Genomic DNA, 91,560 nt, shown 5'->3' with positions numbered 1-91,560 from the left:
TAACGGTGATGGTGACGGTCGCACTATCCGTACCGCCATTGCCATCATCCACCTGATAGGTGAAAGACACATCGCGGCTTTCACCTGCCGCCAGATCCTGAAAACCATCGGCGGGGTCAAAGCGATAGCTGCCATCGGCATTGACCGTGGCCACCCCTTCCGCAGGACCATCTAGCAGGCTGAAGGTCAGATCGTCCCCCTCGGCATCTGAAGCGAGAAGCCGACCACTAACTGCCGGGCCATCTTCCACCGCGCTATTACGCGCTGCTTCGGCGATCGGCGCATCATTGGTGCCGGTAACGGTGATGGTGACGGTCGCACTATCCGTACCGCCATTGCCATCATCCACCTGATAGGTGAAAGACACATTGCGGCTTTCACCATCTCCCAAGTCCTGAAAGCCATCAGCAGGGTCAAAGCTGTAGCTGCCATCGGCATTGACCGTGACAGACCCCTCTGCAGGGCCATCAAGCAAGCTGAAACTTAGCGTGTCGCTGGCATCCACATCACTGGCCACAAGCTGACCGGAAACCGCACTACCATCTTCTTCTGCGCTGTTGCGCGCTGCCTCGGCGATCGGTGCATCATTGGTGCCGGTAACGGTGATGGTAACGCTCGCAATATCCGTACCGCCATTGCCATCATCCACCTGATAAGTGAAGGTCACATCACGCTTTCACCCACTGCCAGATCCTGAAAGCCATCAGCCGGATCAAAGGCATAGCTGCCATCGGCATTGACCGTGACAGACCCTTCCGCAGGGCCATCAAGCAAGCTGAAGGTCAGTGTATCGCTGGCATCCACATCACTGGCCACAAGCTGGCCAGACACCGCGCCACCATCTTCCACCGCGCTGATGTTGGTCGCTTCGGCGATCGGTACATCATTGGTGCCGGTAACGGTGATGGTAACGCTCGCAATATCCGTACCGCCATTGCCATCATCCACCTGATAAGTGAAGGTCACATCACGCTTTCACCCACTGCCAGATCCTGAAAGCCATCAGCCGGATCAAAGGCATAGCTGCCATCGGCATTGACCGTGACAGACCCTTCCGCAGGGCCATCAAGCAAGCTGAAACTTAGCGTGTCGCTGGCATCCACATCATTGGCCACAAGCTGACCGGACACCGCACCACCATCTTCCACTGCGCTGATGTTGGTCGCTTCAGCTATGGGCGCATCATTGGTGCCGGTAACGGTGATGGTCACCGTGGCGGTGGCAAAGCCGCCATTGCCATCATCCACCTGATAGGTGAAAGTCACATCACGGCTTTCGCCCACTGCCAGATCCTGAAAGCCATCAGCCGGATCAAAGATATAGCTGCCATCGGCATTGACCGTGACAGACCCTTCGGCAGGGCCACTTACCAACCCATAGGTGAGAACATCGCCATCCACATCGGTGGCCACAAGTTGACCTTCTACCGGCCCACCATCTTCCACAGCATCAAGGACACCCGCCTGCGCCAATGGGCCTGAATTTCCATCCGCAGACAGCGCAGCGACAGCATCGGCATCACCACCGCCGCCATTCACCAAGCCATTGCCGCCATCCGTTGGCTGCGAAACGGCATTGCCAGAATCAGCAAGGGATGCCGTGCCCGACTGACCACTATTGGCGACCTGCCCCCTCTGCGCATCCTCGACAACGGGTGCCGCCTGTTCAGAGCGCAGTATATTCGATTGCGGTCTGTCGGAACGAACAACAGGCTCGCTTTCCACAAGATCTCGCAGTCTGCTATCAACCGCTGGCCCCGACCCCTCTTGCACCTCATCACCAAAGTCGACACCCTCGCGGCGGGCGCCGGTGTGTACATTCTGGTTCGTGACTTCCTGAGCATCTGAAAAATTCACACCCGATGGCGGCAATACGGCATCTGCGGCCTCTACATCCGAAGGGCCATCCCGAAACAAAGCAGGATCCATCGAGGCTTCGCGAGCCGGATCAGCGGAAGTCTTGTTTTCAGCCATGATACAGTCTTTCAAACCATCGGGCGGATACACCCACCGCATTCAAATTCAAGCAAATCAGCATGCCCCGGAAACGACCCACGAAACCCTATCTACAAAATCATATATTACAAAATATAAAAAATCCCTAAAAATTTCCTTAACTGCTTGAATTTGCACTATTTTATAAAATTTAAGTCAAATTTTCCCTATTTTCTTTTTAATTGATTTAAAGTCCCGATTCCGTTTAATGCCAATGGCATCAATAGGAAATTAACCAAGCTGCACTAGAAATTTTATGCGAAACATTCCGCACGAAAGATGATCGCTTTTAAGCACAGATAAAACAAGCCGGACCACCAAGGCGGTATATTCATCCAAAAATCTCAAGCGCCCAGAGCGCGGCGAAGGGGCGAGGAGCGCGAATGCACAAAATAAAGAATGCCGACACATATTCAGATTCTGGCATCCATCAAGAAGCGAACAATTCTGAAGACAATGTGCAGCCGCTTCCCGCCGAGCAAGATGATCTTTTGCACCGGCTGTGGCATCAATATATTCCCATCTCCAATGGTGCCATTCTTGCCGCGTCTTTGGGGATCAACATCCTTGCCCTTGCTTTGCCGCTTTTGATCTTGCAGGTCTATAATCGTATTTTGCCTTATGAAGGCCTATCGACTTTGGCCATGCTCACCATCGGCGTTGCGATTGCACTTGTTTTGGATGTGCTCCTTAAAATCGCCCGCGCCCGTTTATCTGGCTGGGCAGGCGCGCAATATGAACACCGGGCCGGCTGTATCGCCATAAAAAGACTGGCGACAGGAGATTTGGCCCATGTGGAAAGCACGCCATCGGGCATGCATCTGGATAGATTATCCAGCATTGAATTAATTCGCGATTTTTACGCCAGCCAAGCCAGCCTGGTTTTGATCGACCTGCCATTTATCCTGTTGTTTTTAGGAATTTTGGCTCTCATCACCGGATGGCTGGTCCTGATCCCCATCATCATGCTTGGCATCGCGGGCTTTATGGCATGGAAGATTGGCAAAAGCCTGCAAGAACAGTTGGAAGAGCGCCGGGAATGGGACCGCAGACGCTACAGCTTCCTGATTGAAGTGCTGAGCGGAATTCATACAGTGAAGGCAATGGCCATGGAGGCGATGATGCTGCGCCGCTATGAGCGGTTACTGGAATCCAATGCCTTTGCAAGCGCCCAAGTTTCCCAAATTTCAGGGCACGCACAAACGGTCGGCACCATCACCAGCCACCTGACCGTTGCTGCCGTTGTGGGATTTGGCAGCCTGATGGTCATCAATGGCACGCTGAGCGTTGGAGCCTTGGCCGCCAGCACCCTGCTTGCCGGACGCACGGTTCAGCCCGCCCTGCGTGCCTTGGGACTATGGTCGCGCTTTCAATCGGTCTCTTTGGCAGAAGACAATCTGCGCGACATTGATGCCATTCCTGCGGAAAGCCGTGGGCGGTTCAAAATGGACCGCTTTACCTCGCTTGATCTGAAAAATTTGCACTTTCGCTACAGCCCAAAAGATCCTGAAGTTTTGCACAATATCAACTTAAGGCTTGAGCAAGGGCAAATCATCGGCATTACCGGTAAAAACGGTGTGGGCAAATCCACTTTGCTCAATCTGGTGGCGGGGCAAATCGTTCCCACAAAAGGCTCGGCTCTTTTGAATGGCCAACCGCCCCATGATTTTGATGCGGAAAGCGTGTTCAATCAGATTTCCTATATTCCGCAACGCCCGACCCTGTTCCACGGAACCATTCTAGACAACCTGACCATGTTCCGATCGGATCAAGTGGAGATCATGCAGCGCGCCTTGGAATTGGCGGCAAAACTGCATCTGGACGAAGTATTTGCCCGGCTTCCCAATGGATATGACACCGAAGTTGGTGACAGTTCAGCCGATCTGCTTCCCGCTGGCGTTGCGCAGCGCATCACCATTGTCCGCGCCTTGATCAACCGTCCGTCCCTGATCCTGTTTGATGAATCCAATACCAGCCTTGATGGCTATAGCGACCGGGCCTTATGCGACCTGATGCGCAGCCTGAAAGGAACCGTGTCCATGATCCTGGTCAGCTACCGCCCCTCCCTTCTGGCTTTGGCCGATCAAAGATTCAGCCTTGAAGACGGGCGTCTTAAGCCTCTTGATTTTGCAGACCACAAAAACCTGTCCCGGACAAACGAAAATTCAGGCCACCTTCAACCGCCTGCATCTCCAAAAGGTCGCCCATGACAGACGCACTCAACGCACCGGATGAGCCTCAAAAACCCAGAAAGGCCGCTTTAAGCAGCCATGATGCCGATGCCTTGGCCTCAGCGATACGGCACGGTTCTCTTGGCGATTTCACGGCACAATCGGGCTTTGCCGCTTGCCTGATGGCTTTGCTGGATGCCCGCGGTTGGCGCGGCACCCAACGTGAACTCAGTGAAGCCCTACCCCATTTTGCTTCGGATCTGAGCCTGGCCAGCCTGCGGAATGTACTGGCAACTCTTGGTTTTCGCACTGTGGAGCGCCCGGTCAAATCCGGCGAAAGCCTTGATCCACGCGTGATGCCGTGCCTATTCATCGACGGCGCGGGCAATCCATGCGTTTTGACACGGGATGATGAAGGGCGTGTGAACTCTTTTTCCGGTGATGAAAAAGCGTGGCGGACCCATTCGGGCATTTTGGAGGATGGTCTGGCCATTCTGATCGTTGAATTCGATGAGGATGCGGATCCAAGCCGCCCCGATATCAAATGGACACGATCCATCTTGCGCCGCTTACGTCCACGGATCTGGCGTCTTCTGGGCATGACCTTTCTGTTGAACCTGCTGGCATTGGTCGGCCCATTGTTCATCATGGCCGTCTATGATCAGGTGATTGCATCAGGCTCCAGCCGCATTTTGCTCCCCCTTGGCATCGGCTGATTTTGGCGGCGTTGATCGATCTGGGCACCCGGGCTTTGCGCGGCAAAGCCATCGCCTATATCGCAGGACGGCTGGAATTCCTGATTTCCAGAAGCGTTTTTCGGCAAATATTGTCTCTTCCCATCACACGCACCGAATCGGCCCCATTGAGTGGCCAGATTTCGCGGATCCGGGAATTCGACAATATGCGCGAAATGTTTGTCGGCACGCTGGTTTCTGTGCTTTTGGAACTGCCGTTCATCGTGCTGTTCATGCTGGTTATCGGAATGCTGGCGGGTTGGGTGGTGCTTATCCCCCTTATCATGCTGGCGTTATTTGCGGTGCTTGGCATTTTCATTCTTCCCGACCTCAAGCGGTCCATCGCCAAATCTTCTGCCCTGCGTTCAAAGCAATATCGCTTCCTTGTGGAATTTGTCACCAATCTACGCACCATCCGGGAAGCCGGGGCCGCCGAAAAATGGGTCGAGCGATATCGTGAAATGTCCGCCGCCAACAGTCTGGCACAATTTCGCAACGGGCAGATTTCGTTTCTGCTGCAAACACTGGCGCAAACCATTATGGTCATGGCGGGCGGTGCCACCATCATTGCAGGCGTTCTGCGGGTTCTGGATGGCACCATGACCGCCGGTGGGCTGATTGCGGTGATGGCCCTTGTGTGGCGGGTTCTGTCCCCGATCCAGAATTTATTTCTGACCATCACCCGCGCCGAACAGATCAAGATGTCGGTCGCGCATCTGGATCAATTGATGAAAATGAAGGGCGAGCAAACCCGCAAACATTCCGGCGGCATTCTTCGCCAATGGTCGGGAGCCATTGATTTCACCCGCGTCAGTTTCCGTTATCAGGCCAATACGGACCCGGTCCTTCTGGGTGTGAATTTTCAAATTCAACCCGGTGAAATGATCGCCATCATGGGGCCGAATGGATCAGGAAAGTCTTCAATCCTGCGCCTGATTGCCGGGCTTTATGATTCTCAGGCCGGACAAGTGAGCATTGATGGGCTGGACGTGCGCCAGATCGATCCACAAGAATTGCGCCAGCAAATTGCCTATGTCCCCCAGCAATGCCACATCTTTCATGGCACCGTGGCGCAAAATTTGCGGTTTTCCAATCCGGTTGCCAGCGATGCTGACTTGGAAGAAGCTTGCCGCAAAGCCGGGCTTTGGGACGACATTCTGCGGATGCCCGATGGCCTTGAAACCCGCTTTGGCGATCAAACCGTGTGGCAACTGAATGCAGGATTTCGCCAGCGTCTGTCTCTGGCCCGTGGTTATTTGCGTGATGCCTCTATCGTTCTGTTGGATGAACCGGCACAAGCCCTTGATACGGCAGGCGATATAGCTTGATTGATGCGTTGCAAAAAATGCGCGGCGAGAGAACGATAATCATGGTCTCGCACCGCCCAAGCCATATTCGGCTGGCGGATCGCGTGCTGCAATTGGAAAACGGCATGCTGGTCCACGATGGAACGCCTGAGCAGATTTATGCCCGGATCGGAGAGAAAACCCTATGAGTAAACTGCCCGCAGCCCCCGGAAACGCCGATCACAAAGGCGGCCATACTCTCCCTTCTCTGCGCTTCACCAGAAGCGAACGACAGGTTCTAAGCCGGTCTGTTTATTTGGAAGAAACAGGACCATCTTGGGGAATTTATGGCATTATTTTTGCCATCACCGGGCTGATTGCCGTGTTCATTATCTGGTCGGCGCTCACCCGATTAGATGAAACTGTTGCGGCGCGCGGCTCCATTCTGCCCGCCAGTTTCGTGCAACCGGTGCAACATCTTGAAGGCGGGATTGTTTCCTCCGTTGCCGTAAATGACGGTGATTATGTGGAAGCGGGCGATGAAATCGTCACCATGGACCACACCCTTGCCCGATCCGATTATTTGTCCTTGAAGGTTCGCGAAGCGTCTTTGGCTTTGCAAATTGAACGGTTGCGTGCTTTTGCTTTGGGCAAAGCCCCTGATTTTTCAAGCTATATAGACGAATATCCCGATCTGGTTGCCGATCAAAAAGCCATCTATTCGGCACAAGCAGAAGCCCGTGATGCACAAATCGCCATCATTGATTCCCAGATCATCGCACGCCAGCAAGAAGTCAACGGCCTGCGCGAGCATCTTGGCATGCTGGAGAAGCAAAGCCTTTTGCTGGCCGAAGAACTGGATATGCGCAAAACCCTGTTGGACAAGGGCCTTACCAATAAAGTCGTTTATCTGGACACCCAAAGACGCAGCAATCAAGTGGAAGGCGAAATCGCCCGCACACGTTCTGAAATTGCCCGCGCCGAAGCCGATGTTGCACAAGCACGGGGAAGCCGGCTGGAAATTGAAGAACGACTGCGCGGCGATGCATTGGAACAGCTTGGCCGGTTTTCCAATGATCAGGCAGAAATCAACGAACAGCTTACCCAATTGTCTGACCGTGTGGACCGTACCGTGGTGCGCGCCCCCGTTTCCGGGCGCGTGGCGGGCTTGAGCGTGACCGGCCCCGGCGGAGTTTTACCGCCCGGCGCATTGATTGCAGAAATTGTTCCCGACAATAATGGCATTCTTGCCGAAGGACGCATCAGTCCCCGCGATATTGGCCATATCTCTGTTGGTCAAACTGTTACTGTGAAAGTGGATACCTATGATTACACACGCTTTGGCGGTGTCATGGGAACAGTGAAATCGGTTTCGGCCACCAGCTTCAAAGACGAAGACGGCAATTTCTATTTCAAATGCCTGATCAGTCTCGATCAAAACTATGTAGGGAACGATCCTAGAAATAATGCAATCACCGCAGGCATGACACTGGTAGCGGATATCAAGACAGGTGAAAAAAGCCTTCTTGGATATCTCTGGCGTCCGGTGCAGCAATCCCTTTCCGGAGCCTTCACCGAACGCTGAACAAAAATCACGAGCAAAAAAGGATATGCGTGTCTTTTTCTTTGGGCAGCATATCCTTTTTTTACCCGATGGAAAAGAACCCGTCTCCCTTATGAAATCGCTTCAAACGACCTAAAAAAATAAGACGGAAAATATTGGAAAAAAGAAGAAGAGTTATTTCTATATTTTCAAAAAATTTACACTATGTAATTATATGAAATAATATTACTTTCACTCGACGAATGGCGTGCCATTGTATAAATAACCGTCACACATCAGATAATTTTTCTATTTTCGGACACTCTGTGTGATGAAACAAAAAATATTTTCAGCAACGGCTGACACTTTAAAAGACTCTGAGCTCCGGCCTCTTTATGATTTGTGGGAAAGCCGCCGCGGCGAGCGCTTTTTACCGGACCGGAAAGACTTCCAATTCAGAGAATTTCAGCCCTGGTTTGGGCGGATCGCCGTCGGGTCGATCCCGGCCTCTGGTCAAGAGATCTGCTTTGACCTTGTCGGCACGGAAATCACCAATTGGGACGGCCTGGATATGACAGGCAGATTCTTTCCTTTTCCCCCAGCTCCCCCAACCTCCAACTGGTCGTTGCCCCTTTTCTCCACGCCTATAAAACACAAAAACCAACATTGTCTGTCTCATTCAAAGGCAAGACACAGGCAGAATTGACCCGCTTGGTTCTGCCCTGCTCCCATGATGGAATCTCGGTCAACAAACAAATTGTGGCCTTTTCATTAAACCCCTCTTTCAAGGCTCTTCTCAAGAAGGGCAGCCTGCTTGATTTGATGGCACCGGGATAAAGCGTTCTTGCACCCAAGCGCATGTGCGGCCATGTTTTATCCATGAGACAGCCTCGAAAATCACTTGAAACCAGCCGAACCACAAACGCCGTGGATAGCCGCACGGCCATTGACCACTTTCTGAACACCATAGTAAAGCGGCCAACCAACGCCCCGCGCACCGGACGGCTGGCCTTTGCTTTGGATGCCACCATGAGCCGACAGCCCACATGGGATCGGGCCAGCCATATTCAAAGCGACATGTTTCTGGCCGCTCAGGATCTTGGCGGGCTTTTGGTACAGTTGATTTATTTTCGCGGATTTCGGGAATGTCGCGCCAGCGGCTGGACCGATAATGGAACCGCCCTTGCCCGCAAGATGGCCAGCGTGACTTGCCAAGGTGGTCTGACCCAGATCGGCCGTGTGCTAAAGCATGTACAAAAAGAACATCACAAAGCCCCCGTTCATGCGGCGATTTTCATTGGCGATGCCTGCGAGGAAAATGCCGATGAGCTATGCCATTTGGCTTCAGAGCTTGGTATCCGCCATGTGCCTGTTTTTGTATTCCAGGAAGGCCGTGATCCCACCGCCACCATCGCATTCAAGGAAATCGCACGGCTTTCGGGCGGTGCCTGGGCCCCCTTCGATATGAACAGTCCGGCACAATTGCGCGACCTTTTAAAAGCCGTTGCCATTTATGCCACCGGCGGGCAGCAGGCCTTACAGGACCACTGTGAAAACACACCCGCCCGACAACGGCTTTTGGAACAATTGAAAGGACCAACGCCATGATCTGGCTAGGCGCAGGGGTTTTGAGCCTGATCCTATTGCTTTTCGCGTTGAACGCTGTTGCCCATGCATCCAGACAGCAAATTGTCCGTGCCTTTATTGCTTTGTCCCTCGTTTTATTGGGTATTGCGGGCCTTTTGTTGGCCATCACCGGAAAGTTGGCCTTGGCCTTTCCGCTTCTTGGCTCTGCGGGCGTTGGTCTGTTGAAATTACGCGCCCTTGCCCGCTTGTTTTCGGCGCGCGCCTCATGGGATGCAACGGCAGCACCATCCGGGCGCACATCGCAAGTTCGCAGCCTGTGGCTTTTGATGGTGATGGACCATGACAGCGGCCATATGGAAGGCGAGATCCTGATGGGCCGGTTTGAAGGGCGCCTGCTCAGCCAGTTAACATCCGAAGAATTGCTGGATCTGCACCAGGATATTGCAGGCCATGATGAAGACAGCCTGCGGTTATTGGAGGCATGGCTCGATCGGGAACATGGCACGGATTGGCGCCGCAATGCCCATCACACGGATAAGCCGCAAGGCTCCCCAAGCCCCACTTCAGACATGAATGCGGAAGAGGCCCGCGCCATTCTGGGGGTGGATGAAAACGCCGATGCCGATGCCATTCACAAGGCCCATCGTTCATTGATGAAAAAGCTGCATCCCGATCAGGGTGGGAACACATATTTCGCGGCCAAGCTCAATCAGGCCAAAGATGTCCTTTTGAACGAAAGACCTTCCTGATCCGCCCACAGACATATCCATGACCGTATGATGACACCATCATGGTCGCATCTTGAAAACACTTCAGGCATAAATGCACAGAAATATCGTGCCGATTTTAGGGAACCAAGGCCACATGGGGACACCGCATCACTTTGATCCAACGATTTTGCGTGAATATGACATACGCGGGATTGTCGATAAAACGCTGGGGGATGCGGATGCTTGCGCCCTTGGAAAGGCATACGGGACGCAATTGCGCCAAAAAGGCGGGCGCCAAGTGGTCGTGGGATATGATGGGCGCGAAAGTTCGCCCCGCTTGGCAAAAGCCCTGATCGACGGGCTGATCTCCACCGGCATATCCGTGCGCGCCATTGGCCTTGGCCCCACGCCCATGGTCTATTATGCCGTGCATGAACTGAAAGCCGATGGCGGTTTGATGATTACCGGCTCACATAATCCGCCAGATTATAACGGCATCAAAATGATGATGGGCAAAGCCCCGGTTTTCGGCGAGCAGATCAAGGCGCTGGGCGCTCTGGCGGCGTCGGGCGATTTTGAACAAGGCTCGGGCACGCTTGAGACCGTTCCCGTTTTCGATCGCTATATCCACCGTTTGTTGCGCGATTTCACGGGAGCCCCTATGGCCGTGGCCTGGGACCCGGGCAATGGGGCCGCAGGCGATGCGGTAACGGCGCTGGTGAAGCGCCTTCCCGGCCGTCATATTGTCATCAATGCAGACATTGACGGGCGCTTTCCCAATCACCACCCTGATCCAACGGTGGAAGAAAATCTTGAACAGCTCAAGCAGGTTGTCATCCGTGAAGGCATGGATCTGGGGCTTGCCTTTGATGGCGATGGTGACCGCATCGGGGCCGTTGACCGCACGGGCCATGTGGTGTGGGGCGATCAAATTCTGCTGATTTTGGCCCGCCATCTTTTAAAAGAACAAAAAGGCGCCACCATCATCGCTGATGTGAAAGCCAGTCAGGTATTCTTCGATGGCGTGGTGCAAGCCGGCGGCAAGGCGGAAATGTGGAAAACCGGCCATTCCCTGATAAAATCCCGCATGGCGGAAACCGGCGCACCACTGGCCGGTGAAATGAGCGGCCATATTTTCTATAAAGATCGCTTTTATGGCCATGATGACGGGTTATATGCGGCCATCCGCTTCCTGAATGCCATATGGGCTCAGGGGGGCGATTTGGCCCGCTTACGCCAAGAGATGCCGCATGTTCTGAACACCCCGGAATTGCGTTTCCCCTGCGCGGAAGACCGCAAAATGCCGGTGATCGAAGGGGTGCGCGACCGGCTATCCCAATCTGGCGCGCAAGTGATCGATGTGGACGGGGTTCGGGTGCTAACGGAAGATGGATGGTGGCTTTTGCGGGCCTCCAACACGCAAGATGTTCTGGTGGCACGAGTGGAAGCCCGCGATGAGGAGGGTTTAACCCGGTTGAAAGACCTTTTACGCGGGCAATTAAAGCAGGCGGGGATCGAACCACCCAGCGATCTGTGAAGAACGAGGGTCACAATGCTTTGCCGGTCCGCCTTGAGCGCGTATCATTTGCGCTGTGGCCCGACAAAGCGCTGCCCCAGATATGTCACCGATTCGCCCCTTATTTTGGATATGGGGAAGAGCACAAGGCGGCTGGATAGCAAGTTCATCAAGGCTTCCAGCCTCTTATGCTGCACTGCAAAATAATTTTGACGAAACCCCGGAAAACTCCCATACTTCCCATGCACAGATGGGTTTGCGAATATAGCCGCATAGGGAGAGTAGCATGACAGCCAAAAGCAACCGGACAGACGAAAAGGCCATTTCGGCCTCCAATGCGGCCCAAAAGGCAAGCATGACCAGCGCCGCGAAATCGGCCAAAAGCAGCACAAAAACCAAGCAAAGGCCGAAACGCCAAAATCCGCTTCTGCACCAGCCAAGTCAAAACAAAATGCCCCTCAAAAAGAGGCCCCAAAGCCGGTGAAGGCAAAAGCGGAAAAACCCGTAGCCCCCAAGGCGGACAAGCCAAAGAAAGCTGCGGCCAAAAGCACAAAAGCCTCAAGCGCCAAAACCGCCGCAAGCCCCGCCGCGCATAAACCGATCAATGAAGATGCCTCGGTAAAGGCTGCTGAAAAAGCCTATGCCGATGCCACATTGACCGCCAATGTTCCTGCGGAAAAAATGCTGAATGACATGAAAAAAGCGGTGGATGTAACCGTGGAAGCGGCAGTTGTAGAAATGAACGCAACAACCCAATTAAGCGAACGCGGAATTCAAGATGCCACCATGAATTTGGAAGCCTTGATGACCTTCCAGAAAGAGGCTCTGGACAGCCTTGTGGGCGCAACGGTTACCGCCGTTCAAAATATAGAAGAATTGTCCGATCAAATGTCGGACCTTGCCCAACAGCGCAGTGAAAAACAGGCCGCCTTCTTTTCCGCCTTTTGCGAGGCAAAAGACCCTGTGTCCTTGTGCAAAGTGCATGAAGCCTATGTGCGCGACAGCTATGACAGCATGATCGCGCAATATACCGCATCGACCGATATCTGGATGCGGATTGGACGGGAATCCATGGACCCTTTGAGCACACAATTTGCGCGCATGGTGGATCATATGAAAGGCTTGTCGGGCCAATAAGCCCGCCTCCGCCTTTCCCACAATTTTCAACGGTTCATGCCCCCTTCCACCTTTATCATGACAGGTGCGGAGGGGGTTTTTCTATAAAATTTCCTGCGAAAAAATACGCAGGAAGCACCACATCGTTATACTGACGTTAATCTTGTTTATGCACAATTGACCTTCTTCACCATGCTCTCCAAAAAAAGGGGGCAGCACGCTCTTTGAAGGCGTAAATCTTCCCTCGCACGGGGAAGTGCTGGCTGCTACCATAGCAGGACTGGTATTGTACGAATTGTACATTATGTGAAGTCAGGCAGGTGCCGATGCGTTTGGCAAACACGAGCGTAAAGACCATATCTATGTCCGAAAACGATAATGATCACGACGATCAAAGATCGCCATCGACCGGTTTGCTGACCAAAACACAGCCCAAGACCAAAAAGCCGTCGATGTACAAAGTGCTTATGTTAAATGACGATTTCACACCGATGGATTTTGTCATTCATGTTCTGAAGCGGTTTTTCCGCATGTCTTCGGAACAGGCAACACGGGTGATGCTACATGTGCATCAAAAGGGTGTAGGCGTTTGTGGGGTATTTACCTATGAAATCGCCGAAACGAAGGCGAATCAAGTTGTGGACTATGCACAAAAACATCACCATCCTTTGCAATGCACCTTGGAGAAGGAATGAAATCAGTGAGACGATCGCCATAAGGCCGCAGAAACTGCCCACTCACGGCTTTTGAGAAAAGGACAATATCGTGCCGAGTTTTTCACCTCATCTGGAACAAACGCTTCATCGCGCATTGGCCGAAGCCAATAAGCGCAGGCACGAATATGCGACATTGGAACATCTCCTGTTGGGATTGCTTGATGATTCCGATGCAGCCGCCGTTTTAAAGGCCTGCAATGTCGATGATGATGTGTTGCGCGTAAATTTAACCGGATATTTGGATAAGGAACTGGATAGCCTGAAGGTGGATGATGATGGCGTTGAAGCCACCCCCACCGCAGGCTTCCAACGGGTTGTTCAGCGCGCCATTTTGCATGTGCAAAGCTCGGGTCGTGAAGAAATGACCGGCGCCAATGTGCTTGTGGCCCTGTTTTCCGAACGGGAAAGCCATGCGGTTTATTTCTTGCAACAGCAAGATATGACCCGGCTGGATGCGGTGAGCTATATCAGCCACGGCATTGCCAAATCCCCCCAGCAATCCGAGCGTCGCCCCTTGCGCGGATCAAGCGATGATGAGCATGGGCACGACTCCGAACAAGCCGCACGGGCAGACACCAAAAAGGGTGATAGCGCGCTTGAAAATTACTGTGTCGATCTCAACCAGCGGGCCCGCGACGGCAAGATCGATCCGCTGATCGGTCGGCAAAGCGAAATTGATCGCACCATCCAGATCTTGTGCCGCCGTTCCAAGAACAATCCCTTGTTTGTGGGCGATCCCGGAGTCGGGAAAACCGCCATTGCCGAAGGATTGGCACGGAAAATCGTTGAAGGCGATGTGCCCGAAGTGCTGCTGGACGCCACCATCTTTTCACTGGATATGGGCTCGTTGCTGGCTGGCACGCGCTATCGTGGCGATTTTGAAGAACGCCTGAAGGCCGTGGTGAAAGAGCTGGAAGACCATGACGGGGCGATTTTGTTCATTGATGAAATCCACACCGTTATCGGTGCCGGGGCCACCTCTGGCGGGGCAATGGATGCTTCCAATCTTTTGAAGCCTGCCCTTGCCTCTGGTGCCATCCGCTGCATTGGCTCCACCACCTATAAAGAATTCCGTGGCCATTTCGAAAAAGACCGGGCTCTTTTGCGCAGATTCCAGAAAATCGATATTGCCGAGCCCACTTTACCCGACACCATCAAGATCATGCAGGGCTTGAAGCCTTATTTCGAAAAGCATCATCGGGTGCGGTACACGGCCGATGCCATCAAGGCGGCGGTGGAGCTGTCGGCCCGTTATATCACCGACCGCAAATTGCCCGATAAAGCCATTGATGTGATCGACGAAACGGGGGCGGCGCAAATGCTGCTGCCCATCTCGCGGCGGAAGAAAACCGTTGGCGTCAAGGATGTGGAAGCGGTTGTCGCCAAAATCGCCCGCATCCCGCCGAAATCCGTATCCAAAGACGATACCAAGGTGATGGCCAATATCGAACGCGATTTAAAACGTGTGGTCTTTGGGCAAAACAGGGCCATTACGGCTTTGGCCGCCAGCATCAAGCTGTCGCGGGCGGGCCTGCGTGAGCCCAATAAACCCATTGGCTCCTATCTGTTTTCCGGCCCCACCGGCGTTGGCAAAACCGAAGTGGCGCGCCAGCTTGCCCTGCTTCTAGGGGTGGAGCTGACACGGTTCGATATGTCGGAATATATGGAACGGCACACAGTCTCGCGGCTGATCGGGGCGCCACCGGGCTATGTGGGCTTCGATCAAGGGGGCCTGCTCACCGATGCGGTGGATCAGCATCCCCATTCCGTTTTGCTGCTGGATGAAATCGAAAAGGCGCATCCTGATCTCTTTAACCTGCTGTTGCAGGTGATGGATGCAGGCACGCTGACCGATCACAATGGCAAAAAGATCGATTTCCGCAATGTGATCTTGATCATGACCACCAATGCAGGGGCGACAGAGCTTGCCAAAAGCGCCATCGGCTTTGCGCGCGACAGCCGCGAAGGTGAAGATGAAGAAGCGATCAAGAAGCTGTTCACCCCAGAGTTCAGGAACCGGCTGGATGCCATTGTTCCCTTCGATTATCTGCCCACAGAGGTTGTGTCGCGGGTGGTTGAGAAGTTCATTCTGGAACTGGAAGTGCAGCTTGCCGAACGCGATGTGATGATTTCTGTCACCGACGGTGCCAAAAAATGGATGGCCGAAAAAGGCTATGATCGGAAATTTGGCGCACGGCCTTTAAGCCGGGTGATTCAGGAAAATGTCAAAAAGCCTTTGGCCGATGAACTGCTGTTCGGGCGCCTGCAAAAGGGCGGCGAAGTGGTGGTCCGGCTGCGCGACGGCAAGATCGACTTTGAAATCACGCCCAATGTTGCACCTCCGGGAGGCAAGAAACGCAAGCCAAACCCCGCTCCAGTGGATTAAAGCCTAAAACCTTGGCTGAAATTCAGGTCTGCAAGAGGTGAAAATTATTACTTTGCCGTCTAATTTCCGTGCATTTACGGGTATTATTAAAAACGCACTTTAAAAGGTGCGTTTTTTTCGTGTTGTGCCAAGCATTTGGCCTAATATCGTAAAACCGGTTTCGATAAGGATAAGCAAAGGGTCGCTGTTGGGTTTTTCGGTGGTTTTGAATAAGCCCCTAACAGGAACAGGAACAGGGTATCAAAAGGGGAAACTGCATGAAAGCACGGGTACGCAAGGCCGTGATGCCTGTTGCGGGGCTTGGAACACGTTTTTTGCCCGCGACAAAAGCCATGCCAAAAGAAATGCTGCCAGTGGTGGACAAACCCATCATCCAATATGCTGTGGAAGAAGCCTTTGCCGCCGGAATTGAAGAGGTGATCTTTATCACCGGTCGCGGCAAATATCTTTTGGAAGACCATTTCGACCATGCTTTCGAATTGGAAGCCACATTAACAGAGCGCGGCAAGGATGATGCCCTGAAAACTGTGCGCTCCATCATCCCCAAGGCCGGGGGCGTCAGCTATACCCGCCAGCAAAAGCCTTTAGGGCTTGGCCATGCTGTATGGTGTGCCCGCAATCTGGTGGGCGATGAGCCCTTCGCCGTGCTTTTGCCCGATGATCTGGTGAAATCCGATGTGCCGTGCCTGCAGCAAATGATCACCGCTTATGAAAAGACCGGCGGAAATCTGGTTGCGGTGATGGATGTGCCCCGCGACCATACCAACCGCTATGGTATTCTGGATGTGGGCGCTGTGGATGGCGCTCTGTCTGAAGTAAAAGGCCTGGTGGAAAAGCCAAAGCCGCAAGATGCCCCGTCCACCTTGTCGATCATCGGGCGTTATATTCTTCAACCGGATATTTTTGAGGCCCTTGAACGCAAAGAACGCGGCGCGGGCGGTGAAATTCAACTGACCGATGCCATGGCCCGCTTGATCGGGCATCAACCCTTTCACGGCCTGCGCTTTGAAGGCACGCGCTATGATTGCGGCGACAAGCTGGGCTTTTTGAAGGCCACCATTTCTCTGGCGCTGGAACGGGAAGATTTGGGAAGCGATCTGGCGGATTATCTGAAATCACTAAGTTTATAAGGGAGTCGTTTCGTGCGTGTAACGATTGTGGGGACGGGATATGTGGGGCTTGTTTCAGGCGCCTGCTTTTCGGAATTCGGGCATCATGTCACCTGTGTTGACGTGAATGATGAGAAAATCAAAGCCCTCAAAGCCGGGGATATTCCTATTTTTGAACCCGGCCTTGATAGCTTGGTGGACCGCAATGTGAAAGCCGGGCGTTTGGACTTTTCCACCCGCCTTGCCGATAGCGTCGGGGCATCTGACGCGGTGTTCATCGCCGTAGGCACACCGTCACGCCGGGGCGATGGCCATGCGGATCTCAGCTATGTGATGAAAGCGGCGGAAGAAGTTGCCAGCCTGCTTTATGGTTATACCGTGGTGGTGACCAAATCCACGGTGCCCGTGGGGACCGGCGCAAAAATCGAAGAAATTCTGATGGAACATGCCCCCGACAAGGAATGGGATGTGGCATCCAATCCTGAATTCCTGCGCGAAGGGGCCGCCATCACCGATTTCATGCACCCGGATCGGGTGGTGGTGGGCACCACATCCGAACGCGCCCGGAATGTTATGAAAGAGCTGTATCGGCCTTTGTTCCTGAATGAAACGCCGGTGATGTTCACCCGCCGCGAAAGCGCCGAATTGATCAAATATGCCGCCAATGCCTTTTTGGCCACCAAGATCAGCTTCATCAATGAAATGGCCGATCTGTGCGAGCAATTGGGCGCAGATGTACAGGATGTGGCCAAGGGCATTGGCCTTGATAACCGCATCGGGAAAAAATTCCTGCACGCCGGCCCCGGCTATGGCGGCAGTTGCTTCCCCAAAGATACGCTGGCGCTATTGCGCACCGCCCAACAGGTGGGCACACCTTTGCGTATTGTGCAGGCCACCGTGGATGCAAACGACAACCGGAAGCGTGCCATGGCAGACCGTATCATCGCGGCGCTGGGCGGCTCGGCCAAGGGCAAACGGGTGGCCATGTTGGGGCTGACCTTCAAACCCAATACCGATGATATGCGCGATAGCCCCTCATTGGATATTGTGCCTGCCTTGCTGAAGGCCGGTGCCACCATCCACGCTTATGACCCTGAAGGCACGGCGGAGGCCAAGAAACTTCTTCCCGACATCACCTATTGCGATGATGCCTATGCCTGCATGAACGGTGCGGATATTTTGGTGATCGTCACCGAATGGAACCAATTCCGCGCCTTGGACTTTGATCGCGCAGGCGACCTGCTGAAAAATCGTATTTTGGTAGATTTGCGCAATATTTATGCACGGGGAGAGCCGCAGGCGAAAGGATTTGAATATTATGGCATCGGTCGCGGTGGCGCGGCCTCCTCTATCGCCGCTGCCTCTTTAACCGCAACCGATAGCTGACGGGAAAATGGGAAATCTTTTTTAAAAAATTCCATCTTTCCCCTTGCGAGGCTGGCAATGCTTGGCTATACGGCAAGTCCCTCGCGGACGTGGCGGAACTGGTAGACGCGCAGCGTTGAGGTCGCTGTGGGGCTTATCCCCCGTGGAAGTTCGAGTCTTCTCGTCCGCACCAATGAAAGCCCGCAGGTGACCGCCTGCGGGCTTTCGTTTATCTTGGGATGTGAACGCAACCATTTTGCATAAGGAAGCGCCCAATGACCACGCCGGAAGATCGCGACGATCTGACGACATCGGATCGCGCCTCCAGCACTCCTGAAGATAACACGCAAGGCCCCTCCCCTGACGCTGGCCAGCAGGATCCGAATTACGGCATGGATATCCATCTCCAGCCGGATTTTGTCCGCGCCATCGTCGATGCGATCCATGCTGATGACACAGACACGGCCCGCGCCCTTGTGGCGGATCTGCATGTGGCGGATATCGCCGATCTGTTCGAGGTTTTATCGTCCGAAGAGCGGCGCTCTTTGGCCCGACTTGTGGCGGATGCGCTAGACCCCAACTTCCTTTCGGAACTGGAAGGCGCCGCGTTCGATGATGTGGTCAAGGTCATCTCGCCCAGCATCATTGCTGATGCGGTCAAGCAGCTTGATACCGATGACGCGGTTTACATCCTTGAAGATCTGAACGCCGAATCGCAGCAAGAAGTGCTGCATGCGCTGACCCGTGAAGATCGCACAGCCCTGGAAGAGGGCCTCGCCTTCCCCGAGGACAGCGCCGGGCGCTTGATGCAGCGCCATCTGGTGGCCGTACCGGAATTTTGGAGCATCGGTCAGACCATTGATTTCCTACGCGCTCAGGAAGACGATCAGTCTCCCAATGATTTTTATGAACTGATTGTCGTGGACCCTGCCTACCGGCCCATCGGCACCGTTCCCTTGTCGCGGGTTTTAAGCTGCAAGCGCCCCATGCGGATCAAGGACGTGATGAATCCCGATCCGCATATCATGCATGTGACCACAGACCAGGAAGAAGTGGCCCGGCAATTTGCCAAATACCATCTGATTTCCGCAGGGGTGGTCAATGATTATGGCCGCCTGGTGGGGGTAATCACCGTTGATGACATTGTCGGCGTTATCGAAGACGAGGCACAGGAAGATATTCTGGCACTGGCCGGTGTGAGTGAAGGCGATGTGAATGTCTCCATCCGCGATGTCAGCCGAACGCGCTTTATCTGGTTATTTGTGAATATGGGCACGGCGGTGCTGGCCTCTCTGGTGATCGGCCTGTTCGATGCAACCCTTGAAGCCATGGTGGCGCTGGCGGTTTTGATGCCCATTGTCGCCTCTATGGGCGGCAATGCGGGTACCCAGACAATGGCCGTTGCCGTGCGAGCGCTGGCCACCAAAGAGCTTTCCCCTGCCAATGCCATGCGCATTGTGAACAAGGAGCTGATCGTTGCGCTGATCAATGGCGTTGGCCTTGCCATTGTTGTGGGGATTGTCGGGATGATCTGGTTTGGCGATATTTTATTATCCCTTGTCTTGGCCACAGCGATGATCATCAATATGGTGGTGGCAGGGCTATCGGGCATAATGGTCCCCATGATACTCGATAGGTTTGGCGTGGACCCGGCGGTCGCATCCAGCGTTTTTGTGACCACCATCACCGATGTGGTCGGGTTCTTCGCATTTTTAGGACTGGCGGCGCTGGTTCTCGTTTAGGAAAGACGAACAAATAATGAGCCGGAACCGCCGACTATGCAGTGACGTGAGGCGGATGTGACGATCCTGTTGATCGACGATGATCCGGCTATTGCCCGGCTTTATGGGGCCGCCATTCAAAAACGCGGCTTTTCCGTAAAGCTCTGCTCTGGCGGGCGCGAGGCGCTGGAACTGGTGCGCGAGCGGCATCTGGCTTGATCGTTTCCGATGTGGAAATGCCGGATATGAGCGGACATGCCATGGTCACGCGCCTTTTGGAAAGCGGTCTGCGCCCCTGCCCGATTCTGTTTTTATCCGCCAATGATACAGCACAGGACATGCTGCGCGGTCTGGAATGTGGCGGCGATGATTTTCTATTGAAGGGGAGCGATCTTGCCCATTTGATGGACCGACTGGCTTTTTGGCTTATCTGCGGCTTTCGCGGTCTGCCCCGCACGGCCCGTCTTAACGCCATCAGCGCTTTGGAAAGCATGAGCCCCATCGAACCGGTGCTTGGCCAGATCAAAAACGATCCGGCCTTAATCGATCATGTTTTTGAACGTCTGCACCGGGAGATTCAATCCATGCCGCATGATTACGGTACGCGCCTGATCCACCGAATCCAGATCATGGGACGGGTCGCCCATCTGTTGGAAGAAAGCAGCGAAAGCCCGTCACAATGGGTGCGCTTCCCAGATGCCTTGCATCATATCATCCGGAAATTACGCGCGCCCTGGGCTGCAGATATCGGCATTTTGTGCAGGTATTATGATGTCTTGTGCCAAGATCCGCGCTTCATTCATGCGGGGGAAACCGGGCTGGGAACCATATCCGTCACGCAAGAGTCTTAACCGATCTGCACATTATCCAGCAGCCGGGTTTTTCCCAGAACAGCCACCGCCAAAAGCTGCACCGGAGCCGTTAAATCCTCAGCCATTTCGAGGCTTTCGGCATTACAAAAGCGCACATAATCTACCCGGTCGAACCCTTTGGCGAGCAAAGCCTTTTCGCCTTCCTGTTCTAGGATACGCAAATCTTCGCCCGCCATGGCACGGCGACGCAAATCCGCCAGCACCAGATTAAATTGCCCAGCAATGCTGCGCTGTTCTGCATTCAAATAGACATTGCGCGAAGACGCGGCCAGACCGTCGGGCTCGCGGATGATGGGGCCTGCCACAATCTCCACCGGTAGATCCAGATCGATCACAAGACGGCGCAGCACCGCAAATTGCTGGAAATCCTTTTCCCCGAAGATGGCGCAGTCGCACTGCGATTGCATCAGCAGCTTCATCACCACTGTGGCCACACCATCGAAATGCCCGGGCCGTACATCCCCTTCCAAGCCTTCGCTCAGACCTTTCACATGAATATTGGTGCGAAAACCTTGCGGATACATAACCTTCACATCAGGCAGATAGGCAAGGTCGGCCCCCACGGTTTCAAGGGCCGCCAGATCCTGTGCCTCACGCCGGGGGTAGGCGGAGAAATCTTCATTGGGGCCGAATTGCGCGGGATTGACAAAGATCGACACGATCACCCGATCAACATGATCGGCCAGACGATCGATCAGCGACAAATGCCCATGATGCAGCGCTCCCATGGTTGGCACCAACCCGACACGAAGACCTTGCCCGTGCCAAGCCGCCACATGCGCCCGAAGATCGTCCACCGTGCGCACCACAGCGGTGGCCCCTTGCGGGGCCCCTGACTTTGCCGGTGCTTTTACCTGTGTGGTCATCCTTTATCCTCGTACGCTAAACTATAAAGCCAGCCCTTTTACCGCAGCGCAGCATGATCGGCAAGCGCGGGTGATTGGCCGCCCTCTCCCTGATCTTGTGCATTGGGTAAAACAGCCAAGATCGGGCCAAGCCACATCGATCAAGCCGTTCCTTCATCCTTGAAGGCCTGCAAAAGCCTTTGCCGTTCTTGCGGCAAGGGCCGAGCATGGCTTTCCCGAACCAAACGCTCAAGGAAAAAACCCGTCAAGAACAATCCATCGCTCACCGCTTTTGCCGTCATCGGGCCGGTTTGTTGCCCCGTCAGAAATGCGGGCAAGGGCAATAGCCGGTCATGGTAGGGCTTCCCCGCCTTCGCGCTTACCGCCCGTCCGGATTTGGGCGACACATAAACAAGATCGTCTAAAACACCTGTCGCGGCACAGGCCTTGAGATCAAGGCCATAGCCCAGATCGGCCAACAACCCCACTTCCAGTCGCACCAAAGCCGGGCCCCAATCCACGGACTCCATCGTTTCGTCAGACAAAAGATCAAAAAACGCCGTCGCGGCTTCATAGACCGCCGGATGCGCTTCCCGTTCCGGCAAGCATGCGGCCAATGTGGCGCAGACGGACACCAGTGCCGACAAACGACGCGGCTCTCCCAATAATGCACCGGCGCGGCCTTGGCGCAGTTCAATGGTGACAGCGCCAAGCTGGCTTTCAAGGCGAGCGCGCCAATGGGCTTCCACTTCATTGCCCGGTTGCAAAATGCCAGACAAGCGTCGCCCTTTTCCGCCGCGCACCAAACCGCGCCACCGGCCCCGGCTCGCGGTCAGCAAATCGACGATGGCATGGTGTTCCCCATGCCGACCGGCGGACAGGATCAAGCTCGGTTCGGTCCATTCCATAAGAAAAGACGATCAATAGCCGTAAAGGATGAAAAGATCAGTCTACGTAATTAAGGCCCATTGCTAAATAATGTTCGCGGTCTTCCGCCCAGCGTTCGGTTACCCGTACAAACAAAAACAGATGGACCCTTTGGCCCATCATGGTTTCCATATCCAGTCGTGCCTGTTCACCAATGGCTTTCAATGTGTGCCCGCCTTTGCCGATCACGATGCCCTTATGGCCATCCCGCGACACATGGATCACTTGATGAATCTCGATGGACCCATCCTTGCGGCCTTCCCACTTTTCCGTCTCGACGGTGATCCCATAAGGCAGTTCCTGATGAAGCCGTAAAAAAATCTTTTCGCGGGTGATTTCCGCCGCCAAAACACGGGTGGTGATATCGGTGATCTGATCTTCGGGATAAAGCCACGGACTTTTGGGCAAATTCTTTGCCAGATGCGTTTTCAAATCCGGCACGCCATCCCCGGTAAGGGCAGAGATCATGAAAATCTCGGCGGCAACACCTGTGGCATCCACCGCTTGCGCCAAGGCCAACAGCCGGTCGCGCTTGACGCTATCCACTTTATTGAGCGCCACGATCACCTTACGGCCCGCTTCTGAAAGGCCTTCGATGATCTTCTGTTCATCGGCACGGATGCCCTTGGCGGCATCAATCAGGAAAACCACCTGATCCGCATCTTGCGCACCTTCCCACGCTGCGGCCACCATCGCCCGGTCCAGCCTGCGCTTGGGCGCAAAAATACCCGGCGTATCCACAAACACAAGCTGGCTTTGGCCTTCAATGGCAATGCCGGTCAGCCGCGTCCGCGTGGTTTGCACTTTATGGCTGACAATGGCAATTTTTTGCCCCACCAAGGCATTCAGAAGTGTCGATTTCCCCGCATTGGGCGCACCGATCAAGGCGATAAAGCCACAGCTGGTTTCTGCACCTTGGGTCACATTTTGCATCAGATATCTCTTTCAGGTGCCAATTTTTCCAATAAATGTGTCGCGGCTTGCTGCTCTGCCTGCCGTTTCGATGGTCCATGGGCCCGTGCGGTCCCGGCATCCTTCACCGACACTTCTATCTCGAATTTCGGGTTATGGTCAGGCCCGGTACGGCCAACCAGTTGATAGTTGGGAAGCGGCAAGCCACGCCCTTGCGCCCATTCTTGCAAGGCGGTTTTTGCATCCCGATAAGCCTGCGGCCCATTTTTCATGGATGTCGCCCAATGGGTTTTAATGAAATGCTGGGCGGGAGCCAGCCCCCCGTCCAGATAGATTGCCCCGATCACGGCTTCACATACATCGGCCAAAACACCGGGGGCTTCATGGGTGCCTTCCGCCTGCGCCCCGGATTCCAGCCTGATAAATGGTGCAAGACCAAGCGCCAGTGCAATATGGGCAAGTGTTTCTTTCCGCACAAGTGCTGTAAACCGGCGATTGAGCTTGCCTTCCGCTTCATCGGGATAGGTTTCATATAGCCAATGGGAAATCACCAGCCCAAGAACCCGGTCCCCCAGAAATTCCAGCCTTTGATAATTGGGCGTCCCCCCCAAAGAGGGATGGGTCAAGGCCGCAGCCAGAAGATCTGGCTGATCAAAGCCATGTCCCAACAGGTCTTGTGCCCGGCGAAGGCTGTCCTCGTCCAAAATCGTCATCGGGTAGGATCACTTATAAAAAAGAGAAAAAGCGCTTATATCGCATGGATTGGAACCAAAACCACGGTTCCCAGATATGGGCGCCCCCATCGGTGGCAAAGAAAATCATCTCGGCGCGGCCCACCAGATTTTCCGCCGGAACATAGCCCACACCGGTGGATTGCGGGCGGCGGCTATCAAGGGAATTGTCGCGGTTATCGCCCATCATGAAATAATGGCCCGCAGGCACAACGAACATGCGCGTATTATCACTGGGCCCTGCCGGATTGAGATCCAGCGTATTGTAGCTCACCGCATTGGGGAGGGTTTCACGATATTGCGGATAGCGGCAATACTCCTTGCCATCTTCAGCCGTTTCTAAAAACGGAGCCGAACAGATGGTGTTTTCGGACACCGCCACAACGAAATCTTCAATACGCTGCCGCTCGACAACCTGATCATTGATAAACAGATGGCCATCGCGCATCTGGATATGATCACCGGGCAATCCGATCACCCGTTTGATATAATCGGTTTTATTGTCGCGGGGCAGTTTGAACACCGCCACATCGCCGCGCTTGGGGGCGCTGTCCAGAATACGGCCGGAAAACAGATCGGGGCTGGTGATGATGGAATGGTGCGAATAACCATAAGGGTATTTGGAAACAAACAGATAATCGCCAACCATCAAGGTGGGCAGCATGGATTCCGACGGAATATTGAACGGTTCGAACAGCAAGGTGCGCACACCCAGTACAATCACCGCCACCGACAGAACAAAGCGCACCAGTTCCTTGATTTGATGTCCCAATCCCACTGGCTTATCCGCCTCTTTTTTTGCCGCATATGACGCGTCTGATCCTGTGACTTTCGTCCTGATATCGCCGTCATTCATATCGGTGCCTTTCCATGAGCGGGCATCAAGCCGAGCAGGGGGCGTAATGTCAAGTCACCTGCTTCATTATCGCTGCATATTCTAAAGGGATAGCGCTGATCAACACAATGGCTTGCGCCCATGGATCATCATCTGTGATGGTCAGCTCCAGCCGCGCCACAAAACCGGTCGGCGTCATGCTTTCCAAATGCCGGGCCGCTCCACCGGTTAATGCGATGGTGGGTTTGCCGCCGGGTAAATTCACCACCCCCAGATCGCGCATATAAACGCCTTTGTCAAACCCCGTTCCCAACGCCTTGGCACAGGCCTCTTTGGCTGCAAAACGCTTGGCATAGCTGGCAGCGCGATTGGCACGGCGTTCGGATTTTTCGATTTCGATATCCGTATAGACCCGATTGATGAAGCGCTCGCCCCAACGCTCCAACGACCGTTCTATGCGGCGGATATCGATCATATCATTGCCCATTCCCAGAACAATCATGAGGCTGCGCCACTTTGTACCATCTTTGTTTGCCTGCGGGCCTGATCCATAAGCGTACGCATACGGCCCAGCGATGCTTCCAACCCGACGAAAATGGCCTCGCCTATCAGATAATGGCCAATATTCAGTTCCTCGATCTCGGCAATGGCCGCCACCGGCGTCACATTATCATAAGTCAGGCCATGCCCCGCATGCATTTCAAGCCCCAAAGCCGCTCCGTGTTTGGCCGCAGATTTCAAGCCGTCCAAAATAGCCAGCTGTTCAGCACCCATGGCATTGGCATAAGCGCCCGTATGCAGTTCCACCGCATGGGCCCCCAATCTATGGGCGGCATCCAGTTGCCGTTTCGAGGCATCGAGAAACAAGCTGACGCGGCACCCCGCATCGGCCAAAGCCCCCACGATCGGAACCAAAGCATCAAAACCCGCAACCGCATCCAGTCCGCCCTCGGTGGTGAGTTCTTCGCGGCGTTCCGGCACGATACAAATGGCAAAAGGCTTATGGCGCAAAGCAATCGCCAACATATCGCGGGTCGCCGCCATTTCCATATTCAAAGGCGCAGGGCTTTCCATCATCAGCCGCTCGATATCACGGTCAGTGATATGGCGGCGATCCTCCCGCAGATGGGCAGTGATCTGGTCGGCGCCACACGCCGCGGCCAACATGGCCGCACGTACCGGATCGGGATGGCTGCTGCCCCGCGCATTGCGCACAGTCGCCACATGATCGATATTCACGCCCAATCGCAAATGCTTCACTTATCGCCTCACGCCCGTTTCATATCCTGAGACACCGCCCTGCCCTCCTTTTTGGGCAGCCGCTTGCGCACCATTTCCAGCTTTATCCGACGCGCGGCCTGAAACCGTTCAATGGATCGCCGCACCAGCCAATAGCACACAAACCATGAAATCAGCGCAATGGGCAGGCCACCAATAGCCATGGGCAGCAGCAAGGGGCCAAGCGCCGCCGTGGGATGATGTACCAGAAGATCAAAGCTCAGATGGTGCGCCCCTTCATCCATCCGGTTGCCGATCATCCAGCTTCCCAACCGGTAAATCGCCACCCAGATAAACGGAAATGTCCAGGGATTGCCAATCAATGTGCCGATCCACGCGGCAATCACATTGCCCCGCGCCGCCAAAGCGATCCCCATGGCGCCAATCAGGTGAAAGCCCATAAAGGGCGTGAAAGAAATGGCGACGCCCGATGCCACACCGGCGGCCACACCGTGCGCGCTATCTTTCAATCGGGCCAGGCGGTGCCACACATAACGCGCCGCACGCGACCAGCCGCTTTTCGGCCACAGGCCCTGACGGACCTTTTGCCAAAGATTGAGTGGTATTTTGCGACGAAACAACATCGAAGATGACACCGTCCTGATTAAAAAAGGTCGTTACACAAGATTTCGGCTACCCGGCTTCACCGCAGGCACATGCCGCAATGCATCGGGCAGAGCATCGGGCTTATAGAGTGGTGCATCGATTTGCGCCAATGCCACAAGTGGGACGCCGATATCGGCTTTTCCACCTGATCGGTCGATGAGACATGCCGCCGCAACCACCGAACCGCCATGTGCCGTGATCGTTTCGATACATTCCCGGGACGATAAGCCGGTTGTTACAACATCTTCCACCATAAGAATTCTTTGGCCCGGTTTAATGGCAAAACCACGGCGAAGACTGAACTTTGTGCCAACACGTTCGGTAAAGATAGAGTCTGCGCCCAATTGCCGCGCCATTTCATAGCCAACAATTACGCCGCCCATGGCAGGGGAGACAACCAACGGAATTTCACCAAAACGTGCACGCACCTTGAAAGCCAGTGCCTGACACAATCGCGCCGCTCGTTCGGGATTCATCAAAACCCGCGCACATTGCAAATAAACCGAGCTATGAAGGCCCGACGACAAAAGAAAGTGCCCTTCCAAAAGCGCTTGCGCCGCACGAAATTCACCGAGCACGGCCTGTTGATCCATTGCGCTCACTCCTTATCCCTGATGATAGCCTATCGTGTTTAACATGCCGTAACAGGCAAAGCTCATTCCCGCAGGCGGTCCGCAGAATTAACCACCCGCGACGCCCGCAGGCTGGTCAATATCTCGATCAGGTGCCGCACATTGCGCACCTCCACATCGACGAGCATTGTGTAGAACTCATGATCCCGCTCGGTGATCTTGAGATTGGAGATATTCCCGCCCTGCTTTGCCACCAGCGAAGCAATATTGGCAAGGGCGCCCATTTCATTGAGCACAATCAATTTCAACCGGCCGGCAAAAAAGGCGGACGTATCCTCTTGCGTCTGCCAGGCAAGGTCCAACCAGCGCTCCGGCGCTTCAGAGAAATCAGACAATTCCTCGCAATCAATGGTATGAACCATAACCCCTTGGCCTTGCGTCAAAATTCCAACAATCCTGTCGCCCGGCAAAGGGTGGCAGCAATCGCTGAGATGCACCGCCATACCCGGCGTCAGCCCGGAAATCGGGATGGCAAACGCCCCGTTGCGTTCTTTGGCCCAGTCGCCGCTCCAATCCCGTGTCACAGGCGGAAGCCTTTTGTGATCTTCTTTCAGCTTCAGGCCGGGAAAGGCTGCTAAAATCACATCATAAGCGGACAAATGCCCCTGCCCCACATCGAAAAAGACATCCTCGATGGTCTGGCGTTTGAGCTTCAACAGCGAAGACGTCAAAGCCCGTTCTGAAAAATCGAGATCTTCCGCCTCGAATGCGCGTTCCAATATGGTTTTGCCCAAGCCTTCATATTCTTCACGCTGATTTTGGCGCACCGCCCGCCGGATGGCAGACCGCGCCTTTCCTGTGACAATGAAATTTTCCCAGCGCGGGCTTGGCTCTTGCCCCTTTGAGGTAAGAATATCCACCTGATCGCCATTATGCAGTTGGTGGCGCAATGGCAGCAGCCGGCCATTGACCTTTGCCCCCACACAGCGATTGCCAATTTCCGTATGCACAGCATAAGCAAAATCAACAGGAGTGGACCCTTTCGGCAGGGAAATCAGATCGCCCTTGGGGGTGAAGCAAAACACCTGATCGTTGAACATCTCCAGCTTGGTATGTTCCAAAAACTCTTCCGGTGTGGAAGCATTCTCCAGAATTTCCAAAAGCGCCCGGATCCAGCGATAGCGCGACCCATCCACCTTTTCCGCCGATTGCTTATATTGCCAATGCGCCGCCACGCCCAATTCGGCAATTTCGTGCATTTCACGGGTTCTGATCTGGATTTCGATGCGTGTGCGCTTTGGCCCGATCACCGTGGTATGCAGCGATTGATAGCCATTGCGCTTGGGCGTCGAGATATAATCTTTGAAGCGGCCCGGAACCATCGACCATTTTCCGTGCACGATGCCCAAGGCGCGATAACAGGTGGGCAGATCTTCCACCACGATGCGAAAGGCCATCACATCGGAAATCTGCTCGAACGGGGCATTGGTACTTTCCATTTTGCGCCAAATGGAATAGGGGCGTTTTTCCCGCCCGCTCACCTGTGCCGGCACCTTTTCGGCGCGCATGGTTTCCACCAATTCCTCCACCACCTCATCCACCAGCGTTCCCGCTTCATCGCGCAAATAGCCAAGGCGCGCATTAACGGTTTCCCAGACCTCTGGCTCGATCTGCTGAAACGACAGCTCTTCCAGTTCTTCCTTAATGTCACGGATGCCGATCCGTTCGGCCAAGGGCGCATAAATCTCAAGGGTTTCCATGGCTATGCGCCGACGCTTTTCCGGCTTTTTGATATAATGCAGCGTACGCATATTGTGCAGCCTGTCCGCCAATTTTACCAACAACACCCGGATGTCATTGGACATGGCGAGAACGAATTTGCGGAAATTTTCCGCATGGCGGGCATGTTCGGTCTGCATTTCGATGCGGGACAATTTCGTCACCCCATCCACCAGTTCGGCGATTTTCGGCCCGAACATCTCCGCCAGTTCTTCCACTTTGGCGTCGGTGTCTTCCACCACATCATGCAACAGAGCCGTTGCGATGGTGGCGCTATCAAGCTTCATATCGGTAAGGATGCCCGCCACTTCCAAAGGATGCGAGAAATAGGGATCACCCGATGCGCGAAGCTGCGTTCCATGCGCCTTCATGGAATAAATATAGGCGCGGTTCAAAAGGGTCTCGTCCACCTTGGGATCATAAGACCGCACCCGTTCCACCAGCTCATATTGCCGTATCACCGCCCGTTTTTTCCCTTTCACGCATGCCCGAAGGCCACAAACTCGCTCTCTATTGAAATAGGCGGTTTCCAAGCGTGTGGGAAGGGGAAGGCGTGTAAATCGACCAGCAAATGCAAACGGCCCCGCTTTTCATAAAGCGAGGCCGTTTACTTCATCATCATTATCCCGTGCAAAAAAGCACCAGAAGGATGGCTTTAGAGCTGTTTTCAGCCCTCGCCCATGCCTTCACCGCGGCGCGCACGCATCATCATCGCCATATCGTCTTCTTCCGGTTCATCCACTTCCACATGCTTTTGCATGCTTTGGATCACCGACTCCCGCAAGGCGGCAGGCGAGCTCACTTCTTCAGCGATTTCACGCAAAGCGATCACAGGATTTTTGTCATTATCCCGTTCCACTTGCGGAGCAGCGCCGGATGAAATCTGGCGCGAGCGCTGGGCAGCGAACAAAACAAGTTCAAATCGATTCGTAACTTTATCGACGCAATCTTCGACGGTTACGCGGGCCATGCGATGCTCCTTGACGGACCGAAAACACTGATGGAAACTTCTAAGGTCGCCTCTCTACAGCTTTCTTGGCCGTCTGTAAAGACTGACAACCCGCCCTTATGCCCCTTATTTCTGTTTCTTCTTGCCTATGGGCGGTTCAGACCGATGGGGCGTGCTATAGCTTGCCGGATCACTGGCCGGAAAGGTTTCATCCAGAGCTTCATCCACCGATTCATTATCATGATCCACGGACGGTGTCTTTTTGCGTCCTTTTTCTTTTTCCATAAGAGCGTTCACCATTTCCTCTTCCCCATGTTTCTGACACGATTATACTCGAACCATTGTATAAACGTCCCGCTTCCTGCGTGGTTCCGTTTCAAGGCGGGATATCTTTCCTTATAATGGCGTGCTGCCCCCATATGCCCACAAGGCACAGAGCGAAAAGGCTGACCGCATGCACATTCTTGACGATCCGGCAACCGTTCTCGCCTTCATCCTTGCCGCAGGGATTTTTGCCCAATGGCTGGCGGCACGTTTTCGCTTTCCATCCATCCTGCCTTTGCTGTTGCTGGGTTTTCTGGCAGGGCCCATCAGCGGACTTTTAGACCCCGATGCGATTTTCGGTGATCTTTTATTTCCCGGCGTCCAGCTTGGCGTTGCAATTATCCTGTTTGAAGGGGCGCTGACTTTACGCTTTTCCGATATCAAGGGCGCGGGCAATATTGTGGTGCGGCTGATCACCATCGGCGTGCTGATTACGGTGAGCGTGATTGCCATTTCGGCCCATATGGCCCTCCATTTCTCCTGGTCCATTGCCATTTTATTTGGGGCCATCACCTGTGTTTCCGGCCCGACGGTCATCATTCCCCTATTGCGCTCGGTGCGCCCCAGCGAACGCCTGTCGCGCGTTTTGCATTGGAAGGCATTTTGATCGACGCCATCGGTGCGGTGCTGGCCGTGGTGGTGTTCGAGGTGGTTTTGGCCGGCTCCATAGAGCAAAGCAGCCCCTTCATGGAATTAAGCAAACTGTTTTTGCTGGGCGGGGCCTTGGGCGGTGCGGCAGGCGCACTTTTGGGGCTGGTTTTAAAAAAGCACCTTATTCCGGATTTCTTGCGGAATGTGGCCACCCTAAGCGCGGTTTTACTGACCTTTGTTTGTGCCAATATGATCGGCCATGAAGGTGGTCTGGTGGCGGTAACAGTGATGGGCCTTGTGATGGCCAACATCCCCGGCATGCCCAAAGACGGCATTCTCGATTTCAAGGAAAGCCTTTCCGTTTTACTGATTTCGGCACTGTTCATCGTTTTGGCGGCCCGTATCGACTTGGAAAGCCTGGCGCTTTTGGGGCCGGGGCTGGTGGTCGTTTTGCTGGCCATTTTGTTTGTTGCCCGCCCGTTAACCGCGCTTGTCTCCACATTAGGGTCGGACATGCCTTGGTCGGAACGCACCCTTCTGGGCTGGATGGCACCACGGGGGATCGTTGCCGCAGCAGTGTCCGCTTTATTTGGCTTACGCCTCGAAGCGGCGGGGATCGAGGCAGGCAATTTGCTGGTTCCCCTCACCTTTTCGGTAATCGTGGTTACAGTGGTGGTCCACAGCCTCACATCCCGCCCCTTGGCAAAGCTGTTAAAGGTGGCGGAACCCGAAGCGAGCGGCGTATTGATTGTGGGCGGCAATCCGGTGGCTTTGAAGCTGGCCAGCATATTTCAAGAGAATGGCATCCGCGTTTTACTTGCCGATGCGTCCTGGTCGCAAGCCAGTCGGGCGCGAATGCTCGGGATCCCCACATTCTTTGGTAATGCCGTATCAGAATTGGCGGATCGGAAACTGGATCTGGTGGGATTGGGAATGTTGTTGGCGCTCTCCCATCGTCCGTCTTTGAACGCCCTGGCCTGTTTGCGCTATCGACAGGAATTCGGCACGGCCAATGTCTTTACCGTCCGGCGCGACCAGCAAAGTCTCGACAAGGAAAGCGAAACGGTGGCGTTCAATTTCCGGGGACGCTTGCTCTTCAAGGAAAAAATAACGCTGGATTTTCTGGAACAGGAATTGGCGGCAGGGCGCAAAATCCACCTGACCCGTATCAGCGAAGATTTCCCCTTCACCAATTTATTGGAAAAAACGGGCGGCACAGAGCCGATGCTGTTTGCCATATCCCCCCAAGGAAAATTACACCCCTTTTCTGAAGAAGCGACATTTCATGTGTCTGCAGGCTGGAAAGTGGCCTATCTGGCCGTCCAAGCGGATATGGCACCAGCAGACGAGGCCGAATCCAAGGCCAAGGCCGACTGACGAAAAGGGCAAGAAAGCGTGGCGGAGAAAAGGAAACCTTATTCCGCCTCTCCTAAGATCGGCTGCACCTGACCAGCAAATTGCCCTGTTTCAATCAAGGTTTCAAACGCATCGGACAAGCGTTCCGTTTCATCCAGAACCAACCGCCAATAACGAATGCGATCTTCTGTTTCCAATGTGGTGAAATCCTTGCGGTCGGGAATTTTCCCATAGGGTAAGCGCGACACAAATTCAGCCGATGGCGCAACCAACACCACATTGGACGCATTTCCGGCGCGCGCCTTCCGCCAGCCCAGATGTTTGTCGAACCATCCCGCTATGATGCGGTCCGTAAAATGCGGATATAAAACAAGGCTGTCCGGGTCATGGTGAAAAAACGGCAGGTCAAAATGATAATCAATAATGCCGCCATCCCGATAAAGCCCTTTGGGCGCACCGGGGATTGTGATCCCATTCAGCAACATGGGGATCGAACAAGACGCCATGATCGCATGGGGCAGATTATCTGCTGTCAGGTTCAATCGCCGCATGGGAAAGCCGGACCACGCAGTATAAGAGCAATCGCTGCGCGGATCGGCGAACAAAGCCCGTTCGAAAAACAGCCCCAAGGCCGAGCGATGCGCCATATTTCCCAAAGCGGCCGCCGCCAAGCCCACGCCCAAAGGCACGCGCCGGTCCGTATTCAGCACATGCCGCCCACGGACCGCCATCACCGCAAGGCGCATGGGCCCCTGAAACATGGCCGTTCCACCATTCTCGCCAAGAATATCGCCAAGAATGGCATAGCTGTCACGGGTGATCTTGTCGGCGGTTTGGCCCTTTTCCGGTCGATAGTCCAAATAGCTCTCTTCAAAGCGCGCCAATGCTTTCAAAGGATCCGGCTGCGCATAACAAGCAAACCGCCAAGTGCCGATAGAAGACGCCAAAAGGTCCATGGCTGAGTGCGGCCAACGATCCAATGGCGCAAAATGGCCCGATCCAACCGCGCCAATGCGAGCCATTTTGGCCCCCCCGATGCGCCGACCATCAGCTTGATGCGCGCAGGCTCAAGCCCACCCTCCTTGCGAATCAACCGTCGGGCATGGTGGCCTGCCCGAATACTCAGCAGTTTGAAATCATTTTTCGACATATCACCGATCTTGTTTTGTCTTCTTGGACCATTCAGGCATCCCATTTTGCCTTATGCCAAAAATATCTTACGCCCGAAACGCTCTATACATGGCCATGTTCTTGCACACGCTTTCTCCGAGTGTTTTTTCTGCGCGCACTCATCTTCAGATTTCCTCAAGATATTCGTGATTATCTGTGTTTCTGGACAGGGACCAAGGGGAGCTAGATGGCCGACAAGAGTGATATTTTTGTTGCATATGCCTTTAGCGTTGGCGACGTTTTTATTGAAATTGATGAATCTCAAAAAATTTCACGCATTGAAGGGGCGCTGGACTGGATCGGCATTGATAAGGCCCAATCAGCGATTGGGCGCCCGATTACCGATTTCGTCTCCGCCGATGATGCCATTATTTTGCAATCAGGATTGTCCCTTTTAGGGGGAATGCTCCGGCTTGGCCCTGTGCGGGTGGGCTTTGGCGCAACGGTGGACACCCGCCGTCGCATCGGCTTGTTTTTATCCCGCTTGTCAAGCAATGCCACCCGCACCCATATCGTTGCCATGTCGCTGAACCGGCTGGATGGCCCGGACGCCGAATCCAATGCGCCCCTTGCGGATATGGAAAGTTTTCTAAGGCGCCTGCCCGATATTCTGGAAGAAGGCGAAAAAAACGCCAATAGCGACATTCTGGTCAGCATGCTGCAAATGAACAAGCACATGCAGGGCCGTGACAAACAAGGGTTCGAACGCCAGCTTGCCGCCCTGTCTCTGGGCGGCAAAAATGCCACCGAACTGGGGGATGGCCGCTTTGCCCTTGTGCATGAAGCCACGAATGAAGGCGATGCCCAACGCTTGATGGATACCTTGGCCAGCACCACCGGCCAACGCTTTGAATCGGCGACATTGGATGCGGAAACTCTGGGCGACGGGTCCGATGCCGCAAAGGCATTGGTCTATTCCATCCGAAAATTCTCGGAAGAATCGCCGGACTTCAGCCTGCAGGACCTGTCTGAAAATTATACCGAAAAGATGGAGGACACCCGCAAACGCATCCAGACTTTGCGATCTCTGTTGAAGGAACGCCAATTCGATATTGCTTATCAGCCCATCATCTCGCTCAGCACGCAAAAGATGCACCATGTGGAAGCATTGGTGCGCTTTGATAAGCGCGGCAGCTCGCCCTATGAACTGATCACCTTTGCGGAAGAAGTGGGCATGATCGGAGATTTCGACCAGATCATGTTTGAATCGGTGGTCGCAAAATTGCGGCATCTGGTCTCCCGCGGGGCTCCCGCCAGCATTGCCGTCAATCTCTCGGCCCGTTCGCTGACCACCGCCGCCTTTGTCGAGCGATTGGAAGCCGATCTCAAACAGAATAAGGAACTGGCAGGGCGTCTGCTGATCGAAGTCACCGAATCCGCACAGATTTCCGATCTGGATGCCTTGGGGGAAGCCATTAACAAGATCCGTGCTTTGGACTTTGCCGTTTGTCTGGATGATTTTGGTGCGGGGCTTTCAGGCTTTCAATATCTGCGCCATTTGAAAGTGGATATTGTCAAAATTGACGGCAGCTATGTGCGCGATGCGGAAAACGATCCGGAAAGCCGGGCCTTTTTACATGCCATGTCCACATTGTGCCGCGATCTAAAAATTCGCACCGTCGGCGAATGGGTTGAAACCCCTGCCCAATTCGAGCTCTTGCAGTCCATTGGCGTGGATATGGGGCAAGGATATCTTTTCGGCCGCCCGAAACTGACCCTTCCCCAAGACATGCGCGGCGCTTTGGAGAACGTCGATTGATCGCAGTTTTATAATATCACAATTGCTATATACAAATTATCTTTCCATATCTTTCATTTTGTTGTTTGACAGTAGAAGATTTCGCCATTAGTCGTGGTCTGATACGGGTGCAGCTATCACTGCGCCCCCATAGCAGACATTTCAGGAACGACCGATGACAACCGCCGAAAAGCAGCCATTAGAAGAGACCCCTTCGCCCGCCGATCATCAAAGCAGCCCACCGGAAATGATGAGCGGTGCGGCCCTCGTGATGCGGGCTTTGGCGGATCTAAAGGTCGAGGTGATTTTCGGCTATCCCGGTGGCGCGGTTCTGCCGCTTTATGATGAATTGTTCCGGCAATCAAAAATCAAACATATTCTGGTCCGCCATGAACAAGCCGCTGTGCACGCTGCCGAAGGCTATGCACGCGCTTCTGGCAAACCCGGTGTGGTTCTGGTGACATCCGGCCCCGGGGCCACCAACGCTGTGACCGGCATCACCGATGCCATGCTGGATTCCATTCCCATTGTCGTACTCACAGGCCAGGTGGCCACCCATCTGATTGGCAATGACGCCTTTCAAGAAGCCGATACCGTCGGCATTACGCGGCATTGCTCCAAACATAATTATCTGGTGAAAGAGTCCGACCAGCTTGCCCGTGTGATTTTCGAAGCATTTCATGTGGCCACATCCGGACGGCCCGGCCCGGTGGTGGTGGATCTGCCCAAGGATATTCAAGTAGACCCCGCTCCCTATAAGCGCCCCAGCGGCGTGTCTCATCGCACATATCGTCCGCAGGTGAAGGGAGATCGGGCGCTGGTAGAAAAGGCCGTGGCCATGCTGGCTGGGGCCAAAAAACCCATCATTTATTCCGGTGGTGGCGTAATCAACGCAGGGCCTCAGGCATCGGATACCTTGCGCCGCTTTGCCCGCACCACCGGCTTCCCCGTCACATCCACCTTGATGGGGCTGGGAGCCATGCCGGCAAGCGACCCGCAATTCTTGGGGATGCTGGGCATGCACGGCACCTATGAACCAATATGGCCATGCATGCGTGCGATGTCATGTTGTGTGTCGGTGCGCGCTTTGATGATCGGGTGACCGGCCGTGTGGATGCCTTTGCGCCCCATGCCACCAAGATCCATATCGATATCGACCGTTCGTCCATCAACAAGAATGTGCCGGTGCATCTGGGTATCGTGGGGGATGCCGGTCATGTTCTGGAGGATATTCTGACCTTGTGGGAAGACCGCAAGAAGACACCTTTAGAAGATGACCACAAACGCTGGTGGGCCGAAATTAACGGCTGGCGCGATCGCAAATGTTTGGCTTTTGAACAATCCGGCCCTGTCATCTTGCCGCAACATGCCATTGCGCGCCTTCATAGCCTGACCAAGGATCGGACCCCCATTATCAGCACTGAAGTGGGCCAGCACCAGATGTGGGCGGCGCAATATTTTGGTTTTGAAAAGCCCAATCACTGGCTCACATCGGGAGGGCTTGGAACCATGGGCTATGGTTTGCCCGCCGCCATCGGGGCACAATTGGCCTTTCCCGATGCCTTGGTGATCGATATTGCCGGCGAGGCTTCTATCCAGATGAACATTCAAGAGCTGGCAACAGCCACGCAATATCGTTTGCCGGTAAAAATCTTCATCTTGAATAATGAATATATGGGCATGGTGCGCCAATGGCAGGAACTGACCTATGAAAGCCGCTATTCCGAAAGCTATTCCGACAGCCTGCCCGATTTTGTAAAACTGGCAGAGGCTTATGGCTGGACCGGCTTGCGAATCACCGATGCTTCTCAGCTTGATACCGCGATCCAGACCATGATCGAAACGCCCGGCCCGGTGTTGGTGGATTGTCAGGTAGCCCAATTGGAAAATTGCTTCCCCATGGTGCCTTCGGGCGCAGCCCATAATGAAATGATTCTGGGGCCAGAAGATGTTTCCACGCCCCTTTCCAGCGATGCGCAGGCTCTCGTCTGAACAAGCGATAACGAACGCACCATAAAGACCAAAGGACTTACGATCATGCCATCATCCGACCAAAGCATAGGCCGGCACGCCATCGCCCTTGTGGTGGATAATGAAGCCGGGGTTCTGGCCCGCGTTGCAGGGCTGTTCTCCGGCCGAGGCTACAATATTGAAAGCCTGACCGTGGCCGAGGTTTCACCAGACCATGATGTGTCGCGCATTACCATCGTCACCACAGGCACCCCCATGGTGGTCGAGCAAATCAAAGCACAGCTTGAACGGCTGGTGCCTGTGCAAAAGGTCACGGATCTTAGCGTCCATGGCCCACATCTGGAACGCGAACTGGCATTGGTGAAAGTGGCGGGCTCTGGTGAAAAACGTGTCGAAGCCCTGCGCTTGGCCGACGCATTTCGCGCCCGGGTGATCGACACCACCACAAAATCCTTCATTTTCGAACTGACAGGAACGCCAGAGAAAATCGACGCCTTTGTGGACTTGATGCGTGAATTGGGATTGGTTGAAGTGGCCCGTACAGGCGTTGCGGCCATTATCCGTGGAGCGGAGAAGCTTTAACTCTCTGCTTTACGAAGACACGCCATATAAGCGGAACGCCCTGCATCGCGCGGGGCTTTTTGTGGGGCATCAAACTCAGGATGATATTGAAAGCTGACGGCTGTGATTTTGTTTTACACAGTCCGGTGACTGGCTGGGGCGGCAGGATTCGAACCTGCGCATGACGGGATCAAAACCCGTTGCCTTACCACTTGGCTACGCCCCATTAGCGCGTCAGCGAGGCTCTTAAAGCATAGCCGAACGCGCCTGTAAAGTATCAAGAACAAGCTTTATCGTGGTTGGCCCAATAAGCTTTGACGACGGGTCAGCGAGACATAGATCAGGCCATAGGAAAAGCAGGTGAGAACGATCAAGGCCAGCGTCCATTCCGGCCAGATCAAGGCCGCCACGCCCGGCAGGGCCACAAGCGCCAGATAACATGGCAATCCATAGCGCCAGGCCATGCTGTCATAGAGCACATGATGAAAGTGATTCCGGTCCGGAGCAAAGGGCGCACGGCCCCGACTGACACGGCTGACGATCAACCGCATGCAATCAAGGACCGGGATCAAAAACCACAGCACGACCAAATCCGCCGACAATTCCATACGGCTGTGATTGAACACATAAATGGACAGCATGCCGATCAGAACGGCCAGAGAGTAACTTCCCGCATCCCCCAGAAACAATTTTCCGCGCACATTAAAGTGAAGTGTCACCAGAAGCGACACAAGTAGAGTCACCAAAATCGGGCGCAATTCAACCGGAGCGGCGAACAACAAAAATGCCGTCCATAAACTGGACAGGCCAATCACCAGCCCATTATTGCCATCGGCCATATTCACCGCATTTTGCAGACCCAAAAGGCACACAAGGGTAAAGCCGCCCGCCACGAGCGGAGACAGGATGAAAGGCGATTCGATAAAGGAGAAATAAAGAATCTCGAGCCGCAAATCCGGAACCTGAAACAAAGCCCCCGACAGGATAAAGGTGGAAAGAACAAGGCGCCAGATCGGCTGCACATGATTGCGATCGTCAAAAAAACCGATCAAAAAAATGAAAAAAATCGAAAGCCCGACAATCCACGGAAATCCGTTAAAGCCCGGCTGAAACAAAAATGTGCTGACCAATACAGGCAAGACAATGGCAGCCCCTCCGACCAGAGGCGTTGGGCGTGCATGGCGTTTGCGGCCATTTTCACCATCAGGCAAATCCATCACGCCAAGCGCTTTGGCAATCGGGTTGGCCAGCAAACACACGGTCAATGCCATGATCAGCGCCAAAACCCCTATACCAAACAACAGTTCCCCACTCACGCTTAGCCTCCAACCATTTTACGTCTTATTCGCGCACTGATATCAAATAGCACCATGGGCATATGGCGCAATTGTGTATTTTTCGCGGCACAACTGGCGCATTTAAAGCAGTACCCACAAAAAAAATGACACATATATCAGGAATTTGAGGCAACCGGCCCGACCAATCGACCCATAGACTGATCCTCTAGCCCAAAGATATTAACCAATTATCAATGACCTAGTCTAGGATTTCCGTCCAATCCCGCTCAAGCCGTTGCCGATTAAGCCCGCTCACATACTCATAAAGCCGCCCATTCAAGCGCAAACGCTGGCCGCTATCCCGCGTCAGATCGCTAAAGCGCGTGGAAACAGATTTGCGCGGGCCACCAAAGGGCCAAAATTTGCTCAAGGGAACGGTTAGATACAAACCTTTATCCGGGGCAGAGCCACCGAATTCCCGGCCCGAGCCATCGCTCAGCGTGACATACCCACCAAGGCGCACCCCATTATCGAAGCGCTTGGACATATCCACCGTTGCGCCCCAATCACCGGCAAGGAACCGTCCGACCCGCACGGTCGATAAAAGGCCGCCGCCCCATTCCCGGTACAGGCTGACATCCCCTGTCAGGGTATCACGCCCTTCAAATCCGAAAAGCTGATCGGCATCACGGCGCTGCACCCAGTTCAATTCGCCGCCCAAAGACCAGCCGTATCGGGGGTGCGGTAAAGCATTTCCAAAGACAAGCCGCCAAACATTTGCTCAAAAATACCTGCCGACAAGCGCCCATAAAGATTTTCACCCAATCCACCGCGCCAATCCGCTTGCAGATATGGAATCGCGGTCCGCCCTTCCTCGATAAAGTCCCGGATATCGCTGCGCACCACCGGCAGGTCGCTTGCCTCAGACACTTGGCCGATCTGATCCAGATTGCCACCAATAAAGCGCCGCACCGCACCGGAAAGCTGCAAGCCAGGCATCAGATCAAGGCTGGCCAAAAGGTCCACATTCAGATCTGCAAGCCAGGCACCGCTTTTTGAATCGCCCACCTGCTGGATCACAACCGGCGCCACGCCCCACTGAAAGGCAGGATAAGCATTGTCATTGGCAATGAAGGTCCCGTCCACTGCCGTGGAATCCGGCTCCATCTCGACCTTCGCCGTGATCCACAATTCCTCCGGGCTGCCCCGCCCTTCCAACGCATTCACCAGATCACGGCGCAAAATCCGCGTTTCCAAAATATCATGGCTGCCAAGACTGCGCCGGACCGCAATGGCCTCCACTTGCGCCCCGGCGAAGCCCGATACTTGCCGGGCTACCTGCCCAACCAACTGCATTTCTCTATCCGTGGGCGCATCATCCAGCCACAGGGTCATGCGGCCATTATGCCAAGCCAAAGCTCTGGGACGGTGACCATTGGCTTCCAGCTTTTCAAATAAAAGCCCGGCTTTGCGCTCCAGCACATCCCGATTATCATAGCCCGCCGCGGAAACAACAGCTTGCGCCACTTTGACTCTTTCGGCCAATTCCGCGCCATCAATGCCTGTTGTATCCGCTTGGTCCACCTGTAAATGCGCAGCGTGCTGCCCCTTGATGGAAAGGCCGGTCACAAGGCTGCCCCCCGCTGCATCCAACATATGGGAAGCTTGTGCCAGCGCCCGCACAGCATGAAGGTCCAGCATAGTTTCACCGGATTGCGCGGCCTCTCCATGGTGCGCCGGCTTGGCAAGGCGCACAGCCCCCATATCCGAAGGCAAGGCAACCAACAGCGCATCATCAAGGGCTACTGAGTCCAATAACGTGATCCCCTCTCCGCCTGAAGGATGAAAAACCGCTTCGCCATCTTTGAGCGTGATTTCAGAAACAGTCCCCATATCCGCCAAGGCCATCACAGCGCGGGCTTGCAAAGCGGACGCATCATTGGGGATGTAAAGCCGCGCCTCACTCAGCCTCTCGCCGCGCCAAACCAGCCACAAACGGTTCACTGTATCAGGTAGATATGCCAGAATATGCGCGGCAACCCCGGCCTCGGAAAGCCCCTTCTCCGCACCCTTTGTGTTAAGCGGCAAGTCCACATAAACCGCTTGCGCGTCTCCCCGCACCAAAGCCCCGTCAAAGCCCAGACCCGCCAATATTTGCCCAATGGCAATCTCTGGATTGGGGCCGTCTTGGCTAACGGTTTGAGAGTCCTCACCAGCATCTTCGGACTGCTGAGCGGTCACCGGAGGGTGTGGCTTCCAGCTTTTTGGCCGATCAAACATTCCCGGAAGATCAAACAGATCAAAGCGGATTGCTGTGCGCGCTGAAACCGTATTCCCGCGTTCGAAACCCAGCCCCATATCCAGCCATGGGAAAGGCCGGTAACGCATCCCGAAATTTACCGGAAAATCTTCATCAAAACGGTTGCCCAATGGCTCGAATTCAGGATCGGAGCCGCTATATTCCACCAGCATGGACAAGCCATGAATGGGTGTTTGCCACGAAACGCCACCAAAAAAAGCAATATCGTCGCCCGAAAAGTAATTCCCTATATTAAACGACCCGCGGCTATTGGCCGATCCACGCCGATCAAAGCTGTTGCTGATCAGACCAAAGGGGTTGCCCACATGATTGCGGCTGCCCAAATAGCCCCATCCAAGGCCAAAACTGAAATCAAATGCCCCAAAGCGCTTATTGGCAACAATATATTCGCCGCCAAAGCGGGCATCGCCGAACATATCTGAAAAGCCCACAGCAATGGCAGGGAGAAAGTCCCCTTCCTGCAACAGCCGGATTTTCAGATCAAAGGCGCGATCAGTGATCGTTCCACCGCCTTTAAAGCCGAACAAATCTTCGAGAAAATCCACCTGCCCAAGCGGTAGGACCGTGCCATCTTCTTGTACATTGGTGATATCGGTGAAGCGAAAATTTGCCTCCAGCCACTCGAATGGATGGGCCCGCACATAAAAGCCGCGATAGGACTCTTGCGCAAAACCGCCAAGTTCGATCGTCCCCGCACCCATCGTACGCGCCGTTGGTGTGCGCAGCAAACCGATGGCGCCAAAATCTCCGGCCCCGGCTTCATCAGACCGTCCCAAAGACTCCGTCTGTGCCCCCGCCCCCATGGCGGTGGCGACAATCAGAATAGCTGACGCCGTAAAAATGAGGCGCATATCGCCTCCTAGCGCGAAATAACGGCGATAGAGGCAGCAGACACGGCCAAATTACTCAGAACGCCGGCGATTTCTCTCACAATATTAAGTGTTTGCAACGGATTGACATCTTTCGGCACCACAATGGTACTGCCCGGCGGCACCATCACAGAACTGCGCGACCAACGCGACATGGTGACAGGCTGTGCCACCCCATTGGGGAACACAATAAAGACACGGCCTTTATCGGCCGTTTCCTGAAAGCCGCCCGCCTCGCCCAGATAATCTTCCAGCGTTTTTCCGGGCCGGAACTGCAAGGCTCCGGGATTAAGCAGATCGCCAGCCGTTAAAACAAAATTGGGGCGCTTGGGCATAAAGATGGAATCGCCACCTTCCAGCACCAGATCCCGATCCGGCTCCTGTTGCAATACGCGGGGGTCCGCTTCCACCACCACACGCCCGGCCGCTTCCACCATCGCAAAGGAATTCACCAGACCACTGGCTGCAGTAAGCGCGTTGCCGGAAATATTGTTCTGCACCATCGCCAATGCCAAAGCATTGTTCAGTTCTCTGGCTGTGCGGCGGAAACTTTCCTGCTGTTCCTGTTTGACGCGAACACGGGTAAAAACGGCCCCGAAGGGATAGGCTTGCTCGGTCAGTCCTCCGGCGCGCTCCATCACCTCCATCAAGGTTTCACCGCGTTTGATGCTATACACACCGGGACGGCGGAATTCACCGGACAACAACACGGTTCCCGCTTCCAGAGACCCCGAAAGTGAGGCAAAGCGGATTGCGCTCCCCGGTGTGACCTGAATTTCGGACAGCGCTGTGGTGCGGCTGTCGATATAGCGCCGTTCCACGGCCCCTAAAGCGGCCAGATCGCCACCGCGGAAACTGGAAATTTCAATTTGCGAAGGGTCCACAGACAAGCTCATGCCACCACTTGTGGCCACCAGGTCGCGCAAGGAGGCCGTGTTGGCAATGGGATAAAGCCCGGGTTCACGCACGGCCCCCATCATGACAACGGAATATTCAATGGCCAACGGCAAAACTTCGGGGCTCTCCTCGAAGAAATCATTGCAATCCGCATCTTGCGAAGCCAAACGCGCCAATTCCGCGGAAGAAACGATTTCATCAGATGAAAAATTTGACGCCTCTTCCACCATTTGCTGTTCGCTGGTTCCGCCGGAACTGTCATTGCCCCCCTGTTCAGCCCCTGTCACCACAAAAACTGAACGGGCTACAGCAGCCAAACGTTCACTATCCGCCTGCCGCGCTCGGCGCGCCAAGGACGTAATGGCCTTGCATTGATCGGATGTGACAGACTCTGGCGACAAAATCGCACTGCGAACCGCTTCCGATGAAAGATAGGCCATTTCCTCCGGCCCCATCACCAAAAGCGCGTCTTGTTCTTTCAAGGCGATGTCTTCAATACCGGACAGGATCGGCCCTAAATCGACAGGCTGATAAATTCGCTGACGCGACACTTCATCCGTGGTTTCCAAAATGGAAAACAGCAAATAGGGGGCCGGTTGAAGCGCATCCCCATCCATCAAAAGCTCGGAAATGGTCGGAACAGAGGCCAAAGGCTTAAGGCCCGGCTGACGCACATGGCCATCCAATCGCACCTGCCGATCTGCACCTCGCGCTTGGGAAAAACCTGAAGCAAATCGCCCGGAAAAACCGGGTCTTCGGGAGCAGTGGGGGCGATATGTTGCTGCCCATTCGTCCCGATCCGGTTGCGTTCGATGCTATAGCCTCGTGGCCGCAAAGACCCACCTGCCAGCGCCAGAACATCTGCCGATGTCAACTGCATGTCCGGAAGAAGCTCATAAATGGCGGGCCGCACCACATCACTTGCAATGGCAATTGTATCCCCCACCAAAGGCACAAACAGCCGATCACCGTCACGGATGTCAAGCGACACATCCGCCGACCCAAACAACACATCATAAAGATCAATGCTACGCCGTTTGCCATCACGGAAAATGGCGATTTTCCGCAATGACCCGGTTTTCTTGATGCCGCCGGCCAATGCCAAAACCTGCAAGGCATCAGATTGGCTGGTGGTCTGATACACGCCGGGATAGGTTACTTCCCCCACCACCGTTACACTGATCTGGCGCAAAGCCCCCACGGAGACATAAGCGTCCGTACCGAGCAAAGTCTCGGAAACGCGCCGTTGCAGGTCTGCACTGAAATCACCGAACTGCGACCCGCTGCAGGAATGGGCGCAAGATCAGGAATAACCACCCGACCTTCCCGATCCACACTGGTGACAATGCTGCTCTTGGTCTGCCCGGCCAAAGAGACGACGATTTCATCGCCCACCCCAAGCACATAACTATCGGACAAACGGCCGGTGACCGGGCCATCTGCCGCCATATTTTCACGAAAAATATCATAGCCGAATTGGCGCAAAACGGGCTTTTCAAGGGCCAGCTTTTCCGCCTCGCGCTGTTCATTCAGCCTTTTCTTTTCTTCTTCGGTCGGCGGTCTTGCGACCGGTGTCATTGCCGTTGCCGTTGGGATTGTTGTTGCCGGTACTATTGCCGTCGAAGACCCCATAAAGGGCAGCAGGCTACCATCCGGCTCCGGTGGCAATTCCCGTCCCAAACGCCGGTTATAATCAGCCTCAATGGGAGACAAAGGGTCTTCTTTTTCTTCTGCAAATTCGTCTTGGAAGCCAAAAAGATTGCTGCTGCTACGGCTATCGCGCGATCGATCCAGCGGCGATTGCGTTTGCCCGATACTACTTTGCAAAGCCTGTCCCTGTTCCAACAACCGGCTCAAAGTCTCCGGATCGGGGAGTTGTGCCTTCGCGGACCCAAATGCGAACATCATGATCCCGAAGATCAAGACAGCCCAAACAGTGCGCATGGAGAAGAAAGAGGCTTTCGCCCAACCGCTTGTCATCAAGTTCCCAAATCCCTGAATATCTCTTGGGGCGATCATCGTGCCGGATTTCCAGCATGACGATCACCGATTGTCGTGCACAATACAGAAAAGCAAGACCTTCCCACAACCACTATCATGTGGAAAGCGTCTCATTCAAATGTCGCGCCGGCCCAACTCCACCAGCGGGGGTGTTTTTTCACGAAATCCGCATGGGCGGCAAGAGCCTCTTCCGGGCTGTCGAAAAGGGCAAAACATGTGCTCCGGAGCCACTCATCCGCGCCAAACGGGCACCGGGCAGCGCAGCCAATGCGCCGATCACCATCTTGATCTCTGGCTGAAGCGCCAAAGCCGTCGCTTCCAGATCATTGCGCGCCACGGTTTTCAGCCAATTCACATCCGTCCAGAATGGACCATCTTCAAGCGCGGCAGAAAACGGCAGACCGCTGTTTTTATAGGCTTTGAAGACAGCGGGCGTTGGCATCGCCACATTGGGCTTGGCCAGGAGAATACCCCAATCAGGCGCGGCCCCAACAGAGCTGAGCTCTTCCCCGATCCCTTCGACACGCACCGGCTTGCCATCAAGGCACGGCGGCACATCCGCGCCCAAATGCTCCGCCAGTTCAATCATCCGGTTTGATGACAGACGATGGGCTTGTTCCTTGTTTTGCCACAAGGTAGCGCATCCCTGCATGGCCGCCGCAGCATCTGCCGACCCGCCCCCAACGCCTGCAGCCACAGGAATATTTTTGGTCAGACGGATATCCAGTTTTTGCGATACGCCCATAGCCTCGCCCATCAAGCGCACAGCACGCAATACCAGATTATCGTCCACAGCCTCTCCGGCCAAAGCGCCAGATGTGGGGCCATCAATCACCAGACGCATCTCGTCAGCGGGCGTCATCACCAGCTCGTCCGCAAGCCCTGTGAACAAGAACACACTATCGAGACAGTGATAACCGTCTTCCCGACGGCCCGTGATGTGCAAATACAGATTGATCTTCGCCGGGGCGAAAACCTTAATCCCTACGTCTTTCTGCATCATGGCTTTGGCGCTTGCCCATCTTCGACCTTGGCCACATCCTGTTGGCCCATATGCTTATCGGCCTGCATTTGGTCTTTTTGGCTGGTCAGCGCCAATTCCAGCCCCACCTCCAGCTTGTCAATGATCAGCTGACGCGCCTCTTCATCGGGATCAGCAGCCAAGGCATGGGTCCATTGGAAACGCGCGTCCTTTCGTTGGCCGGTTTTCCAATAGGCATCCCCCAAATGGTCGTTCAAAGTAGGGTCCGAAGGCTCCAATAAAACGGCACGTTCCAAATGCCGCACCGCTTCTTCATAATCGCCGCGCAGATAATATGCCCAGCCCAAACTATCAATGATAAAGCCGTCATTGGGGCGCAATTCCACCGCCCGTTCGATCATTTCCGTTCCGCGTTCCAAATGAAGGCCACGATCGATCCAGCTATATCCCAGATAATTGAGCACCTGCGGTTGATCGGGATTAAGCTCCAATGCTTTCAAAAGATCCGCTTCTGCCTTGTCGAAATCACCCATCCGCTCATAGCCGATGCCGCGCGTAAAGTGCAAAAACCAAGCCTGCACATCGCTGTCCGCCGTATGCAGATTGATGGCCCGTTGATAAGCCTCTACCGCCTTCTCATAGGCTTCATTGCTGCGGTGAATATCCCCAAGGGCGGCCCATCCACGTACATTTTCCGGATGAATGGACAAATAATCCAGAAGAACGGTGATCGCCTCTTCATAATCACCGGATTGTTGATGAATCCACGCGGCTTGCAATTGCGCCGCATCGAATTCCGGGGCATCTTCGTTGATCTTCCTCAATTCCGAAAGCGCCGCGCTATAAAGGTCCGCATCCGCAAGCATGGCCGCCAATCGCAAACGGGCATCGCCCATATCCGGCGAGAGATAAGACGCCAAACGGGCATAAATAATGGCAGGGCGCGGGGCATCATCGCGGCCCAGTTCGCCCGCCGCGCGGAACATCACAAGGCTGACAGCACCCGCAGGAGTTGACGCCAAATGCGTGACAGGCTTTCCGGCCACCAACCGATCACGGGCATCCAGCAAAAAGACATTATTACGAAAAGCCTTCAGATACTCATCCAGCATCGCAATGGCATCGTCGCTTCTGCCCAATCTTTGCAAAAAAGCGGCATAAGATACCACCGGCTGCAAGGAGGAAATCTGCGCCCCTTGCAAGGCTTCCAGATACGCACTTTGCGCGGCATCGTCTTCACGCAGATAATCCAGCAAAAACGCCCGATGCGTTGCCCCAAAGGGTCTTAAGGCCGGGATCGCCTCTAAAGGAGACAAAGCCTCCAAAGCCGCGTCTCGATGCCCCTGAGCCGCCTGTACCCATGCTTGAGTGATGGGCACCGCCAGCATTTCAAAACCATTGGCGCTCAATTCCTCAAGATAGGCCTGAGCTTGGGAATAGCGTTCAAATTTCAAGGCATCCAATGCCAAATACAGCACGGCCAATGTGTTGCCGCTGCCTTGTGCATGCAAACGCTTGGCCGCCGCCACCGCATCGGCAAAGCGCCCATCGGTCAATAATGTAAGAAAGGCTTGGCTTAGAATAACCGTGCTCTGCGGATCTTGGTCGGCAGCACGCAGCAAGAAATCCGCAGCGCGCGGGTCCCCAATTTGATGGGCAAAACGGCCAGCAACATAATTGCCAAAATCCATCTCGCCAGCATAAGGCTCGTGACATAGCCATAAGGGTTGTCATCTTGCTGCGTCATGGCGCATCCCGACAGCAACACTGCACCAAAAACCCATAAGGCCGCACGCGTTTTTCGCATCAATTTGTCTCCGCTCCAGTTCGCCATGCGCCACCGACGCCCCGCCTTCCGTCGGCCATCCTGCTCCGCCACGTACAATATCGCGCGAAGAAAAGGCCCTTACATATTGGGATAATTCGGCCCACCGCCACCCTCGGGCACCACCCAATTGATATTCTGTGTGGGGTCCTTGATGTCACAGGTTTTGCAATGCACGCAATTCTGCGCATTGATCTGCAATTTCGGCTTGCCTTCTTCCCGCCCGACAATCTCGTAAACCCCGGCCGGACAATAGCGTTGCTCCGGCGCATCATAGATCGGCAGATTGATCTTGATGGGCACCTCGGGATCTTTGAGTTGCAAATGGGATGGCTGGTCTTCTTCATGATTGGTGTTGGATAAAAACACCGATGACAACCGGTCGAACGTAATCACCCCGTCGGGCTTGGGATAGGTGATCTTTTCACACTCCTTTGCCGGACGGATGGCGCTATGATCCGCATGATTTTTGAAGGTCCAAGGCACCAAAAAGCCGAGCTTCAAAGAATTGAGCCACAGATCAAGGCCGGAATAAAGGGTGCCAAGGGTGATGCCGAATTTCGCCAATGCCGGGCGCGCATTGCGCACCTGCCTCAATTCATCCCACACCCATGATGCCCGCACGGCTTCGGGATAGGCGCTCAGTTCATCTTTGCCTTCCCGGCCTTCACCAAGAGCCGCAAAGGCAGCCTCTGCCGCCAGCATGCCGGTTTTGATGGCTGTATGCGATCCCTTGATACGCGGCACATTCACAAAACCTGCCGAGCAGCCGATCAGCGCGCCGCCGGGGAACACCAATTTGGGAACAGATTGCAAACCGCCTTCATTGATGGCCCGCGCACCATAAGAAATGCGCCGCCCCCCTTCCAGAAGCGCCCGGATCGCCGGATGGGTTTTCCAGCGCTGCATTTCTTCAAAGGGATAAAGATGCGGATTGGCATAATCCAGAGCCACCACAAAGCCGATGGCCAGTTGGTTGTTTTCCTGATGATAGATGAAACCGCCCCCGGCCACATCGGTCAGCGGCCAGCCTTGCGTGTGGATCACCGTGCCCGGCTGATGCTTGGCGGGATCGATTTCCCACAATTCCTTGATACCGATGGCAAAGGTCTGCGGGTCCACCCCATCGCGCAGATTGAATTTCTCGAACAGACCTTTGGTCAGCGACCCGCGGACCCCTTCGGCAAAGAATGTGTATTTGGCATGAAGCTCCATGCCCGGCTCATAGCTGGCTTTTTTCGACCCGTCCTTGGCAATTCCCATATCGCCGGTGGCCACACCGCGCACCGCGCCATTTTCATCATAAAGCACTTCAGAAACGGCAAAGCCGGGATAAACCTCGACCCCCAAGGCTTCCGCCTGCTCTGCCAGCCAGCGGCACATATTGCCAAGGCTGCCCGTATAGCAGCCTTTGTTATTCATCAGGGGCGGCAACAGGAAATGCGGCATGTCGATTTTTTTGGACTCGCCCAAAAACCAATGGTGATTCGCGCTCACCGGAGTGGACATGGGGCAGTCCTTATCGCGCCAATCGGGGATCAGTTCATCAAGCCAACGGGGTCCACAACCGCGCCCGACAGGATATGCGCCCCCACTTCGGAGCCTTTCTCCAGCACGCACACGCTCACATCCCGGCCTTCTTTTTCGGCCAATTGGCGTAACCGGATTGCCGCAGCCAACCCCGCAGGGCCTGCCCCTACAATCACCACGTCAAATTCCATGGCCTCGCGTTCCATCCCGCATCCTTTCCATCCACACACATATCCAATCCGGATATGATACTCTTAACCATTCACAATATAAGCGCTTTGCACGCTTTATGCCCGTTCTCACCTCTCTTGGTCAAACCCGATGGTGCTTTCTTCTCGTGAAGGTGACAAGCTGCCTTTAAAGGAAGGCCGCTTCTTCCATGGATGACAAGACACCGAACGCGTGTTAACGAGCTTTTTGCAGAGATCCAGTAAGTATACCGCATCATGACACAGCATTTGACCAATGACGGACAAAGTTTCGATGCCAGGGCATTGCTCGGCTGGTATCTGGCCGCAGGCGTGAACGAAGCCATTGCCGATGCGCCCATTGACCGGTTTTCCCAATCTCAGGCCGTGCCTCTGCCCCAATCTGCAACCCAGGCCCAAGCACCGCAAACCGCCACCGCAAGACAAGGCCCGGCAGCGGTTCGTCCCGCCGCCGCCCCGCGGGTCTTGGCGTCCACCCAGATCGCCGCTGACTGTAAAAGCCTTGAAGATTTAAAAGCCGCCATCAACAGCTATGAAGAATGCGGGCTGAAACAGACGGCTTTATCCACGGTATTTGCCGATGGGGTCCCCACAGCGAAGGTGATGTGCGTGGGCGATATGCCCGATAAGGATGATGATCGCACCGGCACGCCCTTTTCCGGGCAAGCGGGACAATTGCTGGATAAAATGCTGGCGGCCATCGGTCTTGACCGTTCAGAAAACGCTTATCTCGGCACGGTTATCCCATGGCGTCCGCCGGGGAACCGCGCTCCCTCTCCCATGGAGCTTGCCCATTGTCTGCCGTTCATCCGGCGGCATATCGAGCTGGTGGCACCGGACTTTTTGATATGTCTTGGCGCCCTGCCCGCCACGGCTTTATTGGGAATAGAGGCGAGCATCAGCAAGCTGCACGGACGCTGGAAAACACTGGAGATAGGACAGCGCAATATCCAAGTGCTGCCAATCTATGCCCCCAGCTATCTTTTAAGGCAGCCGCGCCTGAAAGCCGATGCGTGGAAAGACCTTCTTTCCTTATCCGAAAAGCTGGACGCAAAAAATAAGGGCGACAATGCCTGACCAATCTTTTGACCCGGTTTTCCGCCGCTCCTGTTTTGGTATTCTGAAACGCTTTTCCGCTGTCTTTTTGACTGCGGCAATGGTGGTGGCCGCACCATATGCGCCCGCATGGGCCAATGACACCAGCAAAACCACCGGCACATCCAGCCCGGCTGTTTTGACGGGTAATGGCGCATTTTATACCACGCCGTCGATCCTCAGCCCGGACGATCAAGCCCTTTACCGCTCCATCTTCGACCTGCAGGCCGATGGCAAGTGGCGACAGGCCGATGCCCTGATCAAAGAATTGGAAAACCCCATTTTGATGGGGCATGTGCTGTTCCAGCGTTATATGCACCCCACCGCTTATCGGTCACGCTATGCGGAATTACGCGATTGGATGGCGGCCTATGCCGATCACCCCGATGCAACCCGCATCTATAAGCTGGCCAAAAAACGCCAAGGAAACGCCGCGGCCCCCAAAAAGCCGGTCCCGGCACGGGGCATTTATGGCGGTGCGCCGCAACGGCCATCTTTGCCAAAAGCCCCCAAACGCAGCGCCGCCACCAAGAAAATGGTGGGGGATTTTTTCAAAATCGTCGACAGACAGATGCGCCGCCGCAATCCGGACCGGGCGGAAAAGCGCTATTGGGCCATGGAACGGCTGAATATTCTGGCCCCCCATGAAGCGGCCAAAGCCCTTGGCAAAGTGACCTTTGCGCATTTTTTCGATGGCGATGACCACAAAGCCTTGTTGTTAGCCAAAATGGCCACAGATCTTTCGCCCGATTATGCTGAAGATGCCCGCTGGTATGGCGGGCTGGCGGCATGGCGCTATGGCGATTGTGCAACGGCTCTCGACCTGTTCTCCGGCATTTCCCATTCCCCCATGGCCGGAAGCTGGCAGCGCTCCGCCGGAGCCTATTGGGCGGCCCGCTCTGCGCAATCCTGTGGCCGGTTCAAAGCGGTAACCGCACATTTGCGCTTGGCGGCCAAAGAACGGGAAACCTTTTATGGCCTGATCGCCATGCGGCAGCTTGCCCTTGATCCGGGATATGATTGGACGGTGCCACCGCCCGATGACGCCCAGTTGAAAACGATTTTGAAAAATGCCTCGGTGCGCCGCGCCATTGCCCTTGTGGAAATTGGCGAAAGCCTGCGGGCCGATCTGGAATTGCGCTTGGCTCTTGGCCGCTCGAACCGCAAGGACTGGCCGGTGCTGGCCGCCTTTGCCGCACAGTTGAAACTGCCCGCAAGCCAGCTTCGTGTGGCGCGGGCTTTGCGCGATGCGGATTTGCCCATAGCCCTTCATTATCCCTTGCCCGATTGGGCCCCCGATGGCGGCTTTACCGTGGACCGGGCCATTGTTTTTGCTTCATGCGGCAAGAATCACAGTTTTCTTCGCGGGCCTTATCCCATGTGGGGGCGTCTGGCCTGATGCAAGTGATGCCGGAAACCGCCAGCTATCTGACCGGCGACAGCAGCCTGAAATGGAAGCGCAGCCGCCTTTATGATCCGGATTTCAATATGGCTTTGGGGCAACGTTATATCGAACATCTGGCCGATCTTTCGGTGGTGGAAGGCAATCTGTTCATGTTGGCCGCCGCCTATAATGCCGGTCCGGGGAATCTGTCGCGCTGGCGCAGAAAAACCGATTATCGCAATGATCCATTGCTGTTCATTGAATCTCTTCCCGCCCAGCAAACCCGCAATTTCATCGGGAATGTGATATCCAATCTGTGGCTTTACCGCATGCAGATGGGGCAGCCCACCCCTAGCCTTGATGCCGTTGCATCAAATGCCTGGCCTGTTTATGAAACGCTGGACAATGCTACGCCCCACCGATTTGCGAACAGCAGCCCCACCAATACAACAAGAGCCGAAATTCATGCCGGGAATTGACGAAAACCGCCCATTCATTGCCGTTGGCATCGCCATTCTTACCGTATCGGACAGCCGCACCCCGGACACCGATACATCCGGCGATTGCCTTGTGGACAGGCTTGTTCGTGCCGGACACAGGCTGGCAGACCGGGCCATTATTGCCGATGATATTGCGGCCATTCAATCACATCTGAAAGCATGGATTGTATCATCCGATGTGGATGTTGTGATCGCTACGGGCGGCACCGGCGTTACCGGGCGCGATGTCACACCGGAAGCCTTTGAAGCCTTATATGACAAGGCCATTCCCGGCTTTGGCGAACTATTTCGCGCCCTTAGCTATCCGATCATCGGGACATCCACAATCCAGTCCCGCGCCACCGGGGGCGTTGCCGGCGGCACCTATTTATTTGCCCTGCCCGGCTCCACTGGCGCCTGCAAGGATGGTTGGGATAAAATTCTGCGCGATCAATTGGATAACCGTTTCCGGCCTTGTAATTTCGTGGAGCTGATGCCCCGGCTCAATGAAGGTTGAGCGCCGCCAACCGGGCGCTATCCCGATCTTCATCCAGACTGCCCCGCAGGCCGGCCAGTGTCTGTTCGACAAAATCCGGCGACAAAGGGCCTTCACGGGTCGCAAAAGCCACCCCATGCACCTGTGCCAACTCTACAAAATAGTCAATCAAGGCCGTGGTGCGCTGCTCGAACAAATTGATATGGGCATCCGGCGACAAACGCTGGGTCCGCACTACATCCACATAGGTTTTGGCCAGATCGAACAGCAAGGGGCCGCTCATTTCGCGCAAGGCATCGCAAAAGCGCAGCAGCCGCGCTCCCGGGTCCAATCCTTCAGGCAGATCGAAATTCGATGAAAGGCCCGGACCCGCTTCCGGCGTGGGGCAATTGGCAATATCTTCCAAGGCAGCGACCATCCCGGACAATTTATCGTCCAACCGTTCGGCCACCGCCGAAGGCTGGCGAATCAGGCCCGGCCCTGCCAGAATGGTTGCACCCGCCCCCTTTCCCTTGTTTGTGCTCATCTCTTTTCCACAACCAGAATGATCGTCAGAAGCCGTCTTGCGGTTTATTTTATGCGTCAAGCCAAGGCGAAAACAAGACAGTCCTGCCCGATATCAGCCACCTGCGATAACTGTGCGCCATCCTTATCGCCGGGGCAAGCGGTAGCGGCTGCTGGCCTTCGATGCAAGGCTCGGCATATTTTGATCGACAGGCCTTAATCGTTCCGCAGCAAAAAGGGATAGCTGGTCGCCATAATGGGGGGAGCGTTCATCCAATGTGGCCGATCCAAATTGATGCACGGCCCATGCCTTCACCTGCCCGTTTTCATCCCAATCCACAAGCTGGATATAACTATCCCCCGCCATGCCGTGCAAAGTGCCATCCTCTGCCAGGCTATTGCCGCCATAAACCGCGCGCAAGGTATCCGGCCCGCCTCCAAGGCTTGTTTCTTGATCGCCGCGATAGACCTTGTTGATTTTCGACCAAGGCACATGAACGGTTCCATAATGCTTGTGCAACGCATCCACCGTTTCCTCAAAGGCTTCCACCGGGTCCATATCCCAGCCCTTGAATTCAAAGCTATGCACCGCTTTCAGGCTGCCCAGAATGGCCAGAGCCGCGCCTTCGCTTTCCAATTCCGCCGTCCCGTCCCAATCCAGCAAAAGCTGCTGCGCTTCCAAAAGCTTAGGTTGGTCGCGGAAATCACGGCCCGAAATATAGCGCACAAAACGCGACATATTGGACCCCGGCGCATAGGTCTTATCGAATTTATAACGCAGGAATTCTTCGGCGCTGATGGATGTATCCTTGCCAAACAGCGCCAAGGCCCGCAAAGCGCGATTGGTCAGATGGCGTTCAATGCCCAAATCCGGCGGAAAATCGCTTTCCTTCAAATCATCGGCCACATCACTGGCCCGCAAGGGGGTGCTATTGGCGCTCACCAGATAACCCGATTGCGGATTGACGATCTTTGGCACCTCTGAAAAGGGCCGCACATCGCGCCATACCAAATGCGGATCATTGCCGGGCAAAATACCCTCATAATCCGCACCGGGCGCACGGTCTGGAATACGGGCATTATAAACAAAGGCAATATTGCCCGCTTTATCCGCATAAACCGTATTCAGGCTGGGAACCGCCATCATCGCCATGGCATCCATCCAGCCTGTCAGGCTTTCTGCCTTGTTCATGCGGTACCATTGCTCCACCGCCCGCACATCCCCTTCTCCGGCAAAGGCGATGGCAAACACCCCTTTGGGCGTTTTCAAAACCGGGCCATGCACGCTGCGATAAAGCGGTTTTTTGAAGGTCCATGAAAATGGTCCCCACAGACGCACCTGCAGATGAGCCGTCTCACGCTCCAAGGCGCGCCACTCCCCATCAAAGCGGTAGCGAACGGGATCATCGACATCATCCACTTCCAGCCGATAAACATCCACCAGATCCGGCTCGTTCACCGTATGCGCCCACCCCAGATCCCGATTGTGCCCCACCAGCATCACCGGCGAGCCAGGAAACAGCGCCCCATTGGCAGCCCAGCCTTCATCGGACTGGAGATGCGCTTCATACCATGCCACCGGCCCCGTATAGGGCTGATGGGAATTCACCATCAAACGGGTGTGCCCATCCTCCGAACGACCGGGGGCCACGGCCATGGCATTGGAGCCAAGATGCGCACCGGCCTTTAAATGAAGCGCCGTGCGAATGGCATCATTGAACGCGGTTTGTTCAGGATCATCTTGCGACAAATCCTTCAAAACACGTTCCAGCCCATAGAAAAAGGGAGCGCGAAACACAAAGCCCGCCACCACATCCTGCGCCGAAACCGGTAAAGCAAGGGGATTAACCCGATCAGGATGATCGGCGGCATAAAGATTGATCCCGGCGGCATAGCCTTCCAGAACCGCGCGCATCTTTGGGCCAAGATCGGTTTCATACCGCGCGGCCACGGCCTTTTGCACCCCGAACATGCGCACCAGATAATCTGTGGGGGCGGCATCGGCGCCATCGCGGCGGGCCAAGGCTCCGCGTGCCATCAAGACCACCGTCTCTATGGTTTGCCAATCGTCTTCCATATGGGCATAGCCAAGACCAAAGGCCACATCCTGATCGCGGGCGCCAAAAATATGCGGCACGCCATACTCATCGCGGATCACTTCGGCATTATAGGATTGCGCGGCCTTTATGGCAGCGTCCGCATTGAAATCCGGCAAAGGCGACCAAGCGATCACAGCCACGAGGCAACTGGCAAGAACCACCGCCATACCCGAACCAATAGCAATGCGTTTGATCATGATGCCCCCGATTGGCAATTTCGATAAAGCACTGTAACGCTTTATTTCTCTGCCAGCAAAGCCAAGGGCGACCAGCCCAGACCATCGGACCCGGCCCCGGCTTTGAAATGCCCTGTTTGCCGCCAAGTGGCCGTATCGATCACCGCAATTTCGGCCACATTGGTAAGCGCCGCATAAAGCCGCGTTCCATCCGGCGAAAAGAGCAGCGTCACCGGCATCAGGGCCGCCGCCTGACCAGAAGACGAAAGCGGAATGGTCTGGATCACCGTTCGGCTTTCGGTGTCGATCACGCTGATGGTGGAATCACGGGCATTGGACACAGCAGCAAAACGGCCATCGGGGCTGATCGCCACCCGGATCGGCATTTCCCCTGTTTCAATGATCGCCAGCGGCTCATACCCATCCGCATCAAACAGCGTGACCGTATCCGCCGCCCGGTTGGACACCCAGATTTCACGGCCATCCGGGGTCACGGCTATGCCTTCCGTTTCAAGGCCCGCCTTGATGGTGGTCAGGCGCTTGCCTGTTTCCAGATCAATCACCGTAAAGGAATTGGACCCCAAATTGCTTATATAGGCCAGCCGTGCATCCGGTGATAACGCCACCATATGCGAGCCGGATTGGCCGGTGGCGATCACATGCTGGATCTCTCCCGTTTGCGCCTTCACCAAAAGCAACGAACCGCTGCCTTCTGCGGTGATCACCAGTCTTTCGCCATCGGGCATCCACAGCAGGCCATGCGGTTTGGTGTGCTTTCCCAGATCAATCACCTTCAAAGGCGTGGCGCTTTGCACATCGAACAGGCCGATGGTATGGCCTGCCTGTTTGGCCGATCCATAAGAGACGACCGCAGCCACCGTCCCGTCAGGGGAGATGGCCACTTCATGCGGCCCATGCCCGGTGGCCCGCACGGCGCGCATTTCTCCTGATGAAATGTCGATGAAGCCTAGGGTGTCTGCCGTTTTATTGCCAACGACCAATGTTTGCGCCACAGCAATCCCGCTTGAAAAGCCAAGGGCCGAAAGGCAAATAATCGCTCCAACTGACAGCGCTCTTGCCAGACCGTTCCCCATCCCGTCGCCCTTTCAAAACACGAATAAATCCTGTTCAACAATTACCTGTCCGCATTCACTTGTCTACCCATGTGCGGGAAATGCCGATATACAAAATCGCTCCCGGATATATTTGAAAAGATCCAGAATGACGACCACCGCAAAAGAGGCGATCCACCAGCTTTTAACCGGAGACGATGAGGGGCGTTTGTGCCGCGACATCCCCGAATCTGCCTGCAAGGATCAGCCGGGGAACTTCCTTATCCATATCGCCAGTCTGGCGGCCACAAAAACCGGCGATGGATTGGCCGATCCGAAACTGGTTTTATCCTGGCTGCTTGGCGCTTTGGGGGCCCCCGCCTTTTTCATCGGCCTTTTGGTTCCCATCCGCGAAGCCGGTGTTTTGGTGCCGCAGCTTTTCATTTCCGCCGCCATCCGCGCCCTGCCGGTGCGCAAATGGATATGGGTTTTTGGCAGCGCCGTTCAGGGCCTTTCGGTGATTGGGATGGGGATGACGGCCTTCTTTATGGAGGGCCGCATGGCAGGCTGGACCCTTGTGGGGCTATTATCCCTTTTTGCCCTTGCCCGCAGCCTTTGTTCGGTCAGCTATAAAGATGTTCTGGGCAAAACCTTGTCCAAATCCACCCGTGGCACGGCATCAGGCACCGCCGGCACAGTAGCGGCCGCCTTCGTTTTGCTGTTCGGCACTTTATTAAGCAGCGGGATCTTGGACAAATCCGTCCCCGTCATCGCCAGCGCCTTGATATGCGCCGGTGGCTTATGGGGGATATCCGCCGTTCTTTTTGCCACACTCAAGGAAAAACCGGGGGCCACAGAAGGCGGGAAAAACGCTCTGCCATTGGTGATCGAGCAATTCGGGTTATTAAAGCGCGATCGCCAGCTTCGACGGTTCATTCTCACCCGCGCATTGCTGCTTTCAACGGCGCTCAGCCCGCCTTTTCTGCTCGCCCTCAGTGGTCAACAAAGTGGCCGGAAACTGGGAGAATTGGGCCTGTTCGTGCTGGCCTCTGCGCTCGCATCTTTGGTGAGCACCTATGTCTGGGGGCGCATATCCGATCGGTCCAGCCGCAAAGTGCTGCAGCTCACCGGGTTGTTGGCCAGTCTCCCCCTTGGAATCGCAGGGAGCCTTGGAATATGGGCCCCACAGATGATCGGCCTTCCCCTGTTGATGCCTTTTGTGCTGTTCGTTTTGATGATCGCCCATCAAGGGGTGCGGTTGGGGCGTTCCACGCATCTGGTGGATATGGCCACCCCCGATCACCGCGCCGCCTATACAGCACTCTCCAATTCCATGATCGGGCTGTTGCTCATCATGGGCGGGGGCTTTGGCGGTCTTGCCTATATTTGGAGCGAAAGTGCCGTGCTCGTTTTGTTTGCCATTATGGGGCTTTTGGCCGCCTGGGCCGCATCGGGCCTTGATGAAGTGCAGCAGGATTAGGCCGCAAGATCAGAAAGTTTCATCCAGCGGCTTTGCCAAAGCATCCCGCGTTTTTGAATGTGTGAGATTGAGATGCAGCGGCGTGATGGAAATCCATCCCTCGCGCACCATTTTCAAATCCGTTTCCTGAGCAGGCCGCCCCGGCTCCCGCGACAGGCGAAACCAGTAATAAGGAACCCCGCGCATATCTGTGCGTTGTTCCACATTCAATTGCCCCAAATCGCGCTGGCCCTGCTTTGTCACCCGCACGCCCTTTACCAAATCCGCATCCACCGACGGGAAATTGATATTGATCAGGGTTTCTACCGGCCAACCTTGAGCCACCACTTTTTCGATCATGGATTTGGCATAAGCCTTTGCGGCGCTCCAATTGGTGAGCACCGGTGCGGGCTTGACGGCTTGGCTTAGCGCAATGGAGGGAATACCCGCCAAAGTGCCTTCCATGGCAGCCGCCACCGTACCGGAATAGGTAACATCTTCCGCCAGATTGGCCCCGCGATTGATGCCGGACAGCACCAGCGTCGGGCGCTGGTCCTTCATGATATGATTGACCGCCAGCATCACGCTGTCGGTGGGGGTGCCGCGTACCGCAAAGCGCTTTTCATCCACCTGCCGTAGCCGCAAAGGCTCCGTAAGCGTAAGGGAATGTCCGGCGCCGGATTGTTCCGAATCCGGGGCCACCACCCACACATCGTCCGACAATTCCCGTGCGATGGCTTCCAGATACCGGATACCGGTGGCGTGGATGCCATCGTCATTGCTGACCAGAATACGCTTTGTGGAAATAGGCCTGCTCATGGAGTTATTCTGTCCATCCCGCCCATATAGGGCTTTAATGCTTCGGGTACGGTGATGGAGCCGTCTTCATTCTGATAGGTTTCCATCACGGCAATCAATGTGCGCCCCAATGCCAGTCCAGAGCCATTGAGCGTGTGGGGAAAGCGTGTTTTCTTTTCCGCCTTGCCACGGCTGCGCATCCGCATCCGCCGTGCCTGGAAATCACCGCATAAAGAACAGCTAGAGATTTCACGATAGGTGTTTTGCCCCGGCAGCCATGCTTCGATATCGAAGGTCGCTTGCGCTGAAAAGCCCATATCTCCGGTGCATAAGCGCATCACCCGATAGGCAATGCCCAAACGCTTCAAGACCTCTTCGGCACAGCCCACAAGGCGGTCCAGTTCAGCACGGGAGTCTTCAGGCGTGGTCACCGACACCAGTTCAACTTTGCTGAACTGATGCTGGCGCAACATGCCGCGTGTATCACGTCCCGCCGCCCCCGCTTCCGAGCGGAAACACGGTGTCAGGGCTGTCACCCGGATTGGAAGGTCTTCTTCCGTCAGAATGTGTTCACGGCCCAGATTGGTCAGGGTCACTTCCGCCGTCGGGATCAACCAATGTTCATCACCGGCGCGGTACAAATCTTCGGAAAATTTCGGAAGCTGTCCGGTCCCGATCAAGGCATCGGAACGCACCAGATAAGGGGTCGCCACTTCTTCATAGCCATGTTCTGTGGTTTGAAGGTCCAGCATAAACTGGCCAAGCGCCCGTTCCAGCCGCGCAAGACCGCCTTTCAAGACCACAAAGCGCGAGCCAGACAAACGGGCCGCCACTTCAAAATCCATCAAGCCAAGGGCTTCCCCCAGTTCGAAATGCTCTTTCGGGGCAAAGGAGAAGTGCGGCTTTTCGCCATGAACGCGCACCTGCACATTATCGGCCTCATCGGCCCCATCGGGGGTATCGTCCAACGGCACATTGGGGATGCCCAACAACAGATCATCCAGTTCGGCGGCAACCGCACGTTCGTCGGCTTCCAGCCCTGCCATTTTTTCTTTCAGGGCCGAAACCGCATCCATCAGATCCTGAGCATCGCGGCCTTCACGCTTGGCAAAGCCAATGCCTTTTGACGTTTCATTGCGTTCAGCCTGCGCTTTTTGAATGTCGGTCAACAGCGCCCGACGACGGCTATCCAACGCGGCAACCTTGGCGCCCACAGGGGCAACACCCCGGCGTGCCAGTGCCGCATCAATGGCTTCAGGGTCTTCACGAAAAAGGGAAATATCGAGCATCTATATCTGTCCAACCGACGATGAAAGCGGATCAGGATGCAGCACCGGCCTTATCATCTGCACGCGCAGCCCGGCGCGCCGACATCCCTATGGCTATGATCGATATCTCGTAAAGCAGCAGGATCGGAATGCCAAGCCCGATCTGGCTGATAAGATCCGGCGGAGTGATCAAAGCGGCCACCGCAAAGGTGATTACAACGGCATATTTGCGCTTTTCCCGCAAATCATCCGCGGTGATCAACCCGGCACGGCCCATCAAAGTGAGCAAGACCGGAAGCTGAAAAGACAAACCGAAGGCCAAAATCAGCTTCATGATCAAAGAAAGATATTCGCTGACCTTGGCTTCAAGCTGAATCGCCAAATGGCCATCCCCCGCAGCCTGTTCAAAGCCGAGAAAGAACTTCCAGGCCATTGGGATCACAAGATAATAAACAAGGGCAGCCCCAAGAACGAACAAAATGGGCGTGGCCAGAAGAAACGGCAGAAAGGCTTTTTTCTCGTGCTTGTAAAGCCCCGGTGCCACGAACTTCCATATCTGGATGGCAATGATCGGGAATGCGAGGAACACCGCTCCGAAAAAGGCCACCTTCAGCTTGGTGAAAAAGGCTTCATGGAGGGCGGTGAAAATCATCCGGCGACCTTCATGGCCGGCCAGCGCATCGGCCAAAGGCTGTGTCAGAAAATTATAGATGGGGTCCACCACGAACCAACAGCCGATGAAGGCCAGAAAAATCCCCGCCAAGGCCCACATCAAGCGCGAACGCAATTCCATCAGATGCGCCATCAAAGGCATTTTGCCGGCATCGACCTCAGAATCGTCGGTCCCGGTTGTTGCTTTCTTTTGCTCAACCACGATGGCCCTCGTTTTTCTTTTCTGGGCCTTCATCGTCAGTATCGCCGTCGGGCTTGCCAGCCAAAACAGCTTGCGGCGCAGACTGAGCCCCTAACGGGATTGCATTGGCGTCTTTTGGCGCATCGCTGCCCTCTGGGGCTGGTGTCGCCGGTCCCAAGGCCGGGTCTGTCGTCTCTGGCACCACTTTCGTTGACCCGGAATAAGGGCGCGGCCCGCCATTGCCGCCCACCGTCAGCTCCGAAATTTTCGGCGCAGGCTTCACTTCTTCGCCGGTGGAGGGATCGATCATTTTCTGAAGTTCGCGCTTGGGGTCCAAAAGGGTCGCCTGATAGGCGCGCGCTTGCTTGCGCAACTCATCCAATTCGGTTTCCCGGGCCAACGCATCCATATCGCTTTGGAACTTACCAGCCAAAGACCGGGCTTTGGCAATGAACCCGCCCACAGCTTTCATCACCTTTGGCAAATCTTTTGGCCCCACGACCACGATCGTGACAACGGCAATGACAAGCATTTCGGTCCAGGCAATATCGAACATTCAAAAGCCTTATCTCAATACGACCGTAAAAATGCCCTCAGGCACCTTTTTGCGTGGCATCTTTGGCGTCAGACGTCTTTACATCCGCCGCTTTCACATGGGCCGCACGCTTGTCAGCGATGGCTTTCCGTTCTTCTGGTGTTGCATTTTCGGGAATGGGTTGTTCCGCTTCATCCCCATCGTCCTTCAAGCCTTTCTTGAAGCTGGTGATGCCCTTGGCCACGTCGCCCATCAATTCCGAAATCTTGCCACGCCCAAACAGCAGCACCACCACCACAGCGATGAGAGCAATCTGCCAAAAACCAATACTCATTCAGTTTTCTCCTAAAAACCAATCGGCCAATTGAGAGGCCGGAAACCGTATCTTGCCAAAAGCACAGAGCATAGGCAATGCGGTTGATTTAACCTCGACAAGGTTTTTCTACCCATGAGTGTTTGCGCTGAACATATGAAATTCATCCAAAGTCGCACAGACAGCAACCATCTCTCCAATCTTTACCGCATGTCGGCGGGGCTGTTCCATGATTAATGGCGCATCCAGCCCATCGGACGTTAAAATGAGCCGTTGGACCGGCCCCAAAAGCCGGGCATCTTCCACCCGCATAGGAACCCCATCACCCGGTTTTGCAAGGGTTAATGCCGTGCCTCTGAAATAAATAGCAACATTTTCGCCTTCAAGAGAGGGGGACGCGGAAATCGGCCCAAAAGGCGTGGCTACCTTGCCATTCTGCACCGATCCCATCAAATGATTCGGGGCGCCGAAAAAAGTCATGACAAAAGGGTCTGCGGGCTTGAGATAAACCTCTTCGGGGGTTCCCGCCTGCAAAACCCGCCCGTCCCGCATGATGATGATGCGGTCCGCCACCGCCAATGCCTCATCGGGATCATGGGTAACGATCAGCGTGGGAACCGCCCGGCTTTTCAAAACAGCCACGGCCCTTTGCCGCACATCGGCGCGCAAGGTCACATCCAGACCGGAGAAAGGCTCATCCATCAACATCACATAGGGTTCGGGCGCCAAGGCACGGGCCAGCGCCACCCTTTGTTGCTGACCGCCGGAAAGCTGATGCGGCCAGGCATCGGCATAGGCTTTCAGATCCACGTGATCCAGAAGGTCCAGAACCTGTTGGTCCCGCGTGCTTTTATCGCGGTTCTGCACACCAAAGGCGACATTTTGCGCCACCGTCAGATGGGGGAACAACGCAAAATCCTGCAGCACAAGACCAACCCGGCGTTGTTCGGGGGGCACATGCACATCTTTGGAAGCCACCTGCCGCCCGCCTACACGCACCGTGCCCCGCGTCAACCGCTCCAGCCCCGCCGCTATCCGAAGGCAGGTTGTTTTCCCACAGCCCGAAGGACCAAGCAGACAGACAATCTCCCCCGGTGCCACCGTAAGGGAAACGCCGCGCACCACATCGTCCCCATCATAGGCGAACTGCACATCCTGAAGATCCAGCGCACCGCTCATGGTTGCTCCTCATCAAAGGGCAGTGTCGGTTCCATTCCCGAATCCGCTACATCGCGTTCCAATGACAGGGCAATGGCCTCTTCAAGATCGATCTGGGCTTCATCTTCATTGTCTTCTTGCGCCCGCACGGTTTCGCTCTCCATCTTGTCCAAAGCCTCATCCACCGTATCAAGAAGGCCGGCGGCCTTAAGATCCGCAAGGCCGGGCAGCGCATCCAGACTCTCAAGTCCGAAATGAGCCAAAAAGCTGTCTGTGGTGCCAAACATCAAAGGACGCCCCGGTGAACGCTTACGCCCGCGGGGTTTCACCCATCCCGCCTCCATCAGCACATCCAAAGTCCCGCGGGACAAACCGACCCCGCGAATATCCTCGATCTCGCCGCGTGTCACCGGCTGGTGATAAGCGATGATGGCAAGGGTTTCCACCGCAGCCCGCGACAATTTACGCGGGTCGTCCTTTTCCCGACGCAACAAGAAAGACAAATCCGCTGCGGTGCGAAATTGATATCCGCCCCCGACCGATGCCAACACGATACCGCGATGCTTATAGCTTTGCTCAAGCAAGGCCACCGCCTTTGCAGCATCCCCCTCTTCCGGTATCAAGGCCGCAATATCGGAAAGCGTCATGGGATGGTCCGCCGCAAACAAAATGGCCTCCACCATCCGCACATGATTTGCCTGGACATCTTCAGCCCCATCGGTGGCATTGGCCTCTTCACCGCTCATCATTATCGCTTTCCATGCTGTCATAGCCCGCATCATCACGCCGCCGGACATAAAGTGGCCCATAGGCAACCATTTGCCGAATATCTGCGCGTCCGGTGCGTGCCAATTCCAGACTGGCCACAAACATACTGGCCAGAGCCGACCGGCGCATCCGCGGGTCATCCAGATGAGTGGGTAAGAAATCGCGCAATTGCGTCCAGTTGAACGCGCCGCCCACCAGATCATTCAAGCGCCTTACGGCCTCGTCCAGCGCATAGACCGGCCGCTTGGCGATGTGCATCGAGGTCACAGACCCCCGCACCCGAATATCCGCATAAGCACGCAAGAGATCATAAAGGCTGGTGTCATAAACCGCATGATAATCCACCGCCAGACCTTCCGGCGCACCATGGGTAAACACATCGCGGCCCAATCTATCCCGCGCCATCAAGGCGGCCCCCGCTTCCCGCATGGCCTCAAGCCTTTGCAGACGCACCTGCAGGCGCAAGGCCAATTCTTCGGCGCTGGGTTCTTCCGCATCGTCTTGTCTGGGCAATAAAAGCCGGGATTTCAAATAGGCGAGCCACGCCGCCATCACCAGATAATCCGCCGCCAATTCAAGCCGCAATTTCCGCGCTTCGGAGATAAAGGCCAGATATTGCTCCACCAAGGCCCGGATCGAGATTTTTTCCAGATCCACTTTTTGGCTGCGGGCCAACATCAAAAGAACATCCAGCGGGCCTTCAAACCCGTCCACATCCAAAATCAGGGCATCGGGTGATACAGCGGAGTTCTGGCGGGCACGAGCCGCATCGGATGGTCCGTCGAACCCGTCCAGATTATGCTGCTGCCCTTCATCCGGTTGCGCCGTCATGGCCTTTACCCCAACCGTAATACCGACAAAATACCGTCATAAAGCCATTGGCTGGGCACCAATAACAAGCTGCGCGCCGGATCGAAACCCAGCCCCAATTCCCGCGAAAGCATGGGCAGCAGAAACAGTCCGCCAATAACGATGAAAAAGCCATAGCGCTCAAGTTTGGCATAGTGGCGCGCCAGATCATAAGGCAGCAGACCCACGGCCACACGCCCACCATCAAGGGGAGGAATGGGCAGCATATTGAAAATCGCGATCAGGCAATTGAAAAACACCATCACATGCAGCATTTGCACGGCCCAATTGCCAAATCCGCCGCCAATCGCCACAGCAAAAGGCAACAAAGCCGCCCCAAGAAAAGCCAGAGCCAGATTGGTTCCCGGCCCCGCAAGCGCCACCAGAATCATGTCACGACGGGGATTGTATAAGCGCCGCACATCCACAGGGACGGGCTTTGCATAGCCAAAGGCAAAACCGGTCAACACAATCAACAACAAAGGCAGCACAATGGTGCCAAAAGGATCGATATGCACCATTGGGTTCAAAGACAGGCGCCCTGCTTTTTTGGCGGTATCATCGCCCCGGATCCACGCCACATATCCATGGGCCGCTTCATGCAATGTCACCGCAAGGAGCACCGGCAGCGCCCAAACCGCGATCTGCGCAATTGTTTCGCCCAATCCTGACATCATCGCGTCACTATACTCCACATCCGGTGCGGCTAAGCCCCGGTTTATTCAGCGAATACACCCCGGCTCTTTGCGTCAAACCCAGGCGCCGATCAATTGCGACAGGCGCGCACTGGCATTATCGAGATCGGCAGGGGCAGGATTGGCAATCAAAGACAGTGACTGCGACAAACAATCCGCGAGATCGGCACTCATCATCTCGGTGACCTCGAGAACCGTGCGGGCCTGATCAAAATCACCCGAACAATGCAACACCAGATCGCAGCCCGCATCCAAGGCTCGCACCGCCCGTTCAGCCATCGAACCATCCAAAGCTTTCATGGTGATATCGTCCGATAGCAACACGCCATCAAAACCAATATCGCCACGAATGACATCTTCGATCATCTTGCTCGAAAGGGTGGCAGGCAATGCCGGGTCGATGGCGTCATAGACAATATGGGCGGTCATGGCGAAAGGGGCATCGGCCAGGGCTTTAAAGGGAACGAAATCCGTTTCACACAAACTGCGCACGTCCGCATCGATGCGCGGCAAGTCCAAATGGCTGTCCATCGTGGCGCGCCCGTGTCCGGGGATGTGCTTTATCACAGGCAACACGCCGGCATTGATCATCGCATCCACCGCCACCCGACCCAAGCGGGACACCACATCCGGATCAGCGGAAAAAGCCCGATCGCCGATGATGTCATGGCCTTGGGGGTAAAAGAGATCCAGCACCGGCGCGCAATTCACAGTGATGCCCAAGCGGCGCAATTCGCATGCTTGCAGGGTCGTCGCCAGTTGAAGCGCCGCAGCCGCCTCTATGAAATCTTCTTGGGCAATGCGCCCATAAAGAGCCGCAGGCGGAAATTCGCGCCAATGGGGCGGTTGCAAGCGGGCCACGCGCCCGCCTTCCTGATCCACCAAAACCAGCGCATCCGCATCGCCCACCGCATCCCGGAACGCCCCAATCAAACTCTGAAGCTGATCGGGTGTTTCACAATTGCGCCGAAACAGAATAAGCCCGGCAGGGCGTTCAGCGGCACATAAGGCAGCTTCATCTGCCGTCAGTTCCAACCCGCTTACGCCGAGAATTATGGGTTTTGCTTTACTCACTCCGGGGCCACCACGATGCAATTCAAGTCCAGTTTCTTAACTTCGTCGCATTTTGCAAGGGCGGCAGCACGATCAGGGAAAGAACCAAAACGCACCCGATAATATGTCGCCATGTCCCGCTTGGTTTCAACAAGCTCCGAGGTCAGATCGCCGAAAACCTCTTTATGTTCGAATTTCGTCTTGATCATCCATGTCCGCGCATAATGTTTCTGGCGATAAGCGGCCACTTGAATAGCCCATTGATCTCTGGGCAATCCTGCAGATGCTTTTTCTTTGGACGGCTTTGATGCGGCACTGTCTTTTTCAGCATCCTTTTCAGCCACATCCGGCTCGTCCGCCGTCATTTCGGCAACAGCGGCTTTCGCGCCATCATCTTTATCAGGATCACCGGATACTGCTGCCACGACCTCTTTCACGCCCGATGCTACAGGCTCGGCGCTTTCTTCGATCCGCGCTTCCAAAGAGGGCACATCGGGGCGCTCCAAAGGCGTTTCCGCAATGGGGCGAAGCTGTTCATCGGCATCGGAACGCTCACCCGATACCCGGTTGAACACCAGCTTGTCTTTATGGGGCACATCCATGCCGCCGCGATCTTCGGGCTCTATTTTCGTCGGGCCTTCAGGCGCTTCCACCAGAATCGGCTCGCCGCCACCTTCACCCTGAGAGTAGATCATCCAGATCAATGCCGCGAACAGCACCACCACCGCCACCGAAATTCCGGCGATCAGAACACGCGGGAAAAGGCTTGGTTCGTCCTTCACGCCCGCTGCATCTTCATCCACCGGCTGAAGCCACGGAGCGTTTCGCCATCATCTTGCGCGTCATTGTCATTGACCATAATTTTCCAAGGGCCTTCGCCCATCCCTTCCCCAAAGGTTTCAATGCATCTCGTCGAGTGGCTCCACACCGAGAACCGCCAATCCCGACGCAAGGACCACCGCAACCGTGCGGATCAAGGCCACCCGCGCCCGGGTCAGGGATTCATTCCCTTCAATAATAAACCGACGCTCCGGGCGATCATTGCCCTGATTATAGAGACTGTGAAACTCGGACGCCAAGTCATAGAGATAAAATGCCACGCGATGCGGCTCATGGGCAATGGCTGCCGTTTCCACAAGCCGCGGCCAAGCCGCCACCCGCTTGATCAGGGCAATTTCCGACTCTGTTTTCAATAAGCTCAAATCCGCATCCAGAAGGGCTGCATCATCTGCCGCCATATCGGGAAAGGCTTCACAAGCCTTACGCACCGCCGATTGCACCCGCGCATGGGCATATTGCACATAAAACACCGCATTATCGCGCGATTGTTCTTTCACCTTGGCAAAATCGAAATCCAATGTGGCGTCATTCTTGCGCATCAACATCATGAAGCGCACGGCCCCCGCGCCCACTTCATCCACCACTTCGCGCAAAGTGATGAAGGTGCCGGCGCGTTTCGACATTTTCACCGGCTCTCCGCCACGGAACAGGCGCACAAGTTGGCAAAACCGCACATCGTAAAATGCCTTGCCGCCCGATATGGCCTTCACCGCCGCTTCCATGCGCTTGGCATAACCCGCATGATCGGCCCCCAAGACCAGCACCATATGGTTAAAGCCCCGGACGAACTTATCATAATGATAGGCGATATCGGCGGCGAAATAGGTGTAGCTACCATCGGATTTTTTCAAAGGCCGGTCCACATCATCGCCAAATTGGCTGGCCCGAAACAGGGTTTGCGGGCGCGGCTCCCAATCCTCGGGCGTTTTGCCTTTGGGTGGCTCCAGAACGCCTTCATAAACAAAGCCTTCTTTTTCCAGCCAGTTGAGTGTTTCATCCACCCGGCCCGATTGATGCAGGCTGCGCTCGGAGAAAAACACCTCATGGCTGATGCCAAGGGCAGCCAGATCATCACGGATCATGTCCATCATGCTTCGGTGGCAAAGTCACGAATCGGCTGCATCCACACATCTTCCGGCTGATCCAGCCAAGCATCGCCGTGGATATCTGCCAGTTTTTCGCCAACGCCGATCAGATAATCGCCGGGATAAAGACCTTCGGGAATGGCCCCCATATCGCGGCCCCGCGCTTCGCAATAGCGCCGATAAACCGAGCGGGCCAGCACATCGATCTGGGCCCCAGCATCATTGATATAATATTCCCGTGTGACCGCATATCCGGCCTTTTCCAAGAGATTGGCCAGCGCATCGCCCACAACAGCACCGCGCACATGCCCCACATGCATCGGCCCCGTCGGATTGGCCGACACATATTCCACATTTACTTTTTGCCCTTCAATGGCCACCCCTGCCCCATATCCAACGCCTTCTTTCAGCACATCGGGAATGCGGGCCAACCAGAAATCATCGGCAAAACGCAAATTGATAAAGCCCGGACCGGCAATCTCTGCGGCCACAACATCGTCATTTTCCCGCAGCAGTGCCGCCAGATCTTCGGCAATGGCACGGGGGTTTCTACCGGCAGGTTTTGCCAGAACCAAAGCCGCATTGCTGGCCACATCGCCATGCGCAGGGTCCCGTGGCGGCTCTACCGTTACGGCATGAAGATCAAGGTCACCGGGCAAAGCGCCATCAGCCTGTGCGCTTTTGATGGCCGCATCCAGAAGGGTTTTGAAATATGCAAAGACGTTCATTTGGGGCTTGCCGATATACTGAAAAGTTTTTCGTGGTCACGCAGGGCGAAGCGGTCTGTCATACCGCCGATGAAATCAGCCACTGCGCGGGCGGTTTCTGTGGTTTCCGGGCCGGTTGCGATCTTGGCCCAGAAGGGCGGCAACAGCTCTGGCTCGCTCATATACAGGGTGAACAGATCATGCACTACCCTTTTTGCCTTGCCGGTCATGCGGCGCACAAAGCGATGGCGGTACATATTGGTGAACAAAAAGTTCCGCAACACATCCACCTCGGCCTTCATGGCAGGAGAGAAATACACCACCGCATGATCTGCACCGCGGATATCATCCACCGAAACAGGGTCCAGATCGGCGATCAACTGCCGGGAATGTGTCAGAATATCATCGGTCATCCGGCCGATTAGCCGCCGCACCAATTCATGGATACGCACATCTTGGGGAATGTCGGGGAATTTGGCATCCACCGCATCCAATGCGGCCCGAACCAAAGGCACCTCGGCCAATGCTCCAGAGAAAACAGCCCGGCCCGCAGGCCATCATCAATATCGTGATTGTTATAGGCCACATCATCGGCAATGGCGGCTACCTGCGCTTCGGCACTGGGCCATGTGTGCAGCTCCAGATCATCAATCCGCAAATATTCTTTTAGCCCGAAAGGCAGGCTATCGGGCGGGTTTTGCGAATCAATGGGGGCATCCACAAGGGGGCCATTGTGTTTTGCCAAACCTTCAAGCGTTTCCCAACAAAGATTAAGGCCGCTGAATCCTGCATAAGGATGCTCCAGCGCCGTTACCAGCCGGATCGTTTGGGCATTATGATCGAATCCGCCATAAGGCTGCATCGCCCGATCCAGAGCCGCTTCGCCTGCATGGCCGAAGGGCGGATGGCCCAGATCATGGGCCAGTGCCAGCGCTTCTGCCAAATCCTCGTTCAAACGCAAGGAACGGGCCAGCGCCCGGGCAATCTGCGACACCTCGATACTGTGGGTGAGGCGCGTGCGATAATGATCGCCTTCATGATACACGAAGACTTGGGTTTTATGCTTCAACCGGCGAAAAGTGCTGGAATGAATGATCCGATCCCGATCGCGCTGAAACACCGTTCGGGTGGCGCTTTCCGGCTCAAAAATCAAACGCCCGCGACTCTCGTTGCTCTTGGCGGCCCAAGGTGCCAGCAGCGTTTCCATCGCCATATGCGGCGCTAAATCAATTTTATGGTCCATTTTGGCATATGTATCGGCTCTTTACGCCCTGTGCAATGCGAACAGCGCATTGACACTGATCGTAAAGTTCCTAAATCTAAGCTCGAATCCGCGACCCTGTTTAGGAAACCATGATATGGCTGAAGCGCCACCTCCTGTAAAGCTGACTGAAAAAGCCGCCAACCGGCTGAAAAACCTGATCGCCGCCGAAGGTGGGGACGATCTTGCTTTTCGCGTGTCGGTTTCCGGCGGTGGCTGTTCGGGATTCAGCTATAAATTCGATCTATCGCGTGAAGAAGAGCCCAGTGACATCGCATCGAACCAACATGGCGTGAAGGTGCTGGTAGACGATATGTCGCTTCTCTATGTGCTTGGGTCCGAAATTGATTATGTGGAAGATCTGATCGGTGCATCATTTCAGGTGAAGAACCCCAACGCGCAATCCTCATGCGGTTGTGGCTCTTCCTTTTCTGTATAAGCACCGGTTTGGCTGAACGCGCCCCCTCAGATCCGGTAAAACGACCCCACACCAGACAGCATCACATTGAACGCAAGGCTGATGCGCTCGCCGCCTTGGGTGGGTGTTTCATAGCCGTGCCGGATCTGGCTGGGGAACAGATAGCACAGCCCCGTTTCAGACGGATAAGCAATGCGGTTGGCAGTAAAAATGGTTTGCTGCTTTGATGTAATGGCCAGATAAGGCGATGTGTTGATTTCGGGCTTTTCAAACATCAAGGGCGCGCTTTGTTTGCGGTCCGCCTTTAGATAATAAACGCCGCTCACCACCGAATTGCCGTGAAAATGCATGCGTTGGAAGCCACCTTCCGGTGCACGGTTCACCCATGCGTGGACGATGGCGAATTTCTCATAATCATAGCAATAAACATTATCGAGATAATCTTTTACGCAAGATTCCAGATGCTTTCCCAAAGCCTTGAATCGGTCTTCCTTCAAGATATTGCGATCCTGGCTGGTGGATTGGGTGGTTGAGCCATAATTCTGCTCAAAGTGCAGATCATCGATGCGCACATCCTTATGATCCGGATTCTCATATCGAACCACCGCACCTGCCGGGAAAATGGGGCGTACCTCGCCTTTCGGTTTTTGTGGCTGGGTCACAGGCCAATTCCTTTCGTGCAGCGGTTGAAATACTTATACCAATTGCGTCTCAAACCTTCATAATCCGTTGCCATCCGCTCTGGCAAGGGACAGAGCGGACAAGGACCGGAAAAAACAGCCCCGCCGGTTTTCTTTTCACCGGAATGTGCGCATGGTTTTCGCAATCTCCCATGCGTGATGCTTGACATTCTTCCCGGCAAAGGGCGATCAAACGCACATTCTTACTGTCAGACAAGGCTGGATCCCCATTTCATGTCCCAAAAGGCCGATACGTCCCATCCGCTTTATGGCGCAAACCTTGCCACTTTGTGGTCTGTCTGGCGCAAAGCCGACGGGCTTTCCCCGGACCGTCGCCAACATATGCGCGGCGCTTTTAGTGCCGCCCTTGGGCGTTTGCCTTTTTCCCTTGTGGAACGGGCTTATGTGGCGGTGAAACGGCATCAGGCCAAAAAGGCACCGGCCCCTATCTTCATCCTTGGCCATTGGCGATCCGGCACCACACATCTTTATAATGTGCTCTCCAAATCCGACCGCTTTGGCTATGTTTCGCCTTTCGCCACCGCCTTGCCATGGGATTTTCTGCTTCTGGGTCGGGCGCTGGCACCGCTTTTGACGAAAAAGCTGCCCGAACATCGCTATATCGACAAGGTGCAGGTCAATGCGGATTCGCCACAAGAAGATGAAATCGCCCTTGCCAATATGACACCCTTGTCTTTTTACCACGGGCTGTATTTTCCCAAGCAGTTCGACCACTATTTCCAGCGCGGGGTGTTTTTCGATCACACCAACGCCACAGACATTGCGCAATGGCAGCGCGATTTGCGCTATTTGTACGACAAATTGGCCCTTGCCCAGCCGGGACGGCGCTTGCTGATCAAAAATCCGGTCTATACGGCACGGCCCGCCATGCTGCGCACCCTGTGGCCCGATGCGAAATTCATTCATATTCACCGCAATCCGGTGAAGGTGTTTTTGTCCATGCGCAATTTCTACACGGCCTTGTTTGCGCAATTTGCCCTGCAAGATTGGTCGCATGTGGATATTGATCGGGTGGTGCTGGAAACCTATGCCCGCATGATGAGCAATCTGCGCGCCGAAACCAAAGATCTGACCAAAAACCAGTTTGTGGAACTCAGCTTTGATAATTTCCAAAGCGATCCCATGGCCCAGATCGAGCGCATCTATGATCATTTGGACCTGCCCGATCTGGATGCCGACCGTCCGGTGTTCGAAGGATATCTGGAAAGCGTGCGTGATTACCGCAAAAACAGCTTCACCGCATCCGATGAAGCGAAGGAAAAAGTGGCAACCCATTGGGGAGAATTTATCCGCCATTGGGGCTATGAGGACCAAATCTAATGATGGCAGGGCGCCTTGCATGCATGGTGCTGATGGGGCTGATGATCTCCGCCTGCAAAGACAACAGGTCGCCCGCGCCTTCCTCTCCCATAACCGTTTCCCATTGCCGCAGCGTGGACGTGGAAGACACGCAGGGCCGCACGGTCACCGGTATCGAGGATATGGAGATCGACCACGCATCGGGGCAGATTTATCTGGCCGCCTATGACCGGCGCACGGCGCTGATGAACACACCACCCGCCGATATTTTCCCCGGTGGCGTGCTGATGCTGGAGATGGCGGATCTTTCCAATCAACCGAACCGCCTGATTGCCCACCCCCTGCCCTTGCCCGACAACAGCCCCATACGCCCGCATGGCCTTGACCTGACCATCGGGGAAGACGGCACCCGCCGACTTTACACCATCGACCGCTTTCCCCATGACATGGGGCAAAATCCGCGTCTTCTGGCTTTGACATTGACCGAAAACGGGCAAAGGATCGATCTGGCCCGCCCTATGGAAAATGCCCAGCCCCTATGCAATGCCAATAATATGGTCGGTCTGGGGGAAGGACTTTATGTGTCCAATGATCGGGCGTCTTGCGGGGCCGTGGGACGGGCGGTGGAAAATATTTTAGGGCTGGCCCGCGGCACAGTTTTTTTCCAGCATAAAAGCGCCAGCTACCCAGTATCCGAAGGGCTGTATTTCACCAACGGCCTTGAAATTCTTGACGGTCATGCGCCCACCCATAGCGAACGCGCCTCCTCCCCCCTTTCCGGCCCCATCCTTCTTGTAGCCGAAACCCGCCGAAAATCCATCCGCGCCTTTTCCATAATGGATGCAAAAAGCGGCCAATTGGGGCCGGTACAAGCCGACATATATCTTGAGGCCGCGCCGGACAATATCACTCTTGGCGCCGATGGTGCCGCTTATATCGCCGCCATCCCAGATCTGTCGGATTATGCGCTGTTCAAAAGCCGCTTCGGCCGCAACAGAACTCCCGACGGGCAGGTCTATCGCCTGTGGCGCGATCCCGAAAATGGATCCTTTTCCTGGGCAAAAATCCTTGACCTAAAGGGGGATATCCTGCCCGGAACCACCGTTGCCGCCCAAAGCGGACCATATCTGATCCTTGGCTCTGCCTTCGCACCGGGCCTTGCCCTGTGCCACATTGATCAGGATGCAACAACACAAGAGCAAGCACAATGAGCCGATCTGTACTTGTTACCGGCGGGGCAGGCTTTATCGGCAGCCATTTGGTTCGCCAACTTATCGGTTCAGGCTATGATGTGCATGTGCTTGACCCTTATGCCTCGCCGCAAGCTCTTCCTGCGGATGTTGTCTGCCACCAAGCTCTATCCTGGACGATACCGCCCTGGAAAAAGCCATGGCTGGCCGCGATCAGGTGTTTCATCTGGCCGCCAACGCACGGCTATGGGCGCGCGATCCGGCCATATTTGATGCTATCAATCACCAAGGCACCAAACGGGTGGTCAAGGCCGCAAAAAAAGCCGGAGTAAGCCGCCTTGTGGCCACCTCCACCGCGTTGATCCTGCGCGATTGGCGCGATCGCGACCCCAGCCCCATTGCCGAAACGGACCCGAAACCTGCGCTTCAGGGGATGGCCGGCCCCTATAGCCGGTCCAAATGGCACGCCGATGAAGCCCTGCGCCGCGCCATGGGGGACGGGCTGGACGTGGTGATCCTTTATCCCACCGTTCCCATTGGCCCGCCCGATAACTTCATCACCGAACCCACAGAAATGCTGAAAGGGTTTCTTTTCAACCCGCCGCCAGCCTATTTGAAAACGGCGCTCAATCTGATCGATGTGGCGCAAACCGCGCAGGCGCACCGGATTGCCGCCGAAAAAGCGCCGACCAATAGCCGGTTTATTCTGGCAGGCGAAACCATTGAGTTTCAGGACCTTCTGGCCATTCTGCATCATATCAGCAACAAGGCCATGCCGCGCATATCCATCCCTTGGTGGGTGGCTTCATTGGCAGGACAAAGCGGAGACTGGGCCGCGCGCTTCACCGGAAAAGCTCCGGCAGCCTCTGTGGAAGCGGTGAAGGTGGCAAAACACCCCAGACGCTTTGATATCCAGCAGGCGCAAACCTGTCTGGATTGGGCCCCGCTACCCGCAAAAGAGGCCATCACCCGCACCGCAAACGCCATTCTGGGCCATTCATAGGGCATAGACTTCAGGCAGCTTTGCGAAAGACTGCCATTTGCGACGGGCCGCCCAGAAGCGGATGCGCCCCCCCGAGATCAGACACATCCACATCATAGCCACGCCGCTTGGCCACCCCGCTTGCCCAGGCGTGAAACCCGGCACGATCCCATTCAAAGCGATGATCGGGATGGCGAAAACGGTGCGGCGGCACCCCTAGAAGATCATTGAACTCCCGATTGGGTGTGCTGATCAGGATGGTTGCGGGCATAAGCTGGATAAACACCGCTTTTTCCAGCCGCGATAGATCCGAAGGCGCGATATGTTCGATGGTTTCGCACATCACCGCCAAATCGATCTGTCGATCATGCCCTTGCGGCTCGATCATCGAGCCAAGCCTTATGGTCACCCGCTCTCGCAAATCGGCATCAAAAGCTGCAAGCCGGTGCCTTAAGGCTTCAATCGCAGCTCTGGACTGATCAATGCCGACAATCCGCTCGATAGACCGGTCTTTCACCAGATCCAGAAGCAAGGCCCCATCGCCGCACCCCAGATCCATCACCGACCGCGGCTTCATTTTGCGGATCGCCTGTATGATGGTTTGAAGCCGGACATGATGAAGGTCGCTGGTCATAAAAAACGCCCAAATTATATGCTCTGTCGCACCATCCAAAAGATATGCTTTCGGGTGCCATAGGCATTTGTTTGTGGCGCACAAACAATGCGGCTGTTAAGAGCGAGTATTGCCACCCCCCATTTGGAGCCTGTTATGCTGAACGCTGTATTGTTCATTATATGCGTACTGATCTGGGGGTCTACTTGGTATGCCATCAAATTCCAGTTCGGCATCGTACCCATTGAATGGTCGGTGGCCTATCGCTTTTTTCTCGCCGCCATTTTGTTGCTTGGCTGGTGTATCATCAGCCGTCGCCGTCTGCGCTTTTCATGGTCCGATCATGCCGTATTCGCAGGGCTTGGGGCCTTGTTATTCTGTCTCAATTATGTGCTTTTATATTGGGGCACCAGCTATCTGACCTCTGGCCTTGTGGCAGTGATTTTCTCCATGATGTCGCTGGCCAATCAAGTGAATGGCGCTCTATTGTTACGGATCCGTATCGAACCGAAAGTGTTGGTGGGGGCCTTATGCGGGCTTTCCGGCCTCGGGCTGATTTTCGCGCCGGAATTTTCCAAAATCAGCGGCAATGATGGCCTCGTTACCGGCATTGTTTTGTGCCTTTTGGGCACGCTGTCCGCTTCATTCGGCAATACATTGGCGGCCACCGAACGGGGCAAAAATTTTCCGCTTTTTGCCTTTAACGGCTATGCCATGCTGTATGGCAGCGCTTGATGGCACTTTATGCCGTACTAACGGGAACACCACCGGCGCTGGATCTTGGTGTGGGCTATGTGGTGTCTTTTCTCTATCTCACGGTTTTCGGCACGGTGGCGGGCTTCACGATTTATCTTACCCTTCTCAAAACATGGGGCTTGGGCCGCACGGCTTATGTGGCCATTGCCATTCCACTGGTGGCGTTGGCCGTTTCCACGATTTTTGAAAATTATCAATGGACGCCGCTGGCTGTGGCCGGTGTGGGGCTGGTTCTGGTTGGCAATCTGATGTTGATCCGCAAAAAGCGCCCAGCCCTTATGGCCACAGACTCCCTATCCAATCCGGAAAAGCCGGTGGTCTGATCTTAGCCGGCTTGCAATTGCCCGTAAATCTGTTCAAGGGCGGTCACCAATGCCGCCACCACCATATCGATTTCCGCCTCGGTGATGATAAAGGGCGGACAAATCACCAGAGAATTTCCAGTGGCGCGCACGATCACCCCCTGCATCAGGGCCGCATTGGCCACATGGGAGCACAGGCCCAGTTCCAAAGGATAATGTGACCGGCTTTTCCGGTCGCGCACCAGTTCGATCCCCGCCAAAAGCCCCATACCGCGCACTTCGCCCACCAAAGGATGGTCGCCAATGGCGGTGTTCAACTTGCCATGCAAAACGGCGCCCATTTTTGCAGCGCGTTCCACCAGCCTTTCTTGTGCGATGATATCGAGATTTTTAAGCGCCACCGCACAGGCCACCGGATGACCAGACGTGGTGAACCCATGCTGAAATGCGCCGCCCTGTTGCAAGGTCATCTCGGCCACTTTATCGCTGATCACCGCGGCCGCGATAGGCATATAACCTGAAGACAAGCCCTTGGCGAGGGTCATGAAATCCGCCTCGATCCCGTAATGATCCTGAGCAAACCAGTGCCCGGTGCGGCCAAATCCCGTCACCACCTCATCGGCGATCAGCAAAATCCCCTCTTGCTTACAGATGGCGACAATTTCCGGCCAATAGCTTTCGGGCGGCATGATCACCCCTGATGTCACCTGAATTGGCTCGGCGATGAACGCCGCCACCTGATCGGCCCCCAATTCCGTAATTTTATCCTTCAGCGATTGAGCAGCTTTTTTTCCATAGGTATCCGGGTCCAGATCGCCGCCCTGACGGTACCAATAAGGCGCGTCGATATGGCTGACCCCCGAAAGCGGCAGGCCAAAGGCTTCATGCATGGGGGGAAGGCCATTCAGGCTGGTGGTGAACAGGGTAGAGCCATGATAGGCGTAATCACGGGCAATGATGTGCTGGCGGTTCGGTTGCCCTTTGGCACGCCAATAGGCCCGCACCAGTTTCAAGATGCTTTCATTGGCTTCCGACCCGGAATTGGCGAAAAACACATGGTTGAGAGCGCCCGGTGCTGCCTTTGCAATTCTTTCGGCAAGGGCTGCGGCATGGGGATTGGTGGTGGCCTGAAAGCTGTGATAATAGGCCAAATTCTGCATGGCATCGGCCGCGGCTAGCGCCATCTCCTTGCGGCCATATCCCACATTTACGCAGCCAAGACCCGCCATGGCATCCAAAAGGCGGATATTGCCCTCCCCCACCAGCATCGAGCCTTCCCCCCGTTCGGCAATGAATGCCCCGCCATTTTGTTGCAAAGCCGAATGGTCGGTAAAAGGGTGAACATGGTGCAAGCGATCCGCATCGCGCAGTTGCTGACGCACCATTTGCGCATCATCGGAACCGGCAATGGTGGAACGGGCAGCATTTGAGGCGGAAGCATGCGGGCTGGAGGTCATGACAGTCTTTCATCTCAAGGAAAGGGACCGCCCACTAAGCCCTATCATGGCTAATAATCTGTTAAAGCCGCATTTGCTTCTGGCCCCACCCAGACATTTACCCCGTCTGAATATAGGCTTTCAGGGAATCGGCCTCCATTTCCGCTTCGGCAATACGCATTTTCACCACATCGCCGATCGACACCATGCCGCACAGCTTGCCTTTTTCCACCACAGGAATATGGCGGAAGCGGCCTTCCGTCATCACCGACATCAGATGAGCAATGGAATCGCCGGGGGCAGTCGTGATCACATCCGCTGTCATGATGGCAGACACCGGCTGATCCAGCAGGCTAGCCCCTTGTCGGGCCAGTTCCCGAACGATATCGCGCTCTGAAAGCATCCCGGCAATATCACCGGCTTTGGTTAAAACCAAAATTGCCCCGATCCGCTTTTCACCAAGAAGGGAAATCGCCGCGGACAGTGTCTCGTCGGGCGAAATGCTGACAACCGATCGGCCCTTTTCGTTCAGGATCTGCGCTACCGTCATATTTCCCTCCATTTTGAAACGACCTGCATCCTGTTTCCGTATGAAACAAAGGCAGAACCTCGCTTTTCGTTTAAAGCTGGGATAAGTATGCTTGATGCGACCCACCAAGGACAAGTATTCAACGATATTTTGCTGGAGAAATAGCCATGGCCCCGGATAAACCCTCACGATTTTGGGGCATTGCGTCGATCGGCGTCCTGCTTTTCGCCTTTCTTGCGCTGTTGCTCATGCTGGTTCCGGGGCCTTTGGTCAAAGCAGACGCCTTGTCTTTCAGAACCGCCTTCGATGTGATGCGCCGGGCTTTTTATCTGGCCGCAGGGCTTGGCATTGTCAGCTTTATCGCCCTTATCATTGCCGCCAGCCGAGCCAATGGCCGGACTGTGATCCGGCTTTCAGGGGCATTGATGCTATGCCTGATTGTGGTGAGTGCTCTTTATATGATGCGCCGCGATGCCGCATCCCATGTGCCAATCCATGATGTTACAACGGATTTGATTGATCCACCGCATTTCACTGTGATCGCGCCCCGAATTGAGGATCCGCTGATCGTTCCCGATCGGGGGCGCGAAGATCTGGTGGCCGTTCCCCCTGATGTGCGCTGGCGGATCTATCACAAGGAAGCCTATGGCACGTTGACACCACTGTTTTTAGACAGTTCGGTTGAAGACGCCATGGCGCGCGCCCGGCAGGCGGCCCGAAAGATGGGATGGGAAATTGCCCATTTTTCGGTCGCAGATGGGCGGCTGGAAGCCACTGACACGACCTCATGGTTTGGTTTCAAGGATGATATTGTGGTGCGTATTCGCATGGAAAAGGGACAGTCCCGCGTGGACGTGCGGTCTGTCTCCCGCATCGGAATCAGCGATCTGGCGCCAATGCCAAGCGTGTGAGACATTTTTTGGAAACCCTCTCTCAACAAGGCCAAAACTCATGAAAAATGCCATGACCGTTGTTATTCTCAGTGTGTTGCTGGCAGCCGTGGGCATCACCACCTTTATCGTTTTGAACGAATTGACCGCCGTGACTTTAAGCATGCACGGCTATATCGCTTTGGGCTTGGGGATCGGCTTCACCCTGATCCTGGGTTGCGCTTGATGTATCTGGTGTTTTATTCATCGCATTCAGGCCATGATGCTTCGGCGCAAAGCAAACTCGAAGATTAAATCACCGCTCTTTTTTTCTGAACACTCTACGGATGGACCGAATGGAAATCGCCTCTTTTCAGGATTTCTGGACGCTTGTTGTTGATGTCTGGAAGAACGGCCTCTTCGGTATTCCTCTTTCCAACGGACTTATCGCCTTCGGGATTTTTGCGCTGTTCATGCTGTTCCGCAATTTGATGACCCGCTTTGTTCTAGCGGCTGTCAAAAGAGCTGCGGTGCGCACAAAAACCGATATTGACGATCGCGTGGTCGAGGCCATCACCGATCCTGTGCGGTTCATTCCTGTTGTGATGGGCGTTTTCTTTGCCACCAGCGTGCTCGATATGAGTGCGGACATGGCGGCGTTCTTTTACAATCTGAACCGTTCTCTTGTGGCCTTCACATTGTTCTGGATTTTATATCGCGCGGTCACCCCCATGGGCACGGTGTTGCAGAACGCACCGCGCGGTTTCCTCACATCGGAGATGGTGGAATGGATGGTGAAGGCCGCCAAGATTGCTTTTTTCCTGCTGGGGGCAGCCACCATTCTAGAATTATGGGGCATTGCCGTTGGCCCGATCATCGCAGGGCTTGGCCTGTTCGGTGTTGCCGTGGCGTTGGGGGCACAGGATCTGTTCAAGAATTTGATTGCCGGGCTGTTCGTAATCGGTGAAAAGCGCTTTTTTGCAGGCGATTGGATCCAAGTGGACGGCGTTGTGGAAGGCACTGTGGAACATATTGGCTTTCGCACCACCATGGTCCGCCGGTTCGACAAGGCCCCAGTGTTCGTACCCAATTCCAAATTGTCGGACAATGCGGTTACCAATTTCCAACGCATGACCCACCGCCGCATCAAATGGATCATCGGCGTTGAATATCGCACTACGAAAGAGCAATTGCGCACCATCCGCGATGCCATCGAAGCCACCATCCTTGAAAGCGACGACTTTGCCCATCCGCCGGAGGTATCGACCTTTGTGCGCATCGATGCCTTTTCCGACAGTTCCATCGACATCTTGCTCTATTGCTTCACCCGCACCACCAATTGGGGCGAATGGTTGGCGATCAAGGAAAAACTGGCTCTGCAGATCAAAGACATCGTTGAGGGCGCGGGCACCGGCTTTGCCTTTCCCAGCCGGTCACTTTATCTGGAATCACTGCCCGATGCGCCGGAGCCATTTCCCTTAAGCCTGCAAAAACAGGCCGATGCAAGTGATGCAAGTCCCCGCGCATCAGCGGAAAACACCCAAAAACATAAATAAAAACGAGCCACTGCCCAGACACAAGGATTTCTTATGGCAAGCAAACGCGACCCCGTCATTCGCACCGCGCCTCGTTTGGCCGATCTGAATTTGAACGGCCATATCTTCGGCGGCTGGCTGTTGTCGCAAATGGATATTGCGGGCGGCATTACCGCCAGCCAAAGGGCGGGCGGCGCCGTAGCCACCGTGGCTGTGGAGGCCATGAAATTTCACCGCCCTGTGCATGTGGGCGATCTGGTGAGCTGCTATGCCGAGATCAAATCCGTGGGATGCACATCCATGCATGTGAATGTGGAAGTCTGCGTGAGTCGGCGCGGCATCGACGAGGAATTTCCGGTGACCGAAGGCACCTTCATCTTCGTGGCCGTGGATCAAAACGGCAATCCCCGTCCGGTGGATGCAGGCTAGGGCGCGGTCGACCCTTCGGCATGGCGGGCCGCACATGGACCACAAAGGCCATGCACTTCAATGGTTTGGCGGGTAATTTCAAAGCCATGCGATGTTGCCTCATCTGCCACAGCCCGTGCCACATCCGCACCCGTCAGTTCAATGACAATGGAACAGGTATCGCAGATCAGAAACTGGCTGCTGTGCTGCCCCCCCGGCTGCGGACATCCCACATAGGCGTTCAACGATTCAATACGGTGGATCAGGCCGTTTTCCAGCAAAAATTCCAAAGCCCGATAGATGGTGGGGGGGCGCACTGACCGCCCCGGCCCGGAAAGCTGCTCCAAAAGATCATAAGCCTTTACAGCCGCATGATCGCCCCAGATCAACTCCAGAACCTTTTGCCGCGTTTCGGTAAGCCGCACCCCCCGACGCGCGCAAATCCTTTGCGCCTCCGCCAATGCATCGGACGAGCATTGCGCGTGGTCATGCGGATATTCCGGCTTTGCAGGCATAAGCGGCATCGGTGATATATCTCCTCTTGATCCACGGTGAGCTTAAACAATCAATAAGCGCATCTCTACCCAATTTCCCCTCCCCACAGAAATATGACGGGGATACAGTCAAGACTTGACGTATGTGTGATAATATAACATTACAAAAGCTCTGTTGCAAAAAAAGGGATGTTGATCCATGCGCTCTCGCCACACAAAATTATTGTTCGGCGCCATACTCACCGGGGCATCTGTTGCCCCCGACGTTTTGGCAAACACCGCAGAATTGCAGCAAGAGCGCCCCTTGGAAAGCCAATCAGACCAAACCCATCTGGGCCATAACACGGGCGGGTTGGAAGAAATCATTGTCACCGCCCATCCCGGTGCGCGATCACGTTATGATGTGCTGCAAGGCACCTCGGTCCTGACCGGTGAGGATCTGGAACAGGCGGTACGGGCCACCATCGGCGACAGTCTCGACCGTTTGCCGGGCTTATCCCAAACCGCATTCGGCCAAGGAGCCAGCCGTCCGGTGATCCGGGGGCTTTCCGGTGACCGTCTCCGCGTCTTGATCAATGATCTGGGCAGCTTCGATGCATCGACCACCAGCCCCGATCATGCGGTGGCGCTGGATCTTTCTGCTGCCAAGCGGATCGAAGTGGTGCGCGGCCCCGCCACCTTGATCTATGGGGCCAATGCCATTGCAGGGGTTGTGAATGTCACCGACAATCGGGTGCCACGCGCCCTTCCAGAAGACGGAAAAGCAGACGGTTTCATACGCTCCAGCTATGGCACCAACGCCGATGAAGTGGTGAATAGCGGCGCCCTTGATCTGAACATCACCGGTGGGTGGATGGCCCATCTGGACGGCTTTTACCGCAATCATCGGGATTTCACAGCGCCGGGATTTTTACGCTCGGAGCAAGAACGTCTGGACGATCCCTTGCCCGAAGGAGAGGACGAGCCTTTTGGCCGCGCCAATAATTCCGGCATTGAAAGCTGGGGGGGCACAGGCGGGCTTTCTTATGTGGGAGACAATGGCTTTATCGGCGCGTCGATAAGCCATTTAGACACGGTTTACGGCATCCCCGTTGCCCTTGAAGGCGAAGAAGAGGAGGGAGGCGAAGAGGAAGAAGAAGGCGTTCGCATCGACATCGAACAACTGCGCGTTGACGTGATCGGGGAGTGGACAAAGCCCTTTGCGATCTTTGAAAAAGCCAGTCTGCGTTTCGGCTATGGCGATTATGATCAGGCCGAACTGGAAGGCGACGAAATCGGCACACTGTTTTTGAACGAAGAATGGGAAGCCCGGCTGGATCTGACCCAAAAAAATCGAAATGGATGGTCCGGCACCAGCGGTGTGCATTTGCGCAGCCGCGATTTTGAAGCCATTGGCTTGGAAGCCTTCGTGCCCCCCAATGATACGATGCAATGGGGGCTTTACAGCTATCAAAGCATTGAAACCGGCGCGTGGCATGTGGATGCGGGCGTAAGATTGGACCGTCAAACTGTTGAATCCGTCACACGATCCATTGACCGCAGCTTCACCGGAATCAGCCTGTCTGCGGGCGTTTCCTATGATCTGGGGGCAGGATATTTGATCGGTGCCAATGGCTTTCGCACCGAACGCGCCCCCAATGCCGATGAGCTGTTCTCCGATGGCCCCCATCTGGCCAGCTTCACCTTTGAACGCGGCGATGAAACGTTAGGAGAAGAAACGGCCAAAGGGTTGGAACTGAGCCTGAAAAAGAACAGTGGCCCGCTGACATTCATCCTGAATGGCTTTTATACAGCCTATGACGATTTCATCTTCGAGCGTTTCACCGGCGAAACAGAGGATAATTTGCCCGTGGCGCAATTTTCCGCCACCCAGGCGCGTTTTTACGGGCTGGAAATGGAAGCGGATTATTTGCTTTGGCAATCGGGCGAGCGGACCATCAAGCTCAATGCCGTATTTGATGTGGTGGAAGCCAAAAATCGCAGCGATGGCACCCCTTTGCCGCGCATTCCTCCCTTATCCGTCCAATTGGGGGCCGACTATCAAAGCCATTGGTTCGATATTCACATATCCGGCGAATATGCGGCAAAACAAAATGACATTGCCGCCTTTGAACTTCCTACCGATGATTATTTTGTGTTGGGAACCACCGTGTCCATCCATCCCTTTGATGGACGCGATATCACCTTGATGATCGAAGGACGCAATTTGACCGACAGCGACATTCGCTATCATACCAGCTTTCTGAAAGACCTGGTGCCCGCGCCGGGCCGCTCTATTCGCTTTACGCTGCGGGCCGGTTTTTAACGCCCTTCATGCCAAAAATCCTGCGGGCGGCGCTCCTTCACAAAGACTGCCGCCCGCAAACCTTTCCAATCGTTCAATCGGCCTCGACTTCCAAACCAAAAGCTTCCAGCCCATCGGCCAGATAGACCGCCACCAAAGGCGTGGACAACAGATATTCGGATGTGGCGTGGGTTGCCTCGCGGCTGGCATCACGCCGGGCCTGTTCAAGCTCATCCGGCCCGAATGTGCCTCGTCCCACCCACATCAGAACCACCAGATCGATCCGCTCTTCCTCGTTCAGATCGTCGATAAACAAGGCCAGTTCATTGAAATCCGCTTCCGCACCACGCGTTCGGTGACATCCACACCACTGTCATCACCTTGCGGCATATCCGCATAGGCCTCCTGTGCCCGTTCAATGATGTGCGACACGGTACTCACCGTAACATTAAGCAGGCTTTCATCGTCTTCCAATTGCCCTGATGGGCCATTGCCGGGGATCATAGCCACTCCTTTCGTCAAACGAAGCGCTACAGCGGTCTATTATGCCAGCGCCTAAACACCACCGGATGCACTAAAAGCAATATCGGATTGCTGCCTCGTTTTCTTGTCCTGCATACGATTCACCTTGTCTTTCAACTGCCGTTTTGCGGCGGCGAAGGCATCATGCACGGCCTTATGGGCATCTTCATGCACAGATTTCGGACCGGATTCATGGCTAACGGTCACATCATCAAGGCCGGCAATGGTCAGATGGATATGAACGCTGAATTTTTGGGACTTTCCTTCATGGCGATGGGGCAATTCCACCGTGACCGTGCCACCGGTGATGCGATCGAAAAATCGCTCCAGCTTTTCCGATTCCGCGCGAATGCGCTTTTCCAGACTATCGGAATGGTCAAGACCGCGAAAAACCACAGACAAGGCATTTGAAGACATAGATGCTCTCCTCTCCTTGGATATCGGTCATATGATGTCACCAGCATGAACCCTTCTCTTCATAAAGGTCAATCCATGCCGCATGTTTTTCGGACACCCCCCTTATAATCACATTTCAAAAGCGCCTATTCCCCACCAAATAGCGTGACTGCCGCATGGGTCATGGCCGCAACCCCGGTTTTGATGGTCGGTTCAGGCAAAGGTGCGAAATAAGGAGAATGTAAAGACGGCAACGAAATCTCGCCGCGACGGGCCGCCGCCACCTTTTCCGGCTCGACCGCGCCCAACCAGAAAATCACGCTGGGGATGCCTTCGCGGCCATAGCGCCCGAAATCCTCTCCGCCCATGACCGGATTGCTTTTTACCACATTTTCCGCCCCCAGATGGTCCGACAAAGCCTTTGCCAAACGATTGGTAAGCTGCGGATCATTATAGGTGGCCGGTGTATATTCATCTTTCACCTCAACCACCGGCAGCAGATCATCGGGAAGGCCGAACGCGCGAGCCGTATTATGGGCAATGCGTTCGATCGCATTCAGCACATAAGCGCGGGTTTCATCGGAATAGCTCCGCACCGTAAGCTGCATCTTCACCTGACCGCTGATCACATTGTGCTTGGCACCACCATGGATGGAGCCGACAGTCACCACCACCGAATCCTGCGGGTTCACTTCGCGGCTGGCAATGGTTTGCAGCCCCATCACAATCTGGCTGGCAAGAACGATGGGGTCTTTGGTGCTGTGGGGATAGGCCCCGTGGCCGCCCACACCCTTCACCGTGATATCCACCGAATCCACATTGGCCAGCGCAAAGCCCGGTACATAGGCAATCCGCCCCGCTTCCAAAGAAGAACTGACATGAAGTGCGATATTATAATCAGGGAGCGGGAAACGCTGGAACAATCCATCAGAGATCATCGCTTTTGCCCCGGCTCCGCGCTCTTCCGCCGGTTGGCCGATCATCACCAAAGTTCCGGACCATTGATCTTTCATCGCCGCCAGACGCCGCGCCGTACCCACAAAAACCGTCATGTGCACATCATGGCCGCAAGCGTGCATCACATGCACGTCCTCACCGTTTTGCTCCACAGCCGTAACGGTTGACGCATAAGGTTTTCCGGTCATTTCCTGCACCGGCAACGCATCCATATCGGCGCGGATCAACAGCGTTGGTCCTTCGCCATTTTTCAAAACGCCCACAAGGCCGTGCCCTCCCACATTGGGCGTCACCTCGAAGCCCAATGATTGCAGCTCTTCGCTCATCCGTGCTGCCGAATTGGCCTCCTGGAAGGAGAGTTCGGGATTGGCATGAAGATGCGTATACAGATTTTCCAGATAGACATAATCCGATGCCACGGCCTTGTGGATTTCTGCATCCGTCTGGCTTTGAGCGGCAAGTGGTGCAGACGCCAAAAGCAAAGCAGGGACAATCAGTGATCTCCAGCGGTCCGACATGGTTTGTGTCTCCTCTTTTATGGTGTTGCAAGCACGATCAGGCTGCAAGGCGGCTTCAGGATGGCGTGCCATTTGCTGTCTGTCAAAGCGGCTCTTGACCCCAAGCCTTCGCCGCGCGAGGCTGACACCCCGTTTTCAGCCGAACAAAGTCCATGGCCAGCCAGCACGCGCATCATCACAAGCATCCGCACCATCACCATTCCGGCCCCATAAATAGCCGCAATGAACGGCGCACCTTTTGGGCCATGCTTTTAATCGCCGGTTTCATGCTGGTAGAGGTGGCGGGCGCCCTGCTTTCCGGCTCTTTGGCCCTTTTGGCCGATGCGGGGCATATGCTGACCGATGCGGCAGCCCTTGCTTTGGCATGGACGGCCTTTCGCCTGTCACGCAGGCCCACCGATCATGCCAAAACCTATGGCTATTACCGGTTCGAGGTGGTGGCCGCTTTCATAAACGGCCTTGCGCTGCTGATTTTGGTCGGATGGATTCTTTGGGAAGCGGTGGAGCGCCTGATCACCCCGCCCCCGGTGCTGGGCGGGCCAATGCTGGCTGTGGCGATTGTCGGTCTTTTGGTCAATCTGGTGGCCTTTCGCATGTTGCACGGGGCGGATCAGGACAATCTCAATATCCGCGCCGCTTTATGGCATGTCATTGGCGATATTCTTGGCTCCATCGCCGCTATCATCGCCGGTCTTGTGATTGTGCTCACCGGATGGACACCCATCGACCCGATCCTGTCCTTGCTGGTGGCGATGCTTTTGGTGCGGGCGGGATGGTCTTTGACAAAACGCACCCTGAATATCCTGATGGAAGGCGCGCCGGAACATCTGGATCTTGATGAATTGCGCGACAAGCTGATCCAGGCCATCCCGCAGGTGACCGGTGTGCATCATTTGCATGTATGGCTGTTAACGATAGAACGCCCCATGCTGACCGTTCATATCGAAATCAATTCCAAAGACAATGCCGACGACACTCTGATACGCATCAAGAGATTTTTGTCAGACCATTATGGCATCACCCATTCCACCATCCAGATCGAACGCGAAGGATGTGCCGATCACTCGCATGATTAGGATCAGCCCCCTAAGCCCTAGTTTTCTTCGGCCTCTTCTGCTTCTTTGCGCTCCCAATCGATGCGGTAAAGATCATAGCGCCGGTCCTTGAGATTGGTCACCGTTCCCGAATTGCGCGCTCGCACCAGATCATCCAGATGCAGATCGGCAAAGGCCACGGTTTCCGAATTGGGGGTGGTATCGGCGGCAATACCATCACGGGCAAAGGGAAAGTCGCACGGGGTCAGGATGCAGCTTTGAGCATATTGAATGTCCATGTTTTCCACATTGGGCAAATTCCCCACATTGCCCGCCAACACCACATAGCTTTGATTTTCAACGGCGCGGGCCTGGGCACAATACCGCACCCGCAAATAGCTTTGCCGTTCATCGGTGCAAAAAGGCACAAACAGGATCAAGGCGCCCTGATCCACCAAGCGGCGCGCCAATTCCGGGAATTCGCTATCATAGCAAATCAGCACCCCGATCATGCCACAATCGGTGGGAATGGCCGCCACTTTCGAGCCGCCTTTGATATTCCACCAAAACCGTTCATTGGGCGTGGGATGGATTTTATCCTGCGCATGCACCGCGCCATCGCGCAAAAACACATAGCTGATGTTTTTCACATCCCCATTATCCATGCGCACCGGCGTCGAGCCACCGATGATATTGATATTGAGGCGCATGGCCATATCCCGCAATGTTTCGCGAAATTGCGCGGCATATTTTGTCAGGGCTTCGATGCCTTCTTGCGGGGTCAGTTTCTTTGGCTCGGCAGACAAAAGCTGCAGCGTGAACAATTCCGGGAACACCACGAAATCGGCATGATAATCGCTGGCCACCTCGGCGAAATACGCCACATTGCTCAAAAACCCGTCAAAAGATGTAACCGCACGCATTTTCATCTGGACCGTGGCCACCCGCACCGGACGTCCGCCAGACCGGGTGCTGTGCACGCCTTTGGTCTGCTCGGTATTGGCGATATCGGGATTGCGCCATTCCATCAAGGCCGCAAAGCCCATGCTTTCTTTGTCCATGGGCAGATAGTTCTTCAATATCCGCACCGGTTTGAAGCCATTGCGCAATTGAAATCCCAAAACGGAATCACGCACCTGCCGGTTTTCTGCCGCTTCCAGATAGGCTTCCGGGCTTGAGAAGCGGCGGCGACGGCGGGCATAGCCGGGCATCCGTCCGGCAAACACGATTCCTTTGATTTTCAGTTCTCGCACCAGCTTTTTGCGGGCATCATAAAGCCTTTGGCCGATTTTCAGGCCGCGCGCATCGGGGTCCACGGCCACTTCCATGCCATAGAGCACATCCCCATCGGGATCATGGCGCGAAGCAAAGCCATTGCCCGTGATTTCCGACCAACTATGGGGCTTGAGCGCAATATCTTCGCTGACAAGAAACGTAAGGCACACCCCCACGATCGCCCCGTCATAAAGGGCAACGAACTGCCCCTGCGGAAAGCGACTCAAAGGACCGCGCAGATTTTCCGGCACCATGGTTTCCATGGTGGGATAGGCTTTTTTCAACAAAGCCACGATCGCGTCGATATCCGCGAACTGCGCTTGCCGTACGAATAATGTACGCTTTTTCGTCTGGTCCGCCATTATATTTTCCTTCGGGACAATCCCAAGCCACTGTCATTTCATATAGATTTCGCAATAGGGTCACATATTGACAGCTTTGTGTCTGCCGGCCGATAGCAAGTAGCATTGCGATCTGGTCCATTCTTCGGCTAGTCTTTAAAAGGACTCAAATAAGAAATTGCGATCCGGCATAAGCCAGACACTCTCAAGGGACCTGTTTCATGCGCATCTTTCTTCTGTTGCCCCTGCTTTTTGTGGCGGCCTCCGCCTTTGCACACCCCATACAGCAAACCAAAAACGGCCATCATGATGCCTTCCGTCAAATGGAAGAAGTCTGGCCCACACCCACAAGCTATCGCACAGGATCGGGTGCGCCCGGCCATGCCTACTGGCAACAGGAAGCCGATTATAAGATCCGCGTTTCCATTGATGATGAAACACAAACCCTGACCGGTTCCGAAACCATCACATACAAGAACAATTCACCCGATACATTGTCTTATTTGTGGCTGCAACTGGACCAGAACCGCTTTGCCAAGCATTCCAATGCCTGGGCAACGCTGACCCAGGCTTCCAAAACCGATATGAGCATGAACGCCTTGCGTATGCTGATGATCGCCGATGAAGGCACGCTTGGTCACAAGATCACATCCGTAAAAGGCAAAAATGGTGCATCCCTGCCTCATATCGTGCGCGACACAGTGATGCGCATTGATCTGCCCACACCTTTGGCGGCCGGGGAAACCATCGAATTTTCCATCGATTGGCACTATAAAATCCCCGAAGGCAAAGCCATGAGCGCCCGGGGCGGCTGGGAATATTTCAAGGACGATGGCAATTACATCTATTTCATCGCCCAATGGTTCCCCCGCATGGTGGCCTATACCGATGTGCATGGCTGGAACACCAAGGCCTTCCTTGGTCGGGGCGAATTCACCCTTGAATTTGGCAATTATGATGTGGAAATCACCGTTCCTGCGGACCATATCGTTGCCTCTACCGGCGTTTTGCAAAACCCTCAAGATGTGCTGAGCAAAAAGCAACGCGATCGCTTGGAAAAAGCCAAAACCGCCAAAAAGCCGGTCTTCATCGTCACCCGTGAAGAAGCCGAAGACAATCAAAAAGAAGGCACCGACGAAACCCGCACCTGGCATTTCAAGGCGGAAAATGTGCGTGATTTTGCCTTTTCCTCCAGCCGCAAGTTCGTCTGGGATACCCAGGGTCATCATGAGCGCGATGGCCGCACCGTCATGGCCATGTCTTTCTACCACGAAGGCATGCCTTTGTGGGACAAATATTCCACCCCGGCGATCTTGCAGGCACTGGAAACCTATGGCCGCATGACCGTACCTTATCCCTATCCGGTGTCGATTTCCGTCAATGGCCCTATCGGCGGCGGCATGGAATACCCCATGATCACCTCCAATGGTCCGCGTCCTGAAAAAGACGGCACCTATTCCCGCCGCGCCAAATATGGCCTGATCGGCGTGGTGATCCATGAAGTGGGGCATAACTGGTTCCCCATGATCGTCAATTCCGACGAGCGCAATTGGACATGGATGGACGAGGGCCTGAATTCCTTCTTGCAATTTTTGGCAGAGCAGGAATGGGAAGAAGATTATCCCTCGCGTCGGGGCCATGCCTACGACATCGTGGACTATATGATCTCACCCAATCAGGTGCCGATCATGACCCAATCGGAATCGATCCTGCAATTTGGCAATAATGCTTATGGCAAACCCGCCATTGCGCTCAACATCCTGCGCGAAACGGTGATGGGCCGCGAAGCCTTCGATTTCGCTTTCCGCGAATATGCGCAACGCTGGTGGTTCAAGCGCCCCATGCCTGCCGATTTCTTCCGCACCATGGAAGATGCCAGCGGCATCGATCTCG

At 55.0% G+C, this 91,560-nt stretch carries 88 protein-coding genes, 2 tRNA genes and 5 pseudogenes; 42 read left to right on the top strand and 53 right to left on the bottom strand.

The window, feature by feature from the left end; all coding sequences use genetic code 11:
- The 3 genes from JCM17844_RS16740 to JCM17844_RS11380 all read right to left on the bottom strand — a co-directional run.
- Positions 1–667 (bottom strand): cadherin-like domain-containing protein (locus JCM17844_RS16740; protein ID WP_150001070.1); only part of this gene is annotated, 667 nt, incomplete at its 3' end.
- Positions 664–966: an Ig-like domain-containing protein gene (locus JCM17844_RS16735; protein ID WP_150001069.1), complete on the bottom strand. Its 303-nt coding sequence runs from the start codon at positions 964–966 to the stop codon at positions 664–666. The genes JCM17844_RS16740 and JCM17844_RS16735, both read right to left, overlap by 4 nt.
- Positions 963–1,973 carry an Ig-like domain-containing protein gene (locus JCM17844_RS11380; protein ID WP_210431861.1) on the bottom strand — a complete coding sequence of 337 codons (1,011 nt, stop codon included), beginning with the start codon at positions 1,971–1,973 and terminating at the stop codon, positions 963–965. The genes JCM17844_RS16735 and JCM17844_RS11380 overlap by 4 nt, the downstream gene beginning before the upstream one ends.
- A gap of 404 nt (positions 1,974–2,377) precedes the next feature.
- Between JCM17844_RS11380 and JCM17844_RS11375 the strand changes: the two genes are divergently transcribed.
- From JCM17844_RS11375 to JCM17844_RS11295, 18 genes are all read left to right on the top strand, one after another.
- Positions 2,378–4,204: a peptidase domain-containing ABC transporter gene (locus tag JCM17844_RS11375; protein ID WP_150001067.1), complete on the top strand. Its 1,827-nt coding sequence runs from the start codon at positions 2,378–2,380 to the stop codon at positions 4,202–4,204.
- Entirely contained in the window at positions 4,201–4,881 is a 681-nt protein-coding gene (locus JCM17844_RS11370) for an ATP-binding cassette domain-containing protein (RefSeq protein ID WP_150001066.1), read from the top strand. Before JCM17844_RS11375 ends, JCM17844_RS11370 begins: the two co-directional genes overlap by 4 nt.
- Positions 4,882–4,883: 2 nt before the next feature.
- Positions 4,884–6,227 (top strand): peptidase domain-containing ABC transporter, encoded by a 1,344-nt coding sequence (locus tag JCM17844_RS11365; protein ID WP_150001065.1) that lies wholly within the window; start codon positions 4,884–4,886, stop codon positions 6,225–6,227.
- A 41-nt stretch (positions 6,228–6,268) separates the two neighbouring features.
- The gene (locus JCM17844_RS16730; protein WP_268885160.1) at positions 6,269–6,394 is read left to right on the top strand and encodes a hypothetical protein; all 126 of its coding nucleotides are present in this window, start codon (positions 6,269–6,271) and stop codon (positions 6,392–6,394) included.
- Positions 6,391–7,770: an HlyD family type I secretion periplasmic adaptor subunit gene (locus tag JCM17844_RS11360; protein ID WP_150001064.1), complete on the top strand. Its 1,380-nt coding sequence runs from the start codon at positions 6,391–6,393 to the stop codon at positions 7,768–7,770. The genes JCM17844_RS16730 and JCM17844_RS11360 overlap by 4 nt, the downstream gene beginning before the upstream one ends.
- A 289-nt stretch (positions 7,771–8,059) precedes the next feature.
- Positions 8,060–8,434, top strand: a complete 375-nt coding sequence (locus JCM17844_RS11355) for a PAS domain-containing protein (protein WP_150001063.1) — start codon at positions 8,060–8,062, stop codon at positions 8,432–8,434.
- Between the two features lie 173 nt (positions 8,435–8,607).
- Positions 8,608–9,336: a YbbN family protein gene (locus JCM17844_RS11350; RefSeq protein ID WP_150001062.1), complete on the top strand. Its 729-nt coding sequence runs from the start codon at positions 8,608–8,610 to the stop codon at positions 9,334–9,336.
- Positions 9,333–10,064, top strand: coding sequence for a DnaJ domain-containing protein (locus JCM17844_RS11345; RefSeq protein WP_150001061.1), 732 nt, complete (start codon positions 9,333–9,335; stop codon positions 10,062–10,064). Before JCM17844_RS11350 ends, JCM17844_RS11345 begins: the two co-directional genes overlap by 4 nt.
- Positions 10,065–10,179: 115 nt before the next feature.
- Positions 10,180–11,562, top strand: a complete 1,383-nt coding sequence (pgmG, locus tag JCM17844_RS11340; RefSeq protein ID WP_150001060.1) for a phosphoglucomutase/phosphomannomutase PgmG — start codon at positions 10,180–10,182, stop codon at positions 11,560–11,562.
- A gap of 459 nt (positions 11,563–12,021) precedes the next feature.
- Positions 12,022–12,678 (top strand): phasin family protein, encoded by a 657-nt coding sequence (locus JCM17844_RS11335; protein WP_150001059.1) that lies wholly within the window; start codon positions 12,022–12,024, stop codon positions 12,676–12,678.
- Positions 12,679–13,019: 341 nt separating this feature from the next.
- Positions 13,020–13,352 (top strand): ATP-dependent Clp protease adapter ClpS, encoded by a 333-nt coding sequence (clpS, locus tag JCM17844_RS11330; RefSeq protein WP_150001058.1) that lies wholly within the window; start codon positions 13,020–13,022, stop codon positions 13,350–13,352.
- 70 nt (positions 13,353–13,422) lie between these two features.
- Positions 13,423–15,759 carry an ATP-dependent Clp protease ATP-binding subunit ClpA gene (clpA, locus tag JCM17844_RS11325; protein WP_150001057.1) on the top strand — a complete coding sequence of 779 codons (2,337 nt, stop codon included), beginning with the start codon at positions 13,423–13,425 and terminating at the stop codon, positions 15,757–15,759.
- A 257-nt stretch (positions 15,760–16,016) separates the two neighbouring features.
- A complete protein-coding gene (gene galU, locus JCM17844_RS11320; RefSeq protein ID WP_150001056.1) occupies positions 16,017–16,889 on the top strand; it encodes a UTP--glucose-1-phosphate uridylyltransferase GalU in 873 nt (290 codons plus the stop codon).
- 12 nt (positions 16,890–16,901) lie between these two features.
- Positions 16,902–18,254, top strand: coding sequence for a UDP-glucose dehydrogenase family protein (locus JCM17844_RS11315; RefSeq protein ID WP_150001055.1), 1,353 nt, complete (start codon positions 16,902–16,904; stop codon positions 18,252–18,254).
- Positions 18,255–18,337: 83 nt separating this feature from the next.
- A tRNA-Leu gene (locus JCM17844_RS11310) sits at positions 18,338–18,426 on the top strand.
- 82 nt (positions 18,427–18,508) lie between these two features.
- Positions 18,509–19,975: a magnesium transporter gene (mgtE, locus tag JCM17844_RS11305; RefSeq protein ID WP_210431860.1), complete on the top strand. Its 1,467-nt coding sequence runs from the start codon at positions 18,509–18,511 to the stop codon at positions 19,973–19,975.
- 57 nt (positions 19,976–20,032) lie between these two features.
- Entirely contained in the window at positions 20,033–20,173 is a 141-nt protein-coding gene (locus JCM17844_RS11300; protein ID WP_150001054.1) for a response regulator, read from the top strand.
- On the top strand, positions 20,170–20,805 hold the full coding sequence (locus JCM17844_RS11295; RefSeq protein ID WP_150001053.1) for a response regulator: 636 nt from the start codon (positions 20,170–20,172) through the stop codon (positions 20,803–20,805). Before JCM17844_RS11300 ends, JCM17844_RS11295 begins: the two co-directional genes overlap by 4 nt.
- Here JCM17844_RS11295 and panC read toward each other — a convergent pair.
- The 12 genes from panC to JCM17844_RS15230 form a co-directional block, all read right to left on the bottom strand.
- Positions 20,802–21,692 carry a pantoate--beta-alanine ligase gene (gene panC, locus JCM17844_RS11290; RefSeq protein WP_150001052.1) on the bottom strand — a complete coding sequence of 297 codons (891 nt, stop codon included), beginning with the start codon at positions 21,690–21,692 and terminating at the stop codon, positions 20,802–20,804. The genes JCM17844_RS11295 and panC overlap by 4 nt on opposite strands.
- Before the next feature lie 140 nt (positions 21,693–21,832).
- Complete coding sequence (gene recO, locus JCM17844_RS11285; protein ID WP_150001051.1) at positions 21,833–22,579, bottom strand: DNA repair protein RecO; 747 nt, start codon at positions 22,577–22,579, stop codon at positions 21,833–21,835.
- 37 nt (positions 22,580–22,616) lie between these two features.
- Complete coding sequence (gene era / locus JCM17844_RS11280; protein ID WP_150001050.1) at positions 22,617–23,531, bottom strand: GTPase Era; 915 nt, start codon at positions 23,529–23,531, stop codon at positions 22,617–22,619.
- Positions 23,531–24,223 carry a ribonuclease III gene (rnc, locus tag JCM17844_RS11275; RefSeq protein WP_150001049.1) on the bottom strand — a complete coding sequence of 231 codons (693 nt, stop codon included), beginning with the start codon at positions 24,221–24,223 and terminating at the stop codon, positions 23,531–23,533. The genes era and rnc overlap by 1 nt, the downstream gene beginning before the upstream one ends.
- Before the next feature lie 13 nt (positions 24,224–24,236).
- Complete coding sequence (lepB, locus tag JCM17844_RS11270) at positions 24,237–25,097, bottom strand: signal peptidase I (protein ID WP_150001048.1); 861 nt, start codon at positions 25,095–25,097, stop codon at positions 24,237–24,239.
- A gap of 49 nt (positions 25,098–25,146) precedes the next feature.
- Positions 25,147–25,578, bottom strand: coding sequence for a holo-ACP synthase (gene acpS / locus JCM17844_RS11265; RefSeq protein ID WP_235898986.1), 432 nt, complete (start codon positions 25,576–25,578; stop codon positions 25,147–25,149).
- Entirely contained in the window at positions 25,575–26,336 is a 762-nt protein-coding gene (locus JCM17844_RS11260) for a pyridoxine 5'-phosphate synthase (RefSeq protein WP_150001047.1), read from the bottom strand. Before JCM17844_RS11260 ends, acpS begins: the two co-directional genes overlap by 4 nt.
- A gap of 8 nt (positions 26,337–26,344) precedes the next feature.
- Entirely contained in the window at positions 26,345–26,938 is a 594-nt protein-coding gene (locus JCM17844_RS11255; RefSeq protein WP_150001046.1) for a DUF2062 domain-containing protein, read from the bottom strand.
- Positions 26,939–26,971: 33 nt separating this feature from the next.
- Positions 26,972–27,553: an orotate phosphoribosyltransferase gene (gene pyrE, locus JCM17844_RS11250; protein WP_150001045.1), complete on the bottom strand. Its 582-nt coding sequence runs from the start codon at positions 27,551–27,553 to the stop codon at positions 26,972–26,974.
- Positions 27,554–27,615: 62 nt separating this feature from the next.
- Positions 27,616–29,772, bottom strand: a complete 2,157-nt coding sequence (locus JCM17844_RS11245) for a RelA/SpoT family protein (RefSeq protein ID WP_150001044.1) — start codon at positions 29,770–29,772, stop codon at positions 27,616–27,618.
- 206 nt (positions 29,773–29,978) lie between these two features.
- A complete protein-coding gene (gene rpoZ / locus JCM17844_RS17345; protein WP_150001043.1) occupies positions 29,979–30,281 on the bottom strand; it encodes a DNA-directed RNA polymerase subunit omega in 303 nt (100 codons plus the stop codon).
- A gap of 105 nt (positions 30,282–30,386) precedes the next feature.
- Entirely contained in the window at positions 30,387–30,560 is a 174-nt protein-coding gene (locus tag JCM17844_RS15230; RefSeq protein WP_210431858.1) for a hypothetical protein, read from the bottom strand.
- Positions 30,561–30,714: 154 nt separating this feature from the next.
- Here JCM17844_RS15230 and JCM17844_RS16725 point away from each other — a divergent pair, with 154 nt between their 5' ends.
- Together JCM17844_RS16725 and JCM17844_RS16720 are read left to right on the top strand one after the other, a co-directional pair.
- Positions 30,715–31,191 carry a cation:proton antiporter domain-containing protein gene (locus tag JCM17844_RS16725; protein WP_150001042.1) on the top strand — a complete coding sequence of 159 codons (477 nt, stop codon included), beginning with the start codon at positions 30,715–30,717 and terminating at the stop codon, positions 31,189–31,191.
- Positions 31,188–32,552, top strand: a complete 1,365-nt coding sequence (locus tag JCM17844_RS16720) for a cation:proton antiporter domain-containing protein (protein ID WP_150001041.1) — start codon at positions 31,188–31,190, stop codon at positions 32,550–32,552. The genes JCM17844_RS16725 and JCM17844_RS16720 overlap by 4 nt, the downstream gene beginning before the upstream one ends.
- A gap of 38 nt (positions 32,553–32,590) precedes the next feature.
- On the opposite strand, the gene JCM17844_RS11225 is transcribed toward JCM17844_RS16720, so the two are convergent.
- Together JCM17844_RS11225 and JCM17844_RS11220 are read right to left on the bottom strand one after the other, a co-directional pair.
- Positions 32,591–33,424 (bottom strand): patatin-like phospholipase domain-containing protein, encoded by an 834-nt coding sequence (locus JCM17844_RS11225; protein WP_150001040.1) that lies wholly within the window; start codon positions 33,422–33,424, stop codon positions 32,591–32,593.
- Positions 33,421–33,681, bottom strand: coding sequence for a hypothetical protein (locus JCM17844_RS11220; RefSeq protein ID WP_150001039.1), 261 nt, complete (start codon positions 33,679–33,681; stop codon positions 33,421–33,423). Before JCM17844_RS11220 ends, JCM17844_RS11225 begins: the two co-directional genes overlap by 4 nt.
- Positions 33,682–33,888: 207 nt before the next feature.
- Between JCM17844_RS11220 and JCM17844_RS11215 the strand changes: the two genes are divergently transcribed.
- From JCM17844_RS11215 to ilvN, 3 genes and pseudogenes are all read left to right on the top strand, one after another.
- Entirely contained in the window at positions 33,889–35,460 is a 1,572-nt protein-coding gene (locus JCM17844_RS11215) for an EAL domain-containing protein (RefSeq protein ID WP_150001038.1), read from the top strand.
- 226 nt (positions 35,461–35,686) lie between these two features.
- Positions 35,687–37,431: pseudogene (locus tag JCM17844_RS17340) on the top strand (acetolactate synthase 3 large subunit).
- Between the two features lie 45 nt (positions 37,432–37,476).
- Positions 37,477–37,992 carry an acetolactate synthase small subunit gene (ilvN, locus tag JCM17844_RS11205; RefSeq protein ID WP_150001037.1) on the top strand — a complete coding sequence of 172 codons (516 nt, stop codon included), beginning with the start codon at positions 37,477–37,479 and terminating at the stop codon, positions 37,990–37,992.
- 130 nt (positions 37,993–38,122) lie between these two features.
- On the opposite strand, the gene JCM17844_RS11200 is transcribed toward ilvN, so the two are convergent.
- From JCM17844_RS11200 to JCM17844_RS11155, 10 genes and pseudogenes are all read right to left on the bottom strand, one after another.
- Positions 38,123–38,197: transfer RNA gene (locus JCM17844_RS11200), tRNA-Gln, on the bottom strand.
- A 64-nt stretch (positions 38,198–38,261) separates the two neighbouring features.
- Positions 38,262–39,287, bottom strand: a complete 1,026-nt coding sequence (locus JCM17844_RS11195; protein WP_150001036.1) for a glycosyltransferase family 4 protein — start codon at positions 39,285–39,287, stop codon at positions 38,262–38,264.
- A 220-nt stretch (positions 39,288–39,507) separates the two neighbouring features.
- Positions 39,508–39,969: a YjbH domain-containing protein gene (locus JCM17844_RS16710; protein WP_150001035.1), complete on the bottom strand. Its 462-nt coding sequence runs from the start codon at positions 39,967–39,969 to the stop codon at positions 39,508–39,510.
- Positions 39,954–42,419 carry a YjbH domain-containing protein gene (locus JCM17844_RS11185; RefSeq protein WP_150001034.1) on the bottom strand — a complete coding sequence of 822 codons (2,466 nt, stop codon included), beginning with the start codon at positions 42,417–42,419 and terminating at the stop codon, positions 39,954–39,956. Before JCM17844_RS11185 ends, JCM17844_RS16710 begins: the two co-directional genes overlap by 16 nt.
- 8 nt (positions 42,420–42,427) lie before the next feature.
- On the bottom strand, positions 42,428–44,026 hold the full coding sequence (locus JCM17844_RS11180) for an SLBB domain-containing protein (protein ID WP_150001033.1): 1,599 nt from the start codon (positions 44,024–44,026) through the stop codon (positions 42,428–42,430).
- Positions 43,951–44,535 carry a polysaccharide biosynthesis/export family protein gene (locus tag JCM17844_RS11175; RefSeq protein WP_210431857.1) on the bottom strand — a complete coding sequence of 195 codons (585 nt, stop codon included), beginning with the start codon at positions 44,533–44,535 and terminating at the stop codon, positions 43,951–43,953. The genes JCM17844_RS11180 and JCM17844_RS11175 overlap by 76 nt, the downstream gene beginning before the upstream one ends.
- Entirely contained in the window at positions 44,508–45,314 is an 807-nt protein-coding gene (locus JCM17844_RS11170) for a polysaccharide biosynthesis/export family protein (RefSeq protein ID WP_150001031.1), read from the bottom strand. Before JCM17844_RS11170 ends, JCM17844_RS11175 begins: the two co-directional genes overlap by 28 nt.
- 178 nt (positions 45,315–45,492) lie before the next feature.
- Positions 45,493–46,338 carry a 4-(cytidine 5'-diphospho)-2-C-methyl-D-erythritol kinase gene (locus JCM17844_RS11165; protein ID WP_150001030.1) on the bottom strand — a complete coding sequence of 282 codons (846 nt, stop codon included), beginning with the start codon at positions 46,336–46,338 and terminating at the stop codon, positions 45,493–45,495.
- Complete coding sequence (locus JCM17844_RS11160) at positions 46,335–48,008, bottom strand: tetratricopeptide repeat protein (RefSeq protein ID WP_150001029.1); 1,674 nt, start codon at positions 48,006–48,008, stop codon at positions 46,335–46,337. Before JCM17844_RS11160 ends, JCM17844_RS11165 begins: the two co-directional genes overlap by 4 nt.
- Before the next feature lie 215 nt (positions 48,009–48,223).
- Positions 48,224–49,878 (bottom strand): annotated as a pseudogene (locus tag JCM17844_RS11155) (electron transfer flavoprotein-ubiquinone oxidoreductase).
- A gap of 240 nt (positions 49,879–50,118) precedes the next feature.
- On the opposite strand from JCM17844_RS11155, the gene JCM17844_RS11150 reads away from it, so the two are divergent.
- Genes JCM17844_RS11150 through moaB form a run of 4 tightly spaced genes read left to right on the top strand, consistent with a single transcriptional unit; the run spans position 50,119 to position 53,356 of the window.
- Complete coding sequence (locus JCM17844_RS11150) at positions 50,119–50,958, top strand: uracil-DNA glycosylase (protein ID WP_150001028.1); 840 nt, start codon at positions 50,119–50,121, stop codon at positions 50,956–50,958.
- Complete coding sequence (locus JCM17844_RS11145) at positions 50,951–52,375, top strand: hypothetical protein (RefSeq protein ID WP_150001027.1); 1,425 nt, start codon at positions 50,951–50,953, stop codon at positions 52,373–52,375. Before JCM17844_RS11150 ends, JCM17844_RS11145 begins: the two co-directional genes overlap by 8 nt.
- Positions 52,357–52,839, top strand: a complete 483-nt coding sequence (locus JCM17844_RS11140; protein ID WP_235898983.1) for a transglycosylase SLT domain-containing protein — start codon at positions 52,357–52,359, stop codon at positions 52,837–52,839. Before JCM17844_RS11145 ends, JCM17844_RS11140 begins: the two co-directional genes overlap by 19 nt.
- Positions 52,826–53,356, top strand: coding sequence for a molybdenum cofactor biosynthesis protein B (moaB, locus tag JCM17844_RS11135; RefSeq protein ID WP_150001025.1), 531 nt, complete (start codon positions 52,826–52,828; stop codon positions 53,354–53,356). Before JCM17844_RS11140 ends, moaB begins: the two co-directional genes overlap by 14 nt.
- On the opposite strand, the gene JCM17844_RS11130 is transcribed toward moaB, so the two are convergent.
- From JCM17844_RS11130 to JCM17844_RS11120, 3 genes are all read right to left on the bottom strand, one after another.
- Positions 53,343–53,861, bottom strand: a complete 519-nt coding sequence (locus JCM17844_RS11130) for a hypothetical protein (RefSeq protein ID WP_150001024.1) — start codon at positions 53,859–53,861, stop codon at positions 53,343–53,345. The two genes, moaB and JCM17844_RS11130, sit on opposite strands and share 14 nt — an antisense overlap.
- Positions 53,862–53,984: 123 nt before the next feature.
- Entirely contained in the window at positions 53,985–56,135 is a 2,151-nt protein-coding gene (locus tag JCM17844_RS11125; protein ID WP_150001023.1) for an acylase, read from the bottom strand.
- 41 nt (positions 56,136–56,176) lie between these two features.
- On the bottom strand, positions 56,177–57,208 hold the full coding sequence (locus JCM17844_RS11120) for a YncE family protein (RefSeq protein ID WP_150001022.1): 1,032 nt from the start codon (positions 57,206–57,208) through the stop codon (positions 56,177–56,179).
- A gap of 127 nt (positions 57,209–57,335) precedes the next feature.
- Here JCM17844_RS11120 and JCM17844_RS11115 point away from each other — a divergent pair, with 127 nt between their 5' ends.
- Positions 57,336–58,646 (top strand): MFS transporter, encoded by a 1,311-nt coding sequence (locus JCM17844_RS11115; RefSeq protein WP_150001021.1) that lies wholly within the window; start codon positions 57,336–57,338, stop codon positions 58,644–58,646.
- 9 nt (positions 58,647–58,655) lie between these two features.
- Here the strand turns inward: JCM17844_RS11115 and surE are convergent, their stop codons facing one another.
- The 13 genes and pseudogenes from surE to JCM17844_RS16070 all read right to left on the bottom strand — a co-directional run bounded on the left by surE (position 58,656) and on the right by JCM17844_RS16070 (position 70,760).
- Complete coding sequence (surE, locus tag JCM17844_RS11110; RefSeq protein ID WP_150001020.1) at positions 58,656–59,444, bottom strand: 5'/3'-nucleotidase SurE; 789 nt, start codon at positions 59,442–59,444, stop codon at positions 58,656–58,658.
- The gene (gene serS, locus JCM17844_RS11105) at positions 59,441–60,712 is read right to left on the bottom strand and encodes a serine--tRNA ligase (protein ID WP_150001019.1); all 1,272 of its coding nucleotides are present in this window, start codon (positions 60,710–60,712) and stop codon (positions 59,441–59,443) included. Before serS ends, surE begins: the two co-directional genes overlap by 4 nt.
- A gap of 31 nt (positions 60,713–60,743) precedes the next feature.
- Positions 60,744–61,565 (bottom strand): twin-arginine translocase subunit TatC, encoded by an 822-nt coding sequence (gene tatC / locus JCM17844_RS11100; RefSeq protein WP_235898982.1) that lies wholly within the window; start codon positions 61,563–61,565, stop codon positions 60,744–60,746.
- Entirely contained in the window at positions 61,558–62,100 is a 543-nt protein-coding gene (gene tatB / locus JCM17844_RS11095; RefSeq protein ID WP_150001017.1) for a Sec-independent protein translocase protein TatB, read from the bottom strand. The genes tatC and tatB overlap by 8 nt, the downstream gene beginning before the upstream one ends.
- 37 nt (positions 62,101–62,137) lie before the next feature.
- Positions 62,138–62,413: a twin-arginine translocase TatA/TatE family subunit gene (gene tatA / locus JCM17844_RS11090; RefSeq protein ID WP_150001016.1), complete on the bottom strand. Its 276-nt coding sequence runs from the start codon at positions 62,411–62,413 to the stop codon at positions 62,138–62,140.
- 108 nt (positions 62,414–62,521) lie between these two features.
- Entirely contained in the window at positions 62,522–63,571 is a 1,050-nt protein-coding gene (locus JCM17844_RS11085; RefSeq protein WP_150001015.1) for an ABC transporter ATP-binding protein, read from the bottom strand.
- The gene (scpB, locus tag JCM17844_RS11080; RefSeq protein WP_150001014.1) at positions 63,568–64,299 is read right to left on the bottom strand and encodes an SMC-Scp complex subunit ScpB; all 732 of its coding nucleotides are present in this window, start codon (positions 64,297–64,299) and stop codon (positions 63,568–63,570) included. The genes JCM17844_RS11085 and scpB overlap by 4 nt, the downstream gene beginning before the upstream one ends.
- Entirely contained in the window at positions 64,286–65,149 is an 864-nt protein-coding gene (locus JCM17844_RS11075) for a segregation and condensation protein A (protein WP_150001013.1), read from the bottom strand. Before JCM17844_RS11075 ends, scpB begins: the two co-directional genes overlap by 14 nt.
- Positions 65,150–65,154: 5 nt before the next feature.
- The gene (locus tag JCM17844_RS11070; RefSeq protein WP_150001072.1) at positions 65,155–65,841 is read right to left on the bottom strand and encodes a site-2 protease family protein; all 687 of its coding nucleotides are present in this window, start codon (positions 65,839–65,841) and stop codon (positions 65,155–65,157) included.
- Between the two features lie 75 nt (positions 65,842–65,916).
- Positions 65,917–66,936: a beta-N-acetylhexosaminidase gene (gene nagZ, locus JCM17844_RS11065; RefSeq protein ID WP_150001012.1), complete on the bottom strand. Its 1,020-nt coding sequence runs from the start codon at positions 66,934–66,936 to the stop codon at positions 65,917–65,919.
- Positions 66,933–67,718, bottom strand: coding sequence for an SPOR domain-containing protein (locus JCM17844_RS11060; protein WP_150001011.1), 786 nt, complete (start codon positions 67,716–67,718; stop codon positions 66,933–66,935). The genes nagZ and JCM17844_RS11060 overlap by 4 nt, the downstream gene beginning before the upstream one ends.
- Positions 67,719–67,814: 96 nt before the next feature.
- Positions 67,815–69,568 (bottom strand): annotated as a pseudogene (gene argS, locus JCM17844_RS17335) (arginine--tRNA ligase).
- Positions 69,565–70,760, bottom strand: a pseudogene (locus JCM17844_RS16070) (deoxyguanosinetriphosphate triphosphohydrolase). The pseudogenes argS and JCM17844_RS16070 overlap by 4 nt, the downstream one beginning before the upstream one ends.
- Positions 70,761–70,905: 145 nt before the next feature.
- Between JCM17844_RS16070 and erpA the strand changes: the two are divergent.
- A complete protein-coding gene (gene erpA / locus JCM17844_RS11045; protein WP_150001010.1) occupies positions 70,906–71,247 on the top strand; it encodes an iron-sulfur cluster insertion protein ErpA in 342 nt (113 codons plus the stop codon).
- A 26-nt stretch (positions 71,248–71,273) separates the two neighbouring features.
- Here erpA and JCM17844_RS11040 read toward each other — a convergent pair whose 3' ends face one another.
- Positions 71,274–71,888, bottom strand: a complete 615-nt coding sequence (locus JCM17844_RS11040; protein WP_210431853.1) for a TIGR02466 family protein — start codon at positions 71,886–71,888, stop codon at positions 71,274–71,276.
- Between the two features lie 252 nt (positions 71,889–72,140).
- On the opposite strand from JCM17844_RS11040, the gene JCM17844_RS11035 reads away from it, so the two are divergent.
- The 4 genes and pseudogenes from JCM17844_RS11035 to JCM17844_RS11020 all read left to right on the top strand — a co-directional run bounded on the left by JCM17844_RS11035 (position 72,141) and on the right by JCM17844_RS11020 (position 75,419).
- Positions 72,141–73,247, top strand: a complete 1,107-nt coding sequence (locus tag JCM17844_RS11035) for a sulfotransferase family protein (RefSeq protein ID WP_150001008.1) — start codon at positions 72,141–72,143, stop codon at positions 73,245–73,247.
- Entirely contained in the window at positions 73,247–74,437 is a 1,191-nt protein-coding gene (locus tag JCM17844_RS11030) for an SMP-30/gluconolactonase/LRE family protein (RefSeq protein ID WP_150001007.1), read from the top strand. Before JCM17844_RS11035 ends, JCM17844_RS11030 begins: the two co-directional genes overlap by 1 nt.
- Positions 74,434–74,541: pseudogene (locus tag JCM17844_RS16705) on the top strand (NAD-dependent epimerase/dehydratase family protein); the annotation flags it as partial. The gene JCM17844_RS11030 and the pseudogene JCM17844_RS16705, both read left to right, overlap by 4 nt.
- Positions 74,542–74,570: 29 nt before the next feature.
- Complete coding sequence (locus JCM17844_RS11020; protein WP_307725805.1) at positions 74,571–75,419, top strand: NAD-dependent epimerase/dehydratase family protein; 849 nt, start codon at positions 74,571–74,573, stop codon at positions 75,417–75,419.
- A gap of 10 nt (positions 75,420–75,429) precedes the next feature.
- On the opposite strand, the gene JCM17844_RS11015 is transcribed toward JCM17844_RS11020, so the two are convergent.
- A complete protein-coding gene (locus tag JCM17844_RS11015; protein ID WP_150001005.1) occupies positions 75,430–76,032 on the bottom strand; it encodes a methyltransferase in 603 nt (200 codons plus the stop codon).
- A gap of 135 nt (positions 76,033–76,167) precedes the next feature.
- On the opposite strand from JCM17844_RS11015, the gene JCM17844_RS11010 reads away from it, so the two are divergent.
- Together JCM17844_RS11010 and JCM17844_RS11005 are read left to right on the top strand one after the other, a co-directional pair.
- Positions 76,168–76,746: a DMT family transporter gene (locus JCM17844_RS11010; RefSeq protein ID WP_210431852.1), complete on the top strand. Its 579-nt coding sequence runs from the start codon at positions 76,168–76,170 to the stop codon at positions 76,744–76,746.
- Positions 76,746–77,090: an EamA family transporter gene (locus JCM17844_RS11005; protein WP_150001003.1), complete on the top strand. Its 345-nt coding sequence runs from the start codon at positions 76,746–76,748 to the stop codon at positions 77,088–77,090. Before JCM17844_RS11010 ends, JCM17844_RS11005 begins: the two co-directional genes overlap by 1 nt.
- 2 nt (positions 77,091–77,092) lie before the next feature.
- Here the strand turns inward: JCM17844_RS11005 and JCM17844_RS11000 are convergent, their stop codons facing one another.
- Both JCM17844_RS11000 and JCM17844_RS10995 read right to left on the bottom strand, forming a co-directional pair.
- Entirely contained in the window at positions 77,093–78,526 is a 1,434-nt protein-coding gene (locus JCM17844_RS11000; RefSeq protein ID WP_210431851.1) for an aminotransferase, read from the bottom strand.
- A 97-nt stretch (positions 78,527–78,623) separates the two neighbouring features.
- On the bottom strand, positions 78,624–79,055 hold the full coding sequence (locus JCM17844_RS10995; RefSeq protein WP_150001002.1) for a CBS domain-containing protein: 432 nt from the start codon (positions 79,053–79,055) through the stop codon (positions 78,624–78,626).
- A gap of 146 nt (positions 79,056–79,201) precedes the next feature.
- Between JCM17844_RS10995 and JCM17844_RS10990 the strand changes: the two genes are divergently transcribed.
- From JCM17844_RS10990 to JCM17844_RS10980, 4 genes are all read left to right on the top strand, one after another.
- Positions 79,202–79,945 (top strand): DUF1499 domain-containing protein, encoded by a 744-nt coding sequence (locus JCM17844_RS10990; RefSeq protein ID WP_150001001.1) that lies wholly within the window; start codon positions 79,202–79,204, stop codon positions 79,943–79,945.
- Positions 79,946–79,985: 40 nt separating this feature from the next.
- Positions 79,986–80,150 (top strand): hypothetical protein, encoded by a 165-nt coding sequence (locus tag JCM17844_RS15215; RefSeq protein WP_210431850.1) that lies wholly within the window; start codon positions 79,986–79,988, stop codon positions 80,148–80,150.
- A gap of 109 nt (positions 80,151–80,259) precedes the next feature.
- Positions 80,260–81,459, top strand: a complete 1,200-nt coding sequence (locus JCM17844_RS10985) for a mechanosensitive ion channel family protein (protein WP_150001000.1) — start codon at positions 80,260–80,262, stop codon at positions 81,457–81,459.
- A 33-nt stretch (positions 81,460–81,492) separates the two neighbouring features.
- Positions 81,493–81,867, top strand: coding sequence for an acyl-CoA thioesterase (locus JCM17844_RS10980; protein WP_150000999.1), 375 nt, complete (start codon positions 81,493–81,495; stop codon positions 81,865–81,867).
- On the opposite strand, the gene JCM17844_RS10975 is transcribed toward JCM17844_RS10980, so the two are convergent.
- Positions 81,864–82,370 (bottom strand): transcriptional repressor, encoded by a 507-nt coding sequence (locus JCM17844_RS10975; protein WP_150000998.1) that lies wholly within the window; start codon positions 82,368–82,370, stop codon positions 81,864–81,866. The genes JCM17844_RS10980 and JCM17844_RS10975 overlap by 4 nt on opposite strands.
- Positions 82,371–82,539: 169 nt before the next feature.
- On the opposite strand from JCM17844_RS10975, the gene JCM17844_RS10970 reads away from it, so the two are divergent.
- Positions 82,540–84,645 carry a TonB-dependent receptor gene (locus JCM17844_RS10970; RefSeq protein ID WP_150000997.1) on the top strand — a complete coding sequence of 702 codons (2,106 nt, stop codon included), beginning with the start codon at positions 82,540–82,542 and terminating at the stop codon, positions 84,643–84,645.
- A 73-nt stretch (positions 84,646–84,718) separates the two neighbouring features.
- On the opposite strand, the gene JCM17844_RS10965 is transcribed toward JCM17844_RS10970, so the two are convergent.
- The 4 genes from JCM17844_RS10965 to JCM17844_RS10950 all read right to left on the bottom strand — a co-directional run bounded on the left by JCM17844_RS10965 (position 84,719) and on the right by JCM17844_RS10950 (position 87,017).
- On the bottom strand, positions 84,719–84,940 hold the full coding sequence (locus tag JCM17844_RS10965) for a DUF3775 domain-containing protein (RefSeq protein ID WP_210431849.1): 222 nt from the start codon (positions 84,938–84,940) through the stop codon (positions 84,719–84,721).
- Positions 84,922–85,128, bottom strand: coding sequence for a hypothetical protein (locus JCM17844_RS10960; RefSeq protein ID WP_150000995.1), 207 nt, complete (start codon positions 85,126–85,128; stop codon positions 84,922–84,924). The genes JCM17844_RS10965 and JCM17844_RS10960 overlap by 19 nt, the downstream gene beginning before the upstream one ends.
- A 51-nt stretch (positions 85,129–85,179) precedes the next feature.
- Positions 85,180–85,563 carry an HPF/RaiA family ribosome-associated protein gene (locus JCM17844_RS10955; protein WP_150000994.1) on the bottom strand — a complete coding sequence of 128 codons (384 nt, stop codon included), beginning with the start codon at positions 85,561–85,563 and terminating at the stop codon, positions 85,180–85,182.
- Positions 85,564–85,688: 125 nt separating this feature from the next.
- Entirely contained in the window at positions 85,689–87,017 is a 1,329-nt protein-coding gene (locus tag JCM17844_RS10950; protein WP_150000993.1) for an amidohydrolase, read from the bottom strand.
- Positions 87,018–87,169: 152 nt separating this feature from the next.
- On the opposite strand from JCM17844_RS10950, the gene JCM17844_RS10945 reads away from it, so the two are divergent.
- A complete protein-coding gene (locus JCM17844_RS10945; RefSeq protein WP_150000992.1) occupies positions 87,170–88,093 on the top strand; it encodes a cation diffusion facilitator family transporter in 924 nt (307 codons plus the stop codon).
- Between the two features lie 17 nt (positions 88,094–88,110).
- Here the strand turns inward: JCM17844_RS10945 and JCM17844_RS10940 are convergent, their stop codons facing one another.
- Complete coding sequence (locus tag JCM17844_RS10940) at positions 88,111–89,688, bottom strand: carbon-nitrogen hydrolase family protein (protein ID WP_150000991.1); 1,578 nt, start codon at positions 89,686–89,688, stop codon at positions 88,111–88,113.
- A 200-nt stretch (positions 89,689–89,888) separates the two neighbouring features.
- Here JCM17844_RS10940 and JCM17844_RS10935 point away from each other — a divergent pair.
- A partial coding sequence (locus tag JCM17844_RS10935; protein ID WP_150000990.1) for a M1 family metallopeptidase occupies positions 89,889–91,560 on the top strand: 1,672 nt, incomplete at its 3' end.

This window comes from Iodidimonas gelatinilytica (assembly GCF_008579125.1).
GTDB lineage: Bacteria > Pseudomonadota > Alphaproteobacteria > Sphingomonadales > Rhodothalassiaceae > Iodidimonas > Iodidimonas muriae.
Note: the sequence above shows the minus strand (reverse complement) of the source record. Positions and strands in the feature narration are given on the sequence as shown.

What these genes read in the sequence shown, in the direction of transcription:
- galU (WP_150001056.1), top strand. Translation starts at nt 16,017, where the DNA reads ATGAAAGCACGGGTACGCAAGGCCGTGATGCCTGTTGCGGGGCTTGGA.
- JCM17844_RS10975 (WP_150000998.1), bottom strand. Translation starts at nt 82,370, where the DNA reads ATGCCGCTTATGCCTGCAAAGCCGGAATATCCGCATGACCACGCGCAA.
- JCM17844_RS11005 (WP_150001003.1), top strand. Translation starts at nt 76,746, where the DNA reads ATGGCACTTTATGCCGTACTAACGGGAACACCACCGGCGCTGGATCTT.
- JCM17844_RS10945 (WP_150000992.1), top strand. Translation starts at nt 87,170, where the DNA reads ATGGCCAGCCAGCACGCGCATCATCACAAGCATCCGCACCATCACCAT.
- ilvN (WP_150001037.1), top strand. Translation starts at nt 37,477, where the DNA reads ATGCCATCATCCGACCAAAGCATAGGCCGGCACGCCATCGCCCTTGTG.
- JCM17844_RS10995 (WP_150001002.1), bottom strand. Translation starts at nt 79,055, where the DNA reads ATGACGGTAGCGCAGATCCTGAACGAAAAGGGCCGATCGGTTGTCAGC.
- tatB (WP_150001017.1), bottom strand. Translation starts at nt 62,100, where the DNA reads ATGTTCGATATTGCCTGGACCGAAATGCTTGTCATTGCCGTTGTCACG.
- mgtE (WP_210431860.1), top strand. Translation starts at nt 18,509, where the DNA reads ATGACCACGCCGGAAGATCGCGACGATCTGACGACATCGGATCGCGCC.
- JCM17844_RS10980 (WP_150000999.1), top strand. Translation starts at nt 81,493, where the DNA reads ATGGCAAGCAAACGCGACCCCGTCATTCGCACCGCGCCTCGTTTGGCC.
- pgmG (WP_150001060.1), top strand. Translation starts at nt 10,180, where the DNA reads ATGGGGACACCGCATCACTTTGATCCAACGATTTTGCGTGAATATGAC.
- JCM17844_RS10985 (WP_150001000.1), top strand. Translation starts at nt 80,260, where the DNA reads ATGGAAATCGCCTCTTTTCAGGATTTCTGGACGCTTGTTGTTGATGTC.
- JCM17844_RS11130 (WP_150001024.1), bottom strand. Translation starts at nt 53,861, where the DNA reads ATGAGCACAAACAAGGGAAAGGGGGCGGGTGCAACCATTCTGGCAGGG.
- JCM17844_RS11375 (WP_150001067.1), top strand. Translation starts at nt 2,378, where the DNA reads ATGCACAAAATAAAGAATGCCGACACATATTCAGATTCTGGCATCCAT.
- JCM17844_RS11380 (WP_210431861.1), bottom strand. Translation starts at nt 1,973, where the DNA reads ATGGCTGAAAACAAGACTTCCGCTGATCCGGCTCGCGAAGCCTCGATG.
- rpoZ (WP_150001043.1), bottom strand. Translation starts at nt 30,281, where the DNA reads ATGGCCCGCGTAACCGTCGAAGATTGCGTCGATAAAGTTACGAATCGA.
- era (WP_150001050.1), bottom strand. Translation starts at nt 23,531, where the DNA reads ATGCAAAATGTGACCCAAGGTGCAGAAACCAGCTGTGGCTTTATCGCC.
- JCM17844_RS11010 (WP_210431852.1), top strand. Translation starts at nt 76,168, where the DNA reads ATGCTGAACGCTGTATTGTTCATTATATGCGTACTGATCTGGGGGTCT.
- acpS (WP_235898986.1), bottom strand. Translation starts at nt 25,578, where the DNA reads ATGATTGTTCTGGGAATGGGCAATGATATGATCGATATCCGCCGCATA.
- tatA (WP_150001016.1), bottom strand. Translation starts at nt 62,413, where the DNA reads ATGAGTATTGGTTTTTGGCAGATTGCTCTCATCGCTGTGGTGGTGGTG.
- panC (WP_150001052.1), bottom strand. Translation starts at nt 21,692, where the DNA reads ATGACCACACAGGTAAAAGCACCGGCAAAGTCAGGGGCCCCGCAAGGG.
- JCM17844_RS10955 (WP_150000994.1), bottom strand. Translation starts at nt 85,563, where the DNA reads ATGTCTTCAAATGCCTTGTCTGTGGTTTTTCGCGGTCTTGACCATTCC.
- JCM17844_RS15230 (WP_210431858.1), bottom strand. Translation starts at nt 30,560, where the DNA reads ATGGTGAACGCTCTTATGGAAAAAGAAAAAGGACGCAAAAAGACACCG.
- JCM17844_RS11255 (WP_150001046.1), bottom strand. Translation starts at nt 26,938, where the DNA reads ATGTTGTTTCGTCGCAAAATACCACTCAATCTTTGGCAAAAGGTCCGT.
- JCM17844_RS10950 (WP_150000993.1), bottom strand. Translation starts at nt 87,017, where the DNA reads ATGTCGGACCGCTGGAGATCACTGATTGTCCCTGCTTTGCTTTTGGCG.
- JCM17844_RS11170 (WP_150001031.1), bottom strand. Translation starts at nt 45,314, where the DNA reads ATGACAAGCGGTTGGGCGAAAGCCTCTTTCTTCTCCATGCGCACTGTT.
- JCM17844_RS11215 (WP_150001038.1), top strand. Translation starts at nt 33,889, where the DNA reads ATGGCCGACAAGAGTGATATTTTTGTTGCATATGCCTTTAGCGTTGGC.
- JCM17844_RS11030 (WP_150001007.1), top strand. Translation starts at nt 73,247, where the DNA reads ATGATGGCAGGGCGCCTTGCATGCATGGTGCTGATGGGGCTGATGATC.
- JCM17844_RS11355 (WP_150001063.1), top strand. Translation starts at nt 8,060, where the DNA reads ATGAAACAAAAAATATTTTCAGCAACGGCTGACACTTTAAAAGACTCT.
- JCM17844_RS11115 (WP_150001021.1), top strand. Translation starts at nt 57,336, where the DNA reads ATGACGACCACCGCAAAAGAGGCGATCCACCAGCTTTTAACCGGAGAC.
- JCM17844_RS11165 (WP_150001030.1), bottom strand. Translation starts at nt 46,338, where the DNA reads ATGATGCAGAAAGACGTAGGGATTAAGGTTTTCGCCCCGGCGAAGATC.
- clpS (WP_150001058.1), top strand. Translation starts at nt 13,020, where the DNA reads ATGTCCGAAAACGATAATGATCACGACGATCAAAGATCGCCATCGACC.
- JCM17844_RS16725 (WP_150001042.1), top strand. Translation starts at nt 30,715, where the DNA reads ATGCACATTCTTGACGATCCGGCAACCGTTCTCGCCTTCATCCTTGCC.
- JCM17844_RS11345 (WP_150001061.1), top strand. Translation starts at nt 9,333, where the DNA reads ATGATCTGGCTAGGCGCAGGGGTTTTGAGCCTGATCCTATTGCTTTTC.
- pyrE (WP_150001045.1), bottom strand. Translation starts at nt 27,553, where the DNA reads ATGGATCAACAGGCCGTGCTCGGTGAATTTCGTGCGGCGCAAGCGCTT.
- JCM17844_RS11145 (WP_150001027.1), top strand. Translation starts at nt 50,951, where the DNA reads ATGCCTGACCAATCTTTTGACCCGGTTTTCCGCCGCTCCTGTTTTGGT.
- lepB (WP_150001048.1), bottom strand. Translation starts at nt 25,097, where the DNA reads ATGAATGACGGCGATATCAGGACGAAAGTCACAGGATCAGACGCGTCA.
- JCM17844_RS11035 (WP_150001008.1), top strand. Translation starts at nt 72,141, where the DNA reads ATGTCCCAAAAGGCCGATACGTCCCATCCGCTTTATGGCGCAAACCTT.
- JCM17844_RS11070 (WP_150001072.1), bottom strand. Translation starts at nt 65,841, where the DNA reads ATGTCAGGATTGGGCGAAACAATTGCGCAGATCGCGGTTTGGGCGCTG.
- erpA (WP_150001010.1), top strand. Translation starts at nt 70,906, where the DNA reads ATGGCTGAAGCGCCACCTCCTGTAAAGCTGACTGAAAAAGCCGCCAAC.
- JCM17844_RS11015 (WP_150001005.1), bottom strand. Translation starts at nt 76,032, where the DNA reads ATGACCAGCGACCTTCATCATGTCCGGCTTCAAACCATCATACAGGCG.
- JCM17844_RS11150 (WP_150001028.1), top strand. Translation starts at nt 50,119, where the DNA reads ATGACACAGCATTTGACCAATGACGGACAAAGTTTCGATGCCAGGGCA.
- rnc (WP_150001049.1), bottom strand. Translation starts at nt 24,223, where the DNA reads ATGACGATTTTGGACGAGGACAGCCTTCGCCGGGCACAAGACCTGTTG.
- recO (WP_150001051.1), bottom strand. Translation starts at nt 22,579, where the DNA reads ATGGAATGGACCGAACCGAGCTTGATCCTGTCCGCCGGTCGGCATGGG.
- JCM17844_RS11120 (WP_150001022.1), bottom strand. Translation starts at nt 57,208, where the DNA reads ATGGGGAACGGTCTGGCAAGAGCGCTGTCAGTTGGAGCGATTATTTGC.
- scpB (WP_150001014.1), bottom strand. Translation starts at nt 64,299, where the DNA reads ATGATGAGCGGTGAAGAGGCCAATGCCACCGATGGGGCTGAAGATGTC.
- JCM17844_RS11160 (WP_150001029.1), bottom strand. Translation starts at nt 48,008, where the DNA reads ATGGATTTTGGCAATTATGTTGCTGGCCGTTTTGCCCATCAAATTGGG.
- JCM17844_RS11075 (WP_150001013.1), bottom strand. Translation starts at nt 65,149, where the DNA reads ATGACGGCGCAACCGGATGAAGGGCAGCAGCATAATCTGGACGGGTTC.
- JCM17844_RS11085 (WP_150001015.1), bottom strand. Translation starts at nt 63,571, where the DNA reads ATGAGCGGTGCGCTGGATCTTCAGGATGTGCAGTTCGCCTATGATGGG.
- JCM17844_RS11360 (WP_150001064.1), top strand. Translation starts at nt 6,391, where the DNA reads ATGAGTAAACTGCCCGCAGCCCCCGGAAACGCCGATCACAAAGGCGGC.
- JCM17844_RS11350 (WP_150001062.1), top strand. Translation starts at nt 8,608, where the DNA reads ATGAGACAGCCTCGAAAATCACTTGAAACCAGCCGAACCACAAACGCC.
- JCM17844_RS11370 (WP_150001066.1), top strand. Translation starts at nt 4,201, where the DNA reads ATGACAGACGCACTCAACGCACCGGATGAGCCTCAAAAACCCAGAAAG.
- moaB (WP_150001025.1), top strand. Translation starts at nt 52,826, where the DNA reads ATGCCGGGAATTGACGAAAACCGCCCATTCATTGCCGTTGGCATCGCC.
- surE (WP_150001020.1), bottom strand. Translation starts at nt 59,444, where the DNA reads ATGAGCAGGCCTATTTCCACAAAGCGTATTCTGGTCAGCAATGACGAT.
- JCM17844_RS10960 (WP_150000995.1), bottom strand. Translation starts at nt 85,128, where the DNA reads ATGATCCCCGGCAATGGCCCATCAGGGCAATTGGAAGACGATGAAAGC.
- serS (WP_150001019.1), bottom strand. Translation starts at nt 60,712, where the DNA reads ATGCTCGATATTTCCCTTTTTCGTGAAGACCCTGAAGCCATTGATGCG.
- JCM17844_RS10970 (WP_150000997.1), top strand. Translation starts at nt 82,540, where the DNA reads ATGCGCTCTCGCCACACAAAATTATTGTTCGGCGCCATACTCACCGGG.
- JCM17844_RS11125 (WP_150001023.1), bottom strand. Translation starts at nt 56,135, where the DNA reads ATGATCAAACGCATTGCTATTGGTTCGGGTATGGCGGTGGTTCTTGCC.
- JCM17844_RS15215 (WP_210431850.1), top strand. Translation starts at nt 79,986, where the DNA reads ATGAAAAATGCCATGACCGTTGTTATTCTCAGTGTGTTGCTGGCAGCC.
- JCM17844_RS11000 (WP_210431851.1), bottom strand. Translation starts at nt 78,526, where the DNA reads ATGACCTCCAGCCCGCATGCTTCCGCCTCAAATGCTGCCCGTTCCACC.
- JCM17844_RS11220 (WP_150001039.1), bottom strand. Translation starts at nt 33,681, where the DNA reads ATGTCGAAAAATGATTTCAAACTGCTGAGTATTCGGGCAGGCCACCAT.
- JCM17844_RS11185 (WP_150001034.1), bottom strand. Translation starts at nt 42,419, where the DNA reads ATGCGCCTCATTTTTACGGCGTCAGCTATTCTGATTGTCGCCACCGCC.
- JCM17844_RS10940 (WP_150000991.1), bottom strand. Translation starts at nt 89,688, where the DNA reads ATGGCGGACCAGACGAAAAAGCGTACATTATTCGTACGGCAAGCGCAG.
- JCM17844_RS16730 (WP_268885160.1), top strand. Translation starts at nt 6,269, where the DNA reads ATGGTCTCGCACCGCCCAAGCCATATTCGGCTGGCGGATCGCGTGCTG.
- JCM17844_RS10990 (WP_150001001.1), top strand. Translation starts at nt 79,202, where the DNA reads ATGGCCCCGGATAAACCCTCACGATTTTGGGGCATTGCGTCGATCGGC.